Below are 114474 nucleotides of genomic sequence, written 5' to 3'. Positions count from 1 at the left end.
GTACGTACCCCTTCAACAACCGCATCAAGATCGGCGTCGTCGAAAACGATAACCGGGGCTTTGCCGCCCAGCTCCATATGGGTGCGTTTAATCGAGGACGCCGTGTGTCCAATAATATGTTCGCCAGTGGCAATAGAACCGGTGAGCGACACCATACGCACCTTTTCGTGGCCGGTCAGCGGATCGCCGACCGTTTTTCCGCGGCCAAACAGAACGTTCAGAACGCCTGCCGGGAAGATGTCTTTCGCCAGTTCCGCCAGCTTGAGGGCCGTCAGTGGGGTAATCTCCGAAGGTTTGATCACCACACAGTTACCCGCGGCCAGCGCGGGTGCCAGCTTCCATGCCGCCATCATCAACGGATAGTTCCATGGCGCAATGGAGGCGACCACGCCCACCGGATCGCGGCGTATCATCGATGTGTGACCGTCAAGATATTCGCCGGCGGCCAGCCCGTTCAGGCAGCGGGCGGCGCCGGCAAAGAAGCGGAAAACGTCGACCACAGCCGGAATTTCATCTCCCAACGCACAGTGCAGCGGCTTACCGCAATTGAGCGATTCGAGACGGGCAAATTCTTCGCCGTGGGCTTCAATCACGTCAGCCAGCTTCAGCAGGCACTCGGCACGCGTTTTAGGCGTGGTTTGTCCCCATTCAATGAATGCGCGATCGGCGGCCTGGACCGCCGCGTCGACCTGCGCTGCTGACGCTTCAGCAATCTCCAGAAGTACCTCTCCGGTGGCAGGGTTATAGACCGGCTGTTTTTCCCCGTCCCCGGCGACCAGTTCACCATTTATCAGCAGTTGTGTTTGCATAGCATTGTCCTGTTGAAATCAATGTTATTTCCCGCTTCCGGCACTGTTTTCGCCGTCGCGGGTTAGCCACCAGGCTCCCAGAATGGGTAGGGTTGTGACCAGCATCACCAGCAATGCGACGACGTTGGTGACCGGCACGTCGCGCGGACGCCCGAGCTGATTAAGCAACCACAGCGGTAACGTGCGCTCGTGTCCCGCGGTAAATGTTGTGACGATGATTTCGTCAAACGAGAGTGCAAACGCCAGCATCCCCCCGGCCAGCAACGCCGAACCGAGATTCGGCAGGACCACGTAACGGAAGGTTTGCCAGCCGTCGGCCCCCAGATCCATTGACGCCTCGACCAGACTCCAGGAGGTGCGTCTGAAACGGGCAATCACGTTGTTAAACACCACCACCACGCAGAACGTGGCGTGACCGACCACGATGGTGAAAAAACCCGGCTCAAGATCAATGGTTTTAAATGCCGTCAACAGCGCCAGACCGGTGATAATCCCCGGTAACGCAATCGGCAACAGCAGCAACAGCGAGATCGCATTTTTGCCAAAAAACGCGCTTCGCCACAGCGCCGCTGCAGCAAGCGTGCCAAGCACCAGCGCGATAGCCGTCGACAGCGCAGCGATTTGAAGTGACAACGTCACTGATTCAATGATGTCGCCACGCCCTGCGGCCACGGTGAACCACTTCAAGGTCAACCCCTGCGGCGGAAAACTGAACGCGGCGTCTTCGGTGTTAAAGGCGTAGGTCGCAATAATCAGCAGCGGGAAATGAAGGAAGATAACGCCTCCCCAGGCTGCCACTTTGAGGAACAACGGTGCGCGTTCAGAGTGCATCGAATGCTCCCAGACGTTTCACGAACGCCAGATAAAGCGAGATGAGGACAATTGGTACCAGGGTGAAGGCCGCGGCCATGGGCATATTGCCGATAGCGCCCTGCTGGGAATAGACCATATTGCCAATAAAGTACCCCGGCGGCCCCACCAGCTGTGGAACAATGAAATCGCCCAGCGTCAGGGAAAAAGTGAAGATTGACCCTGCGGCAATGCCCGGGATTGCCAGCGGCAAAACGACGTAACGAAAAGTCTGGTGTGGTCGCGCGCCGAGATCGGCTGAAGCCTGCAGTAACGACGCGGGCAGCCGCTCCAGCGCCGCCTGTACCGGCAGGATCATAAACGGCAGCCAGATATAGACGAACACCAGAAAACGCCCCAGCCCGGAGGTAGAAAGCGTGTTTCCGCCAATGGCCGGTAGCGTAAGGATCGCGGTCAGGATCGGCTCCAGCCCCAGGTGACTCAGAAACCACTGCGCTACCCCGTCTTTCGCCAGCAGCAGCGTCCAGGCATAGGCTTTAACAATATAGCTGGCCCACATTGGCAGCATCACGGCAATATAGAAGAACGCCTTCCACTTGCCACGGGTGTAACGTGCCATGTACCAGGCCATCGGAAACGCGAGGATAGCGCTGGCGATGGTCACCGCAATGGCCATCATCAGCGTACGCAGGATGATGTCATAGTTTGCCGGATTAAAAAGCGCCAGGATATTGGCAAACGTCAGTTCCGGCGTGACCGCCATGGTGAAATCGTCAAAGGTATAAAACCCTTGCCATAAAAGCGTGAGAAGCGATCCCAGATAAACGATGCCAAACCACATTAGCGGCGCGAGCAGCAGCAGGAACAGCCCAAGCGATGGCTTACGCCAGAACAGTGCGGTAAGGCGGCTCATGCGGCTACGGTGGGCAGGAGGCGGCGCGACATGCGTGTTCATGTCACCTCTCCTCTTGCAGGCGAACCATGGCATCACGTGACCACGACGCCATCACCGCCTGCCCCGGCGTCACGCCGCTCAGCGTTGCGGCATCGCTAAAATTGGCCTGGCTGACCAGCAGTTTTGCACCGTCAGCGAGTTTTAGTTCAAGTCGCGTTGCCGCCCCCTGATACTGTACTGCCTGCACCACGCCCTCAACCTGAACCTCACCGCTCTCATTGAGGCGAATATGTTCCGGTCGTAAAGAATAGATGCCTTCCATCCCGCACACGTTGTGTGCCATACCGGCGTCAAACACGTTTGAGGTCCCGACAAAGCTCGCCACGAAGGGCGTTCCTGGACGCATATAGAGATCGCGCGGGGTGTCGACTTGCTCAATGCGGCCATTATTGAAAACCGCGACCCGGTCAGACATCGACAGGGCTTCCCCCTGATCGTGAGTGACGAAAATAAAGGTGATGCCGAGCTCCTGCTGCAGCTTTTTCAGCTCGAACTGCATCTGCTCACGCAGTTTAAGATCGAGCGCGCCGAGCGGTTCATCCAGCAGCAATACCCGGGGTTCATTGACCAGCGCCCGCGCGATGGCGACACGTTGACGTTGCCCGCCGGAAAGCTGCGAAGGCTTACGCGTGACAGCAAAGCTTAGTCCCACTTTTTCCAGCGCTTGACGCGCCTGCGCATGCCGCGTTTTCTTGTCGATACCTTTGACCATGAGCCCGTACGCGACGTTGTCGAGGATCGACATATGCGGGAACAACGCATAATCCTGGAACACGGTATTCACATCGCGTTCCCAGGGGGGAAGTGCGCTCGCCTCTTTACCGAAGATTTTGATTGCGCCGCCTGACAGCTGCTCAAAACCGGCTATCAGACGCAGGCAGGTAGTTTTGCCGGAGCCCGAAGGCCCCAGCATGGAGAAAAACTCTCCGTCATGAATAGCAATGGTGACCCCATCCACCGCCCGCACGTCACCGTACAGACGGGAAACGTCATTAAACTCTACTGCGTACGTCATGTTCTGCTCCTGCGATTAACGGCCGCCCATGATGGCGATGTAATCCTGTGTCCAGCGGCTGTAAGGAACGAATTTGCCGCCTTCTGCAATCGGGGTTTTCCAGAACATGATTTTGTCGAAATAGTTGTAGCCGTTCGTTTCGCAGCCTTTATCGCCGAGCAATGTGCTGGCTTTACACCCTTCCGGTACCACGGGCAGCGAGCCAAACCAGGCCGCCAGATCGCCCTGCACTTTAGGCGTCAGCGACCAGTTCATCCATTTGTAGGCGCACATCGGGTGCTTGGCCTGCGCGTGCAGCATGGTGGTGTCCGCCCAGCCGGTTACCCCTTCTTTCGGGAAAACAGTGGCGACAGGCTGGTTCTCCGCTTTCAGGGCATTGGCCTGATAGGGCCAGGCGCTGGAGGCCACTACGCCTTCATTTTTAAAGTCGCTCATCTGAACGGTGGTGTCATGCCAGTAGCGGTGGATCAGCGCATGCTGGTCACGCAATACCTTCAGTACGGCGGCATACTGTTTTTCTGTTAGCTGGTACGGGTCGGTGATACCCAGCTGCGGCTGCGTGGCTTTGACAAACAGCGCCGCATCGGCGATGTAAATCGGGCCATCATAGGCCTGCACGCGGCCCTGATTGGTTTTACCGTCAGGTAAATTCTGTTTCGTAAAGACGACGCTCCAGCTGTCCGGCGGCGTCGGGAACGTTTTGCTGTTGTACATCAGCAGGTTTGGCCCCCACTGATACGGCGTGCCGTAGACGTTGCCGCCGACGTTAAACCATTCACCTTTGACGATCCGCGGGTCGAGAGTTTTCCAGTTTGGGATAAGGTCGGGGTTAATCGGCTGAACGCGTTTCCCCATGATCAGGCGCAGTGAGGCATCGCCCGAGGCAGTGACCAGATCGTATCCGCCTTTCGCCATCAGGCTAACCATTTCATCCGAGGTGGCCGCGGTTTTAACGTTCACCGCGCAGCCGGTCTCTTTTTCGAACTGCGTGACCCAGTCATAATTTTTATCGGTTTGTCCCCGTTCGATGTACCCGGGCCAGGCAATAATATCCAGTCGTCCTTCCCCGTCGCCGATTGCCTTCGGTGGCTCTGCGGCGTGCGCTGTCATGAGGGTCATGCCGAGCGCGCACAGGCTGCTGCGGGCAAATTTTTTGCTCATAAGAATTACTCCTGTCGCAATGAAATTTAGCGGCAGCCGTGCCGTAAAAATATCTCCCTTATTAAACGTAGACCGCGCAAATGCGCCGCACCGTGCGGCTTAAAGAAATTTCATCAAGGTGTGACCGAGGGCGCATTCCCCGTTAACTGGATTATAGACAAGGAGTTAGCGTTGAGAGGCGGTATGCAGATTTCCTATGATGCGGTACTGCGGAATATTCGCCGTGCCGCCATCAGGATAAGGAATGATTATTTTAGAAAGGTGCGGAGATTATTATTCGAGCATGCTGCTAATTAATTTCCCTAACTGAATCACAGCCTGTTCTTCCCGCTCCCCCCACGCCCAGGAGGTATTAAACCGGAAGAACGGTGTCCAGGCGTCAGAGGTCGAAAACATCTTACCGGGGGCAATACTGATGTGGTGCATTAGCGCTTTCTCACTCAGCAGTCCGGCGTCCAGCTGCGCCGGGAGTTCCAGCCATAAAAAATAGCCGCTGTCGTTGTGATGAATTTTTACGCCTGCCGGCATATGGCGTAAAAGCGACTGCCACGCCTGCTGTTTGCGTTCGGCCAGCGTGCGTCGCAGGCGGCGAAGATGGGCGTCATAGCGTTTTGTCGCCAGGTAATCCACCAGCGCCAGCTGCATGGGTGAACTGGTCGATAAGGTGCTCATCAGCTGTAGCTGCTGAATGCGTCGCGCATGTTTACCTGCCGCCACCCAGCCGATGCGAAACCCCGCCACCAGACATTTCGAGAAGGACGAGCAGTGCAGCGTCATATCGTCACGATCCCATGCTTTCGCTGGCAGGGGTTTCTCCCGGCCAAAATAGAGTTCGCTGTAGACATCATCTTCGATCAGGGTGACGTTGTGCCTGGCGAGAAGCGCGACCAGGTGCGCTTTTTTTTCTGCGCTGAGCGTGAAGCCGAGGGGATTTTGACTGTTGGTCATGAGCCAGCAGGCTTTGACCGGATACTCATTGAGCGCCTGCTCAAGCGCATTCAGATCGATCCCTTCGCGGACGTCCGTCGCCACCGACAGCGCTTTGAGTTTCAGGCGTTCAAGCGCCTGCAGTGCACCATAGAAACAGGGGTTTTCGACAATCACCCAGTCACCAGGCTCGGTAACGGCCTGCAGGCTAAGATTCAGGGCTTCGAGTGCCCCTGCGGTAATGACAATCTCATCCGGCGAGATATTCATTCCCTGCTGCGCATAGCGGCGGGCAATGGCGTGGCGAAGGTCAACGTTACCCGGAGGCAGGTTCTCAATTACGCTCATTGCTGTGGCGGTTTTACTGACATTGGCCAGCGAACGGTTAAGTTGCTGCAGCGGGAAAAGCCGGGGGTCGGGGAAAGCAGAAGCGAAAGGAACCACCGACGGGTCGCGGCTGGCCTGTAATACGTCGAAGATATAGGTGTTGATATCCACCACTTCGTCCCGCATCACCTGGGCAGGCGGCGCAGGTTGGTGTGCGGTCGGGCGCGAGGCAACGTAATAGCCCGACTGCGGCCTGGCGACGATACGCCCCTGGCTTTCCAGCATCTGATACGCGTGGCCCACGGTCATAAAACTCATGCCGCTGCTCGCGACCTGCTCTCGCAGAGAAGGCAGCTTATCGCCCGGCAACCATACGCCAAGCTCGATCTGCGAGATAATTTGTTGCGCCAGACGCTGGTATTTTTTCATCAGATTCTCCTTATGACCGACAGTGTATATCAGCAGGAGAAAAAGAGAAGATTTTGCTAACTGTTATAGTTAGCCAGATGCATTACTTACGCAGTTCGGTGACGTTACGCTGAGCGTGGCGGGCAGCGGCCAGATGATCGAGGGTAATCATCGACGATTTGCAAAAAATGCATTTTGCACCGAACGGGTTTTTCTCAGACACATCAAAAGCTGAGGTACGGTACTGCGAACCATGGCAGCATGGGCAGCGGAAATGGATATAAGAAGTCATAGGATTCTCCTGTAAACGTAAAAACGTTAATTGCTTAATGGGCCCTTCAGGCGATAGTGGTTTGAAACAAAAACTAATCGGAGTGTAGAAAAAGACCCAAGAGAGGCTGCGGAGAGGCACAACGTGATGAGAACTGCTTTATAAAACTACGTCAGATGTTTATTTGGACTCAAACCCAGAGAGCCATTAACGCATGTTGTTGATAACAAGGCAAGCTGTTTAATGCATAAATTTCATAAAAATAATTTTTTTATTCTTTCACGCAAGCTATATCAGATGTGCAAAGCGTGATGTTTTCATGAACTGTTATAGGTAAATTTCGCTTTTCTGCGTCTGATACTCGTTATTTCGCCCCTATACCATAACAGCACACCGTTTGACATTGAGGTTGTGCATGTTTGGTTTAGATGCTTTTCATCTTGCACGGATACAGTTTGCCTTTACCGTATCCTTCCACATTATTTTCCCGGCTATTACCATCGGTCTGGCGAGTTATCTCGCTGTGCTAGAAGGCCTGTGGCTGAAAACCAAAAACCCGGTCTGGCGTTCGCTGTACCATTTCTGGTCGAAGATTTTTGCCGTTAACTTCGGTATGGGCGTGGTCTCCGGGCTGGTCATGGCCTACCAGTTTGGGACCAACTGGAGTGGGTTTTCACAATTTGCCGGCAGTATTACCGGCCCGCTCCTGACCTACGAAGTGCTTACTGCCTTTTTCCTCGAGGCAGGATTCCTCGGCGTTATGCTGTTCGGCTGGAATAAAGTCGGGCCGGGTCTGCATTTCTTTGCAACCTGTATGGTGGCACTGGGGACCATTATCTCAACCTTCTGGATCCTCTCATCAAACAGCTGGATGCAGACGCCACAGGGATTTGAAATCGTCAACGGACAGGTGGTGCCGGTAGACTGGTTTGCCGTGGTGTTTAACCCCTCCTTCCCGTATCGCCTGCTGCATATGTCGATAGCGGCCTTCCTGAGTAGCGCCCTGTTTGTCGGCGCATCCGCAGCCTGGCATTTGCTGCACGGAAACAACACCCCCGCCATCCGCGCGATGTTTTCCATGGCGCTGTGGATGACCCTGATTGTGGCTCCCCTTCAGGCGATGGTGGGTGATATGCACGGGTTGAACACCCTGAAGCACCAGCCCGCTAAAATAGCAGCCATTGAAGGCCACTGGGAGAACCCACCGGGTGAACCCACCCCGCTGCTGCTGTTTGGCTGGCCGGATATGGAACAGGAGCGCACCCGCTTTGGGCTGGAGATCCCGGCGCTTGGCAGCCTTATTCTGACGCACAGCCTCGACAAACAGGTTCCGGCACTGAAAGAATTTCCAAAAGAAGACCGGCCAAATTCCACCATCGTCTTCTGGTCATTCCGCATTATGGCGGGCTTAGGCATGCTGATGCTGCTGCTTGGGGTGACGGCGCTCTGGTTACGTTATAAAAAGCGCGTGTACGCTTCGCGTCCCTTCCTGTGGTTTGCCCTCCTGATGGGACCCACCGGGCTGATTGCCATCCTGGCCGGATGGGTCACTACCGAAGTGGGCCGCCAGCCTTGGGTCGTCTACGGGCTTCAGCGAACGAAGGATGCGGTTTCTGCCCATGGTGACTTGCATATGAGCGCGAGTCTGCTGGCCTTCTTCGTCGTCTACACCTCCGTATTTGGCGTGGGTTACAGCTATATGGTCCGCCTGATTAAAAAAGGACCTCAGCCTCATGAATCGTTTGCCACCGAGTCCGATGGACGTCCCGCACGCCCGCTTTCTGCCGTTACTACTGAACATAAGGAGCAACCATAATGGGTATCGATCTTTCCATTATCTGGTTTGTTATCATCGTCTTTGCCACGCTGATGTATATCGTGATGGATGGTTTTGATCTGGGGATAGGTATCCTGTTCCCGGCTACCCCTGATGCCGACGATCGCGATGTGATGGTGAACAGCGTTGCGCCGGTCTGGGACGGCAATGAAACCTGGCTGGTGCTCGGCGGTGCAGCGCTGTTTGGCGCGTTTCCGCTGGCCTATGCGGTCATTATTGATGCCCTCACTATTCCGCTGACGTTAATGCTGATCGGACTTATTTTCCGGGGTGTGGCATTTGAGTTTCGTTTTAAAGCCACGCCGGCACACCGCCCTTTCTGGGACAAAGCGTTTATCGGCGGTTCGATCCTGGCGACCTTTACCCAGGGCATGACGGTGGGCGCAGTGATCAACGGCTTTAGCGTCACCGGGCGTGCCTACAGTGGCGGACCGTTCGACTGGCTGACCGTTTTTAACCTGTTCTGCGGCGCAGGTCTGGTGGTGGCCTACGCGCTGTTAGGCTCGACATGGCTGGTGATGAAAAGCGAAAACGCGCTGCAACAGCGAATGCGACGGGTATCCAGAACGCTACTGATCCTGCTTCTGGTATTCATTGCAGCAATCAGCATCTGGACGCCACTGGCGCAGCCGGCCATCGCCGCGCGCTGGTTTACCCTGCCGAATCTTTTCTTCCTGCTGCCCGTGCCGGCGCTGGTGGTGATCCTGAGCCTGTGTCAGTGGCGTTGCCTGAATAACCCAGAGAGCCATCATCTGCCGTTTATCCTGACGTTAGGGCTGATTTTTCTCGGCTTTAGCGGACTTGGGATCAGCATCTGGCCGCACATTATTCCCCCGTCAATCACGCTCTGGCAGGCGGCGGCTCCGACACAAAGTCAGGGCTTTATGCTGGTGGGCGCGTTGTTGATCATTCCCGTGATTCTGGTCTACACCTTCTGGAGTTACTACGTGTTTCGCGGAAAAGTACAGCATGGAGAGGGTTATCACTGATGCAACAACCTTTCTGGAAAAGAGTCATGTGGCTGGCCATTATCTGGGGCGGCAGCGTACTGGCACTCGCGGCGGTCAGTATGCTCTTTCGCATGTTAATGACGGCCGCAGGGTTTAAATCGCACTGATCGTATTGCGGGCAACGACAACGTTGCCCGGTACCCGCCCGCACTTTCAGATAAACCCCATTAACGCACGGCAGAGTATCGTTACACTGAAAAAAAGATTCACAGTATCTATCGTCTGAGAAGAAAAATGAAAAAGCTCATTGCGTTAAGTGTTATCAGTCTTGTCCTCACCGGGTGCGTTAATCCTGGTAAAGCCTCCGTTCAGCCGGACCAACTTAAGAGCCACCGTTTTGTGCTGGAGAATGTGGACGGGAAAGCCGTTAAGGCCACGACAACGCAACCAGAGATCAGCTTCAAAGCCCTGTCTGATATCAGCCTGGTTAATAACATTAGCGTTTCCGGCGTGATGTGTAACACGTTTAACGGACAGGGGAAATTGTCCGAAGGTGAGCTCAAGGTCAAAACGCTCGCCATGACGCGCAAGCTCTGTACCGAACCACAGTTAAACGAACTGGATCAGGCCATTGGCGACATGCTGCGCAAAGGGGCGCAGGTCGACCTGACTGAAGACCAGTTAACGCTGGCGACAGCCGATAAAACGCTGATGTTTAAGCGTGCGGAGTAATCAGTAGTTTCCGCAGGATCCTACGGCAAGCGACTGTTCACTGCAGCGTTTGCCGTTTGGCAATGCGCACATCCCGATAGCTGAGCCGTCAAGCTGGCGGGCAACAGACAGCGAGCCGCCAATCATCGCGCAGTTGGCTTGTCCAGAGCTGGACATCGCCGCTTTCATTCCCGGCGTTACGTGTGCCGCCGTTGCCTGCTGAACAGGTTCACTGCTGCATGCCGATAATAATAACGCGGCACACCCGACCCAAAATGCTGAACGCATGCTCTCTCCCCCATTAATAATGCGAAACCTATGCATAATAGGCATCACATGCCGTGTCGTCGAGAGCGAAAGTGCGTATTTATGCGCTCCTGAAACAATTTCTCGCAATTTTTTCGCCAAAAGATTGATCTACTCATTGATGTCGAGAATACCGAGGACACAAAAGCGAAAATCGTAAAATCCGACCTTTGCTAAACTAAGGGAATAATATTCAAAGCCCGTTGTGTTTTTTTCGGGCTCCTTTTTTTGCGCAATGTAAGGGTGTTGTCCTATGCAAACTATTGACGGTAATGGTGCAGTCGCGTCCGTCGCGTTTCGCACCAGTGAAGTTATCGCCATCTACCCAATTACGCCAAGTTCTACGATGGCCGAGCAGGCCGATGCCTGGGCGGGAAACGGACTGAAAAACGTCTGGGGCGATGTCCCAAGAGTCGTGGAAATGCAGTCTGAGGCTGGCGCTATCGCGACCGTCCACGGAGCGCTGCAGACCGGTGCTCTGTCGACGTCATTCACGTCGTCGCAGGGATTATTGTTGATGATCCCGACGCTCTATAAACTGGCAGGACAACTTACCCCGTTTGTGCTTCACGTTGCCGCACGAACCGTTGCGACACACGCCCTCTCCATCTTTGGCGATCACTCAGACGTGATGGCCGTCCGCCAGACCGGTTGCGCCATGCTGTGCGCCAGCAGCGTTCAGGAAGCACAGGACTTCGCGTTAATTTCGCATATGGCGACGCTGAAGAGTCGCGTGCCCTTTATTCATTTCTTTGATGGTTTTCGTACCTCTCACGAAATCAATAAAATCGTTCCGCTGGCTGACGACACCCTCCTCAATCTTCTGCCGCAGGCGGAGATCGACGCGCATCGCGCCCGTGCGCTGAACCCGGAACACCCGGTGATCCGCGGGACATCGGCCAACCCGGATACCTATTTCCAGTCCCGGGAAGCAACAAACCCGTGGTACAACGCCGTTTATGATCACGTTGAGCAGGCGATGGATGATTTTGCCGCGGCAACCGGACGGCAATACAAACCGTTTGAATACTACGGCCATCCGCAGGCGGAACGGGTCATTGTGCTCATGGGGTCAGCCATTGGCACCTGTGAAGAGGTGGTGGATGAACTGCTGACCCGTGGTGAAAAAATCGGCGTGCTCAAAGTGCGGCTCTACCGACCGTTTTCCGCGCGACATTTGCTCTCCGCCCTGCCGGAAAGCGCGCGCACCGTGGCGGTGCTCGATCGCACTAAAGAGCCTGGCGCCCACGCAGAACCTCTGTATCTGGACGTCATGTCCGCGCTGGCTGAAGCGTTTAATTGCGGTGAGCGCGAAACACTGCCGCGCGTGATCGGGGGTCGCTATGGGTTGTCCTCCAAAGAGTTTGGCCCGGACTGTGTGCTGGCGGTGTTTAATGAGCTGAGCGAGGCTAAACCAAAACCGCGCTTTACCGTCGGTATTTATGATGACGTGACCAACCTCTCTCTGCCCCTGCCGGAAAACACGCTGCCTTCCACCGCAAAACTTGAGGCGCTGTTTTATGGACTGGGCAGCGACGGTAGCGTCTCCGCGACCAAGAACAACATTAAGATTATCGGGAACTCCACGTCGTGGTATGCCCAGGGGTATTTTGTCTACGACTCCAAAAAAGCAGGCGGGCTGACCGTTTCCCATCTGCGCGTCAGCGAGCACCCTATCCGCTCGGCATACCTTATCTCGCAGGCTGATTTTGTGGGCTGTCACCAGCTGCAGTTCATCGATAAGTACCAGATGGCAGAGCGCCTGAAACCGGGCGGTATTTTCCTGCTCAATACGCCGTACAGCGTGGATGAAGTCTGGTCGCGACTGCCGCAGGAAGTGCAGGCGGTGCTGAACCAGAAAAAAGCCCGCTTCTACGTCATTAACGCTGCAAAAATTGCCCGCGAGTGTGGCCTTGCCGCGCGAATTAACACCGTGATGCAAATGGCCTTCTTCCACCTGACGCAGATCCTGCCGGGAGACAGCGCGCTAATGGAACTGCAGGGGGCGATTGCCAAAAGCTACAGCAGTAAAGGTCAGGAGCTGGTCGAGCGTAACTGGCAGGCGCTGGCGCTGGCACGCGAGTCTTTATTTGAAGTACCGCTGCAAGCGGTTGATGCGTCCAGCCCGAACCGTCCACCGGTGGTTTCTGACGCGGCACCGGATTTCGTGAAAACCGTGACGGCAGCCATGCTGGCCGGGCTGGGTGATGCCCTTCCCGTCTCCGCGCTGCCACCGGATGGCACCTGGCCGATGGGCACCACGCGCTGGGAAAAACGCAACATCGCCGAAGAAATCCCCATCTGGAAAGAGGAGCTGTGTACCCAGTGTAACCACTGCGTGGCAGCCTGCCCGCACTCGGCCATTCGTGCCAAAGTGGTCTCCCCGGAAGCGATGGAAGACGCCCCGGCCAGCCTGCATTCACTTGATGTGAAATCCCGTGATATGCGCGGACAGAAGTATGTTCTGCAGGTCGCTCCGGAAGATTGCACCGGATGTAATCTGTGCGTTGAGGTCTGTCCGGCGAAAGATCGTCAGGATCCGGACATCAAAGCCATCAATATGATGTCGCGCCTCGAGCATGTCGAAGAAGAGAAGGTAAATTATGACTTCTTCCTGAACCTGCCGGAGATCGACCGCAGCAAGCTGGAGCGTATTGATATTCGTACCTCGCAGCTCATTACTCCGCTGTTCGAATATTCAGGCGCCTGCTCCGGCTGCGGTGAAACGCCGTATATCAAGCTGCTCACGCAACTGTACGGCGACAGAATGTTGATCGCTAACGCCACGGGCTGTTCATCAATCTATGGCGGTAATCTGCCTTCCACGCCGTACACCACCGATGCCCATGGTCGCGGTCCGGCATGGGCGAACTCGTTGTTTGAGGATAACGCCGAGTTTGGTCTGGGCTTCCGTCTGACCGTTGACCAGCACCGCGCACGCGTGATGCGGTTACTGGAACAGTTTGCTGGCCACATCCCGGCGGAGCTGAATGAGGCGTTGCACGCCGATGCAACGCCAGAACGTCGTCGTGAGCAGGTTGCGGAACTGCGCAACGCTCTGCAGGGCGTAGAAGGTGCCGGGCAGCTGTTGACCGACGCTGACGCGCTGGTGGAAAAATCAATCTGGCTGATTGGCGGTGACGGCTGGGCGTATGACATCGGCTTTGGCGGGCTGGATCACGTGTTAAGCCTTACCGAAAACGTCAACATTCTGGTTCTGGATACGCAGTGCTATTCCAACACCGGTGGCCAGGCGTCAAAAGCTACCCCGCTTGGCGCAGTAACTAAGTTTGGTGAACACGGCAAGCGCAAGGCGCGTAAAGATCTCGGCGTCAGCATGATGATGTACGGCCATGTGTATGTCGCGCAAATCTCGCTGGGCGCGCAGCTGAACCAGACGGTGAAAGCCATTCAGGAAGCGGAAGCCTACCCGGGTCCGTCGCTGATCATTGCCTACAGCCCGTGTGAAGAGCATGGCTACGACCTGGCACTCAGCCACGATCAGATGCGCCAGCTGACCGCAACCGGCTTCTGGCCGCTCTACCGGTTCGACCCGCGCCGCGCCGATGAAGGTAAATTGCCTCTGGCGCTGGATTCACGCCCGCCTTCCGATGCGTTGGCCGAAACGTTAATGCAGGAACAGCGCTTCCGTCGCCTCAACGCGCAACAACCAGAGGTGGCCGAGCAGTTGTGGAAAGATGCCGCCGCCGATCTGCAAAAACGGTATGATTTCCTGGCGCAAATGGCCGGAAAAGCGGAAAAACCCACCCGCGACTGACTCTCCCTCTGCCCGGCTTGTCCGGGCATTTTTTTGCCATAAAAAAAGCCCGATGTATTCACACCGGGCGAGTCCAGATAATTAATGAATATCACGTTAATTCACTAAATGACATTCACATAAATTATGGATGAAAAATCTTAAAGGCATATAACGCCGCTGAGATTATCTGATTTAAGGGGCAATTAATAATTTTTATTTAATATGATTAGCTTTAAATCATTCATAAAACCAATGACTATTTCCGTCGCATAATCCGGTTAAGAATTAACTTAACTCGTAACAATTATATTTTATTATTCTTGGTCAGGAGTGATTTAGCATGAGACAGCTTTCTCGTGCGGAAAGTTCAATACGTAATTAAATAAAAACAACTGCAAAGGAATTCCAAAATGCAAAGAAAAGTACTGGCCCTGATGATTCCAGCGCTGTTAATGGCTGGCGCTGCGCATGCTGCAGAAATTTATAATAAAGACGGCAACAAATTAGATCTGTACGGAAAAGTAGATGGTCTGCATTACTTCTCCGACGATGCCTCTAAAGATGGCGATCAAACTTACATGCGTCTGGGCTTCAAGGGTGAAACCCAGATCAACAACATGATGACCGGTTACGCCCAGTGGGAATACAACATCCAGGCCAATAACACTGAAGGGTCTGATAACCAGTCATGGACGCGTCTGGCCTTCGCCGGTATTAAAGTCGGTGACTATGGCTCCTTCGATTACGGTCGTAACTACGGCGTTCTGTACGACGTGGAAGGCTGGACCGATATGTTGCCTGAATTCGGTGGTGACTCTTACACCAATGCAGACAACTTTATGACTGGCCGTGCCAACGGGGTCGCAACCTACCGTAACACTGACTTCTATGGTCTGGTACAGGGTCTGAACTTTGCCCTGCAGTATCAGGGTAAGAACGAAGATGCCAGCAACAACCAGGAAGGCACCAACAATGGTCGCGACACGCGCCATGAGAACGGTGACGGCTTCGGTATCTCCACCACCTATGACTTTGGCATGGGTATCAGCGCGGGTGCTGCCTATACCTCTTCTGACCGTACCAACGAGCAGGTGATGAATACCACTGCCGGTGGTGATAAAGCGGATGCCTGGACTGCAGGCCTGAAATATGACGCCAACAATATTTATCTGGCGGCAATGTATTCTGAAACCCGCAATATGACCCCTTATGGCGATAATACGGATGCCGTGGCCAATAAAACGCAAAACGTGGAAGTGACCGCGCAATATCAGTTCGACTTCGGCCTGCGCCCGGCAATTTCTTATCTGCAGTCTAAAGGTAAAGACCTGGCCAACGGTCAGGGCGATCAGGATCTGGTTAAATATGCTGACGTAGGCGCAACCTACTACTTCAACAAAAACATGTCCACCTACGTTGATTATAAAATCAACCTGTTGGATGAGGATGACAGTTTCTACAAAAATAACGGCATTAGCACGGATGATGTCGTTGCATTAGGTCTGGTTTACCAGTTCTGATCCCAAGAGCCCGCATCGTGATGCGGGCTCGTTATTTTCGTTGCGACGCCTGAAGCCAGCCCTCCTCTTCTCTCCCATCGTATTTCCCTCTCTTCGCGCCTGTCGCCTCAGTGAATGTGTGAATCATCTCAAAAGGAAAATTTATGACGATGTCGTTAAGGGTAAGTTTAAAGAAACCCGTGTACACTCACCTTATAGACTTTGCTTCATTAAGGATAACTGCATTGTTTGGTCGTGTATCAGTTGCCGTACTTACCCTTCTGGCGATTATATGGATGGCGTTAATTTTTGATTTTGGTGGTGTCGTTGGGCATCTCGGCGCGCTGTTGAACCATCTGGATGGCAGTTAAGGTTTCCCCCAAACAATACGCCACCAGCAGGGCCGGTGGCGGGAAACGTATCAACGGACTATTTTTTGACCGGCTGAGGCTTTTTATCACCTGACTCAGGCGCCTCACGCGGATCGTCTTTCTCAACATACAGCATATTTCTCTCCTGTTTCGGATACCCACTCCCCACTATAGGCCGCATTGTTAAAATCTGGCCAGGCGGCAGTTATGCTTCTTTTTGACGAAAAGAGAGGTAGCCGAAAACCCCGCTGTCGCCATCCGCGGGATGATTAACGCCGTCCATCACCGCCACTTCGGCAAAATCAAAGGGGGTCACATTTTCAAAACAGGCCACATTCACGCCGTATTCGTTGGGATTTGAACGCCGCTGATGGAAGGTATAAATCCCGCAGACCGAGCAGAAGAAATGGCGGGCTGTTCCTGTGTTAAAACGATATTCCGTGAGCTTATCCGCCCCTTTTGTTACGGTAATGCCTGACAGCGGTGCCGAGACCACCACGGCGCCCCTCATCCGGCAAAAAGAGCAGCTGCAGCGCCGGGCGGTATTTAATCCGTCTGAAAGTTCAACGGTAAACGCCACCGCGCCACAATGGCACTGAGCATGACGAATATCAGCCATCGGTTACACCCCCTTTCTCACGAGTTCGGCAGCCTTAACGAAAACCTCATCTTCAACGCCATCGCCTTTCTGTCTGCCGAGTCTGACCAGTTCACTCACAATACTGTCGCGATGGATGGGTTGCTGTGCTGAAACAAGACCGATAACGGCGGCACCAATCGCCAGTCCCACTAATCCCGTTTGTTCATCTTTGTTCTTCATGTTTGTGCTCCCTTGTACAACACAAAAAGCGTAGCAGGATTGTGGTAAAACGTGGCGTTGTCACGGATGCTATTTATTCTGTGATACAGGGCGTAACCCCTCCGCTAACAGGCGATGAGGTCGAGGTGTACGTGTCAGAATCGCGGCGCGAGGCCGTATTTGGGCGCATTAATGTTCGCGGCCCAGACCTTGATGTCGTTTTGAAGAAGTAAGGTAAAATCCGATTTCAGATGGTTAACCATGCCGTTAACGCTCTGTGCATCTTTCACCGAAAAATGCTCTATCCGGTTCTGCCCGACCTGAACACAATAATACGTGGCCGGAAGCACTTTGCCATTCACGTTAAGTTCTTGTCGGGTCCCGCCACAGCGCCCTTCGGTGATATAGGAGACCAGCAAATTTGCTGATTTCCGCTCAGGCTGAGAGATGCTCAACATGACCGGGAAACCGTCTGAAGTCTGGGTCATATCGTAAAGAACAGCATTTTTTATATACCAGGTATTATATTCCCGCTCCTGAAAAGCTGACCTCGAAGGCGCAGAAACGACCACCAGCATTGCCAGTGTAATAGTTTGAATTTTCATGAGATGTTGTCATCCGTGTCGTTGCACACATTATTCAGATCGTGCAAAAAACAGCAACACCTTAAGAATATTCCTACTACTATTGGCAGTCGTTTTTAGTTATCTACCGTGGTCAGCGCGTTATTGCATTCCGTTTGTACACGCTCAGTACGTTAAAACAGGAAAGAGTTGGTACACCGCCACCATCGCTGAAATACTGACGATGACACTGACAATGAAGTAGGTTTTGAAGGGCTGCTTTTGCGTTTTATGGCGAAACAGTTGCTGACCTATAATCGCCCCGGGCCATCCGCCGATAAGGCCAAATACCAGCAGTGTGGCTTCCGGCACTCTGCGCATGGCCCTTCGCGCCGCCATTTTGTCGGCGCCATACGTCGCTAACGTCAGTACGTTGATAAGCAGGAGCCACAGGATAAACGGATACGAGGTGAATAGACTTCCGATTGCGGCGATCAACAGAAGCAAATAACAAAAGCGATTGAGGGTCATAGCATAAGCCACTGGAATGTTCAGAGTATGTCGAAGCCGCATTATACGCGATATCACAAAGCAAGGTTGCTGCCGTCCACAATTCAAAATCCTGTAAAACGTGCTGGCATTCGGCGCAACAATCCGTACCATACACGGCACACTTTCGCATGCTGGTGGTTAACCGCAGGCGCTGACCCGTCTTTTATTGCCAGTCAGATGGGGCACTAAAATGCGCAGAGGGTGTTTGAAATCTAAGCTTCATAGAGTGAAGAGATGAACAGCAAAGAGAGGGCAATGCGGAAAGAAGCTGCCCCTCTAAACCGTTTGCCCCACTGGTGCCCCATTTGAAATTTGAGTACAGATTAAATGCAACAAAATCAAGATATTAATAAGAAAGAGCAATACAACCTGAACAAACTGCAAAAGCGTCTGCGCCGTAACGTTGGTGAAGCCATTGCAGACTTCAATATGATTGAAGAAGGCGACCGCATTATGGTCTGCCTGTCAGGTGGTAAAGACAGTTACACCATGCTGGAGATCCTGCGTAATCTTCAGCAAAGCGCGCCGGTGAAGTTTTCCCTGGTGGCGGTTAACCTCGATCAAAAACAGCCTGGTTTCCCGGAGCACATTCTGCCGGAATACCTGGAAAAACAGGGCGTTGAGTACAAAATCGTAGAAGAAAATACCTACGGGATTGTGAAAGAGAAGATCCCGGAAGGCAAAACCACCTGCTCACTCTGCTCTCGTCTTCGCCGCGGCATCCTGTACCGTACCGCGACAGAACTGGGTGCAACCAAAATCGCACTCGGCCATCACCGCGACGATATCCTGCAGACGCTGTTCCTGAACATGTTCTACGGCGGCAAGATGAAAGGCATGCCGCCAAAACTGATGAGCGATGATGGCAAACACATTGTGATCCGCCCGCTTGCCTACTGCCGCGAGAAAGATATCGAGCGGTTCTCTCAGGCCAAAGGGTTCCCGATCATTCCATGTAACCTGTGCGGCTCTCAGCCGAACCTGCAGCGTCAGGTGATTGGTGACATGCTGCGTGACTGGGACAAACGCTACCCGGGCCGTATCGAAACCATGTTCAGCGCGATGCAGAACGTAGTGCCTTCTCACCTCGCGGACGTTGAGCTTTTCGATTTCAAAGGTATCAACCATGAGTCGGAAGTGGTGAATGGCGGCGATCTGGCGTTTGACCGGGAAGAGATCCCCGTGAAACCTGCTGGCTGGCAGCCAGAAGAAGATGACAATCAGTTTGAAGAACTGCGCCTGAATGTCGTGGAAGTGAAATAGTGAAATAACGCAAACGCGTCTCAGACCACCGTCTGAGACGCGTTTAAATCTTATTTCAGCAGACGAACGCGACAGGTTTTACCCTTGATTTTCCCGTTCTGCAGCTGTTTCCAGGCCTTATGGGCAACCGACTGGCGAACAGCAACATAAACATGTGCAGGATGTACCGCAATCTTGCCGATATCAGCCCCATCCAGCCCCACGTCTCCGGTCAGCGCACCGAGCACATCACCCGGACGCATCTTGGCTTTTTTACCGCCATCAATACACAGCGTTGCCATTTCTGCTTCCAGCGGAACGAGACTGACGTTGCCCGGTGCATTCACCCAGTTAAGCTTAATCTGCAGCATTTCAGACAGAATATTGGCGCGCTGCGCCTCTTCCGGTGCGCAGAAGCTGATGGCCAGACCGCTGTTTCCGGCACGCGCAGTACGGCCGATACGGTGAACGTGTACTTCAGGATCCCATGCCAGCTCGTAGTTCACGACCAGCTCAAGCGATTTAATATCCAGACCGCGCGCCGCCACGTCGGTGGCAACCAGCACGCGGGCACTGCCGTTGGCGAAACGGACCAGCGTCTGATCGCGATCGCGCTGTTCCAGATCGCCATGCAACGATAACGCGCTCTGCCCTGCGGCGTTCAGGGCGTCACAGACCGCCTGACAATCTTTTTTGGTGTTACAGAACACCACGCAGGAAGCGGGCTGATGCTGACTGAGCACCTTCTGCAGGAGCGCGATTTTTCCGTGCTGGGACGTTTCATAAAACTGCTGCTCGATAGCAGGCAGCGCATCAACACTGTCAATTTCGATGGTGAGCGGATTTTTCTGCACGCGGCCACTGATTGCGGCGATCGCTTCAGGCCAGGTCGCCGAAAATAATAGCGTCTGACGGTCTGCAGGCGCGAAACGGATCACTTCATCGATAGCATCGCTGAAGCCCATATCCAGCATCCGGTCTGCCTCATCCATGACCAGCGTGTGTAATGCATCCAGCGAGACCGTACCTTTTTGCAGGTGGTCGAGCAGTCGGCCAGGCGTCGCCACAATGATGTGTGGAGGATGCTGAAGCGAATCACGCTGTGCGCCAAACGGTTGTCCGCCACAGAGGGTTAAAATCTTGGTGTTAGGCAGGAATCGCGCCAGACGACGCAGCTCGCCCGCGACCTGGTCCGCCAGTTCGCGGGTTGGGCACAGCACCAGAGACTGCGTCTGAAACAGCGCAGCATCAATATGCTGTAGCAGACCCAGACCGAAAGCCGCCGTTTTTCCGCTCCCTGTTTTAGCCTGAACGCGTACATCACGCCCCTCAAGAATGGCGGGCAATGCGGCCGCCTGAACAGGCGTCATGGTGAGGTATCCCAACTCGTTGAGGTTATCGAGTTGGGCGGCGGGCAGTACATTCAGGGTTGAAAAAGCGGTCACAATAGTCTCTCGTGGTCATCTTTGCGGTCAGATGGCGCGTATCCTCGCAGATCTCGGGGTTCGATGCGACAATTTAATCGGTTCTTCATCGGGCGGCGGGTCAGGCATGGGTTGCGGTCGCGGAACAGGATCGGGCATCGGCGTCGGATCGGTGGGGATCGGATCGGACTGACGTGAATACTGCAGTTGCAGAGCGAGTAAGATGCTCATCATTCCCTCCAGGTTTTACTGACGTCCCTTTTAGGGTAGACGCTGGGGAACAGGAGGCAAAAAAAAGCCGACTAGTTAAGTCGGCGTCGTACGAATCAATTGTGCTATGCAGTAATTCAAAAAAGGAAGTAAGACAATATGGAGCGCAACGCCCATCGCTTGACGTTGCATTCACCTGCGGGAGTAATATTGCACCTTACGAGGCCAATGTTTATTGACTTCGCTCAATTAAAAGAGCGTTTTGATCTCCGTAAAAGCTGAAAAAAGCGTAAATTTACAGCCATTTACTACGATGCAACCACCATGCAACACCACCGATCAAAACAACTAACATGACGCAAAATGCGGTAAAGCCATAATGGGCCGCTCCGCCGGGAATTCCGCCCAGGTTCACGCCAAACAATCCCGTCAGGAATGTGCTCGGCAGAAAGACCATTGCCATCAGCGACATCGTATAGGTTCTTCTTGCCAGCGACTCCTGCATCACCTGCGCGATTTCATCCGCCATGACGCCCGTGCGGGCAATACAGGAATCGATTTCATCAAGTCCGCGCCCCAGCCTGTCGGCAATATCCTGCATTCGGCGTCGCTGATCGTCATTCATCCAGTTGAGCCTTTCGCTGGACAGACGCGCGTATACGTCCCGCTGTGGCGTCATATAACGGCGCATGACAATTAACTGCTTACGCAGGAGCGCCAGAAAACCGCGCGGCGGGATCTGCTGATCGAGCAGGTTATCTTCGAGGTCGATGATTTTATCGTGCAGCTCTTCGATAAACTCACTCGCATGGTCAGTCAGCGCGTCGCAGACGTCCACCAGCCAGCTTCCGCAATCGGTCGGCCCGGTGCCCTCTTTCAGATCGTTCACAATGTCATCCAGCGCCAGAACTTTACGCTGACGGGTGGAGACAATCAGACCATCGTCCATATAAACACGCATCGCGACCAGCTGATCAGGACGTTCATCGGTGCTGCCGTTAATGCAACGCAAAGTGATGAGCGTGCCGTCCCCCATTCTGCTCACGCGTGGCCGCAGGCTTTCACCCGCCAGCGCATCACGCACGTTGTTCGGCAGGAGCGGCGTCGAGGCCAGCCAGTCGGCACTGTCCGGATGGGTATAGTTAAGGTGTAGCCAGCAGGGATGCTCATTATCAATGACATCGTTGTCTTCCAGCGGTCGGGCACCGCCACGACCATCCAGCACCCAGGCAAAAACTGCATCAGGAACGTTTAGTTCTGATCCTTTTATACTCTCCACCGCGCCTCCCCCTTTTCAGCTCTTTCGTTGTCAGTCTAGCTTTCATCAGGGGTTAAGCAACAACTATGTTTCGCATCGCGCTGAATTCGCTCAGGAAATAACCGTATTCCGCCAGGCGCCTTTTCAGACCGCACGGGAGGATAATTCAGCGGCGAGAAGTCGGGATAAAAGAGCCCGGTGACCAGGCTCTTTTCGCGCATCAGAGGGAGTGACCGGGACGCGAGTGGAATGACAGCGGGGCAGCATGCGAAGGCGTGGATTCAACCTGATACCCCTTTTCGAGCCGGAAGTTACGCGTCCGCGCCTGCAGTTCACTTACCTGATTACGCAGTACATCAGAGGATCCGTTGAGTTCTTCTGCCATCGTAACGTTACTTTGCGTGACCCGTTCCAGCTCAGACAAAGCCAGCGTAATCTGGGAAATGCCTTTCTCCTGCTCTGACGTCGAGGTGAAAATGTCATCCATCAACTGGCTGACATTGCCGGAGCCGGTCACAATTTCTTGCATATTCTTTTCAGCTTCGGACACAACGGTCACGCCCTGAGTAACGTTATTGCTGGTCACTTCAATCAGCGTTTTGATGTTTTTGGCGGCGTCCGCGCTGCGGTGGGCCAGGTTTCGCACCTCTTCTGCCACCACCGAAAACCCTTTGCCGTGGTCACCGGCTCTGGCCGCCTCAACGGCCGCGTTTAGCGCCAGGATATTCGTCTGGAAGGCAATGCCGTCGATCATCGAGATAATCTCCGTCATTTGCTGTGCACATTCGGTAATGGATTGCATATTGGTGGCCACCTGCCCCATCAACTCGCCACCTTTGCGCGCCTGCAGTGTCGCCCTGTTTGCCTGCTCGCTGGCCAGTCGGGTGTTATCGGCATTATTTCGGGTACTTGCTGCCATCTGCTCCATGCTGGCAGCCGTTTGCACCAGCGATGCAGACTGCTGCTCTGTTTTCACCGAAAGCTGCGCGCTACGCGCGGAGAGTTGATCGGACAAGGTCATGGCGGTTTGCGACGAGGCCCTGATCTCGCGTACCAGGGTCGCGATGTTGCTGGAGAGGCTGTTAATCCCGGGGATTAAACGCCCTGCACAGTTATTGCCAAATTCAGGGATAGTCACGCCAAGATTGCCTGCAGTCACTTCTTCAATACTTTTTTTCACCGTATTGATCGGCGTCACAAGATACTTTGTCATGTAGCCCCAGAGCAAAAATAGCGCAACGAAATTAATGATATTGAGTGAAATAAAGAGAGAGGATTTGCTGGAAAATAGAACAACGACACCTGCATCAACCAGGAAAAGACATAAAAGGAACCCGGCAATGAAGGTTCTGACACTAATATTTCTTAGCATGATTATATCCACGATTTTATATTTAGGTCGGCATTAAGATTTATAGCATTCGTGTTGTTGTTTGTCCTGATGAACAACGCTGGTTTCACCTTTCGCCGTTAGCCACCTGATATTTAACTTAAGTCAGATAAAAACAGGGTATTAGTGAAAATGTTATATGCAGCATCCTGTGATACTGGTTTCCTGCCACTTTAAGCGATACCATCGCCTGCGATGAGACAATATGGCCGCGCTCATATTTAAGGAGCTTTGCTGCAATTATTCGCCTTTGTTTAGCAATGCTTAATAGGTGCCGGAAAGAATATATTTTATATTCACCGCCAGCCTTAACGTTTTAATATGACCGGTCGTTTTGCACGATACATAACTCATATTATTTCAATGCGCATGTACGTTGCCAGTTAAAGACGTGCCCGGCAGGCGAAATCGGTAACCCTCTTTGGCGTGGGATTGCATAATGCTCAATATATCGTGGGACCCTGTGTTAATAGCCCTCTCGTATCTGGTGGCCTTTATCGCCTCATTTGTGGCCCTGGACAGCGCCGGAAAAATCCCGCTTTCCAGCCGTAAAACGGCGATGTTCTGGCGTATCGCCGGAGGCGTCACGCTTGGGATCGGGATCTGGTCAATGCACTTCATCGGCATGCTGTCGATGCAAATGCCGATGATAATGAGCTATAACCTCTGGTTAACCCTCGCCTCACTGGGCGTGGCGGTGGTTGCATCCACGGTCGCCATCAATATTGCCGTAACGGGTAAAACCCTTTCCCCTTTTCGATTGATCGTTGCCACGGTGCTCCTGAGCGCTGGCGTGGTCTGTATGCACTTTATCGGTATGGCCGCACTGATGCTGGACAGCCATATTCTCTGGGATCGACGCATTGTTGCCGTGTCCGTGTTGATTGCCGTTATGGCCTCCGGCGCGGCGCTGTGGCTGGCATTTCGCCTGCGGGATATGCGCAAAGGGGTGTTTATCAATCGTATTCTCGCGGCCTGCGTGTTGGGTGTCGCCATCTGCGCGATGCACTACACCGGCATGCGTGCCGCCCATTTTCAGGAAATGACGCATACCCTGCCCGGCGGTATCAGCGAGCTGGGGTTATCGGTCTGGGTTTCTGTCACCACACTGTGCCTGCTCGGCGGTATGTTAATGATTTCGCTTATCGATTCACACCGGCGGACGAACCGACTGACCGACAACCTACGCCAGCTTAATCGTCAGCTTGAACTGCAGGCGCGCTTTGATGCGCTCACCGGTCTCGCTAATCGCCACCAGATGGACATTCGGATGCAGGATTGCCTGCGCAGCGCATTGCTCAGCAAGAAGCCATTCGCCGTGATTTTCCTCAACGTCGATCATTTCAAACGCATCAACGATACCTGGGGCCACAACACCGGGGATGAGTTGTTAATCTCTCTCGCGCAGCGCATTACCGCCCGCCTTACCCGCGAGATGACCCTCGCCAGGCTTGGCGGCGACGCCTTTATCCTGCTGGTTCCCGAGTGTGACGACGATAAAATCAACGCGCTGCTCACAACATTGCTGGAGGATATGCGCCGCCCGTTTTCACTTTGTGGGCACACGCTGAGCACAACAATCAGCGCGGGGGTCAGCCTCTACCCGCAGGATGGCGAGACGCTGCATGAGCTGAAGCTAAAAGCCGATGCGGCCCTGAATCGCGTCAAAGAGGATGGACGAAACGGCTGGGCCGTCTACCGGAACGAGATGTCAACGGCCATTCCGGCCAACCCCGGCTTCCTGCAGGAGTTAACTCAGGCGCTGGAACGCGATCAGTTTGAACTGTGGTATCAGCCGACCTGGCATGCAAAAGACTCCACTATTCACGGTTTTGAAGCCCTTCTGCGCTGGCGGCACCCTGAGCAAGGGGTGTTGCTGCCTAATCTGTTTTTACCGTCGCTGGAACAAACGGGGCTGATCATCCCGGTGGGGAACTGGGCGATTGAAGCGGCATGCCGTCAGCTTCATTTCTGGACAGAACAAGGTTTCAGCCAGTGGACATTGTCCTTTAACCTCTCCCCCGTCCAGTTCGAACAGCCGGATATCTTCCACATCATTTCGTCGATGTTGCATAAATATAATCTGTCGCCCTCCCGGCTTATCCTTGAGGTGACGGAAAGTACCGCACTGAAAAATCTCGACCGCAGTATTGAATTACTCAATGCGTTCAATCAAGCCGGGATTACCGTCTCGATTGATGATTTTGGCACCGGCTATTCCAACCTGCTGATGTTGAGCGTTCTGCCCGCTAAAGAACTAAAAATCGACAAGAGCTTTGTGCACTCGATGCTGGTAAATGAAAAAAGCCGCAAGCTGGTGGAAACCATTATTAATATCGCCAGGACCATGGAAATGAATGTGGTTGCAGAAGGGATCGAGACGCAAGAACAACAGGTGGTGCTGACGGACCTCGGCTGTGATTACCTGCAGGGGTTCCTTTTCTCCCGTCCTTTACCTGCCGAACAGGTTCCCTGGCTGCTGCTGCAAAAAAACTCAGACAAACAAATTATACCCATTGGTAAAATTCATGCGGAACCCGCATATATTTCACAAAAAAATCATGCCTGACCGGGTTAAGTAGAGTATGTTTCAAAGGAGTCCACTCCCGTTAATTCTGTCATGATCCTCAGGCACATGGTGCCGATGTACAGGAATACGCTATGTCGCAAAATTGTTTTGATGCGCTGAATTTAATTAAAACCCCCGTGTGGCTCATTTCACCTGCTTCAGAACAGATCATTTTTGCAAATGTGGCCGCCGCTCAGATCATGGGCGATAAAACCCTGGATGACCTACGCAAAGGTACCTATTCCGCCAATGCGCATCACGTGCTGTCGATGTATGTGCCTGAACTGAAGAGTGAGCAGGAGATCGTCGAAATCTGGACCATCTCGCGCGATGGACATGAAACCGCGCTGAGCTGCCGTCTCTCGCTTGCCCATTTCGTGCCCCAGGGGAATGTTATTGTTTTTGAAGGGCTGACGCAGCAGGTTCTCTCCGGGCTTAAGGCCAGCCGCTCCGCGACCTACCAGCGCAAAAAACAGGGATTTTACGCGCGCTTTTTCCTGACCAACAGCGCGCCAATGCTGCTTATCGATCCGTCCCGGGATGGCCAGATTGTGGATGCCAATCTGGCGGCGCTGACTTTTTACGGTTATGCGCATGATGAAATGTGCAGGAAACATACCTGGGAAATCAATACCCTGGGGCGGGATGTGATCCCCGTAATGACGGAAATTGCCGCGTTGCCGGGCGGCCATAAGCCCCTCAACTTTATCCACCGTCTGGCCGATGGCTCCACCCGCCATGTTCAGACCTATGCCGGGCCGATTGAAATTTACGGTGACAAATTGATGTTGTGCATTATCCACGATATCACCGAGCAAAAAAGGCTGGAGCAGGAGCTGGAACACGCGGCGCTGCGTGATTCCATGACGGGCCTGCTCAACCGGCGTCAGTTCTATATCATCACCGACCAGGCCAATACCCATCATCTTCCCGCGCAGCAGCAATTTAGCCTGCTGCTGGTGGATACCGATCACTTCAAAAATATCAACGACCTCTTCGGCCACCTGAAAGGTGATGAGGTACTGATCTCGCTCTCGCGCACGCTGGAAGCCTGTAGCCGCAAAGAGGACCTGGTCTTCCGCTGGGGCGGTGAGGAGTTCGTCATCCTGCTGCCGCGCACCCCGCTCGACACCGCCCTGCAAATCGCCGAAACTGTGCGCGATGCGGTCGCCCGCATCACGATCCCGGGTTTACCTCGCTTCACCGTCAGCATTGGCGTGGCGCGACATAATCCGGGCGAGAGTATGGATGAGCTGTTTAAACGTGTGGACGATGCGCTTTATCGCGCCAAAAGTGATGGGCGCAATAAAGTCCTGGCGGCATGAAACTGGTGTATCTCCGTAAGCCCCGTTACAATGCCCCTCTCGAATAAATGGACCACAGGTGGGTAGATGTGCAATGGGAAAAACAGAAATAATACTCACCATAATTATTTTATTCGTTATTATATTCGGCTTCTGGTTTATTTTCAGCGGTGAGATCTGGTTTCTGGTGGAATACCTTGAGAACAGTATCTACCCCACCTTCGATGCGCTATGACGCATGTTTAATTCCTTGTTTCACCTACCGAATTTGTCAGGTATCAGCACCGGTAAGAGGTGCGTAAAATACGCAACGTTATCCTCCAACAAGTTGATAACGAATCATTAAATCATTTGCTTATTTCGCCCGTTCTCTGACGGGCTTTTTTTATTTCCGGCAATTCAGCTGTGCCAGGCTATATCTTATACATCGTTAAACCTAAAGGTGAGAAATGATGAGCAAGAAAATCCTGATGTTGGTCGGCGATTACGCTGAAGATTATGAAACAATGGTGCCCTTTCAGGCTTTACAGATGATTGGCCATCAGGTGGACGCCGTCTGCCCGGACAAATCCCGTGGCGACTACATCATGACGGCGATCCATGATTTCGACGGTGCCCAGACCTACAGTGAGAAGCCGGGCCACCGTTTTATCCTCAATGCCGATTTTTCCGCCGTAAAAGAGCAGGATTATGACGCGCTGCTAATCCCGGGTGGACGAGCCCCTGAATATCTCCGGCTAAATGATGACGTGCTGAAACTGGTGCAGGCCTTCGACGCCGCGCGCAAACCGATTGCTGCGGTTTGCCACGGACCGCAACTGCTCGCTGCTGCCGGCATATTAAAAGGACGAACCTGTAGCGCCTATCCCGCCTGTGCGCCTGAAGTCCGCCTCGGCGGCGGGCACTATGCCAATATCGGTATTGATCAGGCGCACGTAGACGGTAATCTGGTCACTGCCCCCGCCTGGCCTGCGCATCCGCAATGGCTGGCGAAATTCAGTGCATTGCTAGAATAACAGTGCACTGCTCCCGTCAGTAGCGCCTGGCGGGAGCAATCCGCGGGGAATAATGTGTCGCCCGGCGATTTAGCGATCCTGCCGCTCCCACTGCGCTTCCCGCTCACGCGCTTTTCTGCGGGCTTCCTCTTTTTCACGATACAGTGGCGGATAGTAGATGTTCCCCCAGTCCCATTTACCGAACCAGAGACTCATCAGCGTACTAAAGATGAGTATAAGTACGGTATAAAAGAGAACGGTTCCGCTTTCACCGCCGTGGCTGAACAGATCGATGACCAGCGAATGCTGCGCGTCGCTAAACCACTGCGGATGGTCATCAAGCATCATGAAAAACAGGATCCCAAAGAGTAAATCCCCGACTTTAAATCGTTCATGAAATTTCGTGCGCCAGTTTGCATTATGTTTTTCATAATAATTCAGCAGGAACTGGTTGTTTTCCTTCAACGCTAAATCAAGTACTTCGCCTGAAGGAACTTCACCCGACCTCTTCTGATAATCACTCTGCGCGCGCAAGAAATCCGGGAAGATACTGCTGTAGATGAGCTCATTGAGTAATAGCCTGACGATATTGGCTATAAAAGGCATCACGGTGGTGGCAATCAAACCTAAGGCGGCGAGCGCCACGCAGAAAAAACCCAGATGTTTGGTCCAGTTAAGTGTCTGAACAGGCCAGGTCAACATTCCTTGCCCGCTGTATACCAGCAGCGCCAGATCGGCGAAAAGGACAATATAGATGAAGCGGATAATCCATTGCCATTCCCAGATTTTATCCATAATCCCTAACCCTGCCGGGAAAGACGCTTTCTCTTTCTTTTCATCCGTCATCATTTACCTCCCCTTTGACTCACGGAACAAACATCCCTCGTTCAATAAAGAAAAACTGGCGCAAATGCGCCAGCTCTTAATTTAACGTTCACAACGAAGACCGGCGGTTCCCGGCTCGTCAGTGTTTCTCAATATACATCGTCCGGCTATAAGCCACGTCTTCCGGGTTATTAATGGGGTAACCTTTCACCCATGGTTTGATCAGGCGGCCGTTGGTGTACTGGTAAATAGGTGCGATTGGCGCTTTTTCCGTGAGGATTTTCTCCGCCATGTTGTAGTCTGCGTTACGCGCTTTCGCCGTGTTTTCGAGCGTCGCCTGATGGATAATCTTATCGTACGCCGGATCGTTGAAACGCGAGATATTGCCGCTGTGGGTTGAGGTCAATAACGACAGGAAGGTCGATGGCTCATTGTAATCCCCGACCCATGACGCGCGGATCACATCGAAATTACCGGTATTACGGCTATCGATGTAGGTTTTCCACTCCTGGTTCTGCAGTTTGACGTCAACGCCGAGGTTTTTCTTCCACATCGAGGCCACCGCAATCGCGATTTTCTGATGGTTTTCTGACGTGTTGTACAACAGGTTCAGCTTCAGCGGGCGCTGAGGGCCATAGCCCGCGGCCTGAAGCAGCGTTTTCGCCTGGGCATTAAGTTCCTGCTGTGACATTTGCTCAAACGGCGAGGTTTCTGGCGTAAACCCTGCCGTCACGTCTGGCGTGAAATGCCAGGCGGGCTTCTCACCGGTTCCTAACACTTTGTCCGCCATGATGCGGCGATCGATGGTCATGCTCAGGGCGAGACGTACACGGGCATCGGCCGTGGGTCCTTTTTGCGTATTAAACGCATAGTAATAGGTGCCCAGCTGAGGCGGTGTATACACCTGTCCCGGAATGTCCTTGAGCAGCTTCTGATACATGTTTTTCGGGAACGATTCGGTGATATCAATATCATCCGCCAAATAGCGTTTAGTGGCCGAGGATTCCTGGTTAATCGGTATGAACGTCACTTTTTGCAGGACGGTTTTGGCGTTATCCCAGTAGTGTGTATTCGGCACCACAACCAGTTTTTCATTCACCACGCGATCTTTCAGAACGTAGGCGCCATTTCCGACCAGAGCCCCCGGACGCGTCCACTCTTTGCCGCTCTCCACATTGGCCTTTTGCACCGGATAGAAGGCAAAGTTTGCCGTCAGATTGCTAAACCACGGCAGCGGTTTATCCAGCTGCACACGTAAGGTTTTTGCATCTACGGCCGTCACGCCCAGCGTATCTGGCGCGGCTTTACCATCAATTATCGCCTGTGCGTTATGGATACCCGCCAGCGCCGCAAACCAGGCAAACGGAGACGTGGTTTTCGGATCAACCAGACGCTGCCAGCTGTAGACAAAATCCTGAGCGGTAACTGGAGAACCGTCAGACCATTTCGCGTTATCACGTAAGGAGAAAGTCCAGATACGGTTATCGTTACTCTGCCAGCGCGTCGCCACGCCTGGGGTCAGTTCACCTTTCTCATTCTGATTAATCAGCCCTTCAAAAAGGTCGCGAATGACCTGTATCTCGGGTAATCCCACGGCTTTTGCCGGATCAAGGGAAGCCGGCTCATCTTTAATGTGTCTGACCAGCTCCTGTTTTTGCGCCAGTACCGTGCCCTGTGGCACATCAGCGGCGTACGAGAGTGAAGAGAGTCCGCACAGCAACAGTGCAGTACAGAGACGCGAAACAGGATGCTTCATAAGATCCCCTTTTATGAATTCAGGTAATAAGCAGATGCGTAATTATTTGTTTCGACAATGAGAATTGCAAATACCTTCCTCCGGAAAGTTGATATCCGGCAATTTTCCCGCCATACGGAAACTATTTGATTAACCGCGAGTTTTGCACAACACTGCCAGTAGAGACTTCTTTATCAGGATTTCCTATGGCAATCACCCGACCCAGAGCGGAACGCGGCGCCTTCCCGCCAGGTGCAGAGCAGTATGGCCGTTCATTTTTAGGCGCATCGCTGATTTGGTTTCCGGCCCCCGATGCCGATCGCAACAGCGGCTTGATCATTGCCGGCACGCACGGCGACGAGAACTCGTCTGTCGTCACGCTCTCGTGCGCGCTGCGCACGTTGACGCCCAGCTTACGACGTCATCACGTGATTCTGGCCGTCAACCCGGATGGGTGTCAGCTTGGGTTACGCGCCAATGCGCGGGGCATCGATTTAAACCGTAATTTCCCTGCAGCAAACTGGCGCGCCGGTGAAACGGTTTATCGCTGGAACAGCTCCGCCGAAGAGCGTGACGTTGTCTTACTGACCGGCGACACGCCGGGCTCGGAGCCGGAAACACAGGCGCTGTGCCAGTTAATCCATAAGATCCACCCGGCCTGGGTTGTCACCTTTCACGATCCGCTGGCCTGCATCGAAGATCCGCGGCACACCGAGCTGGGCGAATGGCTGGCGAATGCTTTCGCCCTGCCGCTTGTCTCCAGCGTGGGCTATGAAACCCCTGGCTCATTCGGCAGCTGGTGTGCCGACCTGGGATTACCTTGCATCACCGCGGAATTCCCGCCGATATCGTCAGATGAAGCCAGCGAAAAATATTTAAAAGCCATGGTGGAGCTTCTGCGCTGGCAACCTCAAAAATGAAGGACGCCGCTGGTAAACGTGAGTGCCGGTGAAACGTCAACCGCCAGCCATGTCGGGCCATCAAGATCGGCAAAACTGACATGATTTACCAGCGGCAGCGCCGCGTTGATCGCCCGGGATGTACACAGCATACATCCCAGCATGATTGAAAACCCCTGAGCTTGCGCCTGTTCTGCCAGCGCCAGCGCCTCTGTCAGCCCACCGGTCTTGTCGAGTTTGATATTGACCATCTCGTAAAGGCCCTGCAGTCCAACCAGGCTATCGCACGTATGGCAGCTTTCATCCGCGCAGATGGGCAGCGGGTGGATAAAATTCTTCAGCGCCGCATCATCCTGTGCCGGCAGAGGCTGTTCCAGCATGGCCACGCCCAGGTCGGCCAGCAGCTGACATCGTGCGGCAAGGCCTTCGGGATGCCATGACTCATTCGCATCCACAATTAACGTGGCTGTCGGAACTGCCGAGCGGATAGCGACCATACGCTCGCTGATCAGACGATCGTCAAGCTTCACCTTTAACAGCGTCGCCCCCGCATCAAAGAGTGCTTTTGCGCTGGCGGCCATGTGTTCAGGCTCGCCAATCACCACCGTTTGCGCCGTGACAACCGATGTCGGCAACGTGACGCCTAGCAGCGTCGTCAGCGAGGTTTGCTGTTTGGCAGCCTCCAGGCTCCAGAGTGCGCAGTCAATCGCATTACGTGCCGCGCCGGCGGGTATACGCTGCTGTAACGCCTCGCGGGTGAGCCCTTTTTCCAGATCGGGAACGAGCGTCATGATAAGTGCCATTACCGACGCCAGACTTTCGCCATAGCGCGGGTACGGCGTGCATTCGCCGACGCCCTTAATGCCGTCTTCTTCTATCTCCACCACAACCACACTGGCTTCGCTTCGACTGCCGCGGGAGATCACAAACGGGGTATGCAATGGCCAGGCTTCTTCATAGACCTTAACGCTTCTCATCACTGACTCCTTGCGGCCCGGAAAGGCGAAAAAATTGGTTTGCCGTGTTATCCGCTGATGGCATACACTAGCCCCGACGTTAACTATATGTAAACAGGAAGATATCTATGTCACAACTCGTTCATTTCCAGGGCAACCCGGTTACTGTTGCAGGTTCCATTCCACAGGCTGGCAGCAAAGCACAGGCTTTTACTCTGGTGGCTAAAGATCTGTCTGACGTCACACTGTCTCAGTTTGCTGGCAAACGCAAAGTCCTGAACATTTTCCCAAGCATCGACACCGGCGTCTGTGCTGCATCCGTGCGCAAATTCAACCAGCTGGCGACGGAAATGGACAACACCGTTGTGCTGTGTATTTCTGCCGATCTGCCGTTCGCCCAGTCCCGTTTCTGCGGTGCTGAAGGCCTGAGCAACGTCATTACCCTCTCCACCCTGCGCAGCCCGGATTTCCTGGAAAACTACGGCGTGAGCATCGCGGAAGGCCCACTGAAAGGCCTGGCAGCGCGCGCTGTACTGGTTATCGATGAAAATGACAACGTCGTGTTCAGCGAACTGGTTAACGAAATCACCACCGAGCCGGATTACACTGCCGCGCTGGACGTGTTGAAAGCATAATGAATGCTTAGCATTCTATATAGCTTAGCAATCTAATGAAATAACAGGGTTTATTTCTCTTTGCAGGCTCTGGAAGACGACACATGACAAACCTCGCACTGGCGGGGTTTTTTATTCCCTTTAAGCTGAATCGTTAAAGCTAAACCCTTCACCGTTCACATTTACTGTGCAATTAATTGTATTGAAGTTAACTTAATTGCGATCTTATTCTCATATTAGACCTTAAATATTCATATTTTCTTCCCCAGTGAAGCACATCACATTTCCCTTCAGGTCAAAACATTAGATTTGCTGACGAAAGCAAATAATCGTTTCAGCAAAAAGGAAAGGATATGAAAATTAAACTGGCTATTACGCTCCTTGCGGCTTTGATTTCGGGTCATGCTGCGGCGAAAACCTGGGTGCTGACAAGCGCTGAAAGCGGCGTGGAGAAAGGAAACTGGAAAATAACGAGCGATGAGCTGAAGGTAAAAGATCAGGCGTTCAGCATTGAACAAAAAGTGTTGCACGGTGGGAAACAGGAAGGCAGCAAAATCCTTGTTATCAGCAGTAAAAGTGGCCTGACCATTACCTTAAGCCCCTCTCGCGGCATGAACCTGCTCCATGTGGAAGGCTTCGGCACCAGAATGGGCTGGGATTCCCCGGTAAAAGAGGTCGTGAACCCGGCATATATTAATCTGGAAAGTCGCAACGGGCTTGGCTGGCTGGAAGGTTTCAACGAGATGATGGTGCGCTGTGGCTATGAGTGGACGGGCCACCCGGTCACGGCTGACGGCCAAATCTATACGCTTCACGGCAAGACGGGCAATACGCCTGTATCGCAGGTTGAAGTGGAGGTGGCTGACGCAGCCCCCCATGAAATTCGAATTCGCGGTTTGATCAAAGAGAGCACGTTCAAAAAAGCAGATTTGCAGACCATGACCGAACTGCGTTACGTCCCAGGAACCAACCAGTTCAGTTTGCATGATGTTCTGACAAACCATGCCGATTACCCGCATGATTATCAAATCATCTACCACAGCAACTTTGGTACCCCGATCCTCGAAGAAGGCGCGCGCTTCCTTGCCCCGGTTGCGAGCGTCAGTCCATTCAATGACTACGCGAAAGCCGGTGTCAACGACTGGCAGACCTATGCCGGGCCAACGAAAGGCTTTGATGAGATGGTGTTTAACCTCAAACCGCTTGCGGATAACAACCACAAAACCCTCGCGGCCGTGGTGAATAAAGCCGGTGATAAAGGGGCGTCCATTCAGTTTGATACCCGCCAGTTGCCGGTGCTGACCTTATGGAAAAACACCGACACCCTGAAGCAAGGTTATGTCACCGGTATTGAGCCGGGTACCAGCTACGCCTACCCGGTCACCATTGAGCGCGAACAAAAACGCGTTAAGCAACTGCAACCGGGAGCCAGCACACAGTTTGATCTGACCTATACCCTGCTCCATAACCCGCAACAGGTGAAAGACGTGGAGAACCGAATTGCATCGATTCAGGGAGAGACAAAGGTCGACATTAATAGCACCCCTATCGCAAAAGAATGAGTAAAAAAAAGCCTCTTTACAGAGGCTTTTTACCGTTATTCGTCACCCTTCTTCTGATTCAAACCATACTCTCGCAACTTATTGGCAATCGCCGTGTGTGAAACGCCAAGGCGTTTTGCCAGCTTACGGGTGCTTGGATAGCTACGGTACAGTTGCGTCAGCACGGAGCGCTCAAAACGGCTGGTAATGTCATCCAGCGAACCTTCCATCGCCTCTTCACCTACTGACACCGTCCCGGCATCGTAATCCGGTAACAGAATATCCTGCGGCCGCAGTTCATAACCTTCCAGCTGCGTCAGTGCGCGGTAAACGGCGTTCTTGAGTTGGCGAATGTTGCCCGGCCAGCCGTAGCGCATGAGCACCGTGCCGAGATCGGCTGAAAGCTTCGGACGCGGTACTCCCTGCTCGTCGGCAAAGCGCGCCACAAAGAGTTCGGTCAGCGGCATGATATCCTGCGGGCAATCGCGCAGCGGTGGGATATTCAGGGTCAGGACATTCAGGCGGTAGTAGAGATCCTCGCGGAATACCCCTTTTTGCACCAGTTCGACCAGGTTTTTCTGCGTCGCACAAATCACACGCACATCCACATGAACTTCGTGATCCTCGCCTACACGGCGGAACGTGCCATCATTGAGGAAGCGCAGCAGCTTGGCCTGCATGCGTGGCGACATTTCACCAATCTCGTCCAGCAGCACGGAACCGCCGTTAGCCTGCTCGAAGAACCCTTTTTTACCTTCCGGCGCGTGACCAAATAATTCGCTTTCGACGGCATCTTCCGGAATCGAGGCGCAGTTCAGGGCCAGATACGGTTTTGCCGCTCGCGGGCTGGCCAGGTGCACAGCGTGCGCCAGCAGGTCCTTCCCGGTACCGGTATCGCCGGTAATCAGCAGTGGCGCGGTCAGACTCGCGAGTTTGCGCGCCTGGTCCACCACATGCCGCATTTTCGGGCTGACGGCAATAATCTGGCTGAATGCCCCCACATCCTGGCTGGAGATATTTTGCAGCTGACGGCCCATGCGCACGGTGGAACGCAGCATGATCACGGCGCCGGTCAGAACGCGCGTGTCGGCCTCGCCTTTCAGATAGACCGGCGTTATCTCCATTAAGAAATTCTGTCCGTGGATAACCACATGCTCGCTGTGGGTGTTCTGCGGGTTGCTGTCCAGCCAGCGCTGGAAGTTAAAGCCGGGAATCAACTGTGCTGCATTGTGGTTGCTGAGTTTTTCCTGACTCTGCGCGAACAGCTGACAGCTGGCATGGTTAACACGCTCAACCTTACTTTTTAAATCCAGGGAGAGGAAAGGCTCTGGCATGGCTTCAAGCAATGCGCTCAATGCCAGATGCTCACGCTCCGACGGCATCCAGGGAATGGTGCGTACATCCGTAACGCCAGCGATACGGCGTATTTCTGCCATCAGGCTACTGAACGTATTAAATTCAATTTCGGCAAAATTGAGGTAAATTCGCCCGACAGGATCGATCTCAATGCCACGTAAATCAATGCTACGTAAAACAAGAAGATCGAGTAATTCGCGGGTCAGACCGAGACGGTCTTCACAGAAGACTTCAAGACGCATGGGAAATTCACCGTTTTAAGCCAATAACATTAAAATGATATGTCAGAACACGGTGATCGGGAAGATGGCTGTCAACAAATATTGACAGCCAGCACGATTAATGACCAAACCGGCTACTGAACCGGTTTTTTATTGAGCGTCTCTTTGAGCTGACCGATTAACTCACGTCGGAAATCCCCCAATCGCGGCTTATCGCCATCAATCCACGGCAGTGGACGGCACACTTCCATCGCTTTGATGCCCAGACGGGCGGTCAACAAACCGGCACCAATACCCTGCGCGGCACGGGCAGAGAGACGCGCCGCCAGATCCTGCGACATCCAGTCCATCCCCACTTCCCGCACGAGCTCGCTTGCTCCGGCAAAGGCGATGTTGAGCAATACCAGACGGAACAAGCGAAGGCGGCTGTAGTACCCCAACTCAATGCCGTATAAAGCAGCAATCCGGTTAATCAGACGCAGGTTACGCCAGGCGATAAACGCCATATCCACCAGCGCCAGCGGGCTGACGGCAATCATCAGGGTTGATTCCGCAGCAGAGCGGCTGATTTCGCGCCGCGCCTGGGCATCCAGCACCGGCTGCACCATGTGGGAATACAGCGTCACCACTTCACGATCGTTCTGGGTTTCATGGATAGCGGCATACCAGCGCTGAAGCGCCGGGTGCGACTGGTCAATACCCGCCTGACTGGCCAGCTTTTCACAAAACGCGCGGCCTTTGCCGGTTCCGTGACTGTGGAGCAGATCCCGCGCTTCATCACGCTCATGGGCGCGCTGTCGCAGGCGCCACAGGCGACGCCACTCGGTCGCAACAGACCCGACACCCGCCCCCACAATCAGAGCACCGGCAGCGCAGCCGCCCAACGCGACCCAGTCCTGGGTTTGCCAGGCGTTGACCGCCCACTGGACGCCTTGCCCAACCACGCTAACGCCAAACAATGCCAGCCCGGCAGTCACCATCTTTCGCCACAGGCTGCGTTTTGGGCGTAGCGCGGCTTCCACCACCGCTTCAGCCGGCCCCTCTTCAACAAGCAGCTCTTCGGTCAGCGCCGGGGCAAAATTATCTGCCTGCGGGCCATTAAACGTCTGCGCGGTTTTAAACGCCTCCGGGTGCTCTTGCTCAAGCGTTCCGGTAAAATCAATGCGCGGTTTTAACGGTTCCGTCATCGCAATTTATCTCCAATCAAAAACTCCAGCGCCGCATCCAGACGGATATGCGGTAACGGCTGATCGACCGTCATGGCCTGCGGGCGGAAGGCTTCAAACTGGAAGCCCTGGTTCTGCCAGAAGGCCGGCCCCGGAAGGCGTGCGGGCACTTCGCCCGGATAGACAGTAAGCGGTTCGCCGTCGCTGAGACGATTCCCGCGCAATGCCGGTATTTTCTCGCCATTAAGGTCAATCAACCCACTCTGTGTCGCCTGTACGGAAGCCAGTCCAAGGCAATCCATGCTGATCCCTTCAAACGCGGCATTCTGCCAGGCGTCCTGCACCAGTTGCTGCAGCAGCGACACCATATTGGCATGCTGATCGACCGTCACGTGATCGGCTTTTGTGGCCGCAAACAGCAGCTTGTCGATAACGGGTGAGAAGAGACGGCGAAACAGCGTGCGCTGCCCGTAGTGAAAACTTTGCATTAACTGTGTCAGCGCCAGGCGCATATCGTTGAAGGCCTGCGGCCCGCTGTTCAGCGGTTGCAGACAATCCACCAGCACAATCTGGCGGTCAAAACGTAAAAAGTGGTTTTTATAAAAACCTTTCACCACTTTTTCACAGTAGTAATTGTAACGCTCGCGCAGCATTCCGGCGTTAGTGTGTTTGTCCGCCTGGGCCAGTTTTGACTCCCCGATGCCATCCACGTCCGGCCACGGAAAAAACTGCAGCGCAGGTGCGCCCGCCAAATCTCCCGGCAGAACAAAACGGCCCGGCTGGATGAAATGCAGCCCTTCCTGCTTACACTGATGCAGATACTCCGTCCAGGCCTCGGCAATCGCCGCCAGCCGGTTTTCATCGGCAGGCGCCAGCGGATCCAGGCCTTCGCACAGTTTTCGCCATTTCGTCGACCACTCGGCGCGGTTGCCCTGCAACAGCCCCGTCATCTGCCGTGACCAGCTGAGATAGTCCTGTGCCAGCATAGGTAAATCGAGCAACCACTCACCGGGGTAATCCACAATTTCCAGATACAGGGTGGAGGTATCCTTGAAGTGGCGCATCAGGGATTCATTAGAGCGAAAACGCAGCGCAAGGCGAATTTCACTCACCCCGCGCGTCGGCGTCGGCCAGGTGGGCGGTTCACCATAAAGCTGAGCCAGCCCTTCATCATAGGTAAAACGGGGAATGCCAAAATCGCGCTGAGGCACACGTTTAACCCCCAGCAGGCGCTCTTCCCGCACGGCGCTCAGCAGCGGCAGCCGCGCCCCACTGTGCAGGTTAAGCAGCTGGTTCACCATCGCGGTGATAAACGCCGTCTTGCCGCTGCGGCTCAGCCCCGTCACCGCCAGACGCAGATGACGGTCAACGCCACGGTTCACCAGTGAATTGAGTTCGTTCTTAAGTCGCTTCATCGCCGTCCTTCATTGCCCGGAAGCCTCAAATACATTGCTTCAGAATACAATAAATGGGGGCAGATCGTTGATTATCAATTCTTATTTATTGCTATTGCCGTTTTCTCTCCAGTAAGATGAACGACATTGCTGTTAGTCAGGAGTGAGTAAGGTGTATGTCACCCACCATCTATGATATCGCACGGGTTGCCGGCGTTTCGAAATCAACCGTCTCCCGCGTTCTGAATAAACAAACGAATATTTCTCCTGAAGCGCGTGAAAAAGTGTTGAAGGCGATTGACGAATTAAATTATCAACCCAATAAACTCGCCCGCGCCCTGACCTCTTCTGGCTTCGACGCCATTATGGTTATTTCGACACGCTCGACGAAAACCACCGCCGGCAACCCTTTTTTCTCTGATGTTCTGCATGCCATTACAGCCAAAGCTGAAGAGGAAGGTTTTGACGTTATTTTGCAAACCTCGAAAAGCAGTGAAGACGATCTGTTGAAATGCGAAAGTAAAATAAAACAAAAAATGATTAAAGGGATCATCATGCTGAGCTCACCGGCAAATGAATCCTTTTTCACAACGCTGGATGCTTATGGCGTACCGGTGGTCGTCATCGGGAAAGTCGAAGGTGATTTTCAGAATATTTACTCGGTCGACACGGATAATTTTCACGACAGCGCCACGCTAACAGAAACCTTTATTAAAAATGGCCGACGTAACATTGCCTGTCTGCATGCGCCGCTCAATTATCATGTTTCGATTGATCGTCTTGCCGGTTATAAATCCAGCCTGGAAAAACACGGCATCACCATTAACCCGGCGTGGATCATCGACGGCGGATATACCCATGAAAGCGCGCTTGCCGCGGCCACAGAATTGCTCTCCTCGGCCACGCCACCTGATGCGGTATTTGCCACCGACAGCATGAAGTTACTCAGCCTTTATCGCGCGGCGGATACTCTGGATCTGAGGATTCCTGAGCAGGTTGTGATTGCAGGATACAGTGACCCGATGCTCTCTCTCATTTTAACGCCAGCACCCGGGGGCTTTGATATCCCAACCCGCAAGCTGGGTGAAGAGAGCTGCAATCTTCTTTTCAGGCGTATCGCCGGTCAGCCTGCGCCACAAAAAGTGCTTGTCGATACCCATTTTACGTTAGCGCCCTCTCTTCGTTAAAACCAGGGGCTGAAAGCCCCTGGCATCCGGTCTGTCAGAACGCGTAATTAACGCCAACACCCGCGTAGTGGAAACGGTCGCTGTCGCCTTCGTCATGGTTTTCCCATTCGTAGGCGTATTCCAGCGTCATGGATAATCCATTGTTGAAGTCATACGCGTACAGAAGACCCAGTCGGTTGAAATCGTGTCCTTCACGATCGGGATCGTCCTGCCAGTCCCAGTTCGACCAGCGATCCAGCCCCAGACGGGTATATGGCGTGAGCGTCGTCTGGCCTAATGAAACAGGCAGATACGCGCGAATTTCCTGCGTTGAAAATTCGCCGTTATTACGTGAACTGTCCATATTGAAACCGCGCTCAAGATAATAGTTCACTTTTGCAGAGAAGGTTTCATTAATGGTCCAGGTAAAACCCGTTTCCGTTTCTACACGGCTGTCGGCATAACCGGTTTTTTCCAGGTCATTTGCAAACTGATACATGGCAAACCAGCCACCAAAACGCCAGTCGTCGGACAATTTAATATCCCAGTCCGGCTGAATTTTGTAGCGCTGCATATTTGCGCTACCGTCTTTGGCACCGTGTTCATCTTTAAAGTGATAACCGTAATTACGGAAACCGCCGGTCAACCCGAGTGTAAAATCATCGGTGCCAATAAAGCGATAGCGTAATTCAAATTCCGGACGGTCAAAATAGGTCCCACGGGTCATGCTGCTGTAATCAACCGGTCCTTCCTGATACATTGCCAGCGAAAGGGTCCAGGCATCCCATGTGGCATTAAACCACACAGAGGGTTCATATAATCCATCTTTATCGTCGCCCTGACCTTCGACGTTTTCAATTTCATACATGGCACCGATATTAAATTCCCAATGTTTTGCTGATTCCGTTGCGTGCGCGCAGCTAACCCCTGCGCACAGAACGAGCGCAGCACTTCTTAGTAGAGTACTCATTTAAATGTTCCCTTTATAATTAACTCCAAAAAAACCGGAAATTTGCATTTCCGGCGAACGCCTTTCTTATCTAATAGCCACTTCAGTATCAGCGTCGAAGAAATGACATTTATTCATATCGAACTGGATGCCGATATTATCCCCCGCCGCATAATCATTTACCGCTCCTGCACGAACGACCAGCTCATGCCCGCCCACGGTGGCATAGAGCATGAACTCAGCCCCGGTCAGTTCGGCCACGCTGACTTTTGCCGCAATATCATCCCCACGGTTTTGCAGCGTCAGAATATCTTCCGGCCGGATCCCAAAGACCACGGCTTTACGCTGATATCCGGCGGCATTCACCGCCGCCAGCGTGTCTTCAGGTATCTCCAGACGCAGCGTTTCCGTCACGAAATAGCGATCGTCTATCGCGCCCCGAATAAAATTCATTGCCGGTGATCCGATGAAGCCCGCCACAAACATATTCGCCGGTTCGTTGTAGACCTGCTTAGGTGCCCCCACCTGCTGAATAACGCCATCCTTGAGGATCACAATGCGGGTCGCCATCGTCATCGCTTCCGTCTGATCGTGAGTCACGTAAATCATTGTGGTGTTGAGCTTCTGGTGCAGCTTGCTGATTTCAGCGCGCATTTGCACACGCAGCTTGGCGTCGAGGTTAGAAAGCGGTTCATCCATCAGAAAGACGCCGGCTTCGCGCACAATCGCCCGTCCTAACGCCACGCGCTGACGTTGGCCACCCGACAATGCGCCAGGTTTACGCGTGAGGTAATCACGCAACCCCAGGATTTGTGCCGCCCAGTTCACGCGCTCTTCAATGACCGAGGGGGCAATTTTTTGCATCTTCAGGCCAAACGCCATGTTGTCGTAAACCGTCATATGCGGATAAAGCGCATAGTTCTGGAAAACCATCGCAATGTCGCGGGACTTGGCGGGCACATCGTTCATGCAGACACCGTCAATCACCAGCTCACCGGCTGAGATCTCCTCCAGCCCGGCAATCATGCGAAGCGTCGTCGATTTACCGCACCCCGAGGGACCCACAAAGACGATAAACTCCTTGTCCTCAATTTCGAGGTTAAAATCCTTAACCACATGGACCTGGTTATCGTAGATTTTCTGAATATGTTTCAGAGACAGTTGAGCCATTTTTAATTCCTTATCATTACCGTTCGGCATGCCCAGAAATCCGTCAGGCATTTCCAGGTCAGTTCCTGCGTTGAATGAAGTTGTAATCCCGCATGGTTCAGGCCAGGCCCAATCCCGACCGAGAGCATTCCCGCCGCGTTGATTGCCTCAACGCCGGCTGCAGCATCTTCGATTCCAATAGCCTGCTCGGGGCGCACGTTCAGCCCGGCGCAGGCCGCAAGAAAGATCTCCGGGTCCGGTTTTGAGCGGGCAATGCGCGAGGCATCGGCGCAGAAATCAAAAGCCCTCTCAATGCCCAGCGCCTGCAAAATACCGGGGGCGTTAAGGGACACAGAAGCCAGCCCGATTTTGACGTTCGCCGCACGAATTTCCGCCAGCACCTCGCGGATGCCCGGAAGCAGAGAATCCTGCGTCAACGACGCCAGAGACCCAACGTAGCGCGCGTTCTTTTTATCCGCGAGCGCCTGCCGCTGCTGGTCGTTAAACTCCCCCTCTTTTCCGCCATGGCGCAGGATCCGCTGCAGCGATTCCATACGGCTTATCCCTTTCAGCTTGTCGTTGAACGCCACGTCGAGCGAGATGCCAATTTCCTGCGCCACGGCACGCCAGGCCAGAAAATGCAGATGTGCGGTATCGGTGATCACACCATCAAGATCGAAGACAACGGCCTCAGGCTTCATGACTTTCTCCTGTGGTAGCGGTCCCATAAGTAGATGTAAAAAAATCCCTGAAAGAACAGACCTGCCGATCCGTTATGTACAGGGTTTTACCCCACAGCGTTAAGGTCACCGGTGCAGTGGTTTCAATCGTTAAAACATCATTTTCAAACGTGAAGTGCATGCGCGCGTTTCTCCATCGCAGCGGGAAAGCCAGTTTTCGCCAGTGGGCAGGCAGCTTCGGGGCAAGATGCAATTCCCCCTGGACGATCTGCATGCCAGCAAATCCCTGAATAACGCCGGACCAGATAGCCCCGGTGGCGGCAGCATGAATCCCGTCATCGCAGCTGTGCGGATCGTCGCCCAGATCGATGGCGACACCCTCGCGCCAGAAGGCGTAGGCCCTTTCCGTATCGCCACACCGGGCAGCAACAATTCCATGGATCGCTTTGCTCAGCGAAGAGTCGTGTATGGTACGCGGCTCGTAGTACGCCAGGTTGGCAGCACACTGCTGCGGGGTAAACCGTTCCGGCAGCAGGTAGTTGAGCATCACTACATCGGCCTGTTTAAGGATCTGCATCTCGTTCACTTCCGCGCGGGAGTAATCGAGCAGAATGGTCTGTTTACCCGCTTTCGCCTTATAGCGGCTCAGATCGATAGCCGGTTTCGCCATGAAGGTGTCATCCTGAGGAAGGACCCCTTCTGCGTTGGCTTGCGGTAACCACAAACGGGACATAAACCGGCTGGCATTCTCCATGAAGCCGGCATCTTCACGATTGAACATCGCCATAAACTGGCGCGCACAGGCGACATTGTGCCAGGCCAGATAGTTGGTGTAGGCATTGTTATTGACGTGCTCCGTGTACTCATCCGGCCCGATCACATCGTGGATTTCCAGGCGACCATTGACTTCCGTCGCCCGCCCCATCCAGAACGTTGCCGTCTCTATCAGTAGCGTCAGCCCTTCGTTACGCATAAAAGCGTCATCATGTGTCGCCTGCCAGTAGGCCACGACAGCCCAGGCAATGTCCGCCACAATGTGATGTTCTGCCAGCGCAGAGGCCACTTTCTGGCGCGTGCCCGTGCGGATGTTGATTGCCGCATATTCCGGCGTTTCCTCCTGACCGCTCGCGGCACTCTCCCAGGGGAAAAGTGCGCCAGGCCAGCCGTTGCGACGCGCTTTTTCACGAGCCCCGGCCAGGTTGAGCCAGCGATAACGCAGCAGACTGCGGGCGACCTGCGGACGCGTAAAGAGATGGAAAGGCAGCAGGAAAATTTCGGTATCCCAGAACACGTGGCCTTTATACCCTTCGCCGGTCAATCCTTTCGCGGCGATACTGCAGCGCTCATTGTCGGCAGGCGTCATAGCGGTCAGATGCCAGACGGTATAATCCAGCGCGAGCTGATCCTGCGTTTCCGCAGACGTTACCGCTACCCGCGCATCTCGCCAGACGTCTTCCCAGGCGCAGGCAGAGCTCTCCAGCAACGATGCGTAGCCTCGCGCTGCGCACACCTTGAGTTCGGCCAGTGCGTTACGCGCAAACGACGCCTGCGAAAGGGCTTTGTCACTGCGGTGGGCGACCCAGACGATCTTTTCAAGCGTGACAGTGTCACCCTGCGAAACGTTCAGGGCGTAATGCGCACTGATGCGACGATTTTTAGCGGTAAAGCAGCTTTCGCTACCCGCTGAAAGCCGGCAGAACGCGGATATAACGACATCAGAAACCCGGTCCTGCGTTTCATACACGCCCTGCATACAGTTCTGGTCGAATACCCGGACTGAAATCTCATCCAGATGCTGCCTGCCGGTGTTGGTTTGCGTCGCATCGATTCCGGTTTTTAACACCACCTGCGAGGGTCCATCAAGGGGAGTGATGGCGAGTTGCATTGCCACTAACGGCAGCTGAGCGAGAGAAACGAAACGACGGCTCTCCAGGCGATAGCGTTTCCCGTCGGGCGAGCGCCAGAGCACGCTGCGACGCAGTTCACCATTGGCAAACGCCAGCTCGCGCTGCCACTCAAGAAGCGCCCCGGAAAGCAGGGTAAAATTCACACCATCCAGTTCAACCTCAATACCGGTAATATCCGGCAGGTTGATTAACTCCGTGGTCTCATTGCGACCTGCGCGATGATAAAGCCCGGCGAGATACATGCCCCTGGTTTGCTGGGTGTAATCCTCTTCGTGTGCCGCGCGAATGCCCATGTAGCCATTGCCGCAAGCCATGATGGAGGCGTATTTATTCAGACTGTGGGGAGAGAAGCCCGGTTCGGTTAAAACAGACACATTCAGCATAACGTCACGCTTTCCCCTGTATCCGCCGATTCATAAAGCGCGGCAACAAGTTGCTGGATAACCAGCCCCTGTTCCGCATCTGCGATCATAACCGGCTCTCCCAGCACATGGCGTACAAACGCCTCCATGCTGCGCAGGTGACGCTGGTCGTCTGCCTCATCACGCTGCATGAGGGTCTGTAAAACGCCCGCCTCATCGTGGTAAATGTGTGCCGGGAAGAGCGTGGCCCCCGCCTTTTCCCCACAGAATGAAACATTCATGATCGACTGCTCGCGGATATTCAACGCAAACGACGTATCCAGGCGCAGAACGCCGCCATTGCAGAATTCAATTGTGCCAAACAAAGCATCTTCAACGGTAAACCGGGCGGGATCCCACTCGCCAAACTGTCCACTGTTTTTACGGTTCCCCAGCTTCTGGAAGCTGTGGGCGGTCACCCTTTTTACCGCCGGGAAACCCAGCACATACATCGCGGCATCCAGCATATGAATACCGATATCGATCAGCGGTCCGCCACCCTGTAGCGATTTGTTCGTAAAGACGCCCCAGCCCGGCACGCCGCAACGACGCAGCGCCTGCGCCGACGTAAAGTAGATCTCACCTAACGCCCCATTTGTGACAGCGTCACGAAGCAGCTGCGTGTCGAGCGCATACCGATGGTGAAAATCATACGCCAGTACTTTTCCCGCTTTACGGGCCGCCATGCGCATCTGGTCAGCCTGTTGCGGCGTCATGGCAGGCGGTTTTTCGCACATCACATGACATCCGGCCTCCAGTGCCGCCATGACATGTTCAAAATGGAACCGGTTTGGGGAGCAGACGCTGACCACATCAGGTTTTACCGCCTGCAGCATTTCAGATGCATTCTGCCAGACCGAAGGAATTGCATGACGTTCCGCAAACGCCTGTGCCTGTTCAAGGCCGCTGTCCATGACAGCGACCATTTGAACATCACTGCGAGTGGCGTAATACGAGGCATGCACTTTGTCCGCGACCTGCCCGGCGCCAATAATGGCGACGCGCAGAAGCGAAGGTGTTGAAGCACTCATCACGCTCGTCATCCTTAGCATTCACGCAGATACGTGAGTGAATCCTGGTAAGCCTGGGCCGGATCGACGGCGCGGACACGGCACTCATACACCACGTAGCCTTGATAGTTGTCCGCACGAAGCTGCCCGAACAACGTGGCAAAATCCAGCGTCCCGCTGCCAGGCTGATAGCGATGGTTATCGGCGATATGCACATGACCCAGCAGATCCCGGTTGCGATGCAGCGCCTCTGTTAGCGAATCTTCTTCGATATTCATGTGGTAAAAGTCGCCGATGATCTGCACATGCCTGAGCGCGTTCTCTTCGATATAGCGACGCGCATCCGAGAGCGTGTTGATCATGTGATCCTGGTAGCGGTTGAGCGGCTCAAGGTAAACGGTGGTCCCGGTACGCGCCGCCACCTCATCCAGATAACGCAGCGAAGCACTCACCGCTTCGCAGTCACCTGCCAGGCTACGTGGAGAGGTCATCGGCGGCAAACGGAAGGTAAACATTCCCCAGGCGGCGGGCACAATAATCCCTTTTCCACCCACTTCAGCCAGCGCTTCCAGGATGCGTTCGATCTGTTTTAATCCGTTCAGACGACGTTCTTCAATGAAGTCACCAATCCAGCCGTCATATCCCCCGCAGGCGGTGGTCACCGGCAGGCCCGTGGCGGTGATTGCGGCTTTCACTTCATCGAGATTGTCCACCAGCAGTTTGCCGTCAATTTCATAGCCATCAAAACCCATCGCTTTGATGTACTGGAATTTCTCCAGAATAGAAGTCGGGAAAAAGGCCTGGTTTTGCGTTGCGATTTTCATTGATGCTCTCCTTAGCTTAAAAAGTGACGCCCATCTTGATGCTCAGTTCCGGATGCTGATCGACATACTTCATGTAGCTCTCAGCGCTGGTGGTAAAGGTGACAACCGGGTCAATCAGATCTTCGCAGTTCATATAACCGTTCATCAGCAGTTCCCAGCAGGTCTCTTCAATACGCTTTCGGCTCCAGCGCGGGTAATCCGGGTTGGGTTCGCTGCAGGCGCGCGAGAAAACGATTTTCGCGTTATTGAAGTGGGCTTCACGCCCCAGATTGAACCCTTCTGCGAACGGTTTCGCGAAAGCCACGTAGGCGATCGTTCCACCGTAGGCGAGCCCGCGCAGCGCAGACTGCAATGCATCGGCAAAACCGCTGGTTTCGATAATCACGTCAGCGCCCTGCTTTCCGGTCAGTTTTTTAATCTCCAGACCGACATCGGTGCCAAACGGATTGAGGCAGTAATCGGCCCCGTGACGGCGGGCAATTTCGCAGCGATGTTCGATAGGATCGACACCGATCACGATGGATGCACCGGCTTTTTTCGCCAGCTGAATCGCAATCTGCCCAATGGCACCCAGTCCGACCACAACGACAAAATCCCCTACCCGCACGTTAGCATCACGCACGCCGCTCATGGCGAACTGCGCAGGGTCGTAACAGACGGCATTTTTCCAGGAAGACCCTTGCGGCATTTTGCGCAGCTTGTAGTTATTAACGGCATTCACGATGACCGTCTCCTGCAGCGGCCCATAGCAACAGACACGGTCACCCGTCTGGTACTCCGTCACGTCATCGCCGCATTCGATAATGTCGCCAACAATCATGTTGCCCAGCTGGAACTTACCAAACTCAATGCCCCGTGCCGCGCCCTCTTCACGCGGGGTAAACATCTGCCACTCCGCGTTAAACTCCTCATCAATGAAGGGACTTGCCGCCCGGAAATCTACCACTTCGGTGCCGTGTTTTGGCGCACCGAAGCGCGCACGAATTTTCACTTCATGGACGGCAACAGGACGATCTTCATATTCCACCAGCGCCGCTACACGAGGCGCTGTCGCAACTAACTTTTTCATGACTGACTCCTAGTTAAAACTGGCCGCCTCAGCCCTTAACGCCACCGGCGGTCAAACCACTTTTGATAAAACGTTCAGACAGTGCGTACATGATGACCACCGGAAGCGCTGTCACCAGCGATGCCGCCATCATCCGACCCCAGATATAATCTGGCGTGCTAAAGAGCGTGTTCAGCCCAACCGGCAAGGTGAAATTGCTGGCGCTGGACAGGAAAATGGATGCAAACAGGTAGTCGTTCCATGCCACCATGAAGCAGTAGACGAACACCGACACGAGGCCGGAAATCGCCAGCGGAACGGTAATGCGGAAGATAATTTGCAGGCGGTTAAGCCCGTCCATCATCGCGGCTTCTTCTATTTCATCCGGAATGGTGTCGAAATAGCTGCGCAGCATAAAGACGGCTGTCGGCAGCGTCTGGGTCACCATGGTGATAATCAGCGCCAGCTCCGTGTCATAGATCCCCAGCGCGGTGATGATTTTGAACAGCGGCACCACCAGCAAAATCCCCGAGAACATATAGACGGTGTAAAAACTCGCATTGATTGTCGTGCGTCCTTTAAAACGCAGTTTGGATAACGCGTAAGCCCCCAGCGTGCCGAGAAAAACGGCAATTACCGACGAGGTCAGCGAGACCACCATGCTGTTTCTGAAGTAATCCACAAACGGGAAAATCAGCGGATTAAAGATGTCGATGTAATGCTGCAGCGTCCACGCCTGCGGCAGGATGGTCGGATGGAGCGATATCGCCTCTTTCGCGCTCTTAAGCGAGGTCATTAACATCACAAAGAACGGGAACAGCGTGATGATCAGAAACACCGCCAGCCCCAGATAAAAACCGAGACGGCCCAGTACGCGTTTATTTGTTGCCATTGAGGTTTACCCTTTTTCTGGTCAGCAGAATGACGGCGAAGATGATCACGAACAGCACCACGGAGATGGCAGCGGCTTTCCCGAGGTCATTGAAGGCAAATGCGGTCTTGTAGAGATAGACGCCCAAAATATCGACCTTGGTGGTCAGGAGATAAACATCAGCGAACATATAGAACATCCAGATGGTTCGCAGTGTAATCACCGTGGCCAGCACCGGCATAATGGCGGGCAGTGTGACGATACGAAAACGCTGCCAGGCATTTGCCCCATCCATTTCCGCGGCTTCGTACAGCGATTTATCAATGGTCTGCATTATCGCGAGGAACGAGATAAACGCGTAGGGGAAGTAACGCCAGATGGCGAACAGCACCACCAGTACAAAACTGCTGCCCGGGTTGTCGAACCACAGCGGCGCCTGGTCATACAGGTGCAACAGATCGACACCCAGATAGTTCACAATGCCGTAGCCGTTGTTGAACATGTATTTCCATGCAAACACCAGCGAGATGGATGGTGTGACGTAGGACAAAATCACCAGTGAACGCGCCGTTTTCCGCAGGCGAAATTCCCGGTTAAAAAAGAGGGCAACGGCCAGCCCCAGAGCCGTGCTGCCCATCACCACCAGGGCGGTGTACCAGAACGTCATCCACAGGGAGTGCCAGAATGCGCCATCGCTGAGGATACGAACATAGTTATCCAGCCCGACAAACACGGCGCTAATGTGCGGGTTAAGCGGCAAACGTAAAAAGCTGATTTCAATATTGGAAATCATCGGCCAGGCCACCAGGCCCCCCAGCAAAATCAGGCTGGGGGCCAACAGCAGCATGGCGAAAGGCATATCTGAACGACCAGAAAACAACGTCTTCATAATTTCCTTCCGCAGAGCGCTCCTATCGTTGTGAAATCAGGTCAGTCAGTCGCTTTTGGCTGTTGCTTAACGTTGCAGTGAGATCCTGTTGACCTACTGTGACGTTATGCACCATGGAACTGATGATGCCGGACCCCGTTACATCACCCATGCGGGTAAAGTTTTTGTCGCCCACGGCGCCAAATACCTGCACATTCGGGAACTGGGCGATAAGCTCATAAGGAAGTTGACCAAACGCTTTAATGACCTCGTTGTCTTTCCAGGAGTCCGTGCCGACAACCAGTTTGTTCACCGGTAGCGCGGCCCCCGGGGACATCATCACCCAGTCAGACGCGTTCTGTGCCTGCTCCATCCAGGTGACAAACTTCTGTGCAGCCTGGGTTTCATCTTCTGTTTGACCGGAGGTGATCGTCAGCGATGTGACCATGCCGTAGACCGCTGAAGACGTTTCAGTCGGAACGACAAAGCCCAGGTTGGCTGGGTTGCCGTCTTTATAGACCGCCGGCAGGATATAGGTGGAATACACCGCCATCGGCGCCGAACCATTCATAAAGGCATCTTTAATCTCCATGACATCGTTCGAGCCCGGCATGGTGGTCGCGGCCAGTGCTTTATAGAACGCCAGCGCGTTCACCATTTCCGGGGTATCAATGTTGATTTTCCCGTTGGCGTCAAAAACGTTCGCGCCACCGGAAAGCGCAAACTGAGAAAACGCCTGCTCGGTCATCACGCTTTCCGCCGTGGGTAGCGCAATGCCATAGCGTTTTTTAGCCGGATCGTTGAGGCGTTGGCTGGCTTTCAGCAACTGTTCCCAGTTATGCGGTTCCTCAATACCCGCCGCAGCAAGCACATCTTTGTGATACCAGACGCCGGACAGCCAGGCGCTGATTGGCACCCCCGTCCAGGCTGAGCCGTCTTCCGTGCGAACGACACGTAAGATTCCGTCATAGAAGGTGTTTTCGCCCACCGCTTTGATGGCGGCGTTGATCGCATCCCGGTCCAGCAGCTGCTCTTTATCCATGACTTTTGCGTAGTCATGGCTGACCTCAATGACCTCGGGCAGCGCACCGGTGCGGGCCAACGTAATCACTTTGGTGTTGTAGGCATCCTCTTCTACCGGTACCTGTTTCACCGTAATCGTCGGGTTCTCTTTCTCGAATTTTTCAATCAGTTTTGTAATTACCGCCTGACGCTCCTGTTCAACTGAGGAGTGCATAAACTCAATGGTGACAGCAGAGGGTTTGTCATCCTTACAGCCTGACAACAAGGCGCACGAAACCAGTGCTGATATCAGCACAATTTTGGGCATATTCATGTTTAAGGTCCTTTTTTAGTTTTCTTTAACCCACAACACCTGCCATGGATTAAGGGTCAGAGTCGTACCAGTAATATCTTTCCCGGCGATCAATTCCCTGCCGGATGGAATATTCGACTCAAGCGTTTGAACGCGATCGCTGAAATTAAATAACGCGGTAACTTTTTCGCCACTTTGCGCAATACGCATTATTTTTAATACATGCTCGCCTGCCGTACTAAAACAAGCCTGACTGTCAGGATGGAATGCTTTTTCTGCACGCCTTAGGGCGATTAATTCACGCAATCTATAATAGACTTTCTGCCGCAGGCTATTTTCGTTCTCAAGCTCACTGTCGATTTCACCGGCGAGATATTTTTTGCGGTTAATCGCACGATTATATCCCAGGCGCTCCACGCCCTCATAATCATTACGCGAGCCAAGAATACTTTGAATATAGACGGCAGGCACGCCGGGGAAACTCAGGAGTACAGCATGAGCCAGAATAAACCGGGCAATACGGTGATTGTCATCGCAGTCCCTTGTGCTTAACGCATCAAGATAAGTGACATTGATTTCATACGGGCTTCGCGTTCCATCCGGATTGTTTTTCCAGTTGACCAGCGCCCCCTCGGCCTGAAGTTTCTCTACCAGCGAGAGGATCTCAGACTCGGGTAAAATTCCGCGTAACGGATTGAGGCCAATCCCGTCATGCGAGGCCAAAAAGTTAAACCAGGTGGTTTTCGTGGAAGGAAGCGTCAACGACGACGCCCACTGACACAGCGCCCGGACATCCTGACGGTGTAGCGCATGCAGCACAAGCGGCGGCAAGGAGAACTGATACACCATCTGCGCTTCATTGTTGCCGTCACCAAAGTAGGCAACGTTGTCTTTATGCGGGACATTGGTCTCAGTGATTATCACCGTACCCGGCGCGACAGCCTCGGTAATGGCACGGAAAAGCTGGATAAGCTGATGGGTTTGTTCCAGATGGATACAGCTCGTTCCGGGTATCTTCCACATAAACCCAACGGCATCCAAACGAATGTAGCGCGCCCCTTCAGTCAGGTAGTGCAGCAGCACGTCTACCATCGCAATCAGAACCTGAGGAGAGGCAAAATTGAGATCGACCTGGTCGCTGCTGAAGGTGGTCCACAGGTGGCGTACGCTGCCATCGTGAAGCGTAAACGGCGTGAGGAGGGGCAAAGCACGCGGTCGCGTGACGGCCGACAGATCCGTTTCAGGGTCAACAGAAATGAAGAAATCGTTATACCCCGGCATTTGCTTAAGGTAATTCGCGAACCATTGACTTTGCGCCGACATGTGATTGCAGACGAAATCAAACATCAAACTGGCTGATTGTTTTAATTCGGCGATGTCCTGCCACGTTCCTGTTTCTGGTGCAACTTCGTGGTAATCAATAACAGAAAAACCGTCGTCAGAAGACCACGGGTAAAAAGGTAAAAGATGAACATGTGAAAAGGAGTGAGAGAGCCACTTATTATAAAACCGTGTGAAAACCGGCAGGGCTTTCTCCCCTTCTGCCGAAAACTGATCGGCATACGTAATCAGGACAACATCTTTTTCATCCCACCCCACCTTACGCTTATCTGTAATAACAGAAATCGCGTTATCAATCTTTTCCAGCAACACCGAAAAATGGGTATCGGAAAATGATTCCCCGTAAACAAGATTAATGATTTCTTTAATTTTAGCCTGCATTTTATTTTCCATGGTAGCGGTCCCACGGAACGCAATCTACTCCCATGAAAAATATCTGTCAACGGACCGGGACGCAGAAAAACGCAATTGCAAAGCAGCTCAACGCAGTATTGTGAGCTGCCGCAAAGAAAGAAAGGGAAAGCGAAGAAGTATCGCTAGCCTGCCCCGAAAACGAGAAAGGCTAACGTACGCAGGAATTATTGGGGAAAGTAGCGGCGTGAAAGCCGTTTTGCCACTTTTTGCAGCAGAGGTTCGAGCGCCACAGCCAGCAACATTCTTACCGGCTTGCGGGCAACAGATTTTATCGCCCAACCCGCCACACCTGCCGGGCCGAAACGTAATGCCGTCAGCAGGACCAGTTTACCTGCGATTTTCAGGCCGGGTTTTACCTTCTGACCGGCCTGTTGCCAGTTTTGCTTCATGTATATTCTCTCTTAAAGCTGACGAAAACGGCTTCTCAGCGTGAAGGTGTCAGACGTGACATAGCGCTCCATCTCACGTAACCGCTTCTCCCCAGCGGCGAGTTGATCGTCAACCGCGTTGAGAAGATCGTTGCTGGTCGGTGCGCCTTCTGCGGCCAGTTCACCTTCCGGCATCGGGTCGAGTACAAACGACAGCACGATGTACGCCACCAGGGTGATAAACGCCAGACCGAAGAAGATCGACAGCACCGTTACCACGCGAACCAGTTTTACCGGGACATCAAGATAATGGGCCAGTCCCGCACAGACGCCGCGTACCATTCCCTGCTGCGGAATGCGCCACAATTTTTTGTTCAGATTCAGTCCGGCCATTAACGGTCCCTCCAGTTTGGATGTTCTGCATCGAGGATATCTTCCAGCGCCTGAATGCGTTCGCGCATTTTATTCGCCTGTTCGGTCAGCTGTACGAGACGCTGTTGTTCACTCTGGGAAAGTTCACCACGTGAAGAACGGTTGCTGTAGTGCAGCCATAACCAAATCGGCAGAACAAACAGCACGAAAATGGTCAGGGGAATAGCCAGAAAAAGCGCGCTCATGTGTACTCCTTGTCTTACGATGCGTGGCGGCACACTCAGGTGCCGCACAAATTATTATTGGTTGTCTTGCTTCATTTTGGCTTTCAGCGCAGCAAGTTGCTCGCTGATTTCATCGTCCGCTTTCAGGTCAGCGAACTGCTGATCCAGTGACTTTTGTTTACCAATGCTGTGACTTTCCGCTTCCGCTTCCATATGGTCGATACGGCGTTCAAACGACTCAAAACGTGCCATTGCTTCATCCAGCTTACCGCTATCCAACTGGCGACGTACATCGCGGGATGAGCTTGCCGCCTGGTGGCGCAATGCCAGCGCCTGCTGACGCGCACGCGTTTCGTTCAGTTTATTCTCAAGCTCACCAATCTCTTTCTTCATACGCGAAAGGGTATCATCGACCAGTGTGACTTCATGCTCGAGCGTCGCGACCATGTCTGCCAGCTTCTGTTTTTCAATCAGCGCGGCGCGGGCCAGGTCTTCTTTATCTTTACGCAGCGCAAGTTCTGCTTTTTCCTGCCATTCGTTAAGCTGAGCGGTCGCCTGCTCAATGCGGCGCGTTAACTGTTTTTTCTCAGCCAGCGCACGGGCGGAGGTAGAACGCACTTCAACCAGCGTATCTTCCATTTCCTGAATCATCAGGCGCACCAGCTTCTGCGGATCTTCCGCTTTCTCAAGCAGTGAGTTGATATTGGCGTTCACGATGTCGGCGAAACGAGAAAAAATACCCATAATGTGATCCTCATAGTTCTGTTATCGGGCGATGCCCTGCTACATAGCTAATACAAATACCGTGCCAAGTTTTTATCTTGTTGATTTTACTTGATGTGGTTGATTTCCAGGCATCGGCACACTATGCTCACCTGGTGAATATCACTAAGGAGTGGTTAATTTCATCATGGCTGGATACAAAGACAATTTACTCGGCGAAGCCAACAGTTTTCTGGAAGTCCTCGAACAGGTCTCCCGTCTCGCGCCGCTCAACAAGCCAGTGCTTATTATCGGTGAGCGCGGCACGGGTAAGGAACTGATTGCTAACCGTCTACATTATTTATCCGGACGCTGGGATGGCCCCTTCATTTCGCTTAACTGCGCGGCGTTGAATGAAAATCTGCTCGACACGGAGCTTTTCGGTCATGAAGCCGGTGCTTTTACCGGTGCCCAAAAACGCCATCCGGGTCGTTTTGAACGCGCCGACGGCGGCACGCTGTTTCTTGATGAACTGGCCACCGCGCCCATGCTGGTACAGGAAAAGCTGCTGCGCGTGATTGAATATGGCGAGCTGGAGCGTGTCGGCGGTAGCCAGCCGTTGCAGGTCAACGTGCGTCTGGTGTGCGCGACCAATGCCAACCTCCCGCAAATGGTGGCAGAGGATAAATTCCGTGCCGACCTGCTCGACCGGCTGGCCTTTGACGTCGTTCAGCTCCCGCCGCTGCGCGAGCGAAGAAGCGACATCATGCTGCTGGCAGAGCAGTTTGCGATTCAGATGTGTCGCGAGCTCGGCCTGCCGCTTTTTCCGGGGTTCAGCGAGTATGCAAAGGAGACACTCCTCGCTTACCACTGGCCGGGAAATATCCGTGAGTTAAAAAACGTCGTGGAGCGTTCTGTCTATCGCCACGGCAGCAGTGAGACCGAGCTGGATAACATTATTCTTGATCCTTTTCAGCGTAGCCCGCAGCCAGCTTCCGCCCCGCCCATGTCCGGGGCTTCCCCTGCACTTCCCCTGGATTTGCGGCAGTTCCAGCATGAACAGGAACAACAGCTGCTTGAGCAGAGCCTGAAGGTGGCGAAATATAACCAGAAACGGGCGGCTGAACTCCTGGGTCTGACCTACCATCAATTAAGGGCATTGCTCAAAAAGCATCAAATGCGCTGACAATATCAGCACTTACCCGCAGACATTTTTACGAAGCAGGCGTAAGTGCGATACACTTTGCAGATCGAACCTAAAAACCTTAAAAATTATGCGTCTGGTTTTATCGTCCTTCTTTGCACTTGGTCTGTTCAGCAGCCTGGCGTTTGCTGCGCCCGAACCCGCTACGCAACCTGATATTCGCGACAGCGGCTTCGTCTATTGCGTAAGCGGTCAGGTTGATACATTTAACCCGCAAAAAGCGGGCAGCGGCCTGATTGTGGATACCCTTGCCGCACAACTCTATGACCGTCTGCTTGATGTGGATCCCTACACCTACCGTCTGGTGCCAGAGCTTGCCGAAAGCTGGGAAGTCCTGGATAACGGCGCGACCTACCGTTTCCACCTGCGCGATGATGTCGCATTTCAGCACACGCCATGGTTTACCCCAACGCGCAAACTGAACGCGGATGACGTGGTCTTTACGTTCCAGCGTATCTTTAACCGTAATCACCCGTGGCATAACGTTAACGGCAGTAACTTCCCCTACTTCGACAGTCTGCAGTTTGCCGATACCGTTAAAAGCGTTCGCAAGCTGGATAACCGCACGGTGGAGTTTTCGCTGAAGCGCCCGGATGCCTCTTTCCTCTGGCACCTGGCCACCCACTATGCGTCCGTTATGTCTGCTGAGTACGCCGCGAACCTGAGCAAAATCGATCGTCAGGAGTTAATCGACCGTCAGCCAGTCGGTACCGGTCCGTTCCAGCTGGCCGAATATCGCTCCGGACAATATATCCGCCTGCAGCGCCATGCGCATTTCTGGCGCGGCACGCCGCTGATGCCACAGGTAGTGGTCGATCTTGGCTCTGGCGGGACGGGGCGTTTATCAAAACTGCTGACCGGGGAGTGCGACGTGCTGGCGTGGCCTGCTGCCAGCCAGCTCACCATTTTGCGCGACGATCCGCGTTTGCGCCTGACGTTACGCCCGGGCATGAACATCGCCTATCTGGCGTTTAATACCGATAAGCCGCCGCTGAACAACCCTGCCGTACGCCACGCGCTGGCGCTGGCCATCAACAACCAGCGTCTGATGCAGTCGATCTATTACGGTACGGCAGAAACCGCCGCCTCTATTTTGCCGCGAGCCTCGTGGGCCTATGACAGTGAAGCTAAAATTACGGAATACAACCCGGCAAAAGCGCGTGAACAGCTGAAAGCGCTGGGGGTGGAAAACCTGACGCTGCAACTCTGGGTACCGACCAGCTCTCAGGCCTGGAACCCAAGCCCGCTGAAGACCGCCGAGCTGTTGCAGGCAGATATGGCGCAGGTGGGGGTGAAAGTGATCATCGTGCCGGTTGAGGGTCGTTTCCAGGAGGCGCGCCTGATGGACATGAACCATGATTTAACCCTGACTGGCTGGGCGACCGACAGTAATGATCCGGACAGCTTCTTCCGTCCGTTGCTGAGCTGTGCGGCGATTAACTCCCAGACCAACTACGCCCACTGGTGCAACCGCGAATTTGACGGCGTGCTGCAAAAAGCGCTGGCGTCCCAACAGCTGGCGTCACGCATAGACGCCTATGATGAAGCGCAGAAGATCCTTGCCGAAGAGCTGCCCGTGCTGCCGCTGGCCTCGTCCCTGCGCCTGCAGGCCTATCGCTATGATATTAAAGGCCTGGTGTTGAGTCCGTTCGGCAACGCCTCCTTCGCCGGCGTGTCTCGCGAAAAAGAACAAGAGGTGAAAAAACCATGATCATTTTTACCTTGCGCCGCCTTCTGCTGCTGTTGGTTACGCTCTTTTTCCTGACCTTTGTTGGTTTCAGTCTGAGCTATTTCACCCCGCACGCCCCGCTCCAGGGGTCGTCGCTGTGGGATGCGTGGCTCTTCTGGTTTAACGGTCTGCTGCACTGGGATTTCGGTGTTTCAAGCATCAACGGGCAGCTCATCTCTGAGCAGCTGAAAGAGGTTTTCCCGGCGACAATGGAGCTGTGCATTCTGGCGTTCGGTTTTGCCTTAATGGTTGGTATTCCGGTAGGGATGCTGGCAGGGATTTATCGCAACAAATGGCAGGATAAATTTATCAGCGCCCTCGCCCTGCTCGGCTTCTCGATCCCGATCTTCTGGCTGGCGCTGCTGCTGACGCTTTTCTTTTCCCTCAACCTGGGCTGGCTGCCGGTTTCTGGCCGTTTTGACCTGTTGTATACGGTAAAAACGGTGACCGGGTTTGCTATCGTTGACGCCTGGCTGTCTGATTCAGCCTGGCGACATGAGATGATCGTCAGCGCCGTACGCCATATGGTCTTGCCGGTACTGACGCTGGCGGTGGCACCGACAACCGAAGTGATCCGCCTGATGCGCCTGAGTACCATCGAGGTGTTTGATCAGAACTATGTCAAAGCGGCCGCCACGCGCGGCTTATCGCGCCTGACTATCTTGCGCCGTAATGTGCTGCATAACGCCCTGCCGCCTGTTATCCCGCGACTGGGGCTCCAGTTTTCCACCATGCTCACTCTGGCGATGATTACCGAAATGGTCTTCAGCTGGCCGGGGCTGGGACGATGGTTGATTAACGCTATCCGCCAGCAGGACTACGCCGCCATTTCGGCGGGCGTCATGGTGATTGGCTCTCTGGTGATTATTGTTAACGTAATTTCCGATATTTTGGGTGCTATGGCCAACCCGTTGAAGCATAAGGAATGGTATGCCCTACGATAACGTATACAGTGAAAAGCGCACGCCCGGTGCGCTGCGTACCGTGTGGCGTAAATTCTATGGTGACACCACGGCAATGATTGGCCTTTATGGCTTCGCCGGGCTGGTGTTGCTCTGCGTTTTTGGCTCCTGGTTTGCGCCCTATGGTATTGATCAGCAGTTCCTTGGCTATCAGCTGCTGCCCCCATCCTGGTCGCGCTACGGTGAGGTCTCTTTCTTCCTCGGTACGGACGACCTCGGGCGTGACGTATTGAGCCGCCTGTTGAGCGGCGCGGCGCCGACGGTCGGCGGTGCATTTGTGGTGACGTTTGCTGCCACCATCTGCGGTCTGGCGCTCGGCATCTTTGCCGGGTCGACGCATGGCCTGCGCTCGGCGGCACTGAACCACATTCTCGACACCCTGCTCTCTATTCCGTCCCTGCTGCTGGCCATCATTGTGGTGGCGTTTGTCGGGCCACACCTGTCGCATGCCATGTTCGCGGTCTGGCTGGCGATCCTCCCTCGCATCGTGCGTTCGGTATACAGCATGGTACATGACGAACTGGAAAAAGAGTATGTCGTCGCAGCTCGCCTGGACGGTGCAACAACCTTAAACATCCTTTGGTTTGCCGTACTGCCGAACATCGCTGCCGGGCTGGTCACGGAGATCACCCGCGCCCTGTCGATGGCGATTCTGGACATCGCGGCGCTTGGTTTTCTCGATCTCGGCGCGCAGCTGCCGTCGCCTGAATGGGGCGCGATGCTCGGTGACGCGCTTGAGCTTATCTACGTTGCGCCGTGGACAGTCATGTTACCGGGCGCAGCCATTATGGTGAGTGTGCTGCTTGTCAACCTGCTGGGCGATGGTATTCGCCGTGCAATTAATGCGGGGGTGCAATAATGCCGCTTCTTGATATTCGCAACCTGACCATCGAGTTCAAAACCGGTGAAGGCTGGGTGAAAGCCGTCGATCGCATCAGTATCACCCTTGCTGAGGGTGAAATTCGCGGGCTGGTGGGTGAATCCGGTTCAGGGAAAAGCCTGATCGCCAAAGCCATCTGTGGTGTGGCGAAGGATAACTGGCGCGTCACCGCTGACCGTATGCGTTTTGATGATATCGACCTACAACGCCTCTCTCCCCGCGAGCGTCGCAAGCTGGTCGGCCATAACGTATCGATGATTTTCCAGGAGCCGCAATCCTGTCTTGACCCGTCCGAGCGCGTGGGCAAACAGCTGATGCAGAACATTCCCGGGTGGACCTATAAAGGCCGCTGGTGGCAGCGGTTTGGCTGGCGTAAGCGTCGTGCTATTGAGCTGTTGCACCGCGTCGGGATCAAAGATCATAAAGATGCCATGCGCAGTTTTCCGTACGAACTGACCGACGGTGAGTGTCAGAAAGTGATGATTGCCATCGCGCTGGCCAATCAGCCGCGTCTGCTGATTGCGGATGAACCGACCAACGCGATGGAACCGACCACGCAGGCGCAGATTTTCCGCCTGCTGACGCGTCTGAATCAGAACAACAACACCACCATTTTGTTAATCAGTCACGACCTGCAAATGCTCAGCAAATGGGCTGATAAGATTGATGTGATGTACTGCGGGCAGACGGTCGAAACCGCCCCGAGTGAAGACCTCATCACCGCGCCGCATCATCCGTATACGCAGGCGCTGATCCGCGCCATTCCAGATTTTGGCAGCGCCATGCCACACAAGAGTCGCCTGAACACCCTGCCCGGGGCTATCCCGCTGCTGGAGTCCTTGCCGATTGGCTGTCGTCTGGGGCCGCGATGCCCGTATGCGCAGCGTAAATGTATTGAGACGCCACGCCTGACAGGGGCCAAAAATCATCTATATGCCTGTCATTTCCCGCTGAACATGGAGAGAGAGTGAAATGGTCGAAACCTTACTGGAAGTCCGTAACCTGAGTAAGACCTTTCGCTACCGTACCGGACTGTTCCATCGTCAGACCGTTGAAGCCGTGAAGCCGCTAAGCTTTACCCTGCGCGAAAAACAGACGCTGGCGATCATCGGTGAGAACGGTTCCGGTAAATCCACGCTGGCGAAGATGCTGGCAGGCATGGTCGAACCCTCCGGCGGCGAAGTGCTGATAGATGACCATCCGCTGGAATTCGGCGATTACTCTTTCCGCAGCCAGCGTATCCGCATGATCTTCCAGGATCCGTCGACATCGCTCAACCCGCGTCAGCGTATTTCGCAAATCCTCGATTTTCCGCTGCGTCTGAATACCGATCTCGAGCCAGAAGCGCGACGCAAACGCGTTTTTGAAACCCTGCGGATGGTTGGGCTGCTGCCCGATCACGAGAGCTATTACCCGCACATGCTCGCCCCCGGCCAGAAACAGCGTCTTGGGCTCGCGCGTGCGCTGATATTGCGCCCGAAAGTGATCATCGCCGACGAAGCGCTCGCCTCGCTGGATATGTCGATGCGGTCGCAGTTAATTAACCTGATGCTCGAATTACAGGAAAAACAGGGTATCTCGTATATCTACGTGACCCAACATCTGGGGATGATGAAACACATCAGCGACCAGGTGATGGTCATGCATCAGGGTGAGGTCGTTGAACGTGGCAGTACCGCAGATGTTATGGCCTCTCCGCTTCATGAACTGACTAAGCGATTGATCGCCGGCCATTTCGGTGAAGCATTAACCGCGGACGCGTGGAGAAAAGACCGCTAGCGCGTTGGTGCAAGGGGCGGATTAACAACGCTCACCACACGCGAAATCCTCGCGGCGTTTTAACGCCCCTTATCCGACAAAAATGCCCCCGGCACACCCGTTCCTTTAAGGGTTAAATAGCAGCTCGCGCGCGTTAACCCTTTCCTTTCACTGATGGCGTAACCCGCTTGCAAGCAGGACAAACACCTCAATCGCATGTGGCAACGTCTTCTGCGGATCGTCACTGGCGGCTATCAACAGTGCAGCATTGAGCGCAGCGCCATTTAACAGCTGCGCAGCGACGTTTGCATCCATGTCTTTCAGGACCTTGCGTTCAATCATTTTTTCTATGGTCTGACGGGTAGATTCCAGGCAGCTATTCTGGCTGGGCCAGTGGGCCGGGTCCCCCAGAACAGCCGGACCATCACGCAGTACAATACGCTGCACTTCCGGATCGAGCGCCATTTTGATGTAAGCGACGCCTTCGGCCAGTAGTCGCTCCCAGTCATTCTCGGCGCTGGCGGCAATTGCCTTCGCCTTTCGTGCCATTTCGCTGTCTATCTGGGCGACCACCGCAGCCAGCAAGCCTTTCTTGTCAGTGAAATTATGGTATAGCGCTCCACGTGTTAACCCCACGCTTGCGGTCAGTTCATCCATGGAGGCTGCGGCATAGCCTTTCTCGGCAAAAGCTTTGCGCCCTGCCTGAATCATTTTTTCGCGATTTTCCTGGGCCGTTTCGGCACGGCTTTTTGCAGCCATAAGACGTCCTTGGTTACGTTGTGTTTTTCCGTTTGACATACGTGGCGTATGTGGTTTAGATTTTGACATACGCCGCGTATGTTAATACGACCGCGTGATCTCAACAATACCCCCAATCGAAAAGGAAATGCCATGCACCCACGTGAACCTGTATTTCCCGCTAATCGTCATGCCCTCTATGAAGAACATGGCTATTCTGCTGCCATTCGCTCTGGCGATCTGTTATTTGTCTCAGGCCAGGTTGGAAGCCGCAGCGATGGCACACCTGAAACGGATTTCGGCGCTCAGGTACAACTGGCTTTTGATAATCTCCAGGCTACGCTTTCTGCCGCGGGATGTACGTTTGATGATGTGATCGACGTGACGACGTTTCATACCGATCCAGAAAATCAGTTTTCAACCATCATGGAAGCCAAAAAATTAGCGTTCCCCCGCCCCCCTTATCCAAACTGGACGGCCGTGGGGGTAAACTGGCTTGCGGGCTTTGATTTTGAAATTAAGGTCATTGCCAGAATCCCACCGCAATAAAGCAAGTATTTGGCATAAGCCCCACCGGCAATTTATTAATTACGTCATGACGCCACACGCTGTAGATATCGAATGAAAGAAAGTATTAGTAAATATATTCTCACCTGGGTAGAGGAAAATAATTTTTCTATTTTACATATTGATCAATTGGTTAAAGATACCGGGTATAGCAGAAGAACCATGGAAACATGGTTTAAAGAGAAATATCACCTCTCTTTAGGTGAGTACATCCTAAGGAGAAGGCTGAGCCTTGCAGCCATCATGCTCAGAATGACGTCGCTTCCCGTTACGGACATTGCTTATTTATTTCACTACCAAAGCAGCCAGGGGTTTTCAAGAGCCTTTAAAAAGATGTCGGGACTCACCCCTTCTGAATACAGAAATGCAAAAGAGTGGGATTTTGATATCCTTCAGCCCTCATTTTTATTAGACGATCTTAAAACACCCGAAATAACACTCTGTGAACTCAATGAGATTTTTCCGTATACCCATGAGATTATAGAGCACGATCATCTTTTTGATACTGCGGTGCACGATGTCACTAAAAAAATCAAAAAACTCCTGCTTGAGAATCGCGATCGGATCCAACAGCTTGCCATAGTGCCGCGCCGATCAGAACGTCTGGGTAAAAGCCGTTCCTATCTGGTAGAAGTCTTAATTTCATATTGTTTAGACAGCACTAAAACAACAAAGAAAGACACACTTTTACTTACCGGAAAATATGCAAAAATGTCCTTTGAAGGCAGCTGGGAATGTTATAGCGCCTATAACAAAATTGCGTTTGTTAAGGCAATGGTGACGAACCGCCTGACGTTGCGCGATGGCATTCATTTAATGCGTTTTAACGCCTGCAGCGATGAGCGCGTTAACTTTGATATTTACATCCCTGTGTTATAACCCCGTTTTTTCTTGCGCGTAAATCACACCGCGGGAGGCGCGCAACGCCGGTTCAGACCGACCCTGCGGCCTGTCTGCACACGGTTCTGTTTTTACCACCGTGCTTGGCCTCATACAGTGCTTCATCCACATCACGAATGATATCGCTACTGTTGACGTTTTCCTGAATGGCTGAGCACACGCCAATACTTAACGTTACCGTCAGGGGCACCGCGTACAGGTTACCCTGCCCGGTGCGTTGCTCAACATTCTTGCGAATACGTTCTGCGACGACTACGGCCATACTCCTGTCCGTGTCGGGCAACAGCAGGCCAAACTCTTCACCTCCCAGTCTGGCAAAGACGTCATTATCACGAATACTGTCTTTAATAATATCCACGACCGCCAGAATGACGCGGTCCCCCACAGGATGTCCCCAGGTGTCATTAATGGTCTTAAAGTTATCGATATCCAGCATCATAATGCTGGTGCCCTTTTCTGTTCTGAGCATGCGGAGCCGCTGAAGTGCCTCAAAAAAATACTTGCGGTTGAAGATCTGCGTAAGGGGATCGCGGTTAACCCGATCGCCAAAAAATCTCAGCAAGCTGAAGACATGTAACAGTAAGGTACAGATAACAAATAGTTTACTGAACACTTCTACCGCCCGGCTGATATACCAGAGCGACAGGTTATACGTATCGAGTAAGAGCAGGAAAAAGTTATAGGTGATCGCAGAAAGGCACACCACGATGATACTGTTCCAGACGCCAGATGAAAAGCGTGTCACGTAAGTCATGTAGCAGGCCAGGGCCGACCAGAGCACTATCAGAGCGTTAACGTAGCGGACATCCCAGACAGGATGATACTGATCGGGGCGATACGCGGCTATCGTTAATGTCCAGGTTGGATTGTAGCTGCTCAACGCATGGGCCAGCACCGGGAACATAACCAGGGGGATTAACGATATTAGCGCCAGCCAGACCTTATTCCGTAATGTGAACCGTCGCCGTGCCGTGTGTTTCTCCACCCATACAGCAAGCCCCAGCAAAAAAATAAAACTTAACTGGCGGAAAAAATAAAATACCGCCGTATCGTTAGTTTTTAGCGTATGGGTTAACCCTGCGTCTTCAGGAAGCTGAATGACGATAATCGTTTCTATGAAATAGATGAGACCGCTCAGAAACGCCATGCTCAGGATTAACAGGGATAAATGAGATCGGTCAGACGCATACTGCATCTGGATAAAAATAGAGATAATGGTATCCAGAAAAAATAGCGCAATCATGACGATCAAATAGGTTGTCATGGGTACCCTGAAACCTGGATTATCATTAACAAAAAAGGAGTTCACCGCGATCATCAGTGCAAACAGCAGCGCACCGGACAGCACGATCATTTTCTCAGCCAACGTAATGTTATTCATGTTCATTAATACCGCATAAATAAAAGACGTGAAACGGCAGAGCGATTTACACCATTCTCTGCTTAACATCGAGGGGCAAACCGGTCAGGCTTGCCACCCTCTTTTCAGATGCTTCAGTTAACCGACCTCAGTCTGTTGAAGTGGATTATCCCGGTCGATGTCGTACCGAACCGGGATATTCCCTACTGCGCTTTACTCACCAGTGAGATCACCCTTACCGGCAAGGCCAGAGGCAACGCTAGCGCCATGTGCTGACATTCACCACATCGCCGTGGCTATTGAAGTCTACATACAGCCGCTTATTGTTCTGAAACGTCTGATAAACCGATTCCGAAAGCGCAAGGCTCGTTGCCAGCTCCGTCTGGCCTGCCACATGAGAGGCAGGAACGGCGAGATTCTGGTGTCTATAGCGGTTATAAAAATAGTTCTTTTTGCTGAGCTTACCGTAGGCGCACCAGCTACCGTCATACCGCATAACGGCATATTTACCGGAAAAATGATATTCCTGTTTTTGGTGCGACGTATTATCCGGTGACAGATAATCAATTATGACTTCAGCCATGTTTTCCCGGCTTTTATCCAGGCCTTCTGGACGCCGTCCCCTGATGGCGATTTCTTTTACCTCCCCACGATGATCAAGCAAAAGTTTTCTCAGTCTTTTGGTCACATCCTGTATCGCAGGATTAAAAATATGATCATATTCCGTCAGGGTATCGTTATAGGAAAACGTCCGCGCCAGCCGACATATCTTCACGTCAGGTTTACGGAGCCCTTCTAATAACAGTGAAGGATGGTAACGCTGGAAGTCCCATATTTCATCGCTTCGATATTGAGACGGTGTTTTCCCGGTCAATTTCTTAAACGCGCGGGCAAAACCCTGTCCACTATGATACTGAAAAATGTGAGCGATTTCGGTGACCGGCAGCGACGTCATCCTTAATAAAGACGCGGCATAGCTCATTCGTCTCCTGAGCATATACTCACCCAGCGACTGGTGAAATTGGTGTTTAAACCAGATTTCGAGCGTCCTTCTGCTGTAACCCGTTTTTACGACCAGCCGATCGATATGCTCCAGAGATAAAATATTATCTTCAACCCAGTCTATAACGTGTTTGTTAATGATTTCTTTCATGTTTTGACTCTAACTGGATTGTAATACGTAAAATCCACTGAACGGATCATTTTGCGCAAAAACGCCCGCCTCTGGTTGGATGAGGCGAACCGGTCGTGCAGTGATATAATGGACGGATGCCTGTGAAACAGCGTGATAACGCGTTCGCTCACCCCCTTCCATGACATACGTCACGGGCTTTGAGCGAGAAATAGCGTGACACAAGGGGCACTGAGTGGGATATAATTTCGAGCTAATTTCGAATGACTTTGAAATGTTGCCTGTAATGCTATGATTTACAAGGCAAAAAATAAGCAATGAATATAAGGATTAAATCTATGGGTTTTCTTTCCGGTAAGCGCATTCTGGTAACTGGCGTTGCCAGCAAACTGTCCATCGCATACGGCATCGCACAGGCTATGCATCGCGAAGGCGCTGAGCTGGCGTTCACCTACCAGAACGACAAGCTGAAAGGCCGTGTAGAAGAGTTTGCCGCGCAGCTGGGTTCCAGCCTTGTTCTGGAATGCGACGTTGCACAAGACGAAAGCATCGATGGCATGTTTGCTGAACTGGCAAAAGCATGGCCGAAATTCGACGGTTTCGTTCACTCCATCGGCTTCGCTCCTGGCGATCAGCTGGACGGCGACTACGTGAACGCGGTAACCCGTGATGGCTTCAAAATCGCTCACGACATCAGCTCCTACAGCTTCGTGGCAATGGCTAAATCTTGCCGTGCGATGCTGAACCCAGGCGCAGCTCTGCTGACCCTGTCCTATCTGGGCGCAGAACGTGCTATCCCTAACTACAACGTTATGGGTCTGGCTAAAGCGTCTCTGGAAGCAAACGTCCGCTACATGGCGAACGCGATGGGTCCAGAAGGTGTGCGTGTGAACGCTATCTCCGCGGGTCCAATCCGTACCCTGGCAGCTTCCGGTATCAAAGATTTCCGTAAAATGCTGGCGCACTGCGAAGCGGTTACGCCGATTCGTCGTACCGTTACCATTGAAGATGTGGGTAACTCTGCAGCGTTCCTGTGCTCTGACCTTTCCGCGGGTATCTCCGGCGAAGTGGTTCACGTTGACGGCGGCTTCAACATCGCTGCAATGAACGAGCTGGAAATTAAATAAGCTGTGACTCTCTTCCCTCACGGGAAGAGAGTTTTCCTTCCTCCGCCCGACCCCTTCGTTATTCCGTTCAGCTATTTGTTATAACCTAACAATATTTTTCCCCACATCTGCCTTACGCCAGGATATTGATCGCCATTTTGAGATCAAGGAACGCCCATGGAACAACGCCGTTTTTCCGGCAAAGGCCACTGGTACCACGAAACCCAGTCAAACCACGCGCAGACGGATGTTCTGCCTCTGGTGCCCGAAGCCGCTAACGTCGACGATCGTTTTTTGCTCGATTTAGCCCTGCCTGACGAGATTGTCGCCGCCTGTACTGGCTGGCTCACCCCTGCCAGAACCTTATGCCACCTGTTGTTTCCGCTCTCAATCTCCGTTAACCGGCTGCATACGCTCAGCGCCTACGACAGATTGAGTACTGCATTAACGGTCGCGCAGGCCTGTGGCGTCCAACGGTTGTGTAACCACTATGCCGCCCTCCTCGCCCCGCTTCCCGGCCCTGACTCCTCACGCGAAAGTAACCGCCGCCTGGCACAAATCACCCAGTACGCCCGTCAGCTCGCCAGCTCACCTGATGTCATCGATGATAAAGCACAGCAGCAGCTTGATGAGGTGGGCCTGACAACCTACGACATGGTGCTTATTAATCAGATTATCGGCTTTATCGGTTTTCAGGCACGCGTGGTGGCCGTCTTTCAGGCCCTGCTGGGGCATCCTGTACGCTGGCTGCCCGGCCATCATATTCAGCCGCACACGCTGCCAGCCGCTCCTGAGTCCTGGGTGGCGCTTTTACCTGTCGTTGAACTGCGTTATGCCAGCGCGCATCAGCTTGAATCGCTTTCCCGCTGGCAGGCCGAACCCGCCCTTGAAGCGCTGACGCCGGTACTCAGCCATGAGCCCATCCTGCTCGACCTGACGGGTGAGATCCTGGTAAACAGCCATGATGATATTTCTCTTGATTCGCCGGCGCTTTCGGCGGCAATCGACTTGTTGACGCGTTCTCCGGACCGCTTCAGTGCCGCACAGTTCACCCCGCTCACTGAACAAGGACTGCCTGCGGTACGGGCGATAAAACTGCTCACCCGGAGCGCGATGGATGGCTGGCTTGAACGCCTGAAAGTCGCGTTTGGCAAAGGGGAATAACCATACTAATTACCCAAAGACCGCTTGCTGTGACAGTGAGAATCGCGTAAAACTGTCAGCCGCTCAATGGCTACGAAAATAGAACATTATGTTTCAGGACAACCCGCTGCTAGCGCAGCTTAAACAGCAACTGCATTCCCAGACGCCGCGTGCAGAAGGGGTCGTAAAAGCCACGGAAAAGGGCTTTGGCTTCCTTGAAGTTGATGCGCAGAAAAGCTACTTCATTCCGCCACCGCAAATGAAGAAAGTGATGCATGGCGACCGCATTACGGCCGTCATTCATACCGAAAAGGAACGTGAGTCCGCCGAGCCGGAAGAACTGATCGAACCGTTCCTGACCCGCTTCGTGGGCAAGGTCCAGCGAAAAGACGATCGTCTTTCTATCGTGCCGGATCATCCCCTGCTGAAAGATGCCATTCCTTGCCGCGCCGCCCGTGGTGTTGAGCATGATTTCAAAGAAGGTGACTGGGCCGTAGCAGAAATGCGCCGTCATCCTCTGAAAGGCGATCGTGGCTTTTATGCTGAACTGACCCAGTTCATCACCTTTGGCGACGACCATTTCGTGCCATGGTGGGTGACGCTTGCACGCCATAATCTTGAGAAAGAAGCGCCAGACGGCGTAGCGACTGAAATGCAGGACGAAGGCCTGACGCGTCGCGACCTCACTGCCCTGGAGTTTGTCACTATCGACAGCGCCAGCACAGAAGATATGGATGATGCGCTGTATGCGGAAGAGAGCGCTGATGGCAAATTGCATTTGACCGTCGCCATTGCCGATCCCACCGCCTGGATCGTTGAAGGCAGCAAGCTGGACGATATGGCAAAAGTCCGATCGTTCACTAACTACCTGCCGGGCTTCAACATCCCCATGTTGCCGCGCGAACTGTCTGATGACCTCTGCTCACTGCGTCCAAATGAAGTGCGTCCGGTCCTTGCCTGCCGCATGACCATCGCCGCCGATGGCGCGATCGAAGACGATATTGAATTTTTTGCCGCAACCATCGAATCGAAAGCCAAGCTGGCGTATGACAATGTTTCCGACTGGCTTGAGAATACCGGCACCTGGAAACCGGAATCAGACGCGATTGCCGCACAGATCCGCCTGCTGCACCGCATTTGTCTGAACCGCGGCGAGTGGCGTAAAACCCATGCGCTGGTCTTTAAGGATCGTCCGGACTATCGCTTTGTGCTGGGTGAAAAAGGTGAAGTGCTGAATATCGTGGCTGAACCGCGTCGCATTGCGAACCGCATTGTTGAAGAAGCGATGATTTCTGCCAACATTTGTGCCGCTCGCGTCCTGCGTGACAAGCTGGGCTTTGGTATTTACAACGTCCACACTGGTTTTGATCCGGCCAATACCGAAGCGCTGGCGGCCCTGCTGAAGAACCACGATGTGCACGTTGACCCTGAAGAAGTACTGACGCTGCAGGGCTTCTGTAAGCTGCGCCGCGAGCTGGATGCACAGCCATCCGGTTTCCTCGACAGCCGTATCCGTCGTTTCCAGTCCTTTGCTGAAATCAGCACCGAGCCGGGTCCACACTTTGGCCTCGGCCTGGAAGCCTACGCGACCTGGACGTCACCTATTCGTAAGTATGGCGACATGGTCAACCACCGTCTGCTGAAGGCGATCATTAAGGGTGAGTCCATTGCGCGTCCGCAAAATGACACCACCCTGCAGATGGCTGAACGACGTCGCCTGAACCGTATGGCGGAACGTGACGTGGGAGACTGGCTGTACGCACGCTACCTGCAGGATAAAGCGGGTACAGATACTCGCTTCGCCGCAGAAATCATTGATATCAGCCGGGGCGGTATGCGCGTTCGCCTGGTGGATAACGGTGCCGTCGCCTTTATCCCTGCCCCGTTCCTGCATGCCGTCCGTGACGAACTGGTCTGCAGCCAGGAAAATGGTACCGTGCAAATCAAAGGTGAAACAGTTTACAAAGTCACAGACGTGATTGACGTAAACATCGCTGAAGTTCGCATGGAAACCCGCAGCGTTATCGCGCGCCCGGTCGCCTGATAACCGCTTAAATTGTCGGCCGTTTCCCTTCGGGAAGCGCCGACAATTTTTCTTTTGAACCCCCGCCGCAAAATCATTATTTTTTCGTACTATTTTCAGCGTCTTCCCGCCCAAAATTGCCATAATTATCTACAGTAAAAGAGTGCCGTTATATTCAGTTACGTGAATTTTTATACAATAAATAGCCTTTTTCGCCAGACGCGTTTTTTATAAGAAAACCGGGAAAAAACACGACGTTCATTTTTGGGTTGCCGCTGTTTCACAACGGAAAAGTCGACGGCAAATGAATGATTTGTGCGCTAATGAGCAGCTGCGGGAGAAAACATGATGGACGATCTGGAGCAGAATTTGCTGTTTCGTTACATGGGTACGCATAGCCCCTGGTGGCGAATGACAGCTGACAGCAACGCTCTGCACCTTGCCGCCAGCGAAAATGCCGATGTGACTGAGGTGGTGGCGCTGGATGATGAACAAGCCGAACTTATCCGCCAGTTAACCGTCATTACCTCCAGCATCTCCATGACGCTCTCGTTGTACGGCGAAGATGTCCCGGTTCATCTTGTGGGGCGCAAAATAACCCGTAATGAATGGGCCGGCACCGCGTCAGCGTGGAACGATACGCCCTCCGTGGCTCGTGACCTGGCTCAGGGCCTCTCTTTTGCTGAACAGGTTGTCTCTGAAGCCAACTCCGTCATCGTTATTCTCGATCATAACGGCAATATTCAGCGTTTTAACCGGCTGAGTGAAGAATATACCGGTCTGAAAGAACAAGAAGTTATTGGCCAGAACGTGTTCAAGCTGTTTATGAGCCGGAGCGAAGCGGCAGCTTCAAAGCGCAATATCACCGGTTTTTTTCGCAACGGCAGCTCCTACGAGGTCGAACGCTGGATCAAAACGCGTAAAGGGCAACGGCTGTTTTTGTTCAGAAACAAGTTTGTTCATAGCGGCAGCGGCAAAAATGAAATTTTCCTTATCTGTTCCGGCACCGACATTACCGAGGAGCGCCGCGCTCAGGAGCGTTTGCGCGTGCTGGCCAATACCGACACCATTACCGGTTTACCAAACCGTAACGCGATCCACGAACTGATTTCAGATGCCATCGCCAGCCGCGGTGAAACGCAGGTAGGCGTGGTGTATCTCGACCTGGATAACTTTAAAAAGGTCAACGATGCCTACGGGCATATGTTTGGCGACCAGTTGTTGCAGGCTGTCGCTCTGGCCATTTTGAGCTGTCTGGATGACGGTCAGGTGCTGGCGCGACTCGGTGGTGATGAGTTTATTGTCATGGCCACAGATACCTCTCAGGGCTCTCTGGAAGCGATGGCGTCGCGGATCTTAACCCGTCTGCGCCAGCCGTTCAGAATCGGCCTGATAGAAATCTACACCGGTTGCTCGCTCGGTATCGCCCTCGCCCCCCAGCACGGTAACGACAGGGAAAGCGTCATCCGTAATGCCGATACCGCCATGTACACGGCGAAAGAGAATGGCCGGGGCAAGTTCTGCGTCTTCTCACCTGAGATGAACCAGCGCGTATTTGAATATCTCTGGCTGGATACCAACCTGCGTAAAGCGCTGGATAACGATCAGCTTCTGATTCATTACCAGCCTAAAATTACCTGGCGGGGTGAAATCCGAAGTCTTGAAGCGCTGGTGCGCTGGCAGTCGCCGGAACGCGGTTTAATCCCTCCGCTGGAGTTTATCTCTTATGCCGAGGAGTCGGGATTGATTGTCCCGCTGGGCCGCTGGGTGATGCTTGATGTGGTGCGCCAGGTGGCTAAATGGCGCGATAAGGGGATTAACCTGCGCGTGGCGGTCAACGTCTCCGCACGTCAGCTGGCCGACCAGACCATTTTCAGCGATTTAAAGCAGGCGCTGAAGGATCTGGATTTTGAATACTGCCCTATCGACGTTGAACTCACGGAAAGCTGCCTTATCGAAAACGAAGAGCTGGCGCTCTCTGTGATCCAGCAGTTCAGCAAACTTGGCGCGCAAATTCATCTTGATGATTTCGGTACCGGCTACTCGTCTCTGTCGCAGCTGGCGCGGTTCCCTATCGACGCCATTAAACTCGATCAATCCTTCGTCAGGGATATACATAAACAATCGATCTCCCAGTCTCTGGTGCGGGCCATCGTCGCGGTGGCACAGGCCTTAAACCTGCAGGTCATTGCTGAAGGGGTCGAGAGCGCGAAAGAAGACGCCTTTCTGACCAAGAACGGCGTCAACGAACGGCAGGGCTTTCTCTTCGCTAAGCCAATGCCCGCTGCCGCATTCGAGCGATGGCTAAAGCGATATCAGTCGCGAAAACAACGTTAACTGGCTTTGCGTAATGCCCCATGATGGCGGTTTTGCAGCATCACCAGACGCTCCATGTAGGCGATATCTTTTGGCTCGAGGCAAAACGCCGCATCAACCCAGTCTTCCGTGATATCCATCAGTTCACTGCGCGGCAGTTGCAGTACCCGGGTTCGGGCGCGCAACATCGCCCTTACCCCGTTCAGCTTCGGCCGCAGCGTGTCGATGAAGGTTCTGACGGAGACGTAGCTCTGCCCGGGCTCAAACAGCACATCGACCAATCCATGTTGTTCGTACCATTCTGCCGTATGCGACTCCCCCTTGTAGATGAGTTCTTCCGCCAGTTTCATGCCTGCCCGACGTGCAACCAGCGAATATGCCCCCATGCCCGGGAACAGGTTGAAGGCAATTTCCGGGAAGCCCAGACGGGCATCGCGCTGAGAGAGAACAAAATGGTGTGCCAGCGCAGCCTCAAACCCACCGCCTAGCGCACTGCCTTCAACCATCGCCAGAGAGACCGCGCCCGTATCAAACCCCCGCGACGCTGCGTGGACACAGTCGACGCAGGCACGTGCATACGCGCGTAACGCTTCACGCCGTCCATTTTGAATGCACTCTACGAAGAACTGTAAATCGCCTCCCGCATTGTACATTTCAGGAACCAGTGACCCGGTTACCCAAAAATCGACAAGATACCCGGACTGGCGAACCAGCCAGGAGAGGTTCATGATCTCCTCAATTAACGCATGATTAAAACAAGGACGAGGTTGCGCCCGCAGCATCATCCAGATGGTGTGCCGCTCTTCCTCGTAGTAGGCTGACAACTGTGTGAAACGTTCAGTATCGGTAAACAGGGTGCAGGTAGGCTGGTTGATAACTGTCATAGTCTAATTCCTCACAGAAAAAGCGCCTTGCGCGCAGTTTTAGACTAATCCACTCATTAAGCCCGCAGCATGTGGGGGAATAAATTTATCACTTTCATTTATGTGATTTAGTTATTGCATTTTTTCCCTTCTCTTTTGATCCCATTTTCTGCATCATTGAAAATATTACCTTTTCACACCTGGGGTGAGATTATGTCTACTATTGATGCACAAGCTGTAGCACAACGTATTGATACCGTGCTGGATATCCTGGTGGCAGGCGATTATCACTCGGCGATCCGTAATCTGGAGATCCTGAAGTCTGAACTTCTTGCTCAGAAGGGTGCTGAAAACGCGCCTGAGAACGGACAGCCAAAAGCGCCGTGGGAAGTTTGATCCTGCTGTTTCCGAACCTGTTTCGCTTTATTAATTGGATGCTATGAATTCCCGACAACAAATCATTTTGCAGATGGTCATTGACCAGGGACGCGTCAGCGTAGTCGATCTCGCTAAAACCACCGGCGTTTCAGAAGTCACCATCCGCCAGGATCTTAACCTGCTGGAGAAACAGAGCTACCTGCGTCGTGCGCATGGATATGCGGTCCCGCTCGATAGCGAGGATGTTGAGACGCGCATGATGAACAACTACGCCCTGAAGCGTGAGCTGGCGGAGTTTGCCGCGTCTTTAGTTAACAATGGCGAGACGGTGTTTATCGAAAACGGCAGTAGCAATGCCTTACTGGCGCGCACGCTTGCCGAACAGAAAGACGTTACTATCATCACGGTCAGTAGCTATATCGCGCATCTGCTCAAAGAGACCCGCTGCGAGGTGATCCTGCTGGGCGGCATTTACCAGAAAAAAAGCGAAAGCATGGTTGGCCCCCTGACCCGCCAGTATGTTCAGCAGGTCCATTTCAGTAAGGCCTTTATTGGTATTGATGGCTGGCAGCCAGAAACGGGCTTCACCGGCCGCGATATGATGCGTTCTGATGTGGTGAATGCGGTGCTGGAAAAAGAGTGTGAGGCCATTGTGCTGACTGATAGCTCAAAATTTGGCGCCGTTCACCCTTATACCATGGGGCCAGTCTCTCGCTTTAGCCGCGTAATTACCGACGAACGTTTGAGCGATGAGCATCGTATTAAACTGGAAGATGACGGTCTTATCGTCAATATTATTAAAAAGTCGTCCTGAGTCCTTTAAGCGCCCGAATGCCGGGCGCCTATGCCCCTACTGTCTGAGATGATTCCTAACCCTCCTTTAAGAGTTTTTACCTGTTTAACCCGCCTTAAAGTCGTAAAATTAATGTTAGCGATATAACAGGAAGTGACTATCACCTGCGTGATTACGTAACGCCTGCGCGACCAGCTTTCACGGAAAACAGTTTTTAAGTATTCAATTCGTCTATACTTAAAGCGTAGCTCTTTCCGTGAATCGATAATTCAGGAGAAAGTATTATGACCTTAACCAGCAAAAAATTAGCCGCCGCTGTTCTGGCAATCACTGTAGCAATGTCCCTGAGCGCTTGCTCTAACTGGTCTAAACGTGACCGCAACACCGCAATTGGTGCCGGTGCTGGTGCTCTGGGCGGTGCGGTATTAACAGATGGTAGTACGCTGGGTACATTAGGTGGCGCTGCTGTCGGTGGTATTATCGGTCACCAGGTCGGCAAATAATTATTAAATAAGCCTCCACCGGTACTGCTATATTAGAACGCATTTCAGGTCTGACTTACGCACGTAAAAAAAGAGCCACGGCAAATGCCGTGGCTCATCTATTTTAGCCGCCCGCCAGTTTCACTTTCATGCCTTTGGCTTCGAGCAGGGATTTAATTAAATCACGTTTATCGCCCTGGATTTCGATAATGCCGTCTTTCACGGCACCACCGCAACCACATTTCTTTTTCAGATCGGCGGCCAGCTTAACCAGTTCCGCGTCGTCAAGATCAATGCCGGAGATAAGGCATACGCCCTTACCTTTGCGTCCACTGGTTTGACGCTGGATACGAACAATACCGTCCCCCTTCGGGCGCTCGGCTTTCGCTTTTGGTTCGTCTATACGCCCACTTTCTGTTGAGTAGACCAGACGACTGTTTGAATCAGTCATTATGCCCCCTTTTTCAGTGATGCATTGATCGCCTTGAGCGTCTCTGACGGGTTAGCAGACTGCGTCACAGGACGCCCGATGACCATATAGTCTACGCCTGCCGCCAGCGCCTGTTCAGGCGTCATAATGCGACGCTGATCGCCGGCCTCGCTGCCGGCCGGGCGGATACCTGGGGTAACAAGTTTGAAAGCCTGGCCCAGTTCTGATTTGAAACGCACGGCTTCCTGCGCGGAACAGACGACACCATCAAGCCCGCAATTTTGCGTCAGGCGCGCGAGACGCTCTGCATGTTCCGCAGGTGACAACGTCACGCCGAGATCGCGTAAATCACTCTCATCCATACTGGTCAGCACGGTAACCGCAATCAGCAACGGTGCATCGCTGCCAAACGGCAGGAGTGCTTCACGGGCTGCGGTCATCATTCTTGCCCCACCCGATGCATGCACATTGACCATCCATACCCCCAGTTCTGCAGCAGCAGCCACGGCGTGCGCGGTGGTATTTGGGATATCGTGAAATTTAAGGTCGAGGAAAACGTCAAAACCGCGCTGTTGCAGGTCGCGTACGATTTGCGGTCCAAACAGCGTGAACATCTCTTTGCCAACTTTAAGACGGCAGTCGCGAGGGTCTATACCGTCGACAAAGGCCAGTGCCGCGTCACGTTTATTGTAATCAAGCGCAACAACAACAGGAGAATCAGTAATTACGCGGGAAGCGGAGGAAGTAACAGACGTCATGACCAGCCCTTTTCGTCTATGGGCGCGCAGCGGCGCGGAACAGATAAACGGCGAGCATTCTACCTGCCAGCGCTGCAAATTGACAGGATCGATTTACTCTCCTGCCTGGCCGGCAAACCGCACGGACTCGATGGGTTCTGAAAACCCATCAGTATGTTGTAACTAAAATAGATCGTTTTTAAAAATTACTGCCCATCAAGGCCTCGGATTGGCTTGATGGTCGACCATGCCCGGCATGAAGGACAGTGCCAGTACAGCGTATACGCCGTAAACCCACACTTCTGGCAACGATAGCGCGGTTTGCTTCGTACCTGCTCGCCTACCATGTCGCGCAGTACCATCAGGCTCTCTTTGGCGCGCCCTTCCTCTGCATCGTTGAGGTGGTAGTCCATCAGCTTATGGAAAACCCGCATGGTCGGATGACGCTGCAGCTGACGCGTAATATAGACCTGCGCGGTATCACTGCCCTCATACTGCTCAACCACGTCCGAGAGCATCAGTTCGGCAGTCGCGCCGGTGTTCTCTTCCACGCAACGACGCAGGAACGCTACCCATTCATCCTGCTTATCCAGTTGTTGGTAGCAGGTTTGCAGCATGTCGAGTGTTTCACTGACCAGCTCTTTATCCTGGTCAATAACCCGCAACAGGCTCTCTACAGCTTTGGCATAGTCGCCGTTCGCCATAAAGACGCGCCCCATCATGATGGAGATACGCGCGCTGTTACGGTCAGCGGCGGCACCCTTTTTAAGCAACGCCATGGCTTTGTCCATGTCGTCGTTGCCCATTTGCTGAAGGGCCAGTTCACAGTAGAAGTGGGCTATCTCAACTCGCTGCTTATCTTTGCCCAGCTTCACCAGACGCTCGGCCGTATCAATGGCTTTCTGCCAGTCACTGGTGGCCTGATAAATCTGCAGCAGCTGCTGCAAGGCACTGACGCGGAAATCCGTTTCATCCACCAGCTGCGAGAACATGTCTTCTGCACGGTCGTACAGCCCCGCCGCCATGTAATCACGACCCAGCTGTTGTACCGCCAGCAGGCGTTGATCGTAGGTCAACGAGGCGCTTTCCATAAGGGTCTGGTGAATACGAATGGCGCGGTCAACCTCGCCGCGCGAGCGGAACAGGTTTCCCAGGGTGAGATGCGCTTCAACGGTGCCCGTATCCTCTTTGAGCATATCGAGGAACAGGTCTACTGCTTTGTCCTGTTGATTGCTCAGGAGGAAGTTCACCCCAGCAACGTAGTCGCGGGAGAGTCGGTTAGCCTCATCCTGTTTTGTTTGTTGCGCACTTCTGCGGCCCATATACCAGCCATAGGCTGCGGCTACAGGCAAAAGCAGAAACAACAACTCCAGCATAGTCGATTATTCCTTGACGACCGGCACACCAGAGCTTTCCGGAATGTCGGACGCAGGCGCAATTTGATGTTCGAGTCGTTTAATTTTACGTTCAGCGCGCGCAAGTGAAACACGAACTTTCAACCAGAAAAGACCGCATACCAGCCAGCCAATCGCAAAGCCCGCGGCGAATAAAACCGCCAGAAGGCTCGATACACGATACTCGCCCTGCGCCAGCAGATAGTTAAACGTCACCTGTTGATCGTTTTGTGCACCCAATGTGACTGAAATGACAAAAATCGCCAATACCAGTAAGAAAATGAGTAAATATTTCACATTACTTCCCGTTATGTGGTTCAAGCGAATAAAGTGTGTTCAACTCACCGCAATCAGCCTTATAAACTACCATTTTAGTGGCGGGCGCGAAACGGAAAAAGTGACGCGCCAGTCATGGATTTATGGGCAAAACACGGAATATCAACCGTCAGGCGTCGCTTTGGTCCCTTTCGGCGATCTCTTCTTCCTCGACAGGCGGTGGCGTTAACGGACCGCAGATGCGTTCAGCAAGCCATGTTGCCAGCGTCACAAGCAGCCATGAGATCAGCGTAGCCACCACCAAATCCCGCGGCCAGTGCATCCCCAGCAGCAAACGACTGCCCATCACCCCTGTGGCCCAGACCAGTAAAATCGCGATCGTGACAGTACGTCGCCGTGGCCAAAGCAGCCCTACTCCCAGTAACGCCCAGCTGGCGGCAAACATGGTATGGCCGGAAGGAAAAGCAAACCCGGTCTCTTTTTGCCAGTGTTTACGTAAGAACTTCGGGATATCCTGCTGTTCCGCAAGCTGTTCTTTGACCAGCGCACCACGATCTTTACGTTTTAAATTGTAGAACTCATCCACCGGAACATGGTGCGCTTTTTCCAGCCAGACGACAAAAGGACGCGGCTCCTGGACATGATCTTTAACCCAGGACTTCACGCCCTGTCCGATGAGGATCGCCCCACCGAGTATCGCAAAGAGCATCAGCGCCGCACGCAAACGAAAGCGCAAACACCACAGAAACCAGGCGCAAAGGATCACATGCGTGATAATTCCCCACGGCTGGGTGACCGTCTCCGTTATCCAGTATAATGTTTTCAGCCATGTGGCGTTCTGCCCCGGCTGCCACATCCAGCCTGAGACCCATACGGCCAGCGGCATAATAAGTAGAATGGCCGCACCTGCTGCCGTACGTCTGGCGATTGAAAGCATGTCTTCTCCTTTTTCGCTAAGCACCACAATCATAACTGAAATTCATCTGTTGGGTGGATATGTCGGATCGTGCGTTTAACGTCCATATAGCATGGCGCCCATTAGGCGAACGTGCTGAGCTTGTGGCAAAATGAACAGATACAGAAAGCCAAACAGGCGAAAGGCACGAAACGTGTCAGCCTACTCTGGAGAATCACATGCAGCTTAAACGTGTGGCAGAAGCCAAACTGCCAACCCCATGGGGCGATTTCCTGATGGTGGGATTTGAAGAACTGGCAACCGGACAGGATCATGTCGCGCTGGTGTTCGGTGACATTTCAGGACAGACGCCGGTACTCTCTCGCGTACATTCGGAGTGTCTGACTGGCGATGCCTTGTTCAGCCTGCGCTGTGATTGCGGTTTCCAGCTTGAAGCCGCCCTTTCTCACATCGCTGAAGAAGGTCGTGGGGTGCTGCTTTATCACCGTCAGGAAGGTCGTAATATTGGCCTGCTGAATAAAATCCGCGCGTACGCGCTGCAGGATCAGGGATACGATACGGTTGAAGCGAACCACCAGCTCGGGTTTGCTGCCGATGAGCGCGACTTTACCCTGTGCGCCGATATGTTCAAGCTTCTTGGGGTAGATGAGGTCCGTCTGCTGACCAATAACCCGAAAAAGGTGGAAATCCTGACCGAAGCGGGGATCAATATCGTCGAACGTGTTCCGCTGATTGTCGGCCGCAACCCGAAAAATGCCCACTATCTTGATACCAAAGCCGCCAAAATGGGTCACCTCCTGAGCGAGTGATCGCGAGATGCCCGGCATCGCCATCGCGAGCCGGGCTGACTGCGTCAATCCAGCATTTTACGAATCACGTAATGTAATATGCCGTCGTTCTGGTAGTAGGTCAGCTCGGTTGCCGTATCAATGCGACACCGGCATTCAAGCACTTCCGTTTTACCGTCTGCTCGCGTTAACGTCACCGGAACCGTTTTACCCGGCTGCAGGTTTTGCAGACCACTAATATCAATCTGCTCTTCCCCGGTCAGTCCCAGCGTTTTACGGGTGACGCCCTGCGGGAACTCTAACGGCAGGATCCCCATCCCGATAAGATTCGAACGGTGAATACGCTCGAAAGATTCGGCAATCACCACGCGAACCCCAAGCAGGCGCGGACCTTTCGCTGCCCAGTCTCGACTGGAGCCGGAGCCGTACTCTTTACCGGCAATCACCGCCAGCGGCGTGCCTTCCTGCTGGTATTTAACGGCGGCATCATAAATCGAAACCACTTCCGTGCCAGGTAAATGACGCGTCATGCCCCCTTCCACACCCGGAACCATTTCGTTGCGGATGCGGATGTTGGCAAACGTCCCGCGCATCATCACTTCGTGGTTACCACGACGCGATCCGTAGGAGTTGAAGTCCCGGCGTTCCACCCCACGGCTTTGCAGATAGCGGCCTGCCGGACTGTCGGCTTTGATACTGCCCGCCGGCGAGATGTGGTCCGTGGTAACGGAGTCGCCCAGCATCGCCAGAATACGCGCCCCGTGGATATCCTTAAGCGGAGCAGGTTCAGCCAGCATGTCATCGAAGAACGGTGACAGACGAATATAGGTCGAATCATCCTGCCAGCCATAAGTATCCGAGCCCACGACGTTAATTGCTTTCCATTCCGGCGTGCCCTCAAACACTTCCGCATACTCTTTGCGGAACATTTCGGTTGAGACCTTTTCAACGGCTCGCGCGATATCGCGTGAAGACGGCCAGATATCTTTCAGGTAAACAGGCTCGTTCTTGCGATCGTGACCAATCGGGTCTGTCGTGAGATTGATGTTCATGTTTCCCGCCAGCGCGTAAGCCACAACCAGCGGCGGCGAGGCCAGCCAGTTGGTTTTCACCAGCGGATGAATACGCCCTTCAAAGTTGCGGTTACCGGAAAGAACCGCACCCACGGTAAGATCGCCCTGCTTGATCGCCGTTTCAATCGGCTCAGGCAGCGGACCGGAGTTACCGATACAGGTAGTACATCCGTAACCCACGAGGTTAAAGCCCAGCTCGTCAAGGTACGGGGTGAGTTTTGCCTGCGCCAGGTAATCTGAAACCACTTTAGAGCCCGGGGCCAGCGAAGCCTTAACCCACGGCTGCGGTTTCAGGCCAAGCTCAACGGCTTTTTTGGCCAACAGTCCCGCGGCCATCAAAACGCTTGGGTTCGAGGTGTTGGTGCAGGAGGTGATAGCGGCAATAACCACCGCGCCATCCGGAAGTTGATACTGATGTCCGTTCAGGACATAGTCTATTGGACGGTGATCTTTTTTCGCGACATTAACTTCCAGTTCATTGCTGGCGGCAAAAGCTTTCGGTACGTCCGGTAACGCGACCCGATCCTGCGGACGTTTTGGCCCGGCAAGGCTCGCCTCGACGCTTCCCATATCCAGCTCAAGCGTGCTGGTAAATACTGGCTCATCACCCGGGTTTCGCCACATCCCCTGCGCTTTAGTGTAGGCCTCGACCAGCGCGACCTGCTCTTCACTGCGACCACTCAGGCGCATATATTCCAGCGTGACGTCATCGATGGGGAAGAAGCCACAGGTCGCGCCATATTCCGGCGCCATATTGGCGATCGTGGCGCGATCGGCCAGCGGCAGCGAATCCAGCCCGTCACCGTAGAATTCAACAAATTTACCCACCACGCCATGCTTACGCAGCATCTGGGTGACGGTCAACACCAGGTCGGTGGCGGTAATGCCTTCCGACAGCTTACCGGTGAGTTTGAAGCCCACCACATCAGGAATGAGCATCGACACCGGCTGACCAAGCATAGCCGCTTCCGCTTCAATACCCCCGACGCCCCACCCCAGCACACCGAGGCCGTTAATCATGGTGGTATGTGAATCCGTCCCGACCAGCGTATCCGGATAAGCCACCCACTCTTTATCCTGCAATTCACTCCAGACGGCTTTGCCCAGATATTCGAGGTTAACCTGATGGCAAATACCGGTTCCAGGCGGAACCACGCTAAAGCGGCTGAACGCCTGTTGCCCCCATTTCAGGAAGACATAGCGCTCGTGGTTACGTTCCATCTCCAGACGTACGTTTTCGCCAAAAGCATCATCATCACCAAAGTGGTCAACGGTCACGGAGTGGTCAATCACGAGGTCAACGGGAGAAAGCGGATTCACTTTTGCCGTATCGCCCCCGAGGCGCTTAACGGCTTCGCGCATGGCGGCTAAATCAACCACGGCGGGAACACCGGTAAAGTCCTGCATCAGGACCCTCGCCGGGCGATAGGCTATTTCTCTGTCGGCATGGGCACTCTTCAGCCACCCCGCCAGCGCCTGGATATCCTCGAGGGTGACGGAATCGCCATCCTGCCAGCGTAAGAGGTTTTCCAGCAAAACTTTCAAGGACTTGGGTAAACGCGAAATGTCCCCAAGCGTTCTGGCAGCCAGTGGCAGGCTATAGTAATGCCAGGTTTTGTTTTCTGCCTGTAATGTGTCCTTACTGGCTTCGCGTAGGGTTAACGACATAAGCTCCTCCTTAATTACAGAGATGTCCTGACAATCATCAGGGCTGTAATTAAAGATAACACAAAGATGTCGTAACGTTTTGATAACAACCCGAATTGATAAATTTAGGAATGGTCCAGTGAAGTGCGAAAACAAAAAACCCCGCCGCAGCGAGGTTTTGGATTTACAGGAAGGCCAGCCAGATGAGCTGAGACCAGAACAGGATCGACACAGAAAAAACGCCGAGCCATGACCAGTATTTGTGAGACATCATGTTATTCATCATAGGGTACACCAGGCATTATTTTTAAAAAGGCTCCGAGGTTTGCCCTCAGTTCTATATTGCTGATGTGTATTTATTAAAGAGTACAAAGGTGCAGAGTCTTTATTCAGACTATTTGCATCATTACGCAATTAACTAAATTATTGTTTTTTGGGTTCGTCTTCTGCGAACACATCAATAAAGGCTTGCTGCTGTGGCGTCAGTTTCCAGGACGCGGGGACAACGGTCGCAGGTGCTTTGCGTCCTTTGTGACCACTGTCACGATGCTGACACATCTGTTTTACCGTTTCTGTACGTACCGTCACTGCCATATTCAACCCCAATATTTCCAGGCAAGGAGAGCAACCACTACCCAAAACAGGGCGGAGACGAGAAAGACCGCCAGCCAGGCTTTACGCTTGAGCGCAGGATCCCTTTGCGGTTCTTCACTTCCTGAAGGCATTGCTAACCTCATACAATCGATATCGCTTATCATTTAGGACCAAACAATTGGTACAATTAATCATCTGTTGAGATAAATCCTAAAGAAACTTTAGCCGAAAAGCCAGTGAATTTACGCATCAATTGGTGGGAAATATTCAATCTTTTGACCAGAAATAAATAATTGAAAAGAAATATTTGCGTAGCCGTAAATTACTTTCTACTTTTGTCGCCAATTCACGACATTAAAACCATACAGATTAAATGGGTAATGACATTATATGGCAGGGAAAATGTAGATGATGATAATTATGATTTAGCTTTGAGGAGTTAATTCGGTATCTTTCCGTGAGGGAAAGATACCGGGAGTGATTATTTTGCCGGAAGTTTGATGTCTTTAAACATCTCTTCAATATCTTCATTTGAGCGTAATGCAACCGCCGTATCGACCACGTCACGCGTTAAATGCGGGGCAAAGCGTTGAATAAAATCATACATATAGCTGCGCAGGAAGGTGCTGCGACGGAAACCAATTTTGGTCGTACTGTGGCTGAAAATATCGTGCGCATCAAGACGAACCAAATCCGGGTCTGAAACCGGGTCGACGGCCATGCTGGCAATCACCCCAACGCCCAGGCCAAGCCGCACATAGGTTTTAATGACATCAGCATCCGTGGCGGTAAAGACAATGCGCGGCGTTAATCCCGCCCGGTTAAAGGCCGTATCAAGCTCAGAGCGTCCGGTGAAGCCGAAGGTGTATGTCACTAAAGGATATTGCGCCAGCTCTTCAATAGTCACCGACCCTTTCCCCGCCAGCGGATGATCCGGGGTCACTACAATAGAACGGTTCCAGTGGTAGCACGGTAGCATAACCAGATCGTCATACAGGTGAAGCGCTTCTGTCGCGATGGCAAAGTCCGCGTTGCCCTTTGAAACCGCTTCAGCGATTTGCGTGGGCGAGCCCTGATGCATATGCAAAGAGACGCGCGGATAACGTTCTATAAAGCCCTTAATAACGCCTGGCAGCGCATAACGCGCCTGAGTATGCGTTGTGGCAATATAAAGCGAGCCTTTATCCGGCCAGGTATGTTCACCCGCCACGGATTTAATAGCGTCAACTTTGGAGAGGACTTCCCGGGCAATACGAATGATTTCCTGCCCGGCGGGTGTCACCTGCGTGAGGTGCTTACCGCTGCGAGCGAAAATCTGGATACCCAATTCGTCCTCCAACATACGAACCTGTTTGCTGATGCCCGGTTGCGAGGTATATAACCCCTCAGCGGTAGAAGAGACGTTAAGGTTGTGATTCACCACCTCAACGATATAACGAAGCTGCTGTAATTTCATGCCAGACCATCCGATTTAGCGCACGCGGTCAATCGCTTAAGACGATTTGATAATAAGAAAAGGGTTAACTATAACCACTATATCATTTATAGCCTGACTGTATAGTACGGAACAAAAAATAATAACAAGGTAATAAAAAAGGGCCGGAAGTCCGGCCCTTTTACAGGTAAGTTACGGTAAGGGAAGATTATTTCTTGCCTTCAACCCATTTTCCGTCGATAAAGAAGGCGGACCAGCCGGTCGCTTTCCCCTCTTTCTCAGCCGCAACGTACTGCTGTTTTGTTTTACGGCTAAAACGTACCACCGTTTTATTCCCTTCAGGATCCTGCTGTGGCGCATCGGCCAGATAACGCAGTTTCTCAGGCAGACGGTCGCGGAAGCGATGCAGCTCTTCCACCAGCGGCGCGCGGGTTTCACGCGATTTCGGGAAGGTGTTGGCCGCGAGGAAGACCCCGGCAGCACCGTCACGCAGCACGAAATAGGCGTCAGACTTCTCACACGGCAATTCTGGCAGCGGAACCGGATCTTCCTTCGGCGGCGCGACTTCACCGTTACGCAGAATCTTACGAGTGTTCTTACACTCGTCGTTGGTGCACGCCATGTATTTCCCGAAACGCCCCATTTTCAGGTGCATTTCCGAGCCACACTTCTCGCACTCAACGATAGGGCCGTCATAGCCTTTGATGCGGAACTCACCCTCTTCGATCTCATAACCATCACACGTTGGGTTATTCCCGCAGACGTGCAATTTACGTTTCGGATCGATCAGGTAGCTGTCCATCGCCGTGCCACATTTCTTACAACGACGTTTGGCACGCAGGGCATTGGTTTCTGCATCGTCACCTTCCAGCACGTTAAGAACTTCGTTCTCAGGTACCAGGTTGATGGTGGTTTTGCAGCGCTCTTTCGGCGATAACGCATAGCCAGAGCAACCGAGGAAGACGCCTGTTGTCGCAGTACGGATCCCCATCTTACGGCCACAGGTTGGGCAATCGATGCTGGTCAGTACCATCTGGTTAGGCAGCATGCCGCCCTCTTCAGGATCTTTCTCCGCTTTTTCAAGCTGGTTGGTAAAGTCGCTGAAGAAGCTGTCGAGCACTTTCTTCCATTCCGCCTGATGGCTGGCAACCTGGTCAAGGCTGTCTTCCATCTGTGCGGTAAAGTCGTAGTTCATCAACTCGCGGAAGTTAGCTTCCAGACGGTCGGTTACGATCTCACCCATTTTTTCAGCGTAGAAACGGCGGTTTTCAACACGCACATAACCACGATCCTGAATGGTCGAAATGATTGACGCATAGGTTGACGGACGACCAATACCGCGTTTTTCCAGCTCTTTTACCAGCGATGCTTCGCTAAAGCGCGCAGGCGGCTTGGTAAAGTGCTGAGCTGGCACAAGGTCAACCAGAGAGAGTTCATCCCCTTTGTTCACCGCGGGCAGCGTTCGGTCTTCGTCGCCTTTACGCAGTGCAGGCATGACTTTCGTCCAGCCGTCGAAACGCAGGATACGGCCACGCGCTTTCAGACGGAAATCACCCGCACCAACGGTAAGCGTAGTGGAATCGTACTGCGCGGGTGTCATTTGACACGCGACGAACTGACGCCAGATAAGCTGGTACAGCTTCTGGGCGTCGGCTTCCATATCCTTCAGGGATTCCGCTAACACAGAGACGTCAGAAGGACGAATGGCTTCGTGCGCTTCCTGTGAGTTCTCTTTGCTGGCGTACTGGTTAGCGCTTTCTGGCAGGTATTTCTTACCGAAATTGTCACCGATATAGCCGCGCACCATGTTAACCGCATCCTGACTCAGGTTAGTCGAGTCGGTACGCATGTAGGTGATGTAACCCGCTTCATACAAGCGCTGGGCCATCATCATGGTTTTCTTCACGCCATAACCCAGACGCGTGCTTGCGGCCTGTTGCAGCGTAGAGGTAATAAATGGTGCGCCAGGCTTACTGCTGGTCGGTTTGTCTTCACGCTCTAGAACCTGATAGCGTGCTTTTTCCAGCAGCGCCACCGCGGCCATGGTCTGGTCACGGTTTTCAGGACGGAAAGGCTTGTCGTTTTGATGGCTCACCTGCAGCGGCAGAGCATCCCCGCCCGGCGTGGTGACATTCGCGTCGACTTCCCAGAACTCTTCTGGCACAAACGCTTTAATTTCGCGTTCACGTTCAACGACAAGACGCACGGCAACGGATTGCACACGGCCTGCGGACAGACCACGGGCAATCTTTTTCCACAGCAGTGGAGACACCATGTAGCCCACAACACGGTCCATAAAGCGACGTGCCTGCTGCGCGTTTACACGGTCAATGTTCAGTTCGCCCGGCTTTTCAAACGCCTGACGAATCGCATTCTTCGTAATTTCGTTAAACACTACACGGCTGTAGCGTTTGTCATCACCACCGATCACTTCCCGCAGGTGCCACGCAATGGCTTCCCCTTCGCGGTCAAGGTCGGTTGCGAGATAGATGTGGTCTGCTTTTTCAGCAAGCTGCTTCAGCTCATTAACGACTTTTTCTTTCCCGGGCAGCACTTCGTATTGTGCATCCCAGTTGTGCCATGGGTTAACACCCATGCGGTTGACAAGCGCGCTACGTTCATCCTTTTTAGGCTTTTTAGCCCCTTTGGTGGAGGTAGAGTCTGCGCTCTTTTTGCTGGCTGAGCCACTGGTCGGCAAATCGCGGATATGACCCACGCTGGACTTAACCACGTAGTCATTACCCAGATACTTATTGATCGTTTTGGCTTTTGCCGGGGACTCAACGATGACGAGAGCTTTACCCATATTCACCTTTACCTAATTTAATTCTTCCAGGAATACGCCGCACGTTGATTTCCCTTCCACTGACGACGCGTCATTGATATTGCGACTGCGTCAGGGGATATCAACCCCTTTGTCTTACCGAACGTCAGAGAAATGACGCCCAGGTGATTGAGTTTTCGGGTATTTTTCTCACGCCTCATATGATTCGTGACGAATTACCGGTCGAATGTCAAGCAATTCTGTTGCCAGAATGACGAAAGCGCACACTCTACCTGATAAAATCCGTTACGCAACTTTATTAGCATGCAAAAGCAAATCACGCCAGCCAGGCTCCTGCACCTTATCCCCTCAGATTACAGGGAAAATTTGCCCCCAAAGCGCCCTCGGCGTAGACTATTGTCACTGTTTAAGGAGTGGATTATGCACAATACGACCCAACCAATTGACCGAGTCTCTCTGCTTATCGAAGCAAACAAGCTTATCCGTGATCATGAAGATACTCTGGCGGGCATTGAAGCCACCGGCGTAGAACAGCGTAATGGCGTGCTGGTTTTCAGCGGCGAATACTTCCTTGACGAACAGGGGCTACCTACCCCGAAAAGCACCGCCGTGTTTAACATGTTTAAATACCTGGCGCATACGCTTTCAGAGAAATATCACCTGGTTGATTAATGCAAAACGCGAGGCCTGAGCCTCGCGTTTTTGTTTACAGCAACGGTTTTTGTCCGCGCTGTAGCCAGCGGAGCAACAGCCGATCGGCACTTTCTGCCGCACTGTTGGTAAAGCGATCGAGCAGACGCTTGCGCTGCGTAAAGCGCACGCCCACCAGCTCACGGCCATCCATCAGGCTCAGCAGCAGGTCATCGCTGGTGCCCACTTCATCTACCAGTCCTTTCTCCTGGGCCTGGATCCCGTACCAGTGCTCCCCCGTGGCAACCTGCTCAATATCGAGCGATGGGCGCATACGGTGCACAAAGTCTTTAAAGAGGTGGTGCGTTTCATTGAGATCTTCACGGAATTTCTGACGCCCCTCTTCCGTATTTTCACCCAGCAGCGTCAGAGTGCGTTTGTACTGCCCGGCCGTGTGCAGTTCAATGTCGATCTCTTTGTTTTTGAGGAAGCGGTTAAAGTTAGGGATTTGCGCAACCACACCGATTGAACCAATAATAGAAAACGGTGCCGCCACAATTTTATCCGCGACGCAGGCCATCATGTAGCCACCGCTCGCCGCGACTTTATCCACCGCAACGGTCAGCGGGATCTGTTTTTCACGCAGGCGCTGCAGCTGTGACGCAGCCAGTCCATAACCGTGTACCACACCGCCCGGGCTTTCAAGACGCACCACCACCTGATCCTGCGGTTTTGCCACGGCAAGAACGGCAGTGACCTCTTCGCGCAGAGAAGAAACTTCATGCGCATCCATGCTGCCTTTAAAGTCGAGCACATAGACGCGTGGCTTTGCCTCATCCTGCGGTGCATTGAGCTTGGCTTTCGCTTTTGCCGCTTTGGCTTCTTGTTTATGCTTTTTCTTCTGCGCTTTAAGCCACTGCTTCTGTTGATGGCTATCGAGCAGCGACAGAGACATATCTTCCTGCATCTCTTTATACTGCTCACTCAGGCGGGTAATGCGTAACTCCCCACGCTGACGCTTACGCTGCGTCAGGTTTACAATCAGAACGGCAATCACCGCAATGGCAATCACCACCGTTGCGATTTTGGCCAAAAACAACCCATACTGAGAAAGTAATTCCACGCGTTCCACCTTGTTTAACCACGATTCTTTCACGGCAGTGTACAACAGCCCTGCCCATGCGTCTCGCTCGTGACATTACCTCTGCGAGCCTGCTTCAGGAATCCCCTCATGGGGGTTTAAATATTTGCAAATTGTTAATTTTACAGTAATGCCTCCTGTAGACTGATTGAATTCTCATGCTAATTCGGGCATAAAGCCGAAAAGTCATAAAGAAGGCGTCATTGCGTCACTGCGCACCAGAGGAGTCCCCGTGCATTATCAACCGCAAAAAAATCTGCTGCAAAATCGCATCATTCTGGTCACCGGTGCCAGCGACGGAATTGGTCGCGAGGCGGCCCTGACCTACGCTGACTATGGCGCGAGCGTTATTCTTATTGGTCGTAACGAAGAGAAACTGAAAAGCGTCGCGCAGGAAATAGAGGCGGCAGGCGGCATTCCGGCCCCGTGGTATACCCTCGATTTACTCACCTGCACGCCAGCGGTGTGCCAGGAGCTTGCTCACCGTATTAGCGCCCACTATCCGCGGCTGGACGGTGTCCTGCACAATGCGGGTTTGCTGGGAGAAGTCCGTCCTATGGACGAACAGGATCCCGATATCTGGCAGCAGGTGATGCAGGTCAACGTCAACGGCACGTTTTTCCTGACGCAGGCTTTGCTTCCTTTATTACTTAAATCCGAGTCCGGCTCGCTGGTCTTTACCTCCTCAAGCGTAGGCCGCGAAGGTCGAGCCAACTGGGGAGCATATGCCGTCTCAAAATTCGCGACTGAAGGGATGATGCAGGTGCTGGCGGAAGAGTATCAAAGCCGCCATCTGCGCGTAAATTGCATTAACCCGGGTGGAACGCGCACCAAAATGCGCGCCAGCGCCTTCCCGTCGGAAGACCCGCAGAAACTGAAAACACCCGCAGACATTATGCCGCTCTATCTCTGGCTGATGGGCGACGACAGTCGTCGTAAAACGGGGATGACCTTCGATGCCCAGCCGGGCCGTAAACCAGGGATTTCGCAATGAGTGAAGAACGTCATCAACAACGCCAGCAGCGTCTGAAGGAACAGGTCGATGCGCGCGTTGCGGCCGCACAGGACGAGCGCGGGATAATTATCGTCTTTACCGGTAACGGCAAAGGTAAAACTACCGCGGCATTTGGCACCGCCACGCGTGCTGTCGGTCACGGGCAGAAAGTGGGCGTCATTCAGTTCATCAAAGGCGAATGGCCGAACGGCGAACGTAATCTGCTTGAACCGCATGGCGTTGAATTTCAGGTGATGGCGACAGGTTTCACATGGGATACGCAGAACCGGGAAACCGATACTGCAGCTTGTCTTGCAGTCTGGGAGCACGCCAAAAGAATGCTGGCAGACCCCGCCCTGAATATGGTTCTGCTGGATGAGATAACCTATATGGTGGCCTACGACTATCTCCCGCTGGATGTGGTACTGGAGGCGCTACAACAACGTCCGGCGCACCAGACGGTTATCGTCACGGGGCGTGGCTGTCATCGGGAAATACTGGAGCTTGCTGATACCGTCAGCGAACTGCGTCCGGTCAAACACGCGTTTGACGCGGGAATCAAAGCGCAAATCGGTATTGATTACTAAGAAAAAAGCCCGGTGATCATCACCGGGCTTTTATGTTAACCGTTGTTGTTACGGCTGCCAGAGCGGCGGTTGCTGCTCACCTGGCTATGACGTTTCACCGCACGACGGATCTGATTCGCCTTCATACGACGACGATCTTTTTCCACCGCCACTTTAGAGGTGGTTTCTGGCGTCAGGCCGACCAGTTCACGCAGGTAGTTAGTCTGTGTCAGATCCAGCTCGGTATAACCACCCCGTGGCAGACCTTTTGGCAGCAGGATGTCGCCATAACGGACACGGATCAGACGGCTCACCTGCACACCTACCGCTTCCCAAAGACGACGCACTTCGCGGTTACGGCCTTCAGTCAGGGTAACGTTGTACCACTGGTTAATGCCTTCGCCACCGGTAAATTTGATGGTTTTAAATGCCGCAGGACCGTCTTCCAGCTGAACGCCGCGAGACAGATCGCGCAGTTTATTCTCATCAACCTGGCCGAAGACACGCACGGCGTATTCGCGTTCCACTTCACGGCTAGGGTGCATCAGACGGTTTGCCAGTTCACCATCAGTGGTAAACAGCAGCAGGCCGCAGGTATTCACGTCCAGACGCCCCACGGCAATCCAGCGAGCGCCGCGCAGTTTAGGCAGACGGTCAAACACCGTCGGGCGACCTTCAGGGTCGTTGCGCGTACACAGCTCGCCTTCTGGCTTGTAATACGCCAGCACACGGCAAATCTGCTCAGCGGACTCTTTCACGGAAATAAGATGACCGTCGATGCGGATCTTCAATCCCGGTACGATTTCTACGCGGTCACCCAGCGTGGCGATTTTACCGTCCACACTCACGCGCCCCGCTTCAATAATGGCTTCGATTTCACGGCGTGAACCGTGGCCGGCACGCGCCAGCACTTTCTGTAACTTCTCGCTCATTGAGCTTCCTCAGGTGTCGCCTTCACAGGCGTCTGGTATACTTTCTAAAACAACGAGCTAGCTAAAAAATCATCTTAACTCGCTGATCTGTAACTCTTTCATGGTACACAGCATGGTAAACAACGTGTCACACAAGCTGTCACACACAATGATTCGTGGGCGCACATACTACACTAACTTTAGACTAAATGATTCAACAAGTTTTGTGCGTTTAAGTCTCGGAACTGATAGCCGAAAGTAAGCGGAAGTGATCATGAATCAGATCCGCCCTTTCATTCCGCTTGTGCAGAATGGAACGATGAGCATCGAAGAGTTCAAACGTAAAATTCAGGGCTACCGAGCCGCCACTAAACAGGACTTTGACAACTATCTTCTACATGCACTCGAAAGGGATGTTGCCGAGGTGGAACGTCTGCCGGAGTTAGGACAGTGGCACAGAAACATAAATCCTGATTCTCCATTATCTGCTTCTGATACGGTTGAAGCCGCACAAGGCTATTCGGAAGCTCACTTCCAACGCATGGTTAATGGTAGCGATCAGACAGCAAACGAAGTTCAGTCAGTTCAAGGAAGGAAACACGCTGGAAGTGCTGGAGAGTAAGACAGGCAAGAAGAAGGAAATCATAGTCCCTGCGAAGGTGTGGGAGATCGTATAACGTCGCCGCCAGGCATTCCCGAAAGACGAATATGTTCACGTCATACAGCAATCGTGCATCAGGAAAAGCCCCTGTCAGCCGTTAACAGGTGAACCGTGAGGTCAAACAGGCTGCTGAGAATGTGGGGATCAAAGGAACCGTAGGGTGCCATTCTTTCAGAAAATTTTCTGCAACACAGGTATGGGAGAAATCCAACAGCAACCTTGCTTTAGCAATGAAAGCACTTAACCATTCAGATCCTAAAGTCACCATGAACTATTTGAAGATTAACGTTAAGAGCGTGGGCGCTGCCCTTGCAAACATTTGGGAGTGATTAACATGAAACGCTTGCTTGTGCTTACGCTGGCACTACTGCCAGCCCTCACCGCTCATGCAGAGCGCATTACATTAACTTTGACGGGCGAACAGGAGACAGGAAACGCTAAGGTGTGTATCTACGAAAACGCCAACTTTACGGAGACAGTTACGATCAGGCCGTCGCAGCAATGCCGCTACACAATGACCTTTGAAGAGGAATAACGATTGAAAAAGGAGGAAGAGCCGATCACCAGCTTTACTTGGTGTGGTGCTACGGTGTGCGTTCAAATGAAACAAAGAGGGCAAAATGCCCCCTATTTGTACAACCATCTTCCAGCTTTTGCAGACTGGATAAACATATCAATGGTGAAATCTGGAACATCCACAGGTTCAGGCTTTTTGAACGGGTTCCATGAAAACTTAACTTCTGGATAGTAGGTTTCAAGATGGAAATCCGACATATTAACGTTGAACTCTTTCGAATAGTCTTCTACCAACTCTTCAACATCATCCTGATCAAGCTGCACATCAAAATGAATACTCGATTCCGGCGTGTAGGTGTCGTATTTCTTTTTTCTGAACAGGTAAGTACCACCACGGATAGTGAACATCTCGATCACTCGTTTCTCGATATCGTCTACCATAACTTATCGTCACCCCGTGCAATGGTGTTGTATTCAGTGATCGAGTTGTAGATGATCTGCGACACATCAGCCACAAGAATCACCTCACCTATGAGAGGGATAGTTCGCCCTACCCACGTTCCGATCTTCCTAACCATCCTACGCTTAACAGTCCACGGGGTATAACCGCCAATCCACGTTGGCATCTTTAACCCAAACGGGAACATTCTGTTTCCAAATACCCGCCGTACTCCTTTCGACAATCTGGACGTTCCAGGAATCGCCGTACCAGGTTTAGTCCGTGTAGTCTGGTCATTCATACCAGCATAGAGAGCATAGACAGCGGCAATATCTTTGATGCCGAATTGATCAGCAGTATTGAAGACAAACACCATGAAAAAGAGTTCGGAAGCGGTGAGGTTTGAACGCCCCGCATAGAAATATGTTCCGTTAAGTTCCTCGACTGTATCCACGTCTCAATCTTTATGACTCTGCATTTATAGCAATCATAACGGCGGATTTACATACAGTCACCCCTAAAACATGGCGTTATCAGCCCGCATTGTGCAACTTAGAACGAGCTTCGACCATACGACAGCTAACATTACTCATGCAAACACTAACCCAGAAGAAAAAATGCAATAGACTACAGAAAAGCAATAAGAATCCACTTAATTTTTATGAAGTTATGTTTTAACATTGCAGACGCTTCAAAATAAAACAATCAATTGGGATGATTTCTATGCGCAAAGGTTTATTGGTGTTGGTAGCTACAACTCTGCTTCTCTCTGGGTGTGCTGTACAGAAACAACTGGTTCCTACTGGTGGTAGCAAAGCCGATGGGACTGTAAAAATGAGCTATTCTTTCGGGATGTTCGAATCCCCTAAAGTGAACGTTCAGCAAGGCGCTCAAGCAGCAGCACAGCGTTGCGCTGCATGGGGCTATTCTGGTGCAGAGCCGTTCGGCGGTTATACTTCAGTTTGTTCTCAACCATCCTCAAGCGGATGTATGGAAACAATGGTCACAATGGAGTATCAATGTACTGGTGACTTGAAGAAATAACATAAGGGGGCATAGCCCCCTTTTAGTTATACAGTCCACGGATTTGTTTGCATTTTTCTCATTTTGTATTCGATGCCACACACGGTGAAAGTCAGTTTTTCAGTGTCGATCACTCCCTCAACTTCTTTGTAGTCGAAGGGGAATTTCACTTTATTGTCGTTGATTTTGTACAAGCCGCCTGGGATATTGGGGCCATGGTTGACCTGCAAATAATCTCCCTTGACTGTCCAACGTCCTTCTACCTGGTATTCAATAGCACTACCATGATCAGTGAAGTAAATGCTCATGATGATTCCTTATGGTCAGAGTTCACCTTTCAGTGGATGTTCTCTCGTCCATCCAGCAACGCTACGTGATGTCACATAACAAATCAGTAAATCAGCGGAAGAGCGCGAAGTGACAAACTTTACTTTCGATGAAGCAACACTTCGAGATGTTACCTCACACCATAGCCCATCCATACCTTGAGACACACTGCGAGACTCAACTCTACATACCAACAGATCGGCTACTGATCTTGAACCGACCACACAAACAGCAATATCGGCAGCACTACGGCTGCCCACTTCACATATCCACGCCATAGACACTACTCCTCGTTGTTTTTATCCCCGTTATCTTGCCGCATTGATTCTATAAACTCCCGTTGCTCCTGTGTGAGTGCAAGCTCATCCAGCAAGCAATCTAACTCTTCTTTGGGTGATTCCTTTTGAATCTGTCTGTTCCCGATAGCCATGCTCACCCTTGATTCATTAGGATTAATCTCAGGGTATAAAGAGTGCAGAAAATGCGCAACTAACAGATTTTGGACAATAGAAGCCAAGAAGCCTGTCCGTATTAATACCGAGTATTAGACCGTACCAACGAAGACATGAACGGCAGGGGAAAGGTGTACATACATGATGAGAGTCGAGAGGCGGCTAACGGCTGTCACACAGGGTGGTAACAACCATTAACCGAAATATATTAACTCATTGATTATAAATGATTTAATATTTATCTTGCGCGCCTTCACAGGCGTCGAATCAGGTCAAAAGAGGGCTCAGCCCTGCTTTGATGGCCGCGTAGTATATCTGCTTACACCCTTACAAGAAAGGCTTAACATCACCCACGCCTTCACGAATTACTTCTGGCGCATCTTCGGTTAAGTCAACAACGGTGGTTGGCTGCTGACCAAGGTAGCCGCCATGAATAATCAACTCGACCACCTTTTCCAGACGGTCTTTAATCTCTTCGGGATCGGATTCGGTGAACTCGCTCCCAGGCAACATTAAAGAGGTCGAAAGCATCGGCTCGCCGAGGGTTTCCAGCAGCGCCTGCGCAATCGGGTTGGACGGTACGCGCATCCCGATGGTTTTACGCTTTTCCTGTAACAGTCGGCGCGGCACTTCCTTGGTTCCTTTAAGAATAAAGGTGTAGTTGCCCGGCGTGTTATTTTTGATCAGACGAAACGCCACGTTATCGACATACGCGTAGGTCGACAGTTCAGAAAGATCGCGGCACATCAGGGTAAAGTTATGGCCGTCCGGCAGCTGACGAATGCGGCAAATGCGCTCCATCGCCCCTTTGTCTTCAATTTTACAGCCCAGCGCGTAGCCAGAATCGGTCGGGTAGACAATCACGCCGCCTTTGCGAACGATCTCCACGGCCTGATTAATTAAGCGTGGCTGCGGGTTATCCGGATGAATATAGAAAAACTGACTCATACTTCCCTCTCTTCAATTTTCTGCGGCTGTTCCCAGAGCTGCCAGACGGGCTCAACGCCTGCGGGCAACCAGAGCTTGCGTCCCAGCTCGATCCACGCACAGGGCTGATGGAAATCCGACCCCTGCGAACCCAGCAGACCGAACTGACGAGCGTAGGTCGCAAGCTGCGCACGCTCATTGGGCGCCTGCTGACACTGGGCGACTTCCATCGCCTCACCGCCACATTCGGCAAAGTGTGCCAGCAGTCTTTTCAGCCACTTAGCAGAAAGATTATACCGCCCCGGATGGGCGAGCACGGCCTTACCGCCAGAATGATGAATGACATCAATAGCTTGTTTTATTGTACACCACTGTGGCGGAACGTAACCGGTTTTCCCGCGTGCCAGATATTTTTTAAACACGTCCGCCATCGTTGTGGCTTTGCCCGCCTCAACCAGAAAACGGGCAAAATGGCCGCGCGTCACCGCCCCACCGTTTGCCAGTTTCTGTGCACCTTCCAGCGCTCCGGGAATATGCGCTTTTTCCAGTCGCTCACCAATCATTTCGGCGCGTTCGTTGCGGCGCGATTTTTGTTCGTGCAAAAATGCACGCATTGCCGGATGTTCAATATCGATATTGAGGCCAACAATGTGAATTTCGTGATTTTCCCAGACGGTCGAAATTTCGACGCCGGGCACCAGATTCAGCGCCAGTCCGCTGCGGGCAATTTCGGCGCGCGCCGCGGGAATAGCATCTGTCGTATCGTGATCGGTTATCGCCAGCGTGCCAACACGCATTTCAACGGCGCGATGAACCAGGGCTTCGGGTGTCAGCAGGCCATCAGAGGCCTGAGTATGGCTGTGTAAATCATAAATTACGGCGTAGGTGGTATCGCTCAAAGCACTTCCCATAGCAGGTTAAAGACATCCGAAACCCCTATGATAACGGCTTGGCGCGAAATTCTGAAATCAAGGGTTGACAACTTGTCATCGAACTAGTTAACTAGTACGCAAGTTCACACGAGAAAGGTATCTGAAAATGACAGCACATTTCACTCTGCACGGTTGGTGGCGCACATCCTGATTATCGGGCAGTGTCACACGTCTGCGAAATGCAAACAGATACCCAGCCCGCGACTAAGCGGGCTTTTTTTTTGAACAGAATAAATGAGAACAACATAATGCAAACAGCCAAACCACACCTCGAATTGCTGACCTGCGAGGCGGTCTATCGCCACAACCCAACCGCGCTGTTTCATCAGGTCTGCGGTGCGCGTCCGGCGACGTTGCTGCTGGAATCCGCAGATATTGACAGTAAAGACGATCTTAAGAGCCTGCTGCTGGTCGACAGCGCATTGCGCATTACCGCGCTGGGTGACACTGTCACGATTAAGGCGCTCTCTGAGAACGGTGCCGCGCTGCTCCCACTGCTGGACGCCTCCCTCCCAGCGGGCATCGAGAATGAACGTCACCCGGAAGTGCGGGTACTGCATTTCCCGCCGGTCAGCCAACTGCTGGACGAAGATGCACGCCTCTGTTCTTTGTCAGTCTTCGATGCCTTCCGCCTGCTGCAAAACCTGGTCTCGGTACCAGAAGATGAACGCGAAGCGATGTTCTTTGGCGGGCTGTTTGCTTACGATCTGGTCGCCGGTTTCGAAGACCTGCCGGAAACCGAACAGGGCAACCGCTGCCCTGACTACTGCTTCTACCTGGCCGAGACCCTGCTGGTGATCGACCATCAGAAAAAATATACCCGTATTCAGGCGAGCCTGTTCACGCCATCCGTGACCGAAAAAACACGTCTTGAGCAGCGTATTGCTCAGCTGCAACAGCAAATGACCGAAGCGCCACCCGCACTGCCGGTTCAGCATGTAGAGAAGATGACCTGTGAGGTTAACCAGACCGACGATCAGTACGGTGCCGTGGTGCGTCAGATGCAAAAGGCGATTCGCGCCGGGGAAATTTTCCAGGTCGTCCCGTCCCGTCGTTTCTCACTGCCCTGCCCGTCGCCGCTGGCGGCCTATGACGTGCTCAAAAAGAGCAACCCAAGCCCGTATATGTTCTTTATGCAGGACAACGAGTTCACCCTGTTTGGTGCGTCACCGGAAAGCTCCCTGAAATACGACGCCACCAGCCGCCAGATCGAGATCTACCCGATTGCCGGTACACGTCCGCGCGGGCGTCGCGCCGATGGCTCTCTGGATCGCGATCTCGACAGCCGTATCGAACTGGAAATGCGCACCGACCACAAAGAACTCTCCGAGCACCTGATGCTGGTTGACCTGGCGCGTAACGATCTGGCCCGCATTTGTACTCCCGGCAGCCGCTATGTGGCTGACTTAACGAAAGTCGACCGTTACTCCTTCGTGATGCACCTGGTCTCCCGCGTGGTGGGTGAACTGCGCAACGACCTCGACGTGCTGCACGCCTATCGCGCCTGCATGAACATGGGCACCCTGAGCGGTGCGCCGAAAGTCCGTGCGATGCAGCTTATCGCCGCCGCCGAAGGGCGTCGTCGCGGCAGCTATGGCGGTGCGGTGGGTTATTTCACCGCGCACGGTGACCTTGATACCTGCATCGTTATCCGCTCTGCCTATGTTGAAGACGGCATTGCCACCGTCCAGGCGGGCGCCGGGGTGGTTCTTGATTCTGTTCCGCAGTCTGAAGCTGACGAAACGCGCAATAAAGCTCGCGCGGTATTGCGCGCCATCGCTACCGCACACCATGCACAGGAGATTTTCTGATGGCTGACATTCTGCTGCTCGATAACATCGACTCCTTTACCTATAACCTGGCAGATCAGCTGCGTGCGAATGGTCACAACGTCGTTATCTATCGTAACCACGTGCCGGCGCAAACCCTGATTGAGCGTCTGGCAACCATGCAAAACCCGGTGCTGATGCTCTCTCCTGGCCCCGGCGCCCCCAGTGAAGCGGGCTGTATGCCTGAACTGCTGACCCGTATGCGCGGCAAGTTGCCTATTATCGGCATCTGCCTGGGGCATCAGGCGATTGTTGAAGCCTATGGCGGATACGTCGGCCAGGCGGGTGAAATCCTGCACGGTAAAGCCTCCAGCATTGAACATGACGGTCAGGCGATGTTTGCCGGGCTGCCGAATCCGCTGCCGGTGGCGCGCTACCACTCGCTGGTCGGCAGCAACATCCCGGCAGGCCTGACCATTAACGCCTCGTTCGAAGGCATGGTGATGGCCGTACGTCACGATACCGATCGTGTCTGTGGGATGCAGTTCCATCCGGAGTCAATCCTCACCTCTCACGGCGCGCGTCTGCTGGAACAGACCCTGGACTGGGCGCTGCAGAAACTGGAACAGACCAACACCCTGCAACCTGTTCTGGAAAAATTGTATCAGGCACAGACCCTGAGCCAGCAGGAGAGCCACCAGCTCTTCTCCGCCGTGGTTCGCGGTGAACTGAAGCCTGAACAACTGGCGGCCGCGCTGGTGAGCATGAAAGTTCGCGGTGAAAGCCCGCAGGAAATTGCCGGTGCGGCAACGGCGCTGCTGGAAAATGCCGCCCCGTTCCCGCGCCCGGACTATATGTTTGCGGATATTGTCGGTACCGGTGGTGACGGCAGCAACAGCATCAATATCTCCACCGCCAGCGCCTTCGTGGCGGCTGCCTGTGGTTTGAAAGTGGCAAAGCACGGTAACCGCAGCGTCTCCAGCCGGTCGGGATCGTCAGACCTGCTGGCCGCATTCGGCATCAATCTCGAGATGAACGCCGAACGTTCGCGTGAAGCCCTGGACGACCTGGGCGTCTGCTTCCTGTTTGCGCCGAAATATCACACCGGTTTCCGCCATGCGATGCCGGTTCGCCAGCAGCTTAAAACCCGCACGCTGTTTAACGTGCTCGGCCCGCTGATCAACCCGGCCCATCCGCCGCTGGCGCTGATTGGCGTCTACAGCCCGGAGCTGGTTCTGCCGATTGCAGAGACCCTGCGCGTGCTGGGTTATCAACGTGCCGCGGTGGTTCACAGCGGGGGAATGGATGAAGTGTCGCTGCATGCGCCAACGCTGGTGGCCGAACTGCGCGACGGTGAAATCCTGAGCTATCAGCTGGAGGCGAGCGACTTTGGTTTAACGCCTTACCATCAGGAAGCGCTGGCGGGCGGCACGCCTGAAGAAAACCGTGACATTCTGACGCGCTTATTACAAGGTAAAGGAGAGGTCGCCCACGAGGCCGCCGTGGCTGCCAACGTCGCGATGCTGATGCGTTTACACGGCGAGGAAGATCTCAAAGCCAACGCACAAAAAGTTCTGAACGTACTGCGCTCAGGTGCAGCTTACGATCGCGTTACCGCACTTGCGGCAAGAGGGTAAAGAATGCAGACCGTTTTAGCGAAAATCGTTGCCGATAAGGCCATCTGGGTGGAAGCACGTAAAGCACAGCAGCCGCTGGCCAGCTTCCAGAATGACGTTGTCCCGAGCAGCCGTCGTTTCTATGATGCTCTGCAGGGCGCACGCACCGCGTTTATTCTTGAGTGCAAAAAAGCGTCCCCGTCGAAAGGCGTTATCCGTGACGATTTCGATCCGGCGCGAATTGCCGGTATCTACAAACATCATGCGTCAGCCATCTCCGTGCTGACGGATGAGAAGTATTTCCAGGGCAGCTTCGATTTCCTGCCCGTTGTCAGCGGGATCGCGCCACAACCGATCCTGTGCAAAGACTTTATTATCGACCCGTATCAGATCTGGCTGGCACGCTTTTACCAGGCCGATGCCTGCCTGCTGATGCTCTCAGTGCTGGATGACGAACAGTATCGCCAGCTCGCTGCGGTCGCGCACAGTCTGAACATGGGCGTGCTGACCGAAGTGAGCAACGAAGAGGAGCTGGAACGCGCCATTGCGCTGAAAGCCAAAGTGGTCGGCATCAACAACCGCGATCTGCGTGACCTGTCGATTGACCTGAACCGCACGCGCCAGCTTGCGCCGCGTCTGGGCTCTGGCGTCACCGTGATCAGTGAATCCGGTATTAACAGCTACGCTCAGGTCCGCGAGCTGAGCCATTTCGCCAACGGTTTCCTGATTGGTTCTGCAATGATGGAACATGACGATCTCAATGCCGCGGTGCGCCGCGTACTCTTGGGTGAAAACAAAGTGTGCGGCTTAACCCGTGAAGAGGATGCCCTGGCTGCGTATGACGCCGGTGCGATTTACGGCGGGCTGATTTTTGTCGCCTCTTCCCCGCGCGTGGTGACCGAAGCGCAGGCGCGTCAGGTGATGACGGCAGCGCCACTCAGCTATGTGGGGGTCTTTCGCAACGCGGATATCGCCGACGTGGTAGCAAAAGCCGAAGCGTTATCTCTGCATGCGGTACAGCTTCATGGCAACGAAGATCAGGCCTATATCAATGCCCTGCGCAGCGCACTGGCACCTCAGGTGCAAATCTGGAAAGCGCAGAGCGTGGGCGACAGGTTGCCTGAGCGTAACCTGAATCATGTTGATAAATACGTACTCGATAATGGCCAGGGCGGCACGGGACAGCGTTTTGACTGGTCCCTGTTGCACGGCGAAGTGCTGGACAATGTTTTGCTGGCGGGTGGACTTAGCCCGGATAACTGCGTGGAAGCCGCCAAAGCGGGCTGCGCGGGCCTCGATTTCAATTCAGGCGTAGAGTCGCAACCGGGCATCAAAGATGCCAGTAAGCTGGCCTCGGTATTTAAAACTCTGCGTGCATATTAAGGAAGAGAAGATGACGACATTACTAAACCCCTATTTTGGTGAGTTCGGCGGGATGTACGTCCCGCAAATCCTGATGCCCGCCCTGCGCCAGCTGGAAGAAGCGTTCGTGAGCGCGCAGAAAGACCCGGCGTTTCAGGCTGAGTTTACCGACCTGCTGAAAAACTACGCTGGCCGTCCAACGGCCCTGACGAAATGCCGTAACCTGACCGAAGGCACCAAAACCACGCTGTATCTTAAGCGTGAAGATTTGCTGCACGGCGGTGCGCATAAAACCAACCAGGTGTTGGGTCAGGCGCTGCTTGCAAAACGGATGGGTAAAACCGAAATCATCGCTGAAACTGGCGCAGGCCAGCACGGGGTGGCATCAGCCCTTGCCAGCGCCCTTCTCGGTCTGAAATGCCGCATTTACATGGGCGCAAAAGACGTTGAGCGCCAGTCACCTAACGTATTCCGTATGCGTCTGATGGGCGCTGAAGTGATCCCGGTGCACAGCGGCTCCGCGACGCTGAAGGATGCGTGTAACGAAGCGCTGCGCGACTGGTCTGGCAGCTATGAAACCGCGCACTATATGCTCGGCACCGCTGCAGGCCCGCACCCGTTCCCGACGATTGTGCGTGAATTCCAGCGCATGATTGGCGAAGAGACCAAAGCGCAGATCCTGGAAAAAGAGGGTCGCCTGCCGGATGCGGTGATCGCCTGCGTTGGCGGTGGCTCTAACGCTATCGGCATGTTCGCTGATTTCATCGACGAAACCAGCGTCGGGCTGATTGGCGTTGAACCTGCAGGCCACGGGATTGAAACCGGTGAGCACGGCGCACCGTTGAAACATGGTCGCGTGGGGATTTACTTCGGTATGAAAGCGCCGATGATGCAGACCGATGACGGCCAGATTGAAGAGTCATACTCTATCTCGGCAGGCCTGGATTTCCCTTCCGTTGGGCCTCAGCATGCCTTCCTGAACAGTACCGGTCGTGCGGACTACGTTTCCATTACCGATGACGAAGCCCTGGAGGCGTTTAAAACGCTCTGTCGCCACGAAGGGATCATTCCTGCCCTGGAGTCCTCTCACGCCCTGGCGCATGCGCTGAAAATGATGAAAGAGAACCCGGAAAAAGAGCAACTGCTGGTGGTTAACCTTTCCGGTCGCGGTGATAAAGACATCTTCACCGTTCACGATATTTTGAAAGCACGAGGGGAAATCTGATGGAACGCTACGATAACGCATTTGCAGCACTGAAATCTCGCCAGGAAGGCGCGTTCGTTCCCTTCGTGACGCTGGGTGATCCGGGTCCTGAGCAGTCGCTGAAAATTATCGACACCCTGATTGAAGCCGGTGCCGACGCGCTGGAGCTGGGTATTCCGTTTTCCGATCCTCTGGCCGATGGCCCGACTATCCAGAACGCAACGCTGCGGGCATTCGCGGCCGGTGTCACTCCGGGGCAATGTTTCGAGATGCTGGCCGCTATCCGCCAGAAGCACCCGACCATTCCGATTGGCCTGTTAATGTATGCCAACCTGGTCTTCAGTCGCGGTATTGATACCTTTTATGCAGAATGCGCGCGCGTGGGCGTTGACTCGGTGCTGGTGGCAGACGTACCGGTTGAAGAATCTGCGCCGTTCCGCCAGGCGGCGATGCGCCATAATGTGGCACCTATCTTCATCTGCCCGCCAAACGCCGATGATGAACTGCTGCGCCAGATTGCCTCTTATGGTCGCGGGTATACCTACCTGCTCTCCCGTGCGGGTGTAACCGGCGCGGAGAACAAAGCGGCGCTGCCTCTGCATCATCTGGTCGAGAAGCTGGCTGAATACCACGCGGCCCCTCCGCTGCAGGGCTTTGGGATTTCATCTCCCGATCAGGTCACGGCGGCAATTGACGCTAACGCAGCCGGTGCAATCTCAGGCTCCGCTATCGTTAAAATCATTGAGAAGAACGTGGACAAACCAGAGCAAATGCTGGCTGAGCTGAAAACGTTTGTGAGCGCAATGAAAGCGGCAACGCGTAAAGCGTAACCTCTCCACCGTCTGGCTCCCCGCCAGACGGTGTTTCTGCCGATTAGTTATCCGGGTTCATCGTAAGCACTATCCGGTAGCGCGCCTTTCCCTGCCGTAACCTGTCGAGCGCCTCATTTGCCTGTTCAAAGGGCATCAGCTCTGTGACTGGCAGCGTCTGAAAAAGGTGGCTGAAACGCAGTGCGCGTTCGGTTTGCGACGGGGTGCTGACAAATGAACCAGTCAGGGTGCGTTCCGCGCCAATCATCATACCCGGCATGACCTGCAACGGTGTGCGTCCGGCACCCAACAGGATCGCTTTTCCTCTGGGGGCCAGGGCTGGCAATAACGCTGAAACCGCGTCTGCATCCGGGGCAGTGGCCACAATAATCTCGACACCGCCTTCCGCTCTCAGCCGTTCCGCCGCGTTTTCCGTCTGCGCATCGATATAGTGATGAGCGCCCAGCTGTAAAGCGTCATGCGCCTTTTCACTGCCGCGCGCAATCACGATAACCTCAAACCCCATCCTCCGGGCGTACTGAATCGCCATATGGCCTAAGCCACCAATACCGAGAATAGCCACCCTGTCTCCCGCGCTGGCACCGGATTGACGCAACGCGTTAAAGGTTGCCGTACCGGCGCACAAGATCGGGGCCGCGTGAACAGAAGTGAGCGCTGAAGGAATGGCAATCAGCGCGGTATGGCGGATAACAACATACTCGGCGTAACCTCCGTCACAGCTCAGCCCCGGCGTTAGCTGATTTTCACACAGGTGAAAAAGCCCGTTACGGCAAGGCGGGCAATGCTGGCAATATCCCCCAAGACGCCCGACGCCCACGCGCTGACCGGTGTGCCAGATCCCGGGAACTGCAACTCCTTTCCGGGTAATATGGCCCATAATTTCATGGCCCGGAATGCGCCCGGGCTGCCCCGCTTCCGGTACCTTCTCCGCATCCTGAAGATCGGCACCACAAACCCCGCATACCTCAATTTTAATCAGTACGTCCTCGGGTCCCGGCTCGGGCAACGGTCTGACGACCATTTCAAGCACGCCCGGCGAGGAAATCTGCATAGCACGAAAAGTTTTATTCACGGTATCACCTGTGATGAGCGGTGTATTATGCGTTACGGCCAGCCATGACGCCGCCGTCAATGTCCCAGATTGCGCCGGTGACCCAGCCTGTCTTGTCAGAAAGCAGGAAGGCTACCGTTTCAGCCACATCGCCCGGCGTACCCACGCGGCCAATCGGATGGAAGCTGTCGAAGCTGTTCATCACCTCTTTTACATCGTCTTTCGGGATGAAGCCTTCATAAATTGGCGTGTGAACAACGGCCGGAGACACGGCATTGACGCGAATGCCTTTCCCGCCCAGCTCAATAGCCAGGTTTTTGGTCCACGCATGCAGGCCGGCTTTCGCCATGGAATATGCGGAAGACGGCGTGGCCCCGATGGCCTGCTGTGCCCACATAGAGCCGATATTGACGATGGAGCCTTTAATACCGGCATCAATCATATTGCGCACCACATCACGGGTGATGAAGAAGGTCGCGCGGTTGATGCTCATGTACATGTCGTAATCTGACGCTTCATGTTCAGTAAATGGTTTCGGGAAGAACACGCCAGCGGCATTGACCAGCAGGCTGATGTCTTTGTGTTCAGCATTGAGGGTATTCATCACGTGCTGCATACCCTCTTCTTTCATCAGGTCGGCCACGATGATGGATACCGGCCCGTCGACCGCCAGCGCCTGACGAGCCTGCTCCGCTTTGTCCTTGCGGTTCCCCACCAGCACCACGCTGCCACCGTTTTTCAGAACCCGCTTCGCCGTTTCGAAGCCCATACCGCTTGTACCACCGACCACTAACAGCTTTTTACCGGCAAAAGATGCGTTCATTGCTAACCTCTTTTAAAACATTTGGTTGTCATTGATGAAAAGCCTCGCTCCTCATCGTGTGCATCCAGAATGCCACCCTGCATCAGGGTTGACGACTGAGAAGAAATTGCGACACAGGAAAGAAAATCTTCTTCGCTCAGGTATACTGAAAGAAAGAATAAATCGGAGTACCTGCAATGCGTTCCCTGAACAGACTTAAATGGCTACATGCTTTTGAAGCGACCGCCCGTCACGGTAGCTTTACCGGTGCGGCACAAGAGCTTGGCGTGACGCCTGCCGCAGTGGGCCAGCTTGTTCGTTCGCTCGAAGACTGGGTTGGTCACCCGCTGCTTCGCCGTACGCGGTCGGGTAAGGAGCGTCTGACGCTGGTGGATGAGGCTCAGGATGCGCTGCAGGACATTACGCAGGGCCTGGACAAGCTGGAAAGCGGGTTAAACAAACTGCGCGGACGTCGCGCACGTTCTGTCGTGGTCGTCACCGCCTCTCAGGTATTAATGATGAACTGGCTGATGGAGCGTCTTAACCGGTTCTCAGAAACACATGACACAATCGATCTGCGGCTTAACGTCACGGAAAAGCTGATGGACGTATCGCACGGCGAGGCGGATATCGGCATTCGCTGCGGACAGGGAGACTGGCCCGGCGTGAATAAAACCTGGCTGATGGATGAAGAGGCGGTGCTGGTCTGTAGCCCCCGCCTGGTGCCTCCGGAGAAAATTGCCTGTGGTGACTGGCTCGCCACGCAGAAGCTGATCCACGATGACACGCCGCACCCGGGCGCGAATTTTCCCTCATGGGATGACGTTCTCCGTACCGTCAATGCCCCTGGCGCGCTGGAAAGGAGGCTGCATATTAACTCCACTTCCGCGGTTATTCTCTCGGCCCTGAGCGGCCGGGGGGTGGCGATTGTGCGTCACGCGCTGGTGAAACAGCTGATTGAAACCGGGCAACTGGTTCAATTGCACCCAGACCATCGCTGGCCGTTAACATGGTCTTACTACCTGGTGACCCCGCAGCACACCGCCATGCGTGAAGAAGTAAAAATATTTCACGACTGGCTTCTTCATGACGTGGTCTCTGACAATCCATAACCCCCCCTTTTTTAAGCATCATGCGGCAAGGGTCATCGCGTACCGGCATGGTGCTTCTCTCTTCAGACGCCCGACATAGTTTTTCTTTTCTGCAACGCAAGATTAACTGATTTGTTGAAGATAACCGGCTTTCTCATAATCGCCCTCAACGAACGGTAAAGCAGGCCGGTACCTTATCCGGCCGCCTTGCCTTAACCCTGAGCGAAGGAGAGAACGATGGCTTATCTGCAAATCAGCCTTGATATCAGTAATGAAAACCGTGCGGCAGCCGCCGGGGTCTACCAGCAATACAAAACCCCGTTCCTGACCACCATCGACGGTGCCACCTCTAAAGAACTGCTTGTTCGTGACGAGGACGTACAGGTCCTGCACGGATTTAAAACCGTGTCCCAGGCACAGGCGTATCTCAGCAGTCCGCTTTTCACCCAGGATGTCGTTGAAGCACTGAAACCGTATCTGAACAGCGCGCCTGAAATCCGCATTTACGACGTCCTGTAACGGGCATTTTCTGAAACCTACACGTACCGGAGCTATGAATGTTTTTAAACTGGAATGAATATCGCACCAGCCTGCTGGCCACCGTCGGGAAATTTGCCAGACTGCAGCCTGAATTTATGAAAGGCTTACAGCAGATGGATAAAGGGGCTTCTGAAAATCAGCACCTTGATCCCAAGACCCACGAACTGATTGCGCTGGCTGTTGCCGTTACCACTCGCTGTGATGGTTGCCTGGCGGTACATGTGGAAGCTGCGGTTAAGAAAGGCGCAACGCGTGAAGAGATAGCTGAAGCGCTTTCCGTTGCCATCAGTCTGAACGCCGGTGCTGCGTTAACCTACACCGCCCGGGCTCTGGATGTTTTTGACAACCTGCCAACAAAATAAACCTGTATACGGCACCGCCTGCGGTGCCGTTTAATGACTGACTATGATGTTACTGAATTCTGATTTTTCACAGCGAGCCATCATTACTCCTGATGACTACCGCTGGGTGCCGTCCCCGCAGCCCGGTGTGGAGCGCGTCATGCTTGATCGCATTGGCCGCGAGCAGGCCCGCGCAACCAGCCTTGTCAGGTATGCCCCTGATTCTGTGTTTCCTGAGCACACCCACCCCGGCGGAGAAGAGATTCTGGTGCTGAGCGGTACCTTTACGGAAAACGGAACCGATTATCCGGCTGGCTGGTATCTGCGCAGCCCGGACGGCTCGTCGCATCGACCGTCCAGTCGTGACGGCACCACCCTTTTCGTTAAGTTGCGTCAGTTCGCCGCCGAAGAACTGGAACCGGTCAGGATCAATACCAACGAGGCGAGTCGCTGGCACGGCCAGCCGCACAGACTCATTTGTCCCCTGTTCGCAAGCGTAGCGGAAACCACCCAGCTTCAGAGGATCGCACCGGGTGAACGACTCTTCTGCGCTCCGCTCGCCGGAGGAGCCGAGCTCCTGCTTCTCGAAGGGGAAATCAGCGCACCGGAAGGTCGTTACCCGAAAGGAAGCTGGCTCAGATTTCCTGAAGGCGATTTGCCGGCGCTGACGGCCGCCGCCTCAGGGGCACTTTTTTATCTTAAAACGGGACATCTCAGCCCGACCACACTGACCGGAGCGATACCATGAAAGGCAGCGTTATTATCATTGGTGCGGGTGTCAGCGGCCTGTATGCGGGCACACTGCTTGAAAAAGCGGGATTGGATTACGTGATACTGGAAGCGAGGAAAAGAACCGGCGGTCGCGTGCTTTCAGGTCAGGCGTTAGCAAACACGCCTGATGGGGTTCATGTGGACATGGGCGCGACCTGGTTCTGGCCGGAAATTCAGCCTGACTTCTCACACCTGGTACATCAACTTGGATTAACGCCTCTCCCTCAGGGGCGACCGGGGGATATGCTTTATGAACGCCAGACGACGTCCCCTGCGCAACGTTATCCTGCCTATGTGACATCACCGGAGTCGTTCAGGCTTCAGGGTGGAATGCAGACGCTGACGAGCGCATTAACACGCCAGATCCCGGCGCAGAAGATTAAGTCAGACCATCAGGTGGTTTCCATTTCCCGTCTCGGCGAGGGTATGCAGGTCGCGACGCAGTCCGAAACGGGCGAAGGCTCACTTTTCACCGGTGAACACGTTTTCCTCGCCCTGCCTCCCGCGCTGGCAGCAAAATTGACGTTCGAGCCGGCATTGCCGGAGCAGGTACTTTCACAGTGGCGTAAAACGCCGACCTGGATGGCGCCTCACGCAAAATATGTCGCCCTGTACCATGCCGACTTTTTGCAGGCACAGCATCTCTCCGGTGATGTAAGCAGCCGTGTGGGTCCGATGGTTGAAATACACGATGTGTCAGAGCCCGATACCGGCAAAACGGCTATCTTTGGTTTTATTGGCGTACCGGCAAAATCGCGATGGACGGTGAGCGAGGCCGAACTCAAGCGACTGTGCCGGGAGCAACTGGTGCGACTCTTCGGAGAAGACGCGGCAGAGCCTGAAGCCGAGTGGATAAAAGACTGGGCCGCCGATCCGTTTACGACGACAGAATTTGACCTGCAGCAGGACGTCGGGCACGCACAGCCGCAACAGATTCCGGCGCAGGAAGAATGGGCTGATAAATTAACCGGGATTGCCAGCGAATGGTCACCGCAATTTTCGGGTTATCTGGCCGGCGCAATTGACGCTGCTGCTGAAGGCGTTGGGCACTGGTTACGCCACGTTGCCAGACCCTGAGGCCTGTATCTGCCGATAACAAACATTTTGCTTCCCGGACCGGATTAATGAAATTTATTCATTTTTCTATTCTGATAACGCCTATTAACACGCGGTTTATTTCTGTTAAGAATAGTTGCCAATGACTGCAGACGATTGCCGGCTGGCGCAACGAACTCATACAGGAAAACCCGATGAAGATAAAAATTATACTGAACGACAAGACGCTGACCGCAACGTTGAATAGCAGCCAAACCAGTCGTGACTTTATCGCACTGTTGCCCCTTACGCTGCAGCTGAAAGATTATGCCGGGGAAGAGAAAATCAGCGATCTTCCTCGCCGCCTGTCCACGGCCGGCGCACCTGCGGGTACCGCGGCCGCTAAGGGTGATATCACGCTATATGCCCCATGGGGAAATCTGGCGATTTTCTATAAAGCACACGGATATGCGTCGGGATTAATTACGCTGGGGCAATTAGACGAACCGGATGCCTTGCCCGTATCACCTGCTGAATATACTGCCCGATTTGAGCTACTGACGGATAAGTAGCCGCCCGAATATGTATTTCCGGCACAGCCGGCAAATCTCATCACAACACATTTATTCCCTTCTCTTTTCCCGGTACCGGGTTTGCCGTTTCATTCACAACAGGAGAGTATGATGATCCGTTTCACCTCTGTAGCAGCATCACTATTGTTATTTGCAGGTATGTCCGCACACAGCGAAACCACCCCTTCAGCTCAAATGACCGTGTCTGAAACGGGCAGTCGCGCGACGATTGCCGAACCCGCTGACCACTTTACCGGACGTGCTTACATTGACCCCCTCTTCTCACCTGTCGCCCCGCAAAGAGCTGGCGCCGCGTATGTCACCTTCGTGCCCGGCGCACGTTCCGACTGGCATACCCATCCGCTTGGGCAAACACTGGTGGTCACGTCCGGGACGGGCTGGGTGCAGGAGTGGGGGCAGGAGCGAAAAACCGTGCACGCCGGGGATGTCATTCAATGCCCGCCAGGGGTTAAACACTGGCACGGCGCAACGGATAAAACCACGATGGTACATATGGCCATTCAGGAATCGAATGAGCAGGGACAAAACGTGAACTGGCTTGAAAAAGTCAGCGATGCGCAGTACCTGCAGGCGGGAGGGCATTAATGCTGAACAGAACCGTCCTGCTTATCGTTTCACTCTTATTGATTAACGGATGTGTCTCCCAGACTACTCAAAACAGGAGTTCGACAATGAAACCGGAAGACTCACGGGACGCTGTAACCCAGGTCGCGCCAGCAATGGCTGCCTATTCAGAACAGTTTATTGAAAAAGATCTCTGGAATCGCCCGGAACTGTCGCGACGCGATCGAAGCCTGGTGACGGTTGCAGCGCTGATCAGCCGCAATGATACGGCGGAACTTCCCCACTACCTCAACGTGGCGCTGGACAGCGGCGTAAAACCTGCGGAAATCTCAGAGACAATCACCCACCTGGCTTTTTACGCCGGCTGGCCGAACGCCACCTCTGCGGTGCTGATCACGCGTCAGCTGTTTGCGCAACGCCATATCGATACCGCTTCCTTGCCAGGCGGAAAGGTGGATTTCCTGCCGCTGGATGAAGAGTCGGAAAACAAGCGTGCCACGCTGGTTGAATCAAACTTTGGCAAGGTCTCGCCGGGCGTAGTGAAATACACGACCGACGCGCTATTCCAGAACCTGTGGCTCAGGCCCGGACTGGCGCCTCGGGACAGAAGTCTGATCACGGTCAGCGCGTTGGTCACTGCCGGCCAGGTGGCCCAGGTTCCTTACCATCTCAACCGCGCCATGGACAATGGTTTAACCCGGACCCAGGCGTCCGAAGTCCTGACGCAACTGGCCTTTGTGGCGGGCTGGCCCAATGTTTTCTCGGCGATGCCGGTCTTTAAAGAGGTGTTTGCCGGCAGGGATAATGCCTGACGTTTAGCCACGCAACTGTAAACGCCAGGCACCGGATGAGGGGCCTGGCTTTGCGTTGCTGACAAACGTCTCTCTTCAGGGATGTTTGTAATGGCGTAGCGCGTCGACCACCAGCTGGAATGCTTTCGATAGATTTCGGTTCTCGGGATAGTAAATATAATAGCCATCCCAGTAGGGGCACCAGTCGTCGAGCACGCTAATAAGCTCCCCACGGGCGATATGCTTTTCTGCGATATCACGCGGAACATGCGCCAGGCCGTACCCTTCCACTGCAGCCTGAAGGCACTGATAGATCCGGCTAAAGACCAGCTGGCCGGTGACTTTCACGTTCAGGCTTTTACCCTCTTTTTCAAATTCCCAGACGTATAAATTGCCATGCGTAGGAAACCGCAGGTTGATGCAGTTGTAATCAATCAGATCGTTAGGGTGCTGCGGCTGAGGATTGCGGGAAAAATAATCAGGTGAGCCGACCACGGCAAAACGGACATCCGGCCCAATACGCACGGAAATCATGCCGTTGGAGATCTGTTCCCCCAGACGGGTTCCTGCATCAAACCGCCCGGAAACAATATCCGTCAAGGCATAGTCATCAATCAGCTCCAGACTAATGTCAGGATATTCTTTAAGCAGCGGTTCCAGCTTCGGCCAGATAACAGACCCGATTGCATAATCTGACGTTGATATGCGCACCGTACCCGCGGGTTTGCTGTTGAGATCTTTCAGGGACTGCAAACGACCCTGAATACCATCAATGTAAGGCCCCAGGTCATCCAGCATGGACTGACCAATATCGGTTAACGCAATACTGCGCGTGGTGCGAGTCAGCAGTTTCATCCCCAGCCGAGATTCGAGGGTACGCATAGTATGGCTCAGGGCTGACTGCGACACGCCTAATTGGGCCGCAGCTTTGGTGAAGCTTTTTTCGCGCGCAACGGCAATAAAAGCCATTAAGTCATTAAGATTTTCTCGTGCCAATCTGGGCCTCTGATATCCGGAAAAAATGGGTGGCTGATTCATCCCAATACACTGTCTCTTCAGACGAAAAGCGTTCTGGCGGTATGGCGTTCATTATAAATGACGGCCGCCTGCGCTGTACGAGAAGCAGTCTATCTAATTTATGAAAATTCCTCATTACTGCATTTTGATTTAGTCAGTTTTAACAACATCACATTTCCCGCAGAATACTTTTACACAACGTGAGACGTCTTCATTGCACGTGATTCCACGGTAAGAGGTATCAAATGGTTAAGTATGATTTTAGTGGCAAGGTGGCGCTGGTCACCGGCGCGGCTTCCGGTATGGGGCTCGCGACCGTCAGGGCATTTTGCGAATCTGGCGCAACGGTGGTGATGGCGGATATTCGCGAGGATGCGTTATCTCGCGAAGCGGATGCGCTACTGGCTGAAGGGTATACCGTGAAACCCGTCGTCTGCGACGTGACTGACGAAGAGCAGGTCAGACGCATGATTGAGAACGCAGTACAGGCGTTTGGTCAGCTCGACGCCGCCTATAACAACGCCGGTATTCAGAGCCCCATTGCAGAAACCGCAGATGCCAGCGGCGAAGAGTTTGATCGCGTCAACGCGATTAACCTGCGGGGTATCTGGAACTGCATGAAATATGAGCTGCAACAAATGCGCCGTCAGAAAAGTGGCGCTATCGTTAACTGTTCGTCTCTGGGCGGGCTGGTCGGCATTGCCGGGCGCGGCGTTTATCATGCGACAAAGCATGGCGTCCTCGGGCTGACCAAAAGCGCAGCGCTGGAATATGCCGCACGTGGAATACAAATCAACGCCGTTTGTCCCGGCATTATCCGCACGCCAATGGTCGAAAATATGCTGAACAGCGAGCCTGACGCAATGGCCGAGCTCATGAAGCTGCAGCCAATTGGTCGCCTGGGCAAGCCCGAAGAGATCGCGCGCGCCGTCTTATGGTTGTGCAGTTCCGATGCCAGCTTCGTCACCGGACAGGCTCTGGCAATTGATGGCGGTTATACGGTTCAGTAATCAGATGTCATTCTGGTTTATTCCCGACAGGGTGTAGACCAGCGTATTCAGCGATTTGAAAGAATAAAGACGATTACCACGGGTTCGTCGTGGTTCTGTTTATACTTTTGAATGGTGTCTAAACAGGGTGGAGGAACTCTTCAGTGGAATATACAGTATTAAGCAACAACCTCAGAATGCCGATGGCGGGTTTTGGTGTGTTTCAGGTCACCGATAAAGAAGAATGTAAACAGTCAGTGCTGAGCGCCATTCGTACAGGCTATCGCCTCATTGATACCGCAGCAGTGTACGGCAATGAAGACGCCGTGGGCGATGCCGTTCGTGAAGCCATCGCTGAAGGTCTGTGTACCCGCGAGGAGTTATTTATTACCTCTAAGCTGTGGGTGCAGGACATGGCAAGCTACGAGACGGCCAAAGCAGGTATTGAGGCCTCGTTAAAAAAATCGGGATTAGACTATTTCGATCTCTACTTATTGCATCAGGCAATGCGTGATTATTTCAGCGCGTGGCGGGCTTTGGAAGATGCGTATGATGCCGGAAAGCTAAAAGCGATTGGCGTGTCTAATTTCTACGCCCACGTGCTCACCAACTTCTGTGAAACGGTCAGAATTAAGCCCATGGTAAATCAGGTGGAATTACACCCTTACTTTGCGCAATCTGACGCGCTCGAGACCATGAAATATTACAACGTTCAGCCAGAAGCCTGGGCACCACTTGGCGGCGGAAGGCACAAACCGTACGAAAATGAAATGCTCAAGGGGATTGCCGAAGCGCATCAAAAAACCATCGCTCAGATCATTCTGCGCTGGAATGTGCAACGTGGCGTTACCGTCATTCCTAAATCCACGCACCAGAACCGGATTGAAGAGAACCTGGCTATCTGGGACTTCTCTCTGACTGATGCCGAAATGGCGCAAATCAGTTCGCTCGACTTAGGCTATGTTGGCGATGCGGTTAAACACTTTAACCCTGAGTTTGTTCGCGGGTGTCTGGGTGTAAAAATCCACGACTAAGCGCGACGCGGCGTGCCACCCTCTTCCACTTCTGCAGAGAATGTAACGCCCCTCTCCCTGCTTCGGTACCGAACAGGGAGAGAATATATGTTTTAGCGATCCAAATGCTGAAGGTGGACATCGTCTGCTTTTATTGCCTGGAACGGTTCTGGAAATAAAGTTACCGACCGTAACAAAATAGGTCTGTGCGACTTAGGATTCAGGTCGTGGACTTGTCTGTACCGGATATGCCATTATATGATTTGGTTAAATCTTTGTATTTATCTTTTGAATAAGGTTAATACAAAATGGCATACTTATTCAGGCGATAAGCGATGGTGTACTTGGATTATTTATTAACATTTATAGAAAGCAATCCGGCTCTGGCCATTGGATTTAATCTTATTCTGTTGGTCATCTCAGGTTTC

At 53.3% G+C, this 114474-nt stretch carries 116 protein-coding genes, 2 pseudogenes and 1 other annotated feature (2 of these 119 only partly in view); of the genes and pseudogenes, 56 read left to right on the top strand and 62 right to left on the bottom strand.

The features are described from left to right. The 7 genes from patD to QLG09_RS02675 all read right to left on the bottom strand — a co-directional run. Window positions 1-809, bottom strand: the 5' portion of a protein-coding gene (gene patD, locus QLG09_RS02705; protein ID WP_232929764.1) for an aminobutyraldehyde dehydrogenase. 616 nt of this gene lie to the left of the window's left edge; the window shows 809 of its 1425 coding nt (coding positions 1-809); its start codon is at window positions 807-809; its stop codon lies off the left edge, out of view. Between the two features lie 24 nt (window positions 810-833). Then, a complete protein-coding gene (locus tag QLG09_RS02700) occupies window positions 834-1640 on the bottom strand; it encodes an ABC transporter permease (RefSeq protein WP_032680927.1) in 807 nt (268 codons plus the stop codon). Then, a complete protein-coding gene (locus QLG09_RS02695; protein ID WP_049022762.1) occupies window positions 1630-2574 on the bottom strand; it encodes an ABC transporter permease in 945 nt (314 codons plus the stop codon). Before QLG09_RS02695 ends, QLG09_RS02700 begins: the two co-directional genes overlap by 11 nt. Before the next feature lies 1 nt (window position 2575). Continuing rightward, window positions 2576-3589, bottom strand: coding sequence for an ABC transporter ATP-binding protein (locus QLG09_RS02690; protein ID WP_020884017.1), 1014 nt, complete (start codon window positions 3587-3589; stop codon window positions 2576-2578). A 15-nt stretch (window positions 3590-3604) separates the two neighbouring features. Then, the gene (gene ydcS, locus QLG09_RS02685) at window positions 3605-4750 is read right to left on the bottom strand and encodes a putative ABC transporter substrate-binding protein YdcS (protein ID WP_020884016.1); all 1146 of its coding nucleotides are present in this window, start codon (window positions 4748-4750) and stop codon (window positions 3605-3607) included. A gap of 273 nt (window positions 4751-5023) precedes the next feature. Beyond that, window positions 5024-6433 carry a PLP-dependent aminotransferase family protein gene (locus QLG09_RS02680; protein WP_020884015.1) on the bottom strand — a complete coding sequence of 470 codons (1410 nt, stop codon included), beginning with the start codon at window positions 6431-6433 and terminating at the stop codon, window positions 5024-5026. Between the two features lie 82 nt (window positions 6434-6515). After that, window positions 6516-6704: a hypothetical protein gene (locus QLG09_RS02675; RefSeq protein ID WP_020884014.1), complete on the bottom strand. Its 189-nt coding sequence runs from the start codon at window positions 6702-6704 to the stop codon at window positions 6516-6518. Between the two features lie 394 nt (window positions 6705-7098). On the opposite strand from QLG09_RS02675, the gene QLG09_RS02670 reads away from it, so the two are divergent. From QLG09_RS02670 to hslJ, 4 genes are all read left to right on the top strand, one after another. After that, window positions 7099-8499 (top strand): cytochrome ubiquinol oxidase subunit I, encoded by a 1401-nt coding sequence (locus QLG09_RS02670; protein WP_282488721.1) that lies wholly within the window; start codon window positions 7099-7101, stop codon window positions 8497-8499. After that, window positions 8499-9509, top strand: coding sequence for a cytochrome d ubiquinol oxidase subunit II (cydB, locus tag QLG09_RS02665; protein ID WP_063214365.1), 1011 nt, complete (start codon window positions 8499-8501; stop codon window positions 9507-9509). Before QLG09_RS02670 ends, cydB begins: the two co-directional genes overlap by 1 nt. Further along, window positions 9509-9637, top strand: a complete 129-nt coding sequence (locus tag QLG09_RS02660) for a DUF2474 domain-containing protein (RefSeq protein ID WP_014170274.1) — start codon at window positions 9509-9511, stop codon at window positions 9635-9637. Before cydB ends, QLG09_RS02660 begins: the two co-directional genes overlap by 1 nt. A gap of 127 nt (window positions 9638-9764) precedes the next feature. After that, on the top strand, window positions 9765-10202 hold the full coding sequence (gene hslJ / locus QLG09_RS02655) for a heat shock protein HslJ (RefSeq protein WP_014170275.1): 438 nt from the start codon (window positions 9765-9767) through the stop codon (window positions 10200-10202). Here the strand turns inward: hslJ and QLG09_RS02650 are convergent, their stop codons facing one another. Continuing rightward, a complete protein-coding gene (locus QLG09_RS02650) occupies window positions 10203-10469 on the bottom strand; it encodes a DUF333 domain-containing protein (protein WP_014170276.1) in 267 nt (88 codons plus the stop codon). It abuts the gene before it with no gap. 271 nt (window positions 10470-10740) lie between these two features. Between QLG09_RS02650 and nifJ the strand changes: the two genes are divergently transcribed. The 3 genes from nifJ to QLG09_RS02635 all read left to right on the top strand — a co-directional run bounded on the left by nifJ (window position 10741) and on the right by QLG09_RS02635 (window position 16117). Continuing rightward, window positions 10741-14265, top strand: coding sequence for a pyruvate:ferredoxin (flavodoxin) oxidoreductase (gene nifJ / locus QLG09_RS02645; protein WP_282488720.1), 3525 nt, complete (start codon window positions 10741-10743; stop codon window positions 14263-14265). Window positions 14266-14657: 392 nt separating this feature from the next. Next, window positions 14658-15767, top strand: a complete 1110-nt coding sequence (locus tag QLG09_RS02640; RefSeq protein WP_032678256.1) for a porin OmpS2 — start codon at window positions 14658-14660, stop codon at window positions 15765-15767. A 143-nt stretch (window positions 15768-15910) separates the two neighbouring features. After that, the gene (locus tag QLG09_RS02635; protein ID WP_032678257.1) at window positions 15911-16117 is read left to right on the top strand and encodes a hypothetical protein; all 207 of its coding nucleotides are present in this window, start codon (window positions 15911-15913) and stop codon (window positions 16115-16117) included. Window positions 16118-16175: 58 nt separating this feature from the next. On the opposite strand, the gene QLG09_RS02630 is transcribed toward QLG09_RS02635, so the two are convergent. From QLG09_RS02630 to QLG09_RS02610, 5 genes are all read right to left on the bottom strand, one after another. Further along, the gene (locus tag QLG09_RS02630) at window positions 16176-16253 is read right to left on the bottom strand and encodes a hypothetical protein (RefSeq protein ID WP_223263916.1); all 78 of its coding nucleotides are present in this window, start codon (window positions 16251-16253) and stop codon (window positions 16176-16178) included. Between the two features lie 69 nt (window positions 16254-16322). Further along, window positions 16323-16736, bottom strand: a complete 414-nt coding sequence (locus tag QLG09_RS02625) for a GFA family protein (protein WP_020884007.1) — start codon at window positions 16734-16736, stop codon at window positions 16323-16325. A gap of 3 nt (window positions 16737-16739) precedes the next feature. Beyond that, window positions 16740-16937: a hypothetical protein gene (locus tag QLG09_RS02620; RefSeq protein ID WP_014170281.1), complete on the bottom strand. Its 198-nt coding sequence runs from the start codon at window positions 16935-16937 to the stop codon at window positions 16740-16742. 134 nt (window positions 16938-17071) lie between these two features. Further along, on the bottom strand, window positions 17072-17521 hold the full coding sequence (locus tag QLG09_RS02615) for a hypothetical protein (protein ID WP_020884006.1): 450 nt from the start codon (window positions 17519-17521) through the stop codon (window positions 17072-17074). A gap of 144 nt (window positions 17522-17665) precedes the next feature. Continuing rightward, window positions 17666-18010, bottom strand: a complete 345-nt coding sequence (locus QLG09_RS02610; RefSeq protein ID WP_063435130.1) for a DUF1294 domain-containing protein — start codon at window positions 18008-18010, stop codon at window positions 17666-17668. A 93-nt stretch (window positions 18011-18103) separates the two neighbouring features. Here QLG09_RS02610 and QLG09_RS02605 point away from each other — a divergent pair. Together QLG09_RS02605 and ttcA are read left to right on the top strand one after the other, a co-directional pair. Further along, window positions 18104-18244: pseudogene (locus QLG09_RS02605) on the top strand (tyrosine-type recombinase/integrase); the annotation flags it as partial. 114 nt (window positions 18245-18358) lie between these two features. Further along, window positions 18359-19294 carry a tRNA 2-thiocytidine(32) synthetase TtcA gene (gene ttcA, locus QLG09_RS02600; protein ID WP_049022931.1) on the top strand — a complete coding sequence of 312 codons (936 nt, stop codon included), beginning with the start codon at window positions 18359-18361 and terminating at the stop codon, window positions 19292-19294. 50 nt (window positions 19295-19344) lie between these two features. Here ttcA and dbpA read toward each other — a convergent pair whose 3' ends face one another. From dbpA to QLG09_RS02585, 3 genes are all read right to left on the bottom strand, one after another. Then, window positions 19345-20718, bottom strand: a complete 1374-nt coding sequence (gene dbpA / locus QLG09_RS02595; protein WP_014170312.1) for an ATP-dependent RNA helicase DbpA — start codon at window positions 20716-20718, stop codon at window positions 19345-19347. Between the two features lie 484 nt (window positions 20719-21202). Then, window positions 21203-22186, bottom strand: a complete 984-nt coding sequence (gene zntB, locus QLG09_RS02590; protein WP_047356423.1) for a zinc transporter ZntB — start codon at window positions 22184-22186, stop codon at window positions 21203-21205. A 199-nt stretch (window positions 22187-22385) separates the two neighbouring features. Next, entirely contained in the window at window positions 22386-23537 is a 1152-nt protein-coding gene (locus QLG09_RS02585) for a methyl-accepting chemotaxis protein (RefSeq protein WP_083599680.1), read from the bottom strand. A 457-nt stretch (window positions 23538-23994) separates the two neighbouring features. On the opposite strand from QLG09_RS02585, the gene QLG09_RS02580 reads away from it, so the two are divergent. From QLG09_RS02580 to QLG09_RS02565, 4 genes are all read left to right on the top strand, one after another. Next, window positions 23995-26124, top strand: a complete 2130-nt coding sequence (locus QLG09_RS02580) for a GGDEF domain-containing phosphodiesterase (RefSeq protein ID WP_282488719.1) — start codon at window positions 23995-23997, stop codon at window positions 26122-26124. Window positions 26125-26216: 92 nt separating this feature from the next. Beyond that, window positions 26217-27449: a sensor domain-containing diguanylate cyclase gene (locus QLG09_RS02575; protein WP_014170316.1), complete on the top strand. Its 1233-nt coding sequence runs from the start codon at window positions 26217-26219 to the stop codon at window positions 27447-27449. 73 nt (window positions 27450-27522) lie between these two features. Next, complete coding sequence (locus tag QLG09_RS02570; RefSeq protein WP_020882478.1) at window positions 27523-27663, top strand: Ecr family regulatory small membrane protein; 141 nt, start codon at window positions 27523-27525, stop codon at window positions 27661-27663. Between the two features lie 217 nt (window positions 27664-27880). After that, window positions 27881-28444: a DJ-1/PfpI family protein gene (locus QLG09_RS02565; RefSeq protein WP_025204027.1), complete on the top strand. Its 564-nt coding sequence runs from the start codon at window positions 27881-27883 to the stop codon at window positions 28442-28444. Between the two features lie 69 nt (window positions 28445-28513). Here the strand turns inward: QLG09_RS02565 and QLG09_RS02560 are convergent, their stop codons facing one another. Beyond that, window positions 28514-29272: a hypothetical protein gene (locus QLG09_RS02560; RefSeq protein WP_049022935.1), complete on the bottom strand. Its 759-nt coding sequence runs from the start codon at window positions 29270-29272 to the stop codon at window positions 28514-28516. Window positions 29273-29387: 115 nt separating this feature from the next. Beyond that, window positions 29388-31004 carry a peptide ABC transporter substrate-binding protein gene (locus QLG09_RS02555; RefSeq protein WP_049022936.1) on the bottom strand — a complete coding sequence of 539 codons (1617 nt, stop codon included), beginning with the start codon at window positions 31002-31004 and terminating at the stop codon, window positions 29388-29390. 185 nt (window positions 31005-31189) lie between these two features. On the opposite strand from QLG09_RS02555, the gene mpaA reads away from it, so the two are divergent. Beyond that, a complete protein-coding gene (gene mpaA, locus QLG09_RS02550) occupies window positions 31190-31903 on the top strand; it encodes a murein tripeptide amidase MpaA (RefSeq protein ID WP_020882474.1) in 714 nt (237 codons plus the stop codon). Here mpaA and ycjG read toward each other — a convergent pair. Then, the gene (gene ycjG, locus QLG09_RS02545) at window positions 31894-32859 is read right to left on the bottom strand and encodes an L-Ala-D/L-Glu epimerase (protein ID WP_049023911.1); all 966 of its coding nucleotides are present in this window, start codon (window positions 32857-32859) and stop codon (window positions 31894-31896) included. The two genes, mpaA and ycjG, sit on opposite strands and share 10 nt — an antisense overlap. 107 nt (window positions 32860-32966) lie before the next feature. Here ycjG and tpx point away from each other — a divergent pair, with 107 nt between their 5' ends. Next, window positions 32967-33473 carry a thiol peroxidase gene (gene tpx / locus QLG09_RS02540; protein WP_020882472.1) on the top strand — a complete coding sequence of 169 codons (507 nt, stop codon included), beginning with the start codon at window positions 32967-32969 and terminating at the stop codon, window positions 33471-33473. 332 nt (window positions 33474-33805) lie between these two features. Then, a complete protein-coding gene (locus QLG09_RS02535) occupies window positions 33806-35014 on the top strand; it encodes an aldose 1-epimerase family protein (RefSeq protein ID WP_049023910.1) in 1209 nt (402 codons plus the stop codon). Window positions 35015-35049: 35 nt separating this feature from the next. Here QLG09_RS02535 and tyrR read toward each other — a convergent pair whose 3' ends face one another. The 3 genes from tyrR to QLG09_RS02520 form a co-directional block, all read right to left on the bottom strand. Then, on the bottom strand, window positions 35050-36591 hold the full coding sequence (tyrR, locus tag QLG09_RS02530) for a transcriptional regulator TyrR (protein WP_014170325.1): 1542 nt from the start codon (window positions 36589-36591) through the stop codon (window positions 35050-35052). A 113-nt stretch (window positions 36592-36704) separates the two neighbouring features. Then, on the bottom strand, window positions 36705-37757 hold the full coding sequence (locus QLG09_RS02525) for a YcjF family protein (protein WP_020882470.1): 1053 nt from the start codon (window positions 37755-37757) through the stop codon (window positions 36705-36707). Beyond that, on the bottom strand, window positions 37754-39151 hold the full coding sequence (locus tag QLG09_RS02520) for a YcjX family protein (RefSeq protein ID WP_049021890.1): 1398 nt from the start codon (window positions 39149-39151) through the stop codon (window positions 37754-37756). The genes QLG09_RS02525 and QLG09_RS02520 overlap by 4 nt, the downstream gene beginning before the upstream one ends. A 155-nt stretch (window positions 39152-39306) precedes the next feature. On the opposite strand from QLG09_RS02520, the gene QLG09_RS02515 reads away from it, so the two are divergent. Further along, window positions 39307-40317 carry a LacI family DNA-binding transcriptional regulator gene (locus tag QLG09_RS02515; RefSeq protein WP_020882468.1) on the top strand — a complete coding sequence of 337 codons (1011 nt, stop codon included), beginning with the start codon at window positions 39307-39309 and terminating at the stop codon, window positions 40315-40317. A gap of 34 nt (window positions 40318-40351) precedes the next feature. Here QLG09_RS02515 and QLG09_RS02510 read toward each other — a convergent pair whose 3' ends face one another. From QLG09_RS02510 to pspA, 15 genes are all read right to left on the bottom strand, one after another. Continuing rightward, window positions 40352-41266, bottom strand: coding sequence for an OmpG family monomeric porin (locus QLG09_RS02510; RefSeq protein ID WP_025204021.1), 915 nt, complete (start codon window positions 41264-41266; stop codon window positions 40352-40354). A gap of 66 nt (window positions 41267-41332) precedes the next feature. Beyond that, entirely contained in the window at window positions 41333-42415 is a 1083-nt protein-coding gene (locus QLG09_RS02505; RefSeq protein ID WP_049021889.1) for an ABC transporter ATP-binding protein, read from the bottom strand. A 2-nt stretch (window positions 42416-42417) separates the two neighbouring features. Further along, window positions 42418-43095: a beta-phosphoglucomutase gene (gene pgmB, locus QLG09_RS02500; protein ID WP_049021888.1), complete on the bottom strand. Its 678-nt coding sequence runs from the start codon at window positions 43093-43095 to the stop codon at window positions 42418-42420. Next, window positions 43085-45364 (bottom strand): glycoside hydrolase family 65 protein, encoded by a 2280-nt coding sequence (locus tag QLG09_RS02495; protein ID WP_049021885.1) that lies wholly within the window; start codon window positions 45362-45364, stop codon window positions 43085-43087. The genes pgmB and QLG09_RS02495 overlap by 11 nt, the downstream gene beginning before the upstream one ends. Beyond that, window positions 45358-46416: a Gfo/Idh/MocA family oxidoreductase gene (locus QLG09_RS02490; protein WP_152691328.1), complete on the bottom strand. Its 1059-nt coding sequence runs from the start codon at window positions 46414-46416 to the stop codon at window positions 45358-45360. The genes QLG09_RS02495 and QLG09_RS02490 overlap by 7 nt, the downstream gene beginning before the upstream one ends. Window positions 46417-46427: 11 nt before the next feature. After that, complete coding sequence (locus tag QLG09_RS02485; protein WP_049021884.1) at window positions 46428-47216, bottom strand: sugar phosphate isomerase/epimerase; 789 nt, start codon at window positions 47214-47216, stop codon at window positions 46428-46430. A gap of 16 nt (window positions 47217-47232) precedes the next feature. Next, window positions 47233-48285, bottom strand: coding sequence for a zinc-binding alcohol dehydrogenase (locus QLG09_RS02480; protein WP_282488718.1), 1053 nt, complete (start codon window positions 48283-48285; stop codon window positions 47233-47235). A gap of 28 nt (window positions 48286-48313) precedes the next feature. Continuing rightward, the gene (locus QLG09_RS02475; protein WP_025204015.1) at window positions 48314-49156 is read right to left on the bottom strand and encodes a carbohydrate ABC transporter permease; all 843 of its coding nucleotides are present in this window, start codon (window positions 49154-49156) and stop codon (window positions 48314-48316) included. Further along, complete coding sequence (locus QLG09_RS02470; RefSeq protein ID WP_282488717.1) at window positions 49143-50024, bottom strand: sugar ABC transporter permease; 882 nt, start codon at window positions 50022-50024, stop codon at window positions 49143-49145. The genes QLG09_RS02475 and QLG09_RS02470 overlap by 14 nt, the downstream gene beginning before the upstream one ends. Window positions 50025-50046: 22 nt before the next feature. Further along, complete coding sequence (locus QLG09_RS02465; RefSeq protein ID WP_020882458.1) at window positions 50047-51339, bottom strand: ABC transporter substrate-binding protein; 1293 nt, start codon at window positions 51337-51339, stop codon at window positions 50047-50049. Window positions 51340-51354: 15 nt separating this feature from the next. Continuing rightward, entirely contained in the window at window positions 51355-53052 is a 1698-nt protein-coding gene (locus QLG09_RS02460) for a sugar phosphorylase (protein ID WP_279594358.1), read from the bottom strand. A gap of 185 nt (window positions 53053-53237) precedes the next feature. Next, entirely contained in the window at window positions 53238-53462 is a 225-nt protein-coding gene (gene pspD / locus QLG09_RS02455) for a phage shock protein PspD (protein ID WP_014170342.1), read from the bottom strand. Between the two features lie 12 nt (window positions 53463-53474). Then, window positions 53475-53834 (bottom strand): envelope stress response membrane protein PspC, encoded by a 360-nt coding sequence (pspC, locus tag QLG09_RS02450; protein ID WP_014170343.1) that lies wholly within the window; start codon window positions 53832-53834, stop codon window positions 53475-53477. Next, window positions 53834-54058, bottom strand: coding sequence for an envelope stress response membrane protein PspB (pspB, locus tag QLG09_RS02445; protein ID WP_025204011.1), 225 nt, complete (start codon window positions 54056-54058; stop codon window positions 53834-53836). Before pspB ends, pspC begins: the two co-directional genes overlap by 1 nt. 54 nt (window positions 54059-54112) lie before the next feature. Then, complete coding sequence (gene pspA, locus QLG09_RS02440; protein WP_014170345.1) at window positions 54113-54781, bottom strand: phage shock protein PspA; 669 nt, start codon at window positions 54779-54781, stop codon at window positions 54113-54115. Between the two features lie 166 nt (window positions 54782-54947). Here pspA and pspF point away from each other — a divergent pair, with 166 nt between their 5' ends. From pspF to sapF, 6 genes are all read left to right on the top strand, one after another. Further along, on the top strand, window positions 54948-55925 hold the full coding sequence (pspF, locus tag QLG09_RS02435) for a phage shock protein operon transcriptional activator (protein WP_049022538.1): 978 nt from the start codon (window positions 54948-54950) through the stop codon (window positions 55923-55925). Between the two features lie 88 nt (window positions 55926-56013). Beyond that, window positions 56014-57654 carry an ABC transporter substrate-binding protein SapA gene (gene sapA / locus QLG09_RS02430; protein WP_244047217.1) on the top strand — a complete coding sequence of 547 codons (1641 nt, stop codon included), beginning with the start codon at window positions 56014-56016 and terminating at the stop codon, window positions 57652-57654. Further along, window positions 57651-58616 carry a putrescine export ABC transporter permease SapB gene (gene sapB / locus QLG09_RS02425; protein ID WP_014170348.1) on the top strand — a complete coding sequence of 322 codons (966 nt, stop codon included), beginning with the start codon at window positions 57651-57653 and terminating at the stop codon, window positions 58614-58616. Before sapA ends, sapB begins: the two co-directional genes overlap by 4 nt. Continuing rightward, the gene (sapC, locus tag QLG09_RS02420; protein ID WP_014170349.1) at window positions 58603-59493 is read left to right on the top strand and encodes a putrescine export ABC transporter permease SapC; all 891 of its coding nucleotides are present in this window, start codon (window positions 58603-58605) and stop codon (window positions 59491-59493) included. Before sapB ends, sapC begins: the two co-directional genes overlap by 14 nt. Beyond that, entirely contained in the window at window positions 59493-60485 is a 993-nt protein-coding gene (gene sapD / locus QLG09_RS02415) for a putrescine export ABC transporter ATP-binding protein SapD (protein ID WP_014170350.1), read from the top strand. Before sapC ends, sapD begins: the two co-directional genes overlap by 1 nt. Before the next feature lies 1 nt (window position 60486). After that, window positions 60487-61293, top strand: coding sequence for a putrescine export ABC transporter ATP-binding protein SapF (gene sapF, locus QLG09_RS02410; RefSeq protein ID WP_014170351.1), 807 nt, complete (start codon window positions 60487-60489; stop codon window positions 61291-61293). Between the two features lie 147 nt (window positions 61294-61440). On the opposite strand, the gene QLG09_RS02405 is transcribed toward sapF, so the two are convergent. Continuing rightward, window positions 61441-62031 (bottom strand): TetR/AcrR family transcriptional regulator, encoded by a 591-nt coding sequence (locus QLG09_RS02405; RefSeq protein ID WP_047955693.1) that lies wholly within the window; start codon window positions 62029-62031, stop codon window positions 61441-61443. A 132-nt stretch (window positions 62032-62163) separates the two neighbouring features. Here QLG09_RS02405 and QLG09_RS02400 point away from each other — a divergent pair, with 132 nt between their 5' ends. Next, window positions 62164-62559 carry a RidA family protein gene (locus tag QLG09_RS02400; RefSeq protein WP_020882451.1) on the top strand — a complete coding sequence of 132 codons (396 nt, stop codon included), beginning with the start codon at window positions 62164-62166 and terminating at the stop codon, window positions 62557-62559. A 72-nt stretch (window positions 62560-62631) separates the two neighbouring features. Next, window positions 62632-63456, top strand: a complete 825-nt coding sequence (locus QLG09_RS02395; protein ID WP_244047219.1) for a helix-turn-helix domain-containing protein — start codon at window positions 62632-62634, stop codon at window positions 63454-63456. Between the two features lie 52 nt (window positions 63457-63508). On the opposite strand, the gene QLG09_RS02390 is transcribed toward QLG09_RS02395, so the two are convergent. Together QLG09_RS02390 and QLG09_RS02385 are read right to left on the bottom strand one after the other, a co-directional pair. After that, window positions 63509-64858 (bottom strand): GGDEF domain-containing protein, encoded by a 1350-nt coding sequence (locus QLG09_RS02390; RefSeq protein WP_032679689.1) that lies wholly within the window; start codon window positions 64856-64858, stop codon window positions 63509-63511. Window positions 64859-65096: 238 nt separating this feature from the next. After that, window positions 65097-65990 carry a helix-turn-helix domain-containing protein gene (locus QLG09_RS02385; protein WP_014170357.1) on the bottom strand — a complete coding sequence of 298 codons (894 nt, stop codon included), beginning with the start codon at window positions 65988-65990 and terminating at the stop codon, window positions 65097-65099. A gap of 317 nt (window positions 65991-66307) precedes the next feature. Here QLG09_RS02385 and fabI point away from each other — a divergent pair, with 317 nt between their 5' ends. The 4 genes from fabI (at window position 66308) to pdeR (ending at window position 72578) form a co-directional block, all read left to right on the top strand. Further along, a complete protein-coding gene (fabI, locus tag QLG09_RS02380; RefSeq protein WP_020882447.1) occupies window positions 66308-67096 on the top strand; it encodes an enoyl-ACP reductase FabI in 789 nt (262 codons plus the stop codon). 156 nt (window positions 67097-67252) lie between these two features. After that, on the top strand, window positions 67253-68239 hold the full coding sequence (locus QLG09_RS02375; RefSeq protein WP_014170359.1) for an oxidoreductase: 987 nt from the start codon (window positions 67253-67255) through the stop codon (window positions 68237-68239). Window positions 68240-68327: 88 nt separating this feature from the next. Next, window positions 68328-70262, top strand: coding sequence for an exoribonuclease II (locus QLG09_RS02370; protein ID WP_020882446.1), 1935 nt, complete (start codon window positions 68328-68330; stop codon window positions 70260-70262). Window positions 70263-70586: 324 nt separating this feature from the next. Then, complete coding sequence (gene pdeR, locus QLG09_RS02365; protein WP_025204002.1) at window positions 70587-72578, top strand: cyclic di-GMP phosphodiesterase; 1992 nt, start codon at window positions 70587-70589, stop codon at window positions 72576-72578. Here the strand turns inward: pdeR and QLG09_RS02360 are convergent. Beyond that, a complete protein-coding gene (locus QLG09_RS02360; protein WP_014170362.1) occupies window positions 72575-73441 on the bottom strand; it encodes a crotonase/enoyl-CoA hydratase family protein in 867 nt (288 codons plus the stop codon). The two genes, pdeR and QLG09_RS02360, sit on opposite strands and share 4 nt — an antisense overlap. 192 nt (window positions 73442-73633) lie before the next feature. On the opposite strand from QLG09_RS02360, the gene QLG09_RS02355 reads away from it, so the two are divergent. The 3 genes from QLG09_RS02355 (at window position 73634) to osmB (ending at window position 75094) form a co-directional block, all read left to right on the top strand. Further along, complete coding sequence (locus QLG09_RS02355) at window positions 73634-73816, top strand: hypothetical protein (RefSeq protein ID WP_025204000.1); 183 nt, start codon at window positions 73634-73636, stop codon at window positions 73814-73816. Between the two features lie 43 nt (window positions 73817-73859). Beyond that, the gene (locus QLG09_RS02350; RefSeq protein WP_020882444.1) at window positions 73860-74612 is read left to right on the top strand and encodes a DNA-binding transcriptional regulator YciT; all 753 of its coding nucleotides are present in this window, start codon (window positions 73860-73862) and stop codon (window positions 74610-74612) included. 263 nt (window positions 74613-74875) lie between these two features. Further along, entirely contained in the window at window positions 74876-75094 is a 219-nt protein-coding gene (gene osmB, locus QLG09_RS02345; protein ID WP_008501216.1) for an osmotically-inducible lipoprotein OsmB, read from the top strand. 103 nt (window positions 75095-75197) lie between these two features. On the opposite strand, the gene yciH is transcribed toward osmB, so the two are convergent. From yciH to pgpB, 5 genes are all read right to left on the bottom strand, one after another. Beyond that, window positions 75198-75524, bottom strand: coding sequence for a stress response translation initiation inhibitor YciH (gene yciH / locus QLG09_RS02340; RefSeq protein ID WP_014170365.1), 327 nt, complete (start codon window positions 75522-75524; stop codon window positions 75198-75200). Next, a complete protein-coding gene (pyrF, locus tag QLG09_RS02335; protein WP_020882443.1) occupies window positions 75524-76261 on the bottom strand; it encodes an orotidine-5'-phosphate decarboxylase in 738 nt (245 codons plus the stop codon). Before pyrF ends, yciH begins: the two co-directional genes overlap by 1 nt. 185 nt (window positions 76262-76446) lie before the next feature. Continuing rightward, window positions 76447-77616: a lipopolysaccharide assembly protein LapB gene (gene lapB, locus QLG09_RS02330; RefSeq protein ID WP_014170367.1), complete on the bottom strand. Its 1170-nt coding sequence runs from the start codon at window positions 77614-77616 to the stop codon at window positions 76447-76449. A gap of 6 nt (window positions 77617-77622) precedes the next feature. Then, window positions 77623-77931 (bottom strand): LapA family protein, encoded by a 309-nt coding sequence (locus QLG09_RS02325; protein ID WP_013096374.1) that lies wholly within the window; start codon window positions 77929-77931, stop codon window positions 77623-77625. Between the two features lie 148 nt (window positions 77932-78079). After that, window positions 78080-78847 carry a phosphatidylglycerophosphatase B gene (pgpB, locus tag QLG09_RS02320; RefSeq protein ID WP_020882442.1) on the bottom strand — a complete coding sequence of 256 codons (768 nt, stop codon included), beginning with the start codon at window positions 78845-78847 and terminating at the stop codon, window positions 78080-78082. A 197-nt stretch (window positions 78848-79044) separates the two neighbouring features. Between pgpB and ribA the strand changes: the two genes are divergently transcribed. Continuing rightward, window positions 79045-79635 carry a GTP cyclohydrolase II gene (gene ribA, locus QLG09_RS02315; protein WP_003856813.1) on the top strand — a complete coding sequence of 197 codons (591 nt, stop codon included), beginning with the start codon at window positions 79045-79047 and terminating at the stop codon, window positions 79633-79635. Between the two features lie 44 nt (window positions 79636-79679). Here ribA and acnA read toward each other — a convergent pair whose 3' ends face one another. The 6 genes from acnA to topA all read right to left on the bottom strand — a co-directional run bounded on the left by acnA (window position 79680) and on the right by topA (window position 87169). Then, the gene (acnA, locus tag QLG09_RS02310; protein ID WP_047955698.1) at window positions 79680-82355 is read right to left on the bottom strand and encodes an aconitate hydratase AcnA; all 2676 of its coding nucleotides are present in this window, start codon (window positions 82353-82355) and stop codon (window positions 79680-79682) included. 163 nt (window positions 82356-82518) lie between these two features. Further along, window positions 82519-82617: a small membrane protein YmiC gene (gene ymiC / locus QLG09_RS02305; protein ID WP_032669830.1), complete on the bottom strand. Its 99-nt coding sequence runs from the start codon at window positions 82615-82617 to the stop codon at window positions 82519-82521. Window positions 82618-82757: 140 nt separating this feature from the next. Further along, window positions 82758-82928, bottom strand: a complete 171-nt coding sequence (locus QLG09_RS02300; protein WP_032669764.1) for a hypothetical protein — start codon at window positions 82926-82928, stop codon at window positions 82758-82760. Window positions 82929-82930: 2 nt separating this feature from the next. After that, on the bottom strand, window positions 82931-83071 hold the full coding sequence (locus QLG09_RS02295) for a YmiA family putative membrane protein (RefSeq protein WP_214579162.1): 141 nt from the start codon (window positions 83069-83071) through the stop codon (window positions 82931-82933). A gap of 338 nt (window positions 83072-83409) precedes the next feature. Further along, window positions 83410-84384 carry an HTH-type transcriptional regulator CysB gene (gene cysB, locus QLG09_RS02290; RefSeq protein WP_006175683.1) on the bottom strand — a complete coding sequence of 325 codons (975 nt, stop codon included), beginning with the start codon at window positions 84382-84384 and terminating at the stop codon, window positions 83410-83412. 187 nt (window positions 84385-84571) lie between these two features. Further along, complete coding sequence (gene topA / locus QLG09_RS02285) at window positions 84572-87169, bottom strand: type I DNA topoisomerase (protein ID WP_049022533.1); 2598 nt, start codon at window positions 87167-87169, stop codon at window positions 84572-84574. A 399-nt stretch (window positions 87170-87568) separates the two neighbouring features. Here topA and QLG09_RS02280 point away from each other — a divergent pair, with 399 nt between their 5' ends. Next, window positions 87569-87820, top strand: coding sequence for a YciN family protein (locus QLG09_RS02280; protein WP_020882438.1), 252 nt, complete (start codon window positions 87569-87571; stop codon window positions 87818-87820). Window positions 87821-87854: 34 nt separating this feature from the next. Here QLG09_RS02280 and sohB read toward each other — a convergent pair whose 3' ends face one another. Then, window positions 87855-88901 carry a protease SohB gene (gene sohB, locus QLG09_RS02275; protein WP_049022540.1) on the bottom strand — a complete coding sequence of 349 codons (1047 nt, stop codon included), beginning with the start codon at window positions 88899-88901 and terminating at the stop codon, window positions 87855-87857. Between the two features lie 250 nt (window positions 88902-89151). On the opposite strand from sohB, the gene QLG09_RS02270 reads away from it, so the two are divergent. Both QLG09_RS02270 and cobO read left to right on the top strand, forming a co-directional pair. Further along, window positions 89152-89913, top strand: a complete 762-nt coding sequence (locus tag QLG09_RS02270) for a YciK family oxidoreductase (protein ID WP_020882436.1) — start codon at window positions 89152-89154, stop codon at window positions 89911-89913. After that, the gene (gene cobO / locus QLG09_RS02265; protein ID WP_025203995.1) at window positions 89910-90500 is read left to right on the top strand and encodes a cob(I)yrinic acid a,c-diamide adenosyltransferase; all 591 of its coding nucleotides are present in this window, start codon (window positions 89910-89912) and stop codon (window positions 90498-90500) included. The genes QLG09_RS02270 and cobO overlap by 4 nt, the downstream gene beginning before the upstream one ends. A gap of 35 nt (window positions 90501-90535) precedes the next feature. Here the strand turns inward: cobO and rluB are convergent, their stop codons facing one another. Next, window positions 90536-91411, bottom strand: coding sequence for a 23S rRNA pseudouridine(2605) synthase RluB (gene rluB / locus QLG09_RS02260; protein ID WP_008502809.1), 876 nt, complete (start codon window positions 91409-91411; stop codon window positions 90536-90538). A gap of 253 nt (window positions 91412-91664) precedes the next feature. Between rluB and QLG09_RS02255 the strand changes: the two genes are divergently transcribed. The 3 genes from QLG09_RS02255 to QLG09_RS02245 all read left to right on the top strand — a co-directional run bounded on the left by QLG09_RS02255 (window position 91665) and on the right by QLG09_RS02245 (window position 92586). Continuing rightward, window positions 91665-92012, top strand: coding sequence for a hypothetical protein (locus QLG09_RS02255; protein WP_193394802.1), 348 nt, complete (start codon window positions 91665-91667; stop codon window positions 92010-92012). Between the two features lie 143 nt (window positions 92013-92155). Next, a complete protein-coding gene (locus QLG09_RS02250; RefSeq protein WP_316992542.1) occupies window positions 92156-92380 on the top strand; it encodes a tyrosine-type recombinase/integrase in 225 nt (74 codons plus the stop codon). A gap of 5 nt (window positions 92381-92385) precedes the next feature. Next, window positions 92386-92586 (top strand): hypothetical protein, encoded by a 201-nt coding sequence (locus QLG09_RS02245; RefSeq protein ID WP_074148054.1) that lies wholly within the window; start codon window positions 92386-92388, stop codon window positions 92584-92586. A 92-nt stretch (window positions 92587-92678) separates the two neighbouring features. Here the strand turns inward: QLG09_RS02245 and QLG09_RS02240 are convergent, their stop codons facing one another. Beyond that, entirely contained in the window at window positions 92679-93008 is a 330-nt protein-coding gene (locus QLG09_RS02240; protein ID WP_049022532.1) for a DUF1493 family protein, read from the bottom strand. Beyond that, the gene (locus QLG09_RS02235; protein WP_049022531.1) at window positions 93002-93460 is read right to left on the bottom strand and encodes an STM2901 family protein; all 459 of its coding nucleotides are present in this window, start codon (window positions 93458-93460) and stop codon (window positions 93002-93004) included. Before QLG09_RS02235 ends, QLG09_RS02240 begins: the two co-directional genes overlap by 7 nt. 269 nt (window positions 93461-93729) lie before the next feature. Here QLG09_RS02235 and yecR point away from each other — a divergent pair, with 269 nt between their 5' ends. Continuing rightward, the gene (gene yecR, locus QLG09_RS02230) at window positions 93730-94050 is read left to right on the top strand and encodes a YecR family lipoprotein (protein ID WP_072034176.1); all 321 of its coding nucleotides are present in this window, start codon (window positions 93730-93732) and stop codon (window positions 94048-94050) included. Between the two features lie 26 nt (window positions 94051-94076). On the opposite strand, the gene QLG09_RS02225 is transcribed toward yecR, so the two are convergent. The 3 genes from QLG09_RS02225 to rnm form a co-directional block, all read right to left on the bottom strand. Next, on the bottom strand, window positions 94077-94337 hold the full coding sequence (locus QLG09_RS02225; protein ID WP_049023364.1) for a hypothetical protein: 261 nt from the start codon (window positions 94335-94337) through the stop codon (window positions 94077-94079). 798 nt (window positions 94338-95135) lie between these two features. After that, on the bottom strand, window positions 95136-95756 hold the full coding sequence (locus QLG09_RS02220; RefSeq protein ID WP_003856793.1) for an L-threonylcarbamoyladenylate synthase: 621 nt from the start codon (window positions 95754-95756) through the stop codon (window positions 95136-95138). Then, window positions 95753-96646: an RNase AM gene (gene rnm, locus QLG09_RS02215; protein WP_152691350.1), complete on the bottom strand. Its 894-nt coding sequence runs from the start codon at window positions 96644-96646 to the stop codon at window positions 95753-95755. The genes QLG09_RS02220 and rnm overlap by 4 nt, the downstream gene beginning before the upstream one ends. Window positions 96647-96794: 148 nt before the next feature. Continuing rightward, window positions 96795-96889 (top strand) — a sequence feature (Trp leader region). Between the two features lie 26 nt (window positions 96890-96915). Between rnm and QLG09_RS02210 the strand changes: the two genes are divergently transcribed. Genes QLG09_RS02210 through trpA form a run of 5 tightly spaced genes read left to right on the top strand, consistent with a single transcriptional unit; the run spans window position 96916 to window position 103448 of the window. After that, complete coding sequence (locus QLG09_RS02210) at window positions 96916-98478, top strand: anthranilate synthase component 1 (protein ID WP_025203978.1); 1563 nt, start codon at window positions 96916-96918, stop codon at window positions 98476-98478. Next, complete coding sequence (trpD, locus tag QLG09_RS02205) at window positions 98478-100073, top strand: bifunctional anthranilate synthase glutamate amidotransferase component TrpG/anthranilate phosphoribosyltransferase TrpD (RefSeq protein ID WP_014170382.1); 1596 nt, start codon at window positions 98478-98480, stop codon at window positions 100071-100073. Before QLG09_RS02210 ends, trpD begins: the two co-directional genes overlap by 1 nt. Window positions 100074-100076: 3 nt before the next feature. Next, window positions 100077-101435: a bifunctional indole-3-glycerol-phosphate synthase TrpC/phosphoribosylanthranilate isomerase TrpF gene (trpCF, locus tag QLG09_RS02200; RefSeq protein WP_049023367.1), complete on the top strand. Its 1359-nt coding sequence runs from the start codon at window positions 100077-100079 to the stop codon at window positions 101433-101435. A 10-nt stretch (window positions 101436-101445) separates the two neighbouring features. Next, a complete protein-coding gene (trpB, locus tag QLG09_RS02195) occupies window positions 101446-102639 on the top strand; it encodes a tryptophan synthase subunit beta (protein WP_020882431.1) in 1194 nt (397 codons plus the stop codon). Beyond that, window positions 102639-103448 (top strand): tryptophan synthase subunit alpha, encoded by an 810-nt coding sequence (trpA, locus tag QLG09_RS02190; protein WP_014170385.1) that lies wholly within the window; start codon window positions 102639-102641, stop codon window positions 103446-103448. The genes trpB and trpA overlap by 1 nt, the downstream gene beginning before the upstream one ends. A gap of 43 nt (window positions 103449-103491) precedes the next feature. Here trpA and QLG09_RS02185 read toward each other — a convergent pair whose 3' ends face one another. Next, a complete protein-coding gene (locus tag QLG09_RS02185; protein ID WP_152691360.1) occupies window positions 103492-104520 on the bottom strand; it encodes an alcohol dehydrogenase catalytic domain-containing protein in 1029 nt (342 codons plus the stop codon). 25 nt (window positions 104521-104545) lie between these two features. Continuing rightward, complete coding sequence (locus QLG09_RS02180; protein ID WP_020882429.1) at window positions 104546-105322, bottom strand: SDR family oxidoreductase; 777 nt, start codon at window positions 105320-105322, stop codon at window positions 104546-104548. Between the two features lie 176 nt (window positions 105323-105498). Here QLG09_RS02180 and QLG09_RS02175 point away from each other — a divergent pair, with 176 nt between their 5' ends. The 8 genes from QLG09_RS02175 to QLG09_RS02140 all read left to right on the top strand — a co-directional run bounded on the left by QLG09_RS02175 (window position 105499) and on the right by QLG09_RS02140 (window position 111048). Next, window positions 105499-106413: a LysR substrate-binding domain-containing protein gene (locus QLG09_RS02175; RefSeq protein ID WP_279259538.1), complete on the top strand. Its 915-nt coding sequence runs from the start codon at window positions 105499-105501 to the stop codon at window positions 106411-106413. A gap of 216 nt (window positions 106414-106629) precedes the next feature. Continuing rightward, window positions 106630-106911 carry a hypothetical protein gene (locus QLG09_RS02170; protein WP_014170391.1) on the top strand — a complete coding sequence of 94 codons (282 nt, stop codon included), beginning with the start codon at window positions 106630-106632 and terminating at the stop codon, window positions 106909-106911. A 38-nt stretch (window positions 106912-106949) separates the two neighbouring features. Next, window positions 106950-107294 carry a carboxymuconolactone decarboxylase family protein gene (locus QLG09_RS02165; protein ID WP_014170390.1) on the top strand — a complete coding sequence of 115 codons (345 nt, stop codon included), beginning with the start codon at window positions 106950-106952 and terminating at the stop codon, window positions 107292-107294. A 43-nt stretch (window positions 107295-107337) separates the two neighbouring features. Further along, the gene (locus QLG09_RS02160; protein WP_078774421.1) at window positions 107338-108021 is read left to right on the top strand and encodes a cupin domain-containing protein; all 684 of its coding nucleotides are present in this window, start codon (window positions 107338-107340) and stop codon (window positions 108019-108021) included. Further along, window positions 108018-109121 carry an FAD-dependent oxidoreductase gene (locus QLG09_RS02155; RefSeq protein WP_282488716.1) on the top strand — a complete coding sequence of 368 codons (1104 nt, stop codon included), beginning with the start codon at window positions 108018-108020 and terminating at the stop codon, window positions 109119-109121. The genes QLG09_RS02160 and QLG09_RS02155 overlap by 4 nt, the downstream gene beginning before the upstream one ends. Before the next feature lie 173 nt (window positions 109122-109294). Then, entirely contained in the window at window positions 109295-109651 is a 357-nt protein-coding gene (locus QLG09_RS02150) for a cyclophilin-like fold protein (protein WP_032678298.1), read from the top strand. A 108-nt stretch (window positions 109652-109759) separates the two neighbouring features. Then, on the top strand, window positions 109760-110257 hold the full coding sequence (locus QLG09_RS02145; RefSeq protein ID WP_240485692.1) for a cupin domain-containing protein: 498 nt from the start codon (window positions 109760-109762) through the stop codon (window positions 110255-110257). Between the two features lie 86 nt (window positions 110258-110343). Further along, window positions 110344-111048: a carboxymuconolactone decarboxylase family protein gene (locus QLG09_RS02140; protein ID WP_282488715.1), complete on the top strand. Its 705-nt coding sequence runs from the start codon at window positions 110344-110346 to the stop codon at window positions 111046-111048. A 75-nt stretch (window positions 111049-111123) separates the two neighbouring features. Here the strand turns inward: QLG09_RS02140 and QLG09_RS02135 are convergent, their stop codons facing one another. Continuing rightward, complete coding sequence (locus QLG09_RS02135; protein ID WP_014170396.1) at window positions 111124-112023, bottom strand: LysR family transcriptional regulator; 900 nt, start codon at window positions 112021-112023, stop codon at window positions 111124-111126. 266 nt (window positions 112024-112289) lie between these two features. Here QLG09_RS02135 and QLG09_RS02130 point away from each other — a divergent pair, with 266 nt between their 5' ends. The 3 genes and pseudogenes from QLG09_RS02130 to QLG09_RS02120 form a co-directional block, all read left to right on the top strand. Then, window positions 112290-113054 (top strand): glucose 1-dehydrogenase, encoded by a 765-nt coding sequence (locus QLG09_RS02130; RefSeq protein ID WP_282488714.1) that lies wholly within the window; start codon window positions 112290-112292, stop codon window positions 113052-113054. Window positions 113055-113197: 143 nt separating this feature from the next. Next, window positions 113198-114067: an aldo/keto reductase gene (locus QLG09_RS02125; RefSeq protein WP_063156494.1), complete on the top strand. Its 870-nt coding sequence runs from the start codon at window positions 113198-113200 to the stop codon at window positions 114065-114067. A gap of 314 nt (window positions 114068-114381) precedes the next feature. Next, window positions 114382-114474 (top strand): annotated as a pseudogene (locus QLG09_RS02120) (hypothetical protein) (it continues 328 nt past the right edge of the window).

Origin of the sequence: Enterobacter sp. V89_11 (assembly GCF_029967775.1) — a bacterium.
Classification (GTDB): domain Bacteria; phylum Pseudomonadota; class Gammaproteobacteria; order Enterobacterales; family Enterobacteriaceae; genus Enterobacter; species Enterobacter ludwigii.
This window is presented reverse-complemented; position numbering and strand designations above follow the sequence as displayed.

Coding starts and splice junctions, on each gene's coding strand:
- QLG09_RS02700 (WP_032680927.1), bottom strand. CDS start 1,640: ATGCACTCTGAACGCGCACCGTTGTTCCTCAAAGTGGCAGCCTGGGGA.
- QLG09_RS02695 (WP_049022762.1), bottom strand. CDS start 2,574: ATGAACACGCATGTCGCGCCGCCTCCTGCCCACCGTAGCCGCATGAGC.
- QLG09_RS02690 (WP_020884017.1), bottom strand. CDS start 3,589: ATGACGTACGCAGTAGAGTTTAATGACGTTTCCCGTCTGTACGGTGAC.
- ydcS (WP_020884016.1), bottom strand. CDS start 4,750: ATGAGCAAAAAATTTGCCCGCAGCAGCCTGTGCGCGCTCGGCATGACC.
- QLG09_RS02680 (WP_020884015.1), bottom strand. CDS start 6,433: ATGAAAAAATACCAGCGTCTGGCGCAACAAATTATCTCGCAGATCGAG.
- QLG09_RS02675 (WP_020884014.1), bottom strand. CDS start 6,704: ATGACTTCTTATATCCATTTCCGCTGCCCATGCTGCCATGGTTCGCAG.
- QLG09_RS02670 (WP_282488721.1), top strand. CDS start 7,099: ATGTTTGGTTTAGATGCTTTTCATCTTGCACGGATACAGTTTGCCTTT.
- cydB (WP_063214365.1), top strand. CDS start 8,499: ATGGGTATCGATCTTTCCATTATCTGGTTTGTTATCATCGTCTTTGCC.
- QLG09_RS02660 (WP_014170274.1), top strand. CDS start 9,509: ATGCAACAACCTTTCTGGAAAAGAGTCATGTGGCTGGCCATTATCTGG.
- hslJ (WP_014170275.1), top strand. CDS start 9,765: ATGAAAAAGCTCATTGCGTTAAGTGTTATCAGTCTTGTCCTCACCGGG.
- QLG09_RS02650 (WP_014170276.1), bottom strand. CDS start 10,469: ATGCGTTCAGCATTTTGGGTCGGGTGTGCCGCGTTATTATTATCGGCA.
- nifJ (WP_282488720.1), top strand. CDS start 10,741: ATGCAAACTATTGACGGTAATGGTGCAGTCGCGTCCGTCGCGTTTCGC.
- QLG09_RS02640 (WP_032678256.1), top strand. CDS start 14,658: ATGCAAAGAAAAGTACTGGCCCTGATGATTCCAGCGCTGTTAATGGCT.
- QLG09_RS02635 (WP_032678257.1), top strand. CDS start 15,911: ATGACGATGTCGTTAAGGGTAAGTTTAAAGAAACCCGTGTACACTCAC.
- QLG09_RS02630 (WP_223263916.1), bottom strand. CDS start 16,253: ATGCTGTATGTTGAGAAAGACGATCCGCGTGAGGCGCCTGAGTCAGGT.
- QLG09_RS02625 (WP_020884007.1), bottom strand. CDS start 16,736: ATGGCTGATATTCGTCATGCTCAGTGCCATTGTGGCGCGGTGGCGTTT.
- QLG09_RS02620 (WP_014170281.1), bottom strand. CDS start 16,937: ATGAAGAACAAAGATGAACAAACGGGATTAGTGGGACTGGCGATTGGT.
- QLG09_RS02615 (WP_020884006.1), bottom strand. CDS start 17,521: ATGAAAATTCAAACTATTACACTGGCAATGCTGGTGGTCGTTTCTGCG.
- QLG09_RS02610 (WP_063435130.1), bottom strand. CDS start 18,010: ATGACCCTCAATCGCTTTTGTTATTTGCTTCTGTTGATCGCCGCAATC.
- ttcA (WP_049022931.1), top strand. CDS start 18,359: ATGCAACAAAATCAAGATATTAATAAGAAAGAGCAATACAACCTGAAC.
- QLG09_RS02585 (WP_083599680.1), bottom strand. CDS start 23,537: ATGCTAAGAAATATTAGTGTCAGAACCTTCATTGCCGGGTTCCTTTTA.
- QLG09_RS02580 (WP_282488719.1), top strand. CDS start 23,995: ATGCTCAATATATCGTGGGACCCTGTGTTAATAGCCCTCTCGTATCTG.
- QLG09_RS02575 (WP_014170316.1), top strand. CDS start 26,217: ATGTCGCAAAATTGTTTTGATGCGCTGAATTTAATTAAAACCCCCGTG.
- QLG09_RS02570 (WP_020882478.1), top strand. CDS start 27,523: ATGGGAAAAACAGAAATAATACTCACCATAATTATTTTATTCGTTATT.
- QLG09_RS02565 (WP_025204027.1), top strand. CDS start 27,881: ATGAGCAAGAAAATCCTGATGTTGGTCGGCGATTACGCTGAAGATTAT.
- QLG09_RS02560 (WP_049022935.1), bottom strand. CDS start 29,272: ATGATGACGGATGAAAAGAAAGAGAAAGCGTCTTTCCCGGCAGGGTTA.
- QLG09_RS02555 (WP_049022936.1), bottom strand. CDS start 31,004: ATGAAGCATCCTGTTTCGCGTCTCTGTACTGCACTGTTGCTGTGCGGA.
- mpaA (WP_020882474.1), top strand. CDS start 31,190: ATGGCAATCACCCGACCCAGAGCGGAACGCGGCGCCTTCCCGCCAGGT.
- ycjG (WP_049023911.1), bottom strand. CDS start 32,859: ATGAGAAGCGTTAAGGTCTATGAAGAAGCCTGGCCATTGCATACCCCG.
- tpx (WP_020882472.1), top strand. CDS start 32,967: ATGTCACAACTCGTTCATTTCCAGGGCAACCCGGTTACTGTTGCAGGT.
- QLG09_RS02535 (WP_049023910.1), top strand. CDS start 33,806: ATGAAAATTAAACTGGCTATTACGCTCCTTGCGGCTTTGATTTCGGGT.
- tyrR (WP_014170325.1), bottom strand. CDS start 36,591: ATGCGTCTTGAAGTCTTCTGTGAAGACCGTCTCGGTCTGACCCGCGAA.
- QLG09_RS02525 (WP_020882470.1), bottom strand. CDS start 37,757: ATGACGGAACCGTTAAAACCGCGCATTGATTTTACCGGAACGCTTGAG.
- QLG09_RS02520 (WP_049021890.1), bottom strand. CDS start 39,151: ATGAAGCGACTTAAGAACGAACTCAATTCACTGGTGAACCGTGGCGTT.
- QLG09_RS02515 (WP_020882468.1), top strand. CDS start 39,307: ATGTCACCCACCATCTATGATATCGCACGGGTTGCCGGCGTTTCGAAA.
- QLG09_RS02510 (WP_025204021.1), bottom strand. CDS start 41,266: ATGAGTACTCTACTAAGAAGTGCTGCGCTCGTTCTGTGCGCAGGGGTT.
- QLG09_RS02505 (WP_049021889.1), bottom strand. CDS start 42,415: ATGGCTCAACTGTCTCTGAAACATATTCAGAAAATCTACGATAACCAG.
- pgmB (WP_049021888.1), bottom strand. CDS start 43,095: ATGAAGCCTGAGGCCGTTGTCTTCGATCTTGATGGTGTGATCACCGAT.
- QLG09_RS02495 (WP_049021885.1), bottom strand. CDS start 45,364: ATGCTGAATGTGTCTGTTTTAACCGAACCGGGCTTCTCTCCCCACAGT.
- QLG09_RS02485 (WP_049021884.1), bottom strand. CDS start 47,216: ATGAAAATCGCAACGCAAAACCAGGCCTTTTTCCCGACTTCTATTCTG.
- QLG09_RS02480 (WP_282488718.1), bottom strand. CDS start 48,285: ATGAAAAAGTTAGTTGCGACAGCGCCTCGTGTAGCGGCGCTGGTGGAA.
- QLG09_RS02475 (WP_025204015.1), bottom strand. CDS start 49,156: ATGGCAACAAATAAACGCGTACTGGGCCGTCTCGGTTTTTATCTGGGG.
- QLG09_RS02470 (WP_282488717.1), bottom strand. CDS start 50,024: ATGAAGACGTTGTTTTCTGGTCGTTCAGATATGCCTTTCGCCATGCTG.
- QLG09_RS02465 (WP_020882458.1), bottom strand. CDS start 51,339: ATGAATATGCCCAAAATTGTGCTGATATCAGCACTGGTTTCGTGCGCC.
- QLG09_RS02460 (WP_279594358.1), bottom strand. CDS start 53,052: ATGGAAAATAAAATGCAGGCTAAAATTAAAGAAATCATTAATCTTGTT.
- pspD (WP_014170342.1), bottom strand. CDS start 53,462: ATGAAGCAAAACTGGCAACAGGCCGGTCAGAAGGTAAAACCCGGCCTG.
- pspC (WP_014170343.1), bottom strand. CDS start 53,834: ATGGCCGGACTGAATCTGAACAAAAAATTGTGGCGCATTCCGCAGCAG.
- pspB (WP_025204011.1), bottom strand. CDS start 54,058: ATGAGCGCGCTTTTTCTGGCTATTCCCCTGACCATTTTCGTGCTGTTT.
- pspA (WP_014170345.1), bottom strand. CDS start 54,781: ATGGGTATTTTTTCTCGTTTCGCCGACATCGTGAACGCCAATATCAAC.
- pspF (WP_049022538.1), top strand. CDS start 54,948: ATGGCTGGATACAAAGACAATTTACTCGGCGAAGCCAACAGTTTTCTG.
- sapA (WP_244047217.1), top strand. CDS start 56,014: ATGCGTCTGGTTTTATCGTCCTTCTTTGCACTTGGTCTGTTCAGCAGC.
- sapB (WP_014170348.1), top strand. CDS start 57,651: ATGATCATTTTTACCTTGCGCCGCCTTCTGCTGCTGTTGGTTACGCTC.
- sapC (WP_014170349.1), top strand. CDS start 58,603: ATGCCCTACGATAACGTATACAGTGAAAAGCGCACGCCCGGTGCGCTG.
- sapD (WP_014170350.1), top strand. CDS start 59,493: ATGCCGCTTCTTGATATTCGCAACCTGACCATCGAGTTCAAAACCGGT.
- sapF (WP_014170351.1), top strand. CDS start 60,487: ATGGTCGAAACCTTACTGGAAGTCCGTAACCTGAGTAAGACCTTTCGC.
- QLG09_RS02405 (WP_047955693.1), bottom strand. CDS start 62,031: ATGGCTGCAAAAAGCCGTGCCGAAACGGCCCAGGAAAATCGCGAAAAA.
- QLG09_RS02400 (WP_020882451.1), top strand. CDS start 62,164: ATGCACCCACGTGAACCTGTATTTCCCGCTAATCGTCATGCCCTCTAT.
- QLG09_RS02395 (WP_244047219.1), top strand. CDS start 62,632: ATGAAAGAAAGTATTAGTAAATATATTCTCACCTGGGTAGAGGAAAAT.
- QLG09_RS02390 (WP_032679689.1), bottom strand. CDS start 64,858: ATGAATAACATTACGTTGGCTGAGAAAATGATCGTGCTGTCCGGTGCG.
- QLG09_RS02385 (WP_014170357.1), bottom strand. CDS start 65,990: ATGAAAGAAATCATTAACAAACACGTTATAGACTGGGTTGAAGATAAT.
- fabI (WP_020882447.1), top strand. CDS start 66,308: ATGGGTTTTCTTTCCGGTAAGCGCATTCTGGTAACTGGCGTTGCCAGC.
- QLG09_RS02375 (WP_014170359.1), top strand. CDS start 67,253: ATGGAACAACGCCGTTTTTCCGGCAAAGGCCACTGGTACCACGAAACC.
- QLG09_RS02370 (WP_020882446.1), top strand. CDS start 68,328: ATGTTTCAGGACAACCCGCTGCTAGCGCAGCTTAAACAGCAACTGCAT.
- pdeR (WP_025204002.1), top strand. CDS start 70,587: ATGATGGACGATCTGGAGCAGAATTTGCTGTTTCGTTACATGGGTACG.
- QLG09_RS02360 (WP_014170362.1), bottom strand. CDS start 73,441: ATGACAGTTATCAACCAGCCTACCTGCACCCTGTTTACCGATACTGAA.
- QLG09_RS02355 (WP_025204000.1), top strand. CDS start 73,634: ATGTCTACTATTGATGCACAAGCTGTAGCACAACGTATTGATACCGTG.
- QLG09_RS02350 (WP_020882444.1), top strand. CDS start 73,860: ATGAATTCCCGACAACAAATCATTTTGCAGATGGTCATTGACCAGGGA.
- osmB (WP_008501216.1), top strand. CDS start 74,876: ATGACCTTAACCAGCAAAAAATTAGCCGCCGCTGTTCTGGCAATCACT.
- yciH (WP_014170365.1), bottom strand. CDS start 75,524: ATGACTGATTCAAACAGTCGTCTGGTCTACTCAACAGAAAGTGGGCGT.
- pyrF (WP_020882443.1), bottom strand. CDS start 76,261: ATGACGTCTGTTACTTCCTCCGCTTCCCGCGTAATTACTGATTCTCCT.
- lapB (WP_014170367.1), bottom strand. CDS start 77,616: ATGCTGGAGTTGTTGTTTCTGCTTTTGCCTGTAGCCGCAGCCTATGGC.
- pgpB (WP_020882442.1), bottom strand. CDS start 78,847: ATGCTTTCAATCGCCAGACGTACGGCAGCAGGTGCGGCCATTCTACTT.
- ribA (WP_003856813.1), top strand. CDS start 79,045: ATGCAGCTTAAACGTGTGGCAGAAGCCAAACTGCCAACCCCATGGGGC.
- acnA (WP_047955698.1), bottom strand. CDS start 82,355: ATGTCGTTAACCCTACGCGAAGCCAGTAAGGACACATTACAGGCAGAA.
- ymiC (WP_032669830.1), bottom strand. CDS start 82,617: ATGAATAACATGATGTCTCACAAATACTGGTCATGGCTCGGCGTTTTT.
- QLG09_RS02300 (WP_032669764.1), bottom strand. CDS start 82,928: ATGGCAGTGACGGTACGTACAGAAACGGTAAAACAGATGTGTCAGCAT.
- QLG09_RS02295 (WP_214579162.1), bottom strand. CDS start 83,071: ATGAGGTTAGCAATGCCTTCAGGAAGTGAAGAACCGCAAAGGGATCCT.
- cysB (WP_006175683.1), bottom strand. CDS start 84,384: ATGAAATTACAGCAGCTTCGTTATATCGTTGAGGTGGTGAATCACAAC.
- topA (WP_049022533.1), bottom strand. CDS start 87,169: ATGGGTAAAGCTCTCGTCATCGTTGAGTCCCCGGCAAAAGCCAAAACG.
- QLG09_RS02280 (WP_020882438.1), top strand. CDS start 87,569: ATGCACAATACGACCCAACCAATTGACCGAGTCTCTCTGCTTATCGAA.
- cobO (WP_025203995.1), top strand. CDS start 89,910: ATGAGTGAAGAACGTCATCAACAACGCCAGCAGCGTCTGAAGGAACAG.
- rluB (WP_008502809.1), bottom strand. CDS start 91,411: ATGAGCGAGAAGTTACAGAAAGTGCTGGCGCGTGCCGGCCACGGTTCA.
- QLG09_RS02255 (WP_193394802.1), top strand. CDS start 91,665: ATGAATCAGATCCGCCCTTTCATTCCGCTTGTGCAGAATGGAACGATG.
- QLG09_RS02245 (WP_074148054.1), top strand. CDS start 92,386: ATGAAACGCTTGCTTGTGCTTACGCTGGCACTACTGCCAGCCCTCACC.
- QLG09_RS02240 (WP_049022532.1), bottom strand. CDS start 93,008: ATGGTAGACGATATCGAGAAACGAGTGATCGAGATGTTCACTATCCGT.
- yecR (WP_072034176.1), top strand. CDS start 93,730: ATGCGCAAAGGTTTATTGGTGTTGGTAGCTACAACTCTGCTTCTCTCT.
- QLG09_RS02225 (WP_049023364.1), bottom strand. CDS start 94,337: ATGAGCATTTACTTCACTGATCATGGTAGTGCTATTGAATACCAGGTA.
- QLG09_RS02220 (WP_003856793.1), bottom strand. CDS start 95,756: ATGAGTCAGTTTTTCTATATTCATCCGGATAACCCGCAGCCACGCTTA.
- rnm (WP_152691350.1), bottom strand. CDS start 96,646: ATGGGAAGTGCTTTGAGCGATACCACCTACGCCGTAATTTATGATTTA.
- QLG09_RS02210 (WP_025203978.1), top strand. CDS start 96,916: ATGCAAACAGCCAAACCACACCTCGAATTGCTGACCTGCGAGGCGGTC.
- trpD (WP_014170382.1), top strand. CDS start 98,478: ATGGCTGACATTCTGCTGCTCGATAACATCGACTCCTTTACCTATAAC.
- trpCF (WP_049023367.1), top strand. CDS start 100,077: ATGCAGACCGTTTTAGCGAAAATCGTTGCCGATAAGGCCATCTGGGTG.
- trpB (WP_020882431.1), top strand. CDS start 101,446: ATGACGACATTACTAAACCCCTATTTTGGTGAGTTCGGCGGGATGTAC.
- trpA (WP_014170385.1), top strand. CDS start 102,639: ATGGAACGCTACGATAACGCATTTGCAGCACTGAAATCTCGCCAGGAA.
- QLG09_RS02180 (WP_020882429.1), bottom strand. CDS start 105,322: ATGAACGCATCTTTTGCCGGTAAAAAGCTGTTAGTGGTCGGTGGTACA.
- QLG09_RS02175 (WP_279259538.1), top strand. CDS start 105,499: ATGCGTTCCCTGAACAGACTTAAATGGCTACATGCTTTTGAAGCGACC.
- QLG09_RS02170 (WP_014170391.1), top strand. CDS start 106,630: ATGGCTTATCTGCAAATCAGCCTTGATATCAGTAATGAAAACCGTGCG.
- QLG09_RS02165 (WP_014170390.1), top strand. CDS start 106,950: ATGTTTTTAAACTGGAATGAATATCGCACCAGCCTGCTGGCCACCGTC.
- QLG09_RS02160 (WP_078774421.1), top strand. CDS start 107,338: ATGATGTTACTGAATTCTGATTTTTCACAGCGAGCCATCATTACTCCT.
- QLG09_RS02155 (WP_282488716.1), top strand. CDS start 108,018: ATGAAAGGCAGCGTTATTATCATTGGTGCGGGTGTCAGCGGCCTGTAT.
- QLG09_RS02150 (WP_032678298.1), top strand. CDS start 109,295: ATGAAGATAAAAATTATACTGAACGACAAGACGCTGACCGCAACGTTG.
- QLG09_RS02145 (WP_240485692.1), top strand. CDS start 109,760: ATGATGATCCGTTTCACCTCTGTAGCAGCATCACTATTGTTATTTGCA.
- QLG09_RS02140 (WP_282488715.1), top strand. CDS start 110,344: ATGAAACCGGAAGACTCACGGGACGCTGTAACCCAGGTCGCGCCAGCA.
- QLG09_RS02130 (WP_282488714.1), top strand. CDS start 112,290: ATGGTTAAGTATGATTTTAGTGGCAAGGTGGCGCTGGTCACCGGCGCG.